This is a genomic window from Kitasatospora sp. MAA19, assembly GCF_029894125.1.
Lineage (GTDB): Bacteria > Actinomycetota > Actinomycetes > Streptomycetales > Streptomycetaceae > Kitasatospora.
Window position 1 is genome coordinate 168,065 of record NZ_JARXYZ010000011.1, and the last position, 90,252, is coordinate 258,316.

General features: G+C 73.3%; 71 protein-coding genes, 1 tRNA gene, 1 rRNA gene, 1 other RNA gene, 1 pseudogene and 1 riboswitch (1 of these 76 running past the window's edge). Of the genes and pseudogenes, 21 read left to right on the plus strand and 54 right to left on the minus strand.

What is annotated here, in order from left to right:
• The 4 genes from mycP to P3T27_RS19200 form a co-directional block, all read right to left on the minus strand.
• Positions 1-971, minus strand: the 5' portion of a protein-coding gene (gene mycP / locus P3T27_RS19185; RefSeq protein WP_280680060.1) for a type VII secretion-associated serine protease mycosin. It extends 277 nt beyond the left edge of the window; 971 of the gene's 1,248 nt are visible here — the first part of the coding sequence; it begins with the start codon at positions 969-971; its stop codon lies off the left edge, out of view.
• Positions 972-1,057: 86 nt separating this feature from the next.
• The gene (locus P3T27_RS19190) at positions 1,058-2,413 is read right to left on the minus strand and encodes a hypothetical protein (RefSeq protein ID WP_280680062.1); all 1,356 of its coding nucleotides are present in this window, start codon (positions 2,411-2,413) and stop codon (positions 1,058-1,060) included.
• 135 nt (positions 2,414-2,548) lie between these two features.
• Complete coding sequence (locus tag P3T27_RS19195; protein ID WP_280680064.1) at positions 2,549-2,995, minus strand: DUF2563 family protein; 447 nt, start codon at positions 2,993-2,995, stop codon at positions 2,549-2,551.
• Positions 2,996-3,092: 97 nt separating this feature from the next.
• Positions 3,093-3,800, minus strand: coding sequence for an endonuclease V (locus P3T27_RS19200; RefSeq protein ID WP_280680066.1), 708 nt, complete (start codon positions 3,798-3,800; stop codon positions 3,093-3,095).
• Positions 3,801-4,002: 202 nt separating this feature from the next.
• On the opposite strand from P3T27_RS19200, the gene P3T27_RS19205 reads away from it, so the two are divergent.
• Entirely contained in the window at positions 4,003-4,239 is a 237-nt protein-coding gene (locus P3T27_RS19205) for a hypothetical protein (protein WP_280680068.1), read from the plus strand.
• A 34-nt stretch (positions 4,240-4,273) separates the two neighbouring features.
• Here P3T27_RS19205 and P3T27_RS19210 read toward each other — a convergent pair whose 3' ends face one another.
• On the minus strand, positions 4,274-4,987 hold the full coding sequence (locus P3T27_RS19210; protein ID WP_280680071.1) for an RDD family protein: 714 nt from the start codon (positions 4,985-4,987) through the stop codon (positions 4,274-4,276).
• 134 nt (positions 4,988-5,121) lie between these two features.
• Positions 5,122-6,606 carry an RDD family protein gene (locus P3T27_RS19215; protein ID WP_280680075.1) on the minus strand — a complete coding sequence of 495 codons (1,485 nt, stop codon included), beginning with the start codon at positions 6,604-6,606 and terminating at the stop codon, positions 5,122-5,124.
• A gap of 380 nt (positions 6,607-6,986) precedes the next feature.
• Here P3T27_RS19215 and P3T27_RS19220 point away from each other — a divergent pair, with 380 nt between their 5' ends.
• Positions 6,987-7,403, plus strand: a complete 417-nt coding sequence (locus P3T27_RS19220; protein ID WP_280680083.1) for an SsgA family sporulation/cell division regulator — start codon at positions 6,987-6,989, stop codon at positions 7,401-7,403.
• A 149-nt stretch (positions 7,404-7,552) separates the two neighbouring features.
• Here the strand turns inward: P3T27_RS19220 and P3T27_RS19225 are convergent, their stop codons facing one another.
• The 3 genes from P3T27_RS19225 to P3T27_RS19235 form a co-directional block, all read right to left on the minus strand.
• Positions 7,553-8,953 (minus strand): glycosyltransferase 87 family protein, encoded by a 1,401-nt coding sequence (locus P3T27_RS19225; protein ID WP_280680085.1) that lies wholly within the window; start codon positions 8,951-8,953, stop codon positions 7,553-7,555.
• A gap of 227 nt (positions 8,954-9,180) precedes the next feature.
• Positions 9,181-10,638, minus strand: coding sequence for a HAMP domain-containing sensor histidine kinase (locus tag P3T27_RS19230; RefSeq protein ID WP_280680087.1), 1,458 nt, complete (start codon positions 10,636-10,638; stop codon positions 9,181-9,183).
• Positions 10,635-11,339, minus strand: a complete 705-nt coding sequence (locus P3T27_RS19235; protein ID WP_280680089.1) for a response regulator transcription factor — start codon at positions 11,337-11,339, stop codon at positions 10,635-10,637. The genes P3T27_RS19230 and P3T27_RS19235 overlap by 4 nt, the downstream gene beginning before the upstream one ends.
• A 133-nt stretch (positions 11,340-11,472) precedes the next feature.
• Between P3T27_RS19235 and P3T27_RS19240 the strand changes: the two genes are divergently transcribed.
• On the plus strand, positions 11,473-12,024 hold the full coding sequence (locus P3T27_RS19240; protein WP_280680091.1) for a hypothetical protein: 552 nt from the start codon (positions 11,473-11,475) through the stop codon (positions 12,022-12,024).
• Positions 12,025-12,031: 7 nt separating this feature from the next.
• On the opposite strand, the gene P3T27_RS19245 is transcribed toward P3T27_RS19240, so the two are convergent.
• A complete protein-coding gene (locus P3T27_RS19245; RefSeq protein ID WP_280680093.1) occupies positions 12,032-12,562 on the minus strand; it encodes a VOC family protein in 531 nt (176 codons plus the stop codon).
• Between the two features lie 204 nt (positions 12,563-12,766).
• Here P3T27_RS19245 and P3T27_RS19250 point away from each other — a divergent pair, with 204 nt between their 5' ends.
• The gene (locus P3T27_RS19250) at positions 12,767-13,327 is read left to right on the plus strand and encodes an Lrp/AsnC family transcriptional regulator (protein ID WP_280680095.1); all 561 of its coding nucleotides are present in this window, start codon (positions 12,767-12,769) and stop codon (positions 13,325-13,327) included.
• 99 nt (positions 13,328-13,426) lie between these two features.
• Entirely contained in the window at positions 13,427-13,783 is a 357-nt protein-coding gene (locus P3T27_RS19255) for an IclR family transcriptional regulator C-terminal domain-containing protein (RefSeq protein WP_280680183.1), read from the plus strand.
• Positions 13,784-13,799: 16 nt separating this feature from the next.
• Here P3T27_RS19255 and P3T27_RS19260 read toward each other — a convergent pair whose 3' ends face one another.
• From P3T27_RS19260 to P3T27_RS19270, 3 genes are all read right to left on the minus strand, one after another.
• Positions 13,800-14,606, minus strand: a complete 807-nt coding sequence (locus P3T27_RS19260) for a S16 family serine protease (protein WP_280680096.1) — start codon at positions 14,604-14,606, stop codon at positions 13,800-13,802.
• Positions 14,607-14,633: 27 nt separating this feature from the next.
• Positions 14,634-15,284 carry a helix-turn-helix domain-containing protein gene (locus P3T27_RS19265; protein ID WP_280680098.1) on the minus strand — a complete coding sequence of 217 codons (651 nt, stop codon included), beginning with the start codon at positions 15,282-15,284 and terminating at the stop codon, positions 14,634-14,636.
• A 405-nt stretch (positions 15,285-15,689) separates the two neighbouring features.
• The gene (locus tag P3T27_RS19270; RefSeq protein WP_280680192.1) at positions 15,690-17,513 is read right to left on the minus strand and encodes a DEAD/DEAH box helicase; all 1,824 of its coding nucleotides are present in this window, start codon (positions 17,511-17,513) and stop codon (positions 15,690-15,692) included.
• Positions 17,514-17,822: 309 nt separating this feature from the next.
• On the opposite strand from P3T27_RS19270, the gene P3T27_RS19275 reads away from it, so the two are divergent.
• Positions 17,823-18,263, plus strand: coding sequence for an SsgA family sporulation/cell division regulator (locus P3T27_RS19275; RefSeq protein ID WP_280680100.1), 441 nt, complete (start codon positions 17,823-17,825; stop codon positions 18,261-18,263).
• A 100-nt stretch (positions 18,264-18,363) separates the two neighbouring features.
• Here P3T27_RS19275 and P3T27_RS19280 read toward each other — a convergent pair whose 3' ends face one another.
• From P3T27_RS19280 to P3T27_RS19290, 3 genes are read right to left on the minus strand one after another with little or no spacing between them, the layout of a single operon-like run.
• Positions 18,364-20,913, minus strand: coding sequence for a rhomboid family intramembrane serine protease (locus tag P3T27_RS19280; protein WP_280680103.1), 2,550 nt, complete (start codon positions 20,911-20,913; stop codon positions 18,364-18,366).
• Positions 20,910-22,235, minus strand: coding sequence for an alpha/beta hydrolase-fold protein (locus P3T27_RS19285; protein ID WP_280680104.1), 1,326 nt, complete (start codon positions 22,233-22,235; stop codon positions 20,910-20,912). Before P3T27_RS19285 ends, P3T27_RS19280 begins: the two co-directional genes overlap by 4 nt.
• A complete protein-coding gene (locus P3T27_RS19290; RefSeq protein ID WP_280680106.1) occupies positions 22,232-22,876 on the minus strand; it encodes a class F sortase in 645 nt (214 codons plus the stop codon). The genes P3T27_RS19285 and P3T27_RS19290 overlap by 4 nt, the downstream gene beginning before the upstream one ends.
• A gap of 403 nt (positions 22,877-23,279) precedes the next feature.
• Between P3T27_RS19290 and P3T27_RS19295 the strand changes: the two genes are divergently transcribed.
• Positions 23,280-24,596 (plus strand): hypothetical protein, encoded by a 1,317-nt coding sequence (locus P3T27_RS19295; protein WP_280680108.1) that lies wholly within the window; start codon positions 23,280-23,282, stop codon positions 24,594-24,596.
• A 3-nt stretch (positions 24,597-24,599) separates the two neighbouring features.
• Here the strand turns inward: P3T27_RS19295 and P3T27_RS19300 are convergent, their stop codons facing one another.
• Both P3T27_RS19300 and P3T27_RS19305 read right to left on the minus strand, forming a co-directional pair.
• Positions 24,600-26,036, minus strand: coding sequence for an MFS transporter (locus tag P3T27_RS19300; protein WP_280680110.1), 1,437 nt, complete (start codon positions 26,034-26,036; stop codon positions 24,600-24,602).
• Positions 26,037-26,119: 83 nt separating this feature from the next.
• Complete coding sequence (locus P3T27_RS19305) at positions 26,120-26,434, minus strand: SMR family transporter (RefSeq protein ID WP_280680112.1); 315 nt, start codon at positions 26,432-26,434, stop codon at positions 26,120-26,122.
• 44 nt (positions 26,435-26,478) lie between these two features.
• A riboswitch (guanidine-III (ykkC-III) riboswitch) is annotated at positions 26,479-26,544 on the minus strand.
• 85 nt (positions 26,545-26,629) lie between these two features.
• Here P3T27_RS19305 and P3T27_RS19310 point away from each other — a divergent pair.
• Positions 26,630-26,701, plus strand: a tRNA-Cys gene (locus P3T27_RS19310).
• Between the two features lie 98 nt (positions 26,702-26,799).
• On the opposite strand, the gene P3T27_RS19315 is transcribed toward P3T27_RS19310, so the two are convergent.
• The 6 genes and pseudogenes from P3T27_RS19315 to P3T27_RS19340 all read right to left on the minus strand — a co-directional run bounded on the left by P3T27_RS19315 (position 26,800) and on the right by P3T27_RS19340 (position 34,113).
• The gene (locus tag P3T27_RS19315; protein ID WP_280680114.1) at positions 26,800-29,127 is read right to left on the minus strand and encodes a xanthine dehydrogenase family protein molybdopterin-binding subunit; all 2,328 of its coding nucleotides are present in this window, start codon (positions 29,125-29,127) and stop codon (positions 26,800-26,802) included.
• Positions 29,128-29,759: 632 nt separating this feature from the next.
• Positions 29,760-30,203 (minus strand): annotated as a pseudogene (locus tag P3T27_RS19320) ((2Fe-2S)-binding protein); the annotation flags it as partial.
• An 80-nt stretch (positions 30,204-30,283) separates the two neighbouring features.
• Positions 30,284-31,150, minus strand: coding sequence for an FAD binding domain-containing protein (locus tag P3T27_RS19325; protein ID WP_280680193.1), 867 nt, complete (start codon positions 31,148-31,150; stop codon positions 30,284-30,286).
• A 310-nt stretch (positions 31,151-31,460) separates the two neighbouring features.
• Positions 31,461-33,071, minus strand: coding sequence for a beta-N-acetylhexosaminidase (locus P3T27_RS19330; protein ID WP_280680116.1), 1,611 nt, complete (start codon positions 33,069-33,071; stop codon positions 31,461-31,463).
• A 114-nt stretch (positions 33,072-33,185) separates the two neighbouring features.
• A complete protein-coding gene (locus P3T27_RS19335) occupies positions 33,186-33,467 on the minus strand; it encodes a DUF3039 domain-containing protein (RefSeq protein ID WP_280680118.1) in 282 nt (93 codons plus the stop codon).
• Between the two features lie 61 nt (positions 33,468-33,528).
• Positions 33,529-34,113, minus strand: a complete 585-nt coding sequence (locus P3T27_RS19340) for a YqgE/AlgH family protein (RefSeq protein ID WP_280680120.1) — start codon at positions 34,111-34,113, stop codon at positions 33,529-33,531.
• A 301-nt stretch (positions 34,114-34,414) separates the two neighbouring features.
• On the opposite strand from P3T27_RS19340, the gene murA reads away from it, so the two are divergent.
• On the plus strand, positions 34,415-35,755 hold the full coding sequence (murA, locus tag P3T27_RS19345; RefSeq protein WP_280680122.1) for a UDP-N-acetylglucosamine 1-carboxyvinyltransferase: 1,341 nt from the start codon (positions 34,415-34,417) through the stop codon (positions 35,753-35,755).
• A 74-nt stretch (positions 35,756-35,829) separates the two neighbouring features.
• Here murA and P3T27_RS19350 read toward each other — a convergent pair whose 3' ends face one another.
• The 8 genes from P3T27_RS19350 to ftsE all read right to left on the minus strand — a co-directional run bounded on the left by P3T27_RS19350 (position 35,830) and on the right by ftsE (position 44,841).
• Positions 35,830-36,108, minus strand: a complete 279-nt coding sequence (locus tag P3T27_RS19350) for an HU family DNA-binding protein (RefSeq protein ID WP_280680124.1) — start codon at positions 36,106-36,108, stop codon at positions 35,830-35,832.
• 509 nt (positions 36,109-36,617) lie between these two features.
• Positions 36,618-38,090, minus strand: a complete 1,473-nt coding sequence (locus P3T27_RS19355; RefSeq protein WP_280680126.1) for an NAD-dependent malic enzyme — start codon at positions 38,088-38,090, stop codon at positions 36,618-36,620.
• 323 nt (positions 38,091-38,413) lie between these two features.
• Positions 38,414-40,717, minus strand: coding sequence for a UvrD-helicase domain-containing protein (locus P3T27_RS19360; protein WP_280680128.1), 2,304 nt, complete (start codon positions 40,715-40,717; stop codon positions 38,414-38,416).
• A gap of 201 nt (positions 40,718-40,918) precedes the next feature.
• Positions 40,919-41,300: a transfer-messenger RNA gene (ssrA, locus tag P3T27_RS19365) on the minus strand.
• 85 nt (positions 41,301-41,385) lie between these two features.
• Complete coding sequence (gene smpB / locus P3T27_RS19370) at positions 41,386-41,862, minus strand: SsrA-binding protein SmpB (protein WP_280680130.1); 477 nt, start codon at positions 41,860-41,862, stop codon at positions 41,386-41,388.
• A 43-nt stretch (positions 41,863-41,905) separates the two neighbouring features.
• Entirely contained in the window at positions 41,906-43,051 is a 1,146-nt protein-coding gene (locus P3T27_RS19375; RefSeq protein WP_280680132.1) for a S41 family peptidase, read from the minus strand.
• A 111-nt stretch (positions 43,052-43,162) separates the two neighbouring features.
• Positions 43,163-44,074, minus strand: a complete 912-nt coding sequence (gene ftsX, locus P3T27_RS19380; RefSeq protein WP_280680134.1) for a permease-like cell division protein FtsX — start codon at positions 44,072-44,074, stop codon at positions 43,163-43,165.
• Between the two features lie 77 nt (positions 44,075-44,151).
• Positions 44,152-44,841 (minus strand): cell division ATP-binding protein FtsE, encoded by a 690-nt coding sequence (gene ftsE, locus P3T27_RS19385; protein ID WP_063349173.1) that lies wholly within the window; start codon positions 44,839-44,841, stop codon positions 44,152-44,154.
• Positions 44,842-45,190: 349 nt separating this feature from the next.
• On the opposite strand from ftsE, the gene P3T27_RS19390 reads away from it, so the two are divergent.
• Positions 45,191-45,385: a hypothetical protein gene (locus P3T27_RS19390; protein ID WP_030059729.1), complete on the plus strand. Its 195-nt coding sequence runs from the start codon at positions 45,191-45,193 to the stop codon at positions 45,383-45,385.
• Between the two features lie 87 nt (positions 45,386-45,472).
• Here the strand turns inward: P3T27_RS19390 and prfB are convergent, their stop codons facing one another.
• From prfB to P3T27_RS19405, 3 genes are all read right to left on the minus strand, one after another.
• Positions 45,473-46,585, minus strand: a complete 1,113-nt coding sequence (gene prfB, locus P3T27_RS19395; RefSeq protein ID WP_280680138.1) for a peptide chain release factor 2 — start codon at positions 46,583-46,585, stop codon at positions 45,473-45,475.
• Positions 46,586-46,664: 79 nt separating this feature from the next.
• On the minus strand, positions 46,665-47,924 hold the full coding sequence (locus tag P3T27_RS19400; protein WP_280680140.1) for a serine/threonine-protein kinase: 1,260 nt from the start codon (positions 47,922-47,924) through the stop codon (positions 46,665-46,667).
• A 234-nt stretch (positions 47,925-48,158) separates the two neighbouring features.
• Positions 48,159-49,967 (minus strand): serine/threonine-protein kinase, encoded by a 1,809-nt coding sequence (locus tag P3T27_RS19405; RefSeq protein WP_280680142.1) that lies wholly within the window; start codon positions 49,965-49,967, stop codon positions 48,159-48,161.
• A 416-nt stretch (positions 49,968-50,383) separates the two neighbouring features.
• Between P3T27_RS19405 and P3T27_RS19410 the strand changes: the two genes are divergently transcribed.
• Positions 50,384-53,209 carry an FtsK/SpoIIIE domain-containing protein gene (locus P3T27_RS19410; protein ID WP_280680195.1) on the plus strand — a complete coding sequence of 942 codons (2,826 nt, stop codon included), beginning with the start codon at positions 50,384-50,386 and terminating at the stop codon, positions 53,207-53,209.
• A gap of 81 nt (positions 53,210-53,290) precedes the next feature.
• On the opposite strand, the gene P3T27_RS19415 is transcribed toward P3T27_RS19410, so the two are convergent.
• The 12 genes from P3T27_RS19415 to P3T27_RS19470 all read right to left on the minus strand — a co-directional run bounded on the left by P3T27_RS19415 (position 53,291) and on the right by P3T27_RS19470 (position 69,660).
• Positions 53,291-54,190: an enoyl-CoA hydratase/isomerase family protein gene (locus tag P3T27_RS19415; RefSeq protein WP_280680145.1), complete on the minus strand. Its 900-nt coding sequence runs from the start codon at positions 54,188-54,190 to the stop codon at positions 53,291-53,293.
• Entirely contained in the window at positions 54,187-55,320 is a 1,134-nt protein-coding gene (locus P3T27_RS19420; protein ID WP_280680211.1) for a cytochrome P450, read from the minus strand. The genes P3T27_RS19415 and P3T27_RS19420 overlap by 4 nt, the downstream gene beginning before the upstream one ends.
• Positions 55,321-55,639: 319 nt before the next feature.
• Positions 55,640-56,974, minus strand: a complete 1,335-nt coding sequence (locus P3T27_RS19425; RefSeq protein ID WP_280680217.1) for a cytochrome P450 — start codon at positions 56,972-56,974, stop codon at positions 55,640-55,642.
• A gap of 126 nt (positions 56,975-57,100) precedes the next feature.
• Positions 57,101-57,691, minus strand: coding sequence for an ATP/GTP-binding protein (locus P3T27_RS19430; RefSeq protein ID WP_280680147.1), 591 nt, complete (start codon positions 57,689-57,691; stop codon positions 57,101-57,103).
• On the minus strand, positions 57,666-58,040 hold the full coding sequence (locus tag P3T27_RS19435; protein WP_280680149.1) for a DUF742 domain-containing protein: 375 nt from the start codon (positions 58,038-58,040) through the stop codon (positions 57,666-57,668). The genes P3T27_RS19430 and P3T27_RS19435 overlap by 26 nt, the downstream gene beginning before the upstream one ends.
• Positions 58,037-58,438, minus strand: a complete 402-nt coding sequence (locus P3T27_RS19440; RefSeq protein WP_280680151.1) for a roadblock/LC7 domain-containing protein — start codon at positions 58,436-58,438, stop codon at positions 58,037-58,039. Before P3T27_RS19440 ends, P3T27_RS19435 begins: the two co-directional genes overlap by 4 nt.
• Positions 58,435-59,697 (minus strand): ATP-binding protein, encoded by a 1,263-nt coding sequence (locus tag P3T27_RS19445; protein ID WP_280680153.1) that lies wholly within the window; start codon positions 59,695-59,697, stop codon positions 58,435-58,437. Before P3T27_RS19445 ends, P3T27_RS19440 begins: the two co-directional genes overlap by 4 nt.
• 417 nt (positions 59,698-60,114) lie before the next feature.
• A complete protein-coding gene (locus P3T27_RS19450; RefSeq protein ID WP_280680155.1) occupies positions 60,115-65,061 on the minus strand; it encodes an NAD-glutamate dehydrogenase in 4,947 nt (1,648 codons plus the stop codon).
• Between the two features lie 283 nt (positions 65,062-65,344).
• Entirely contained in the window at positions 65,345-66,970 is a 1,626-nt protein-coding gene (gene pruA / locus P3T27_RS19455; protein WP_280680219.1) for an L-glutamate gamma-semialdehyde dehydrogenase, read from the minus strand.
• A gap of 166 nt (positions 66,971-67,136) precedes the next feature.
• The gene (locus P3T27_RS19460) at positions 67,137-67,796 is read right to left on the minus strand and encodes an HAD family hydrolase (protein ID WP_280680157.1); all 660 of its coding nucleotides are present in this window, start codon (positions 67,794-67,796) and stop codon (positions 67,137-67,139) included.
• Between the two features lie 109 nt (positions 67,797-67,905).
• Positions 67,906-68,415 (minus strand): hypothetical protein, encoded by a 510-nt coding sequence (locus P3T27_RS19465; RefSeq protein WP_280680159.1) that lies wholly within the window; start codon positions 68,413-68,415, stop codon positions 67,906-67,908.
• 120 nt (positions 68,416-68,535) lie between these two features.
• Positions 68,536-69,660 carry a patatin-like phospholipase family protein gene (locus tag P3T27_RS19470; RefSeq protein ID WP_280680161.1) on the minus strand — a complete coding sequence of 375 codons (1,125 nt, stop codon included), beginning with the start codon at positions 69,658-69,660 and terminating at the stop codon, positions 68,536-68,538.
• 343 nt (positions 69,661-70,003) lie between these two features.
• Between P3T27_RS19470 and P3T27_RS19475 the strand changes: the two genes are divergently transcribed.
• The gene (locus P3T27_RS19475; RefSeq protein WP_280680163.1) at positions 70,004-70,489 is read left to right on the plus strand and encodes an Rv3235 family protein; all 486 of its coding nucleotides are present in this window, start codon (positions 70,004-70,006) and stop codon (positions 70,487-70,489) included.
• A gap of 149 nt (positions 70,490-70,638) precedes the next feature.
• Here P3T27_RS19475 and secA read toward each other — a convergent pair whose 3' ends face one another.
• Complete coding sequence (secA, locus tag P3T27_RS19480; protein WP_280680165.1) at positions 70,639-73,401, minus strand: preprotein translocase subunit SecA; 2,763 nt, start codon at positions 73,399-73,401, stop codon at positions 70,639-70,641.
• A 242-nt stretch (positions 73,402-73,643) separates the two neighbouring features.
• Between secA and P3T27_RS19485 the strand changes: the two genes are divergently transcribed.
• Together P3T27_RS19485 and P3T27_RS19490 are read left to right on the plus strand one after the other, a co-directional pair.
• Positions 73,644-74,222, plus strand: a complete 579-nt coding sequence (locus tag P3T27_RS19485; RefSeq protein WP_280680167.1) for a GNAT family N-acetyltransferase — start codon at positions 73,644-73,646, stop codon at positions 74,220-74,222.
• A 55-nt stretch (positions 74,223-74,277) separates the two neighbouring features.
• The gene (locus P3T27_RS19490) at positions 74,278-75,486 is read left to right on the plus strand and encodes a crosslink repair DNA glycosylase YcaQ family protein (protein WP_280680168.1); all 1,209 of its coding nucleotides are present in this window, start codon (positions 74,278-74,280) and stop codon (positions 75,484-75,486) included.
• A gap of 44 nt (positions 75,487-75,530) precedes the next feature.
• On the opposite strand, the gene P3T27_RS19495 is transcribed toward P3T27_RS19490, so the two are convergent.
• Both P3T27_RS19495 and raiA read right to left on the minus strand, forming a co-directional pair.
• Positions 75,531-76,241, minus strand: coding sequence for a response regulator transcription factor (locus tag P3T27_RS19495; RefSeq protein WP_063351359.1), 711 nt, complete (start codon positions 76,239-76,241; stop codon positions 75,531-75,533).
• Positions 76,242-76,493: 252 nt separating this feature from the next.
• Positions 76,494-77,189, minus strand: a complete 696-nt coding sequence (raiA, locus tag P3T27_RS19500) for a ribosome-associated translation inhibitor RaiA (protein ID WP_280680169.1) — start codon at positions 77,187-77,189, stop codon at positions 76,494-76,496.
• A gap of 452 nt (positions 77,190-77,641) precedes the next feature.
• Here raiA and P3T27_RS19505 point away from each other — a divergent pair, with 452 nt between their 5' ends.
• Positions 77,642-78,280 carry a ComF family protein gene (locus P3T27_RS19505; RefSeq protein WP_280680221.1) on the plus strand — a complete coding sequence of 213 codons (639 nt, stop codon included), beginning with the start codon at positions 77,642-77,644 and terminating at the stop codon, positions 78,278-78,280.
• A gap of 48 nt (positions 78,281-78,328) precedes the next feature.
• Here the strand turns inward: P3T27_RS19505 and P3T27_RS19510 are convergent, their stop codons facing one another.
• From P3T27_RS19510 to mtrA, 3 genes are all read right to left on the minus strand, one after another.
• Positions 78,329-80,197, minus strand: a complete 1,869-nt coding sequence (locus P3T27_RS19510) for an LpqB family beta-propeller domain-containing protein (RefSeq protein WP_280680170.1) — start codon at positions 80,195-80,197, stop codon at positions 78,329-78,331.
• Entirely contained in the window at positions 80,172-82,148 is a 1,977-nt protein-coding gene (mtrB, locus tag P3T27_RS19515) for an MtrAB system histidine kinase MtrB (RefSeq protein WP_280680231.1), read from the minus strand. Before mtrB ends, P3T27_RS19510 begins: the two co-directional genes overlap by 26 nt.
• A gap of 118 nt (positions 82,149-82,266) precedes the next feature.
• The gene (gene mtrA / locus P3T27_RS19520) at positions 82,267-82,944 is read right to left on the minus strand and encodes an MtrAB system response regulator MtrA (RefSeq protein ID WP_030247322.1); all 678 of its coding nucleotides are present in this window, start codon (positions 82,942-82,944) and stop codon (positions 82,267-82,269) included.
• A 288-nt stretch (positions 82,945-83,232) separates the two neighbouring features.
• Between mtrA and P3T27_RS19525 the strand changes: the two genes are divergently transcribed.
• The 6 genes from P3T27_RS19525 (at position 83,233) to P3T27_RS19550 (ending at position 90,052) form a co-directional block, all read left to right on the plus strand.
• Complete coding sequence (locus tag P3T27_RS19525; RefSeq protein ID WP_280680171.1) at positions 83,233-84,387, plus strand: hypothetical protein; 1,155 nt, start codon at positions 83,233-83,235, stop codon at positions 84,385-84,387.
• Between the two features lie 5 nt (positions 84,388-84,392).
• Complete coding sequence (locus P3T27_RS19530) at positions 84,393-85,052, plus strand: DUF4129 domain-containing protein (RefSeq protein WP_280680172.1); 660 nt, start codon at positions 84,393-84,395, stop codon at positions 85,050-85,052.
• The gene (locus P3T27_RS19535; protein ID WP_280680173.1) at positions 85,049-86,341 is read left to right on the plus strand and encodes a DUF4350 domain-containing protein; all 1,293 of its coding nucleotides are present in this window, start codon (positions 85,049-85,051) and stop codon (positions 86,339-86,341) included. The genes P3T27_RS19530 and P3T27_RS19535 overlap by 4 nt, the downstream gene beginning before the upstream one ends.
• Positions 86,342-86,442: 101 nt before the next feature.
• Entirely contained in the window at positions 86,443-87,363 is a 921-nt protein-coding gene (locus tag P3T27_RS19540; protein WP_280680233.1) for a MoxR family ATPase, read from the plus strand.
• A gap of 31 nt (positions 87,364-87,394) precedes the next feature.
• A complete protein-coding gene (locus P3T27_RS19545; RefSeq protein ID WP_280680174.1) occupies positions 87,395-88,705 on the plus strand; it encodes a DUF58 domain-containing protein in 1,311 nt (436 codons plus the stop codon).
• A gap of 57 nt (positions 88,706-88,762) precedes the next feature.
• Positions 88,763-90,052 (plus strand): MFS transporter, encoded by a 1,290-nt coding sequence (locus tag P3T27_RS19550; protein ID WP_280680175.1) that lies wholly within the window; start codon positions 88,763-88,765, stop codon positions 90,050-90,052.
• 113 nt (positions 90,053-90,165) lie between these two features.
• On the opposite strand, the gene rrf is transcribed toward P3T27_RS19550, so the two are convergent.
• Positions 90,166-90,252: ribosomal RNA gene (gene rrf, locus P3T27_RS19555) — 5S ribosomal RNA — on the minus strand; the annotation flags it as partial.

Below are 90,252 nucleotides of genomic sequence, written 5' to 3' on the forward strand. Positions count from 1 at the left end.
TCCACGGCCGGATTCGCCTCCAACGCCTTCGCCGGCGCGAGGATCCCGTAGCCGTACTTGTCACCGGGCACCGCCGACCCGTCAGCCGGCGCGGCAGCGGACTTGATCAGCCGGTTGATCACCTGCCCGGCGGAGAGCGCCGGGTACTTGGCCCGGATGAGCGCGGCCGTGGCGGAGACGTAGGCGGTCGCGTCCGAGGTGCCGTCGCCGATCCCGTAGCTGGACGAGGACTTGGCCGTGGCCTGGTAGATCTCAACACCGGGCGCGGCGAGTGTGGTCTCGGCGCCTGGCGTCGAACGATCCCAGGCACTTCCGGTCGAATCCACCGCTGCCACCGCCACCACTCCGGGGAAGGCCGCCGGGTACTGGACACCACTCAGGCTGTCACCGCTGTTGCCGGTGGCGGCGACCAGCACGACGTCCTTGGAGACCGCGTAGTTGACGGCTTCCCGTGCCGGGGAATCGAACCGCGACGTTCCCCCGAGCGACATGTTGACGACCTTCGCCCCGTGGTCCACGGCAAACCGGATCGCCTCGGCGAGTCCGTTCTGCTGGAGGCCCGGATTCTCGCCGTCCGTCCGCACCTTCACCGGCAGGATCTTCGCCTTCGGGGCCAAGCCCATGACCCCCGCCTGTGGACCGTGTCCATGCCCCGCGATCAGGCTCGCCATCGCGGTGCCGTGGCCGTCGCCATCGACACGACCGTCCGTGTTCGCACCGGAGAAATCGCCCCCCGGAAGCACCTGCCCGGTCAGGTCCTGATGGTCCTGGTCGACGCCACTGTCGACCAGGCCGACGATCACACCCTCGCCCTGGCTGACCGCCCAGACCTTCGTCTCGGCCTCGAAGGTCTTCAAGGCCCACTGCTTGTCCCTGATCTGATCCGCAGCCGCCGTCGGTGCCGCGACCCCCCAGATCAATGCCCCGGCGGCAAGGGCCGCAGTACCACGCGCCAACCGGTGGCTCGTCAAGCCTGGTCACCCCACTCAGCATGGCGTCCCGCAGATCACCGACTTGCGGGACGCGATCAGATCACCCATCCGTTTCAGGACCGGGCTCATTCCACCACGTTCGGATTCGCCGGCTTGTCCGACGCCCACGTCTCCTCGTCCTCGACGAGGTAGTCAGGCCGCCGACCACCCTTCTCCCGATCCTTCTTGTGCCGTTGCGCACCGGTGAGCGGTATGCCGGGGGTCATGCCACCCGAGCCGCCCGCACCGGGTTCACCCCTCAGCCGGTTCCGGGCGCCCAGACCGGAACCGCCTTCCGTGAAAGCCTGCTTGCCGCGCACTCCCTCGACCGGCCGCGCGGTCTCACCGAAAGCCCCACCAGCCCGCCCCGAAAGCCCACCCACCGGCCGGGCCCCGGAAGCACCACGGCTCCCGGCTCCGAGGCCCGGGTACGGTCCACTGGATCCGACAGCTCGGCCGCCACCAGATCCGGATCCACCCGTCGGATTCACGCCATCCGGGAGCGCCCGACCACCGGAGCCGACCTTCGCCTGGCCGATACCGGGCCCAACCGGCGAAGCGACCACCGTGGAGCCTGCGGGGGTGGTGCTCCCCTGCCCGCCACTGCTCCCCAGGGGACCGCCCACAGGGCTTCCGGGCGACACAACGCCCGCTCCGGACGTCTGGGTTCCGGGAGTGGCGGGACCGACCGTCGTCCCGCCCGGGAGGGCCACCGGCGTGCCGGCCACGCCCGCGCCCTGGTTCGCCGAACCCTGCGGCCTCGGCGGGGCCTGCGCCGTGCCACCCTTGATTCCCGAATCGGTCGGTCCAGGTGTGCTCCTCGACGTGGAGCGGGCCGCCATCGTCGATCCGGAGGACTTCGGGCTCTGCGACGACGGGTTGCTCGTCACACGCCCCGATGTTCCCGCGACTCCGAGCGAGGTACCCGACATCATCGCGCTCGCCACCGCCGCCGACCCGATCGGGTCGTCCTGCGGTGGCACGTCACGCTTCTCACCCAAGTTCGCCAGCGGCTGCAGGCTCTGCGGCGGCTTCAGGGCCGGGGTGGCGATGCGGTAGTGCATGGCGAGGGTCTGCATGACGGTGGCGGCTTCGGCTTTTCGGCGGTCGGCGACGGGGATGTGGTCGTCGTCGCCGCCGAAGACGGAGGAGACGCCGTCGCCGACGGTGTCCTTGACCTTCTCCCAGGTGCTGGGTTCCTCGGGCATGTCGCGTTTGGCCTTGGCGATGGCCTCGGACATGGCGTGGAGGGTGTTGGCCGCGTCGTTGGCGTAGGAGGCGGCGTTGTTGATGCCTGCGGCGAGGTGGAGCATGCGGGTGTGGAAGGCGTCGCTGGTGGTGCCTTCCCAGGTGACGGCGGCTTCGGTGCTGGCGCGCGTGAGGGTGGTGCGGATGGCCTTGAGGGTTTCGGCGGCGCGGCGCCAGGGGTCACCGGCGGCCATGACCTCGCCGGGGTTGAGAGCCTCCGCCATCGCGCGGAGTTGGGCGTGGCTGTATCTGGTGAAGTCGGTGTAGGCCATGGGTGGTTCGCCTCCGTTCGGGCTCGGCCGGCGGTCGCCGGGAGTTGACGACGGGCGTTACCGGGCGGATGGGCCGCCGTCGCGGGTGGGCGGGGTGACGGTGTGCTCGTAGGCGGCCTTGCTGCTTGTGGAGGGGTTGGCGATGGACCAGCCGTCGTCGCCGAGTTTGAGCTTCTTCGCGGTGTGCTGGTCGTGTTCCTCGTAGTTGGTGGCGGTGAGTTCGGCGTTCTTCTGGGCGTCGTCGACGGCCTGTTGGAGTTGGTTGAGCACGTCGCGCAGGCCGTCGCGCATGGTGTTGTAGCGGTTGTGGATCTCGGTGGCCTCGGCGAAGGTGCCGAAGGAGGTCTTGGCGACGCCGCTGCGCCCGTGGGTGTCGGTGCCGTCGGCGTGGTGCTGGAATTCGGCGAGCAGGAGCCGGACCTGGGCGGCGAAGGCGCGGAGTTGTTCGACCTCGACGCGGTAGCCCTGGCCGCCTCCGCCGGTCGTGCCGGTCCCTGTTGCCACGTCGGCGCCTCCCCCGTGCGTCCGCGAGTCGCTGCCAGGGGTCGGGCCCCGGTGTCCATGTCTAACACACCGGGCCCGAATCCCGCCTGGTACATGGTCAGTTCGCAGGCGTCCCCGACCGGAGGGCGTCGGCGAGGGCGCGGCGGCAGAGGGAGTCGGCGTGCCGGGTGGTCTCGGGGAGCCGGTAGTCGCGGGCGAGGTGGAGGGTGGTGCGGACGGCGGTGTCGAGGCCGATGCGGTGGCCGATGGAGACGTAGACGGGTTTGACGCCGGGCCGGGTGCGGAGGGCGCGGCCGACTTCTTCGCCGGTGGCGGGGTCGGTGAGCGGGGTGGTGGAGCCGCGGGGGGCGTCGGGGTCGCGGTGGTCGAAGGTGAAGGGGGTCTTGGCGACGCCGAGGGTGCGCAGGCCGGTGAGGACGCCGAGGTGGCTGGCGAGGCCGAGGCGGCGGGGGTGGGCGAGGCCGTAGCCGTCGCAGACGACGGTGTCGGGGGTGCGGGTGAGGGCGGCGAGGGCGTCGAGGACGGCGGGGAGTTCGCGGAAGGCGAGCAGTCCGGGGGTGTAGGGGAAGGGGATGCGGCCGACGGCGGTGGCCTGTTCGACGACGGTCAGGGTGTCGCGGTCGAGGAGGACGGCTGCGGCGGCGACGAGGTCGTGTTCGTCGTCGTAGGCGACGTCGACGCCGGCGATGAGGCGGCCGCCGTCCGGGTCGCCGGGGTCGTCGTGGGTCTGGACGAGGGGGCGCAGGCGTTCCTGTTCGGCGAGTGCCTGGGCTTCGGTGGTGGGCCAGTCGGCGGGGATGGGCACGGGCGGTTCCCTCGGTGTGGCGGGTCGGGCGCGGTCCTGTTCACCGTATCGAGGGGGCGGACGACCCCGGGGTGAGCCTGTGCGCCCCCTGTGCCCCCGGTCCGGCGGGTTAGCCTCGACTTACCGAACTCCCTTGCCGGGTAGGACCCTGGAACCGGCACCATTCCCGCTCGTTTCCCCCGACGTGCGAAGGACCCCCGCCATGCCGCGTCCGTCCGCTGCCCAGTACTGCCTCGGCTCGTTCACCGTCGTCGCCGCCACGGTGGCACTGCTGGCCGTCTCGGGCGCCTCGGGCGTCCTGGAGGTCGCGGTGCTGGTGGGGTTCGCGCTGGCGCTCGGCACCCTGGTGACGGTGTTGTCGCTCGCCACGTCCGGCAGGTCGGCGGCGGGGGCGGCCTCCCCGGCGCCCGCCGGGCGCGAGTACGCCCGGCAGCGCTGATCCGCCGCCGGGCGTCGCGGTCCGCCTGACCGGGTCAGTCGGTGGTGACCACCACGGTCTTCGCGGCCTTGTCGTGGATGCACTGCCGGTAGGGCTTGTCGAAGACGCCGAACAGCCCGTCGATGATCCACCAGAGGGCGGCGCAGCAGAGCACGGCCGGGAGGATGTAGACGGCCGCGCGGGTCCAGGCGGCGGCCTGGGTGGGCTTGTTCCCGTCGATCAGCATGGCGACCCGGATGTGCATCGCCTTCTTGCCGAGGGTCTGGCCGTCCCGGCTGAGCATCAGCGCCTCGTAGAGGAGGTAGATGGCGCAGCCGAGCCAGAAGGCGCCGGCCGAGCCGGAGCGGTCGCCGAGGTTGGCGAAGGGGGCCACCACGATCACGCCGACGGCCTGGATGAGGACGTAGTCGATCAGCCGGGCGACGATGCGCCGGGGCCAGCTGCCGATCGGCGGCATGCCGGGAACGGGGCCGGCGCCGGGGGCTCCGTGGCCGGCGGGGCCGTAACCGGGCGGGGGCTGGCCGTAGGGGTTCTGGCCGTGGGTCGGTCCGCCGTAGGTGCCGCCGTACGCACCGGGGCCGCCGGGCGGGGCATCGGACGGGCCGCCGGTGGGCGGCGGGGCGGGCGACGGGTTCGGGTCCGACGGCCGGCCTTCCGGCGTGCCGCCGCCCGGCTGCGGGGACTGCTTGTCGAAGGAGGGCTGGCCGCCCCCCTCCGGCTGGGGGCCCGAGGGGTCGTGGGTGCTCATCCCTCGAGTAGAACATCACACATTCTCGCGTTTTGGGAGATTCTGTCCGTTTTGCCGCCCCGGGCTCGAAGGGACCTTCACCGAAACCTTCGCCGGACCTTCGCGCCGTCAGGCGGCCGCCGGGCCCGACGGCCTCAGTCGCGGACCACCCGGGTGCGGGCCGCCCGGTCCTGCCAGCCGCGCCGGACCGGACGGTCGAACACCGGCCAGACCAGGCCGACGAGCAGCACGAGGCCGAGTTGCCTGACGGCCCATCGGAGCAGTGAGCGGCCGAGGCCCAGCCTGGTCCGGGAGGCAGGGGCGGCGGCGTCCACCACCCGGATCCGGGCCAGCCGCTTGCCGAAGGTCTGGCCGGTCCGGGCGGTCGGCAGCACCTCGCAGAGCAGGCTGACGAAGAGCAGGATGCCGAGCAGGACCGCGACCTTGCCGAGCACCACGTCGTCCACCAGCCAGACCTGGACCTGGCGCCGGGTGAGGGCGCTGGCCATCCGGGCCTGGTCGAGCTTCTGCTGGAGGTGCTCGGACGCGGAGTTGCCGAGCGGGATGCCGGCGGCGACGGCGACCACGAGGAGGGCGGCGGTGTCCACGGCCCGCGCGGCCAGTCGGCGCCCGAGGCCGGCCGGCACCGCCGGGGCGGAGCGGCGCCGGGCGACGGCCTCCCGGGCCGGGCGCGGCACGGGCAGCGACGCGGCGGGCGTCGGGGCCGGCACCGGGGCGGATACGGCGGCGGCCGGGGCAACCGGCTCAGGCTCGACCTCGGCCTCGGCCTCGACGGCACGCTCGACTTCGCGCACGACCACCGGAACGGACCCGGTGACGGACGCCAGGGTCTCCCGTACCGCCACCGCCGTCGGGGCGGCAGCCGTGACCGGCGCAGCGACGGCGGCCGCCTCCACGGCCACCGACGTGACGCTCGATACGCCGGCCGGGACACCGGCCGGGACGGCAATCGGAGCACTCGCCTCGCCCGCGCGCCCCTCCTCGGCCTCGGGCGCCCCCGGAAGCACCCCCCAGGAGACCCAGCGCGACGCATCACCCGTCTCCGTCAGCCCCCGCTGCGCCCGCGGATCGGCCTGCCAGCCGGGCTCCTCCAGCCCGGTAGCCGAAACCTCGACGACCGGCTCACCGAAGACCGGTTCGCCGAACCCCGCCTCGCCGAACGCCGGCCCCTCGAACACCGGCCCCTCGACCGCCGCCGCCTCCACCCCGGACGGCCCGACCGTCCGGAACACCGGCCCGCCGATCACCTCCGCCACCCGCGACCCGAGGACGAACTTCGCCCCGCCCGTGGTCTGGTCGAGGTACACGGGCCCGGTGTCCCCGCCGCCGACGGCCCCACCCCAGGACGGCTCCGCAACGGCCAGTCCCGCAACGGCCGGCTCCGGCGCCATCGGCGGCGGCACCGCCCGCGCCGCCGCCGTACCGGGGGCGGGCCGCCGGTCCGCGAACCGGGGCGGCTCCAGCACCTCACCCTCGGCGGGCGCGGGCCGACTGGTGCCCGGCACCCAGGCCGAGCCGCCCCAGTACCGGACGAAGCCGGGGATGGAGGGATCGGGATAGTAGCCCGGCTCGGGTCCGACGGCCGGGTCGCCGGCGGCGGCGAAGGGGCGGTCCGTCATGGGGGTCTTCTTTCCTGGCGGGTCCTGGCGGGGCCGACGCGGCACACCCGCCCGGCGCGCCCGCGAGCCGCCCGGCACGCGTGGGGCGCCGCCGGTAGGCGGACAGTCGCCGGGCAGTCACAAAGGGTAGTACCTCACCAGGGCGCCGACGGAAAGTTGGCGAATCACCGGACAGCGGGGGGCCGTCCGGGGTAAAGTCGGCCGACCGGCCCCGGCGTGCGACAGATGTCCGCGCGCCGCGACCCCGGCCGTTCACCACCCCTCACCGAACTTCCCGGAGAAATCCCGGAAACGTGTGTAAGAGCCGGTGTGGACCGCCCTCTCAAGAGGTCAACGGGCCCGGAACCGGGCAGGAACCGAAGGCAGAGAGGAAGACGATCATGGAGCTCCCCATCAGCGTGGTCGAGCACGAACTGGAACTCAACCTGGTGCTCTCCCCCGAGCACAGCGTCCCCGTCCCGGCCCGGCTGTCCTACGGCAGCCACGACCCGTACGCGGTGCACATCACCTTCCACCTGGACACCGGCTCGCCGGTGACCTGGGTGTTCGCCCGCGAGCTGCTGGTCGAGGGCACCTTCCGGCCGTGCGGCCAGGGCGACGTACGGATCTGGCCGACCCGCTCGGGCCGGCGCAGCGTGCTCTGCCTGGCGCTGAGCTCCCCGGCCGGGGACGCGCTGCTGGAGGCGCCGCTGCCGGCCGTCGCGGCCTGGCTGGAGCGGGCGCACCGGCTGGTCCCGCCGGGCAGCGAGCTGGCCGCGCTGGACATGGACGGCTCGCTCGCGGACCTGCTTGCGTGAGCGCGCGCGAACGCGAGCGCACGTACGCACACGGGCGGACCGGCGGACCGACGCACACAGGCAGAGCCGCGCACGCGGGCGGACCGACGAACACGGGCAGACCCGCGCACACGGGCGAACCGACGACCAGGAGCGGCGCCCCCGCCGGCTCAGCGGGCCGCGGGGGCCTGCTGACGGCCGCGGGCGGCGTCCGGGCCGCCGCCGTCGCGCTGGCCGGGCAGCCGGACCAGCGGTGCGCCGGCGGAGCGTCGCCGTGCCCTTATCCGGATGGCGGCGGCGAGCAGGAAGCAGAGCCCGACCCACGGGTAGATCGAGGTCGACAGCTGGCGCAGCGGTGACATGTGGAGGACGGCCACCCCGACCGGCTTCGTGACCCACATCGCGAAGGAGAGGAACGCGAGCAGCGTCGCCCAGAAGGCGGCCCGCCAGCGCAGCCGGCGGACGGCGGCCGGGCGGGCGTGCTCGACGGAGGCCTCGGCGGCGAGCAGGACGAGCACCGGCACGCACCAGACCCAGTGGTGGGTCCAGCTGATCGGGGAGATCAGCACGGCGGTGACGGCGGCGCAGCAGACGCCCCAGGCCTCGGCGCGGGGCAGCCAGCGGGCGCTGCGGGCGGCCCAGGCCGCGACGGCGAGGCCGGCCAGCGCGACCAGGCCGGCCGCGAGGGTGGCGACGGTGCCGGGTTCGGCGACGTGCAGCAGGCGGGCGACGGCGCCGCGCAGCGACTGGTTGTCGACGATGTACGTCTTGCCGACCCGCGAGGAGTCGTAGAGGTACTTGGTCCAGAAGCCCCAGGTGGCGTCGGGCAGGGCGACGGCGCCGATCAGGAAGGTGCCGAGGAAGGTGAGGCCGGCCACGATGGCGGCCCGGATCCGGCCGGTGATCAGCAGGTAGACGGCGAACAGGCCGGGGGTGAGCTTGAGGCCGGCGGCGATGCCGATCGCCATGCCCTTGCTGCGGCGGGCGTCCGAACGGGTGAGGTCCCAGAGGATCAGGCAGGCGAGCGCGAGGTTGATCTGCCCGTACCGGAGCGTGGTGAACACCGGTTCGAGCCAGACGCCGAGGCCGGTCACCAGGACGACGCCGATCGGCCGCAGTTCGCGGCGCGGCCAGCCGACCAGCTTGAAGGACAGGTGGGTCAACAGGGCGAGCAACCCGAGGTTGCCGAGAGTGATCGCCACCCGGAGGAACGGGACCGGGAACCAGGTGGTCGGCACGAACAGCATCGCCGCGAACGGGGGGTAGGTCGCGGGCAGGTTCCACTCGGTGACGCGTAGTGCGTACAGGTCGTCGCCGTTGGCGACGGCGGCGCCCTCGGCCCGGTAGACGATCATGTCGACCATCGAGGTGTGGACGAAGTGGCGAACCACTGCGTACACGACCAGGGACAGGAGCGCCACGGCCGAGGCGGCCAGCAGCGGTCGGCGGGGGGCCTCGCGCAGCGCGCGGACGGGGGCGCCGAGCGCGTCCCGCAGCCGGTCCGACAGGGGGGCGGGCGCGGGGTCGGGTGCGGTCCGCACCGGGCTGCGCTCGTCTTGCACCGCTGTCACCAGTCCACTCCGTCCACCGCTCGACCAACCGCCGACGATACCGGATGCGGCCCCGCCCGGCCCGGGCACGATTAGTCACGGAACGTGACGAATGTGCCCTGACCGGCTGTACTCCGTTGCGGGCGGAACACGGACGGCCGGGGCTGCGCGAAGGGGCGCGGGGCCTCAGCCGGTGCAGGCGAGAGGGCAAAGGGGCGAGAAAGCGCCCGAAGCCGACCGGGCGGCCGTCACTTCTGGAACAGCGTGCCCCGGCTGCGTCGCCGCCCGGCCCGCGCGGGGGCGCCGTCCGGGCGGGTCTGCAGCCGGAGCCGGATCTCCGCGCCGCCGAGCACGGCGGAGCGGCCGAGCGCCAGGTCGCCGCCGGTGGACTCGGCGAGCTTGCGGGCGATGTCGAGGCCGAGGCCGGTGGAGCCCTCGCCGCCGTGGCCCTCGCCGCGCTTGAGGGCGGCGGCCGGGTCGCTGAAGCCGGGGCCGGCGTCGCCGACCAGCACGATCACCGAGCTGTCGGTGGCGAGCACGTCCACCGAGAAGGCGGTGCCGACGGCGGTGTGCCGGAAGACGTTGCCGAGCAGCGCGTCGACGGCGGCGGCCAGGTCGGCGCGCTGGATCGGGACGGGCGTCGCCCGGTCGGCTCCGGCCAGCTGCCAGCGGCGCCCCTCGTCCTCGGCGAGCGCGGACCAGAAGCCGACCCGCTCGCGGATCACCTCGGCGACGTCGCAGCCGACCGCGACGGCGGGCGCGTCCTCGGGGGCGCGGCGGGCCGAGCGGATGATCTGGTCGACCTCGCGCTCCAGTTGGGAGACCGCGTGCCGGGTGGCGTCGGCGGCGTCGCCCTCGCCGAGCGAGGCGGCGTTGAGCCGCAGCACGGTCAGCGGGGTGCGCAGCCGGTGCGACAGATCGGCGGCCAGTTCCCTTTCGGCGGCGAGGAGTTGGACCACCCGGTCGGCCATGGTGTTGAACGCGTGGGCGGCCTCGCGCAGTTCCTCGGGGCTGCCGGCGGCCTGCTTGCCGTCCGCCGGGACGCGTACCGCGAGGTTGCCGGCGCCGAGCGAACGGGCGGCGGCGGCGAGCCGGCGGGCGGAGGCCACGATCCGGCTGCCCATCCGGTCGGCGACCAGCACCGAGATGGCGACCAGGCCGAGCGCGACCGCGGAGAGCACCAGCCAGGCGGTGGAGACGCCCCGGGTCAGGTCGCCGTCGGCGACGAACACCTCGACCACGGCGGTCCGCCCGGTGTCCACCGCGACCGGCTGGAGCAGCGCGTACCCGCCCGGCACCTCGACGGTGAAGGAACGGCCCTGCCCGCCGGCGGTGGACACGTCGCCGGCGGCGGCGCGGGCCTCGCCGAGGGTGGGCCCGCCGGGGCCGTCCACCCCCGGCAGTACGGCCTGGTCCGCCGAGGCGGGCGGTACGGCCTGGGCCGCCGGCAGGTGGACCGCCATCCGGCCCTGCCCGCCGGCGTCGGTGCTGGCCAGGGCGCGGTTGATGGCGTCCTGGTCGGTGGTGATGGCGAGGGCCGGGCCGAGCGCTGCGGCCTGCCGCTCGGCGGCGGTGAACGCGCGGTCCCTCGCGGTCTGCTGGACCATCAGGCCGAGCGGGATGAGGAAGGCCAGCGCGACCATCGTGGTCCCGGCCACGGCGGCCTTGACCAGGGCCCAGCGCAGCGAGCGCCCGGACTTCCTCATGTCCCGTGCTCCACCGGTCCCCCGGCGGCCTCCAGCCGGACCCCGACACCCCGGACGGTGTGCAGGTAGCGGGGGTTGGAGGCGGTCTCGCCGAGCTTGCGGCGCAGCCAGGAGAGGTGGACGTCGATGGTCTGGTCGCCGCCGTAGGTCTGCTGCCAGACCTCGGCCAGGATCTCCTTGCGCGGCACCACCACGCCGGGGCGCCCGGCCAGGAAGGCCAGCAGGTCGAACTCGCGCCGGGTCAGGTCGAGCAGCCGCCCGTCCAGCGCCACCTCGCGCCGCTGGAGGTCGATGGCGAGCCCGCCGACCCGCAGCACCTGGGCGACGGGGGCGGCGCCGCCGCCGAGCCGGCGCAGCACGGCGGCCATCCGGGCGCTCAGGTGCTCCCCGGAGAAAGGTTTCACCAGATAGTCGTCGGCGCCGTCGTTGAGCAGCCGGACGATCTCGGCCTCGTCGTCCCGCGCGGTCGAGATGATCACCGGCACATTGGTCAGGCCCCGGATCATCTTGAGCGCCTCGCTGCCGTCCAGGTCCGGCAGGCCCAGGTCCAGGATCACCAGGTCACAGCCGACCTGGGCGACCTCCCGCAGCGCCTCAAGTGCCGTGCCCACACTGCGGACCGCATGACCGGTGTCGGTCAGGTGCCGGATGAGGGCGGAGCGTACGAAGGGGTCGTCCTCGACCACGAGCACTGTTGCCATGGCCCTGCACGGTACGCCATCGGCGGGCAGTGGTCTGTACCTCGAGGTGGCCTCCGGACCTTGTGCAACTGCCCTGGCTGATAACGGGGCTGTCCGTCTGCACCGACCCGGGATACGGCAGGATGAGCGGACGATGCGGAACGGACTGGTACAGCTCGGCGCCTGGGCGGCGGCCACCGGGGCGGCGGTGGCGCTGTCCTGGCTCGGCGTGCACGCGGTGCTGACCGGCGCCGCGTTCGAGCAGCCCACGGCGCTGCCGCTGCCCTCCCCGAGGGTCGACGGCACGCCGCACACCGCGACCGCCACCCCGGACCAGGGCCGGCCGGCCACCCAGACCGCGGCCCCCTCCCCACCGGCCTCCCCGGCCGCCGCCACCACGACGACGACGCGCGGGCCGGCCGCCCCCACCGCGGCCACCGCCCCGCAGCCCACCCGCCGCCCCACGCCCACCGCCACCGCGACGTCCTCCGTGAAGAGCTACCCGGTGCCGGGCGGCAAGGTCGCCCTGGACATCCGCCCCGACAAGGCCTCGCTGGTCTCCGCCACCCCGGACCCGGGCTGGCAGATGCAGGTGTGGAACGGCGACCAGTGGATGCGGGTGGACTTCACCAGGGGCGAGCAGGCCAATTCGGTCTTCGTCTACTGGAACGGCCACCCGCCCGTGGTCGAGACGGCCATCCGCTGAAACCGCCTCACCAGGCCTCGAACGGCAGGTACCCCGGCAGGTACGGCCCGGCGTAGCCGGACCGGTCGACCAGCGTGTGCCTGGTCCCGCCGGGCACCCCGATCGTCGCGAGCACCACCGTGCCGAAGCGGTCCCGCGCCTCGTACGGCTCGGCCAGCGACAGCGCGCCCCGGTCCACCGCGTAGTCGTAGGCGTAGTAGACGTCCGGCACGCTCACCGCGAGGTCCAGCACCCCGTCCCCGTGCCGGGCCAGGTACCCGGCCAGTTCCCGGCCGCGCGGGCCGATCACCTGGACCAGCGAGGTGAGCACGATCCGGGTCCCGGGCGCGTCGAGCACGTACGAGACCGTCTCCGGCTCCCCGGTCTCCGGCCCGGCGTACGCGCTGCAGCGCAGCCCGAGCGCGGCGGCGTAGCGGCGGGCGGCCCGCTCGGAGTCGCCGACCGCGAAGACCACCGCGTCGGTGCGGCCCGTCGGAAGGGGGTGGGGCTCTCCGAGTCCCGCGGCGAGCAGGACGGGTTCGGCGGCGGTGTCGGTCATGACGGCCCTCCCGGTAGACGTACGGGACCACGGTGGGTGCGACCACGCGCCGGGGTGGGGCCCGGTGCACGGGGTTGTGGCTGGAGGGTGGCGCCGAGCCGACCGGCGCGCAACTGTTCCGTTTCCTCCTGGTCAAGCTGTGCGCCGGGGCGGGAGAATCAGCGGCGCCGCTGTACAGAATGCCCACCGGAGGACGGAGCCGCGATGCCCACCGCCCACTCCCCGAGCTCCCCCGGCTCGCCCAACTCCCCCGCCCCGCAGGGTGCTTCGGCAGGCGCCGGGCCGGTCGGCGGGAACGACGCGATCGACGCGCTGGACGGCCGGCTGATCCGGCTGCTGGCCGAGGAGCCCCGGATCGGGGTGCTGGAGTGCTCGCGCCGGCTGCAGGTCGCCCGGGGCACCGTGCAGGCCCGGCTGGACCGGCTGCAGGCCAAGGGGGTGATCGGCGGCTTCGGCCCGGAGGTCGACCCGGCGGCGCTCGGCTACCCGGTGACGGCCTTCGCCACCCTGGAGATCTCCCAGGGCCAGGGCGCGGACGTGCGGGCGCACCTGGCGAGCGTGCCGGAGGTGCTGGAGCTGCACACCATCACCGGGGCCGGGGACATGATGGTGCGGATCGTAGCCCGCTCCAACGCCGACCTCCAGCGGGTGATCGACCGGGTGGTGGGCTTCGACGGGATCGTCCGCTCGTCCACCGCCATCGCGCTGGAGAACCCGGTGCCGTACCGCATCCTGCCGCTGGTGGACCAGGCCGCGGCCGAGTAGGCCGCCGTCTACTTCGCCTGGTACCGGCAGGGGGAGGTCGAACTGGTCGACGCGGCGCCCGCCCCCGGCGCGCCGCTGATCGACCCGGACCGGTTCCGGATCGGCGCGCACGCCCACTCGGCCGGCAAGACCCTGCTGGCCCTGATGTCCGCCGAGGAGCGCCGGGCGCACCTGGCCCGCTACCCGATGGTGGCGTTCACCCCGTACACCCTGCGGGAGCCCGCGCACCTGCCGATGCTGCCCCGGCAGGGGCCGCAGCGCGCCGCCCCGATCACCCAGTGTCAGGAGTACGCGCTCGGCACGGCCGGGGCGGCGGTGCCGATCGTCGCGGGCAACGGCATCGCCGCGGTCTCGGTCTCGCTGCCGATGGCCCAGGCCCACCGGTTAGCCGGGATCGCCGCCCAACTGCGGACCCGGCTGAGCGACGACGTCGCCTCGGTGGCCTTCGGGCTCTGACCGGCGGCCGGTCCGGTCAGCAGCCGGGGACGCTGCCGCCGCTCTTCAGCGCCTCCAGCGCCGAGACCGCCTCGCCGAGCGTGCCGACCGGCACCAGTCGCAGCGTCCCGGGCGTGTTCACCTTGGCGTCCGTGCACTCGTCCCTGGGCAGCAGGAACACCGTCGCGCCGTCCCGGGCGGCCGCCTGCGTCTTGAGCGGGACACCGCCGACCGCGCCGATGACGCCCTGGTCGTCGATGGTGCCGGTGCCCGCGATCTTGAGCCCGCCGGTGAGGTCGCCGCCCTTGCCGTCACCGGCGAGCTTGTCGATGATGCCCAGCGCCAGCATCTGACCGGCGCTCGGGCCGCCCACGTCGCCCAGGTCGACCTTGACCTTCACCTGGTCCGGAGAGAGGTGGAGGTAGCCGAGCGCGGCGGCGGTGGCGCTGTTCTGCGACTCGACCATCTGCTGGGCGGTCTGTTCCTCGGCCTTGGCCGGGTTGCCCGGCGGGTAGACCGTGTCGGTCGGGCGCACCGCCTCGTCCTGGTCGAACCAGGCCCGCAGCGCGCGCCAGAACCCGGTCTTCTCCCCCGGGTTGGTGGCCGAGATGGTGACCATCCGCAGCTCGCCCTCGGTGGCGCGCAGCGGCGCCCCGGTGATGGTGAGGACCGGCTTGTCCTGGTACGTGCCGAGGGTGTCCGCGGTCAGCCCCGGCCAGGTGAGCGTGTACGGCAGCGGGACGAAGGCGGTCACGCCGAACAGCGCGGCGACCAGCACCCCGCAGAGGGTGAGCGCGCGGGTCCGCGGGGAGGTCAGGGCCTTGGGCAGCTTGGTGTCGGACACAAGGGGAATCCAAACACACCTCGGGGCCTACCTCAGTGCGTCGGCCACCTCGGTCGCCGCCTCCACCACCCGGGGGCCGACCCGCTCGGGCACCAGCCCGTTCAGCATCACCACGCCGACGCTGCCCTCGATGCCGCTCAGCCCGATCAGCGCGGCGGCCGCACCGCTCGCCCCGGACTGCTCCTCCGCACGGGTGATCACGAAGCCCTGCTCCGGCCGGCGCTGGCTGGGGAAGGTGCGGGCCTCCAGGATCGCCCGGCCGGCGGCGCTCTCGCCGAGCGGGTGGCGCAGCCCGGTGCGGTAGGCGACGTGGAAGTCGGTCCAGCTCGGCTCGACCACGGCGACGGCCAGCGCCTCGTTGCCGTCCACCAGGGTCAGGTGGGCGGTGGCGCCGAGGTCCTCGGCCAGGCTGCGCAGGGCCGGCAGCGCGGCCTCGCGCAGCAGCGGGTGCACCCGGTGCGCCAGGCGCAGGACGCCCAGGCCCACCCGGGCGCGGCCGCCGATGTCCCGGCGGACCAGGCCGTGCTGTTCCAGGGTGGCCAGCAGCCGGTAGACGACGGTGCGGTTGACGGCCAGTCGGGCGGCCAGCTCGGTGACGGTGAGCCCGCGCTCGGAGTCGGCGAGGAGTTTGAGGACCCGGACGCCACGGTCCAGGGTCTGGGAGGTCTCGGCAGTCACGACGGGCATCCTTTCCGCGGCGCTCGCGGGGCAGGCGGCGCCGGTCCGGGTTCGGTGTCGCGCGCAGGTGGGTGGCCGCGCTCGGACCGCGCGGTGTCGTCCTTGACGTGCGTACGGTCCTGCGGCGCCCGTCCCGTGGGGATTGCCCGGTGGAAGAGCGTGGGGGAAAGGTAGTGAAGGAAGTGTCGTGACGGAAGTGGTTGTCCAAAATTCGGTCGTGATCGACACCAACAGCGCGACGAAACCGGGGCAGAAACACCCATTTCGCCGGGCCCGTCAGGACGTGGTTCCGCCCCCGGTCCGAAGTCCGGACACACCGGGGCGGACGGCCCGGGCGAACGGGCCGGGCGAACGGGCCGGGGCGGGCGGACCGACTCGCGGCCGCCCGCCGTACCGTTCCGGTGGCTACTTCGCCCACTCGCGGATCTTGGCGATCCGCGCCTTCAGCTGGTTGGCGGTGGCCTGCGCGGTCAGCGGGCCGCCGCACTGGCGGCGCAGCTCGTTGTGGATGGTGCCGTGCGGCTGGTTGGTGCGGTGGTGCCAGGCGGCCACCAGCGCGTTCAGCTCCTTGCGCAGCTCCCGCAGCTCCTGGTGGGTGACGACCGGCCGCTGCTCGGCCGGCAGCTCCAGCAGGTCGGCCTCCTCGGCGGGCTTGCCCTTGCTGCGCTGGATCTGCCGGTGCTGGCGCTTCTGCAGCAGCATCTGCACCTGGTCCGGCTCCAGCAGGCCGGGGATGCCGAGGTAGTCGTCCTCCTCCTCGCTCCCCGGGTGGGCCTGCATGCCGAACTCCATGGCGTTGTACAGCACCCGGTCGAAGACCGCGTCGGAGCCGATCGCCTCGTAGGAGAACTCCTCGCCGCCCGCGCCGTCCGGCCCGTCGTTGGCCCGCTCGGCCTCGGCGAGCAGCCGGTCCTCCTCGTCGAAGAGACCCTCGCCCTCCTTCTTCGGCCGGTCCAGCACGTGGTCGCGCTGGAGCTCCATCTCGTTGGCGAAGCCGAGCAGCATCGGGATGGTCGGCAGGAACACCGAGGCGGTCTCGCCGCGCTTGCGGGCGCGCACGAAGCGGCCGACGGCCTGGGCGAAGAACAGCGGGGTGGAGATCGAGGTCGCGTACACCCCGACGCACAGCCGCGGCACGTCGACGCCCTCGGACACCATCCGGACCGCGACCATCCAGCGCGAGTCCCCGGCCGCGTAGTCGGAGATCCGCTTGGAGGCCTCGGTCTCGTCGGAGAGCACCACGGTGGCCTTCTCGCCGGTGATCTCGCGCAGCATCTTGGCGTAGGCGCGCGCGGTGTTCTGGTCGGTGGCGATGACCAGCCCGCCGGCGTCCGGGATCGCCTTGCGGACCTCGGACAGCCGCCGGTCGGCGGCCTGCAGCACGGCGGGGATCCACTCGCCCTGCGGGGCCAGCGCGGTGCGCCAGGCCTGGGCGATCAGGTCCTTGGTCATCGGCTCGCCGAGCCGGGCCTCCAGCTCGTCGCCGGACTTGGTGCGCCAGCGCATGTTGCCGCTGTAGCTGAGGAAGATCACCGGGCGGACGACGTGGTCGGCGAGCGCGTGCCCGTAGCCGTAGGTGTAGTCGGCGACGGACTTGCGGATGCCGTCGCCGCCGGCCTCGTACTGGACGAACGGGATCGGGTTGGTGTCGGAGCGGAACGGCGTCCCGGTCAGCGACAGCCGGCGGGTGGCCGGCTCGAAGGCCTCGAAGCAGGCCTCGCCCCAGGACTTGGAGTCGCCGGCGTGGTGGATCTCGTCCATGATCACGAGGGTCTTGCGCGCCTCGGTCCGGTTGCGGTGCAGCATCGGGTTGACCCCGATGCCCGCGTAGGTGACCACGATGCCGTGGTAGTCCCGGGAGAGCGGGCCGGAGGAGTACGCCGGGTCGAGCCTGATGCCTATCCGCGCGGCGGCCTCGGCCCACTGCTTCTTCAGGTGCTCGGTCGGCGCGACGACGGTCACCTGCTGCACCAGGTGGTTGTGCAGCAGGTACGAGGCCAGGGTGAGCGCGAAGGTGGTCTTACCGGCGCCCGGGGTGGCGACCGCGAGGAAGTCGCGCGGCTGCGTCTCGATGTACTTGTCCAGCGCGCCCTGCTGCCAGGCCCGCAGCTTGCCCGCGGTGCCCCAGGGGGCGCGGCCGGGGAAGGCCGGCGAGAGGTGGTGCGAGGCGGCGGGCCCGGAGCCCCGGGCGGGGCCCTGCGGCTCCGGCACGTCGGAGAACAGGGGCATCGAGGAGGCGGCGGCAGTACTCACGGTCTCCGAGGGGGATCATCGCAGGTCAGAGGCGGTTTTTCAGCCCCGTCCCGCGGTCGGGCGGCGATCGGACAACCCGCCCAGCGTACCGGCCCGGCGCCGCCGGGGCGGCCAGGCGAGGCTCCGCGCCGGGCCCGGGCGGCCGGAAACCGACGTGACGCGGATCACATCCGATCGGATCCGAAACCGGGTAATCACGGCCGGTCCCAGGACTCTCACCAGGGTGAGGCCGTCCCGACCCTCCCCCCTGCCGACCGGCCTCACACCGACCCGAAGGGACTCGCCGTGCACACCCCCACCGAAGAGACCGTCCAGGCCCGCCTGATCCTCTCCCCCCACCGCTCCGTCCGGCTGCGGGTCGTCCTGACCTACCGGCCGGAGGACCCGCTCGCCGTCCGGATGGCCTTCCCCGCCGAGTTCTCCCTGGACGGGCCGGCGGACGGCGGCCCGGGCGGGGAGGCCGCCGACGACATCGTCTGGATCTTCGCCCGCCAGCTGCTCTCGGCCGGCCTGGAACTGCCGGCCGGTGTCGGCGACGTCCACATCCGGCCCGCGCTCGGCCGGCGCACCATGGTCGAGCTGCGGGCGCCGGAGGGCACCGCGCTGCTCCAGTTCGACACCACCGACCTGCGGCGCTTCCTGTGGCGCAGCCGGCTGCTCGTCCCCGAGGGCGAGGAGCACCTGTACCTGGACGCCGACCGCGCGCTCGCCGAGCTGCTCGGCTGAGCGGCGGACCGGCGCGCGGCGGCCGGCGTCCGGAGGCGCCCCCGCGCTTCCGGCCGCCCCCCGGGTCCGGGGCCCCGGTGCCCGTCCGGCGCCGCCGCCCTCAGCCCGACAGCCTGCGCATCAGCCGGACGCCCTGCGCCGGCGTCAGGTGCGGCAGGTACGCCTTGCCGATCGCCCTGGTGATGCTGGGCAGCGCGGCGGGGTCGGGGTACGCCATGTACATCGGCCGGTACTCCGGCTGGAACTTCGCCTTGAACGCGAGCAGCGAGCGGAAGCCGTACACCGGCTCCAGCACCCGGCCCATCCAGTCCAGCATCCGCTGCAGGCCGGTGGGCCCCTCGTCCTGCCCGGAACGGGCCAGCGGCGCGCCGGAGAGCGACAGGAAGCGCGCGCCCTCCTCCTTGAAGCCCAGCGCGGCCGAGGCGATCAGGAACTCGTTGACGCCGCGGAAGCCGTCCGAGCGCCGGCGCATGAAGTCCAGCGTCCAGCCGACCGGCACGCCGTCCTCGTACACCGGCATCCAGCTGGTCAGCCCGTGCACGACGCGCTGCTCGTCCACCGCGATCAGCACCCGGACGTCCGGGTCGTCCAGCTCCTCCAGCCCGCCGAGCGTGAAGCCCATCTCGGGCAGGCCCTTCTCGGAGACCCACTCCTCGGAGATCGCCCGGATCTGGTCCCGCAGCGCGAGCGGCGCCTCGTGGTAGGCCCACCACTCGGCGGTGATGCCCTGCTTGCCGGCCTTGTTGAGCGCCGTCCGGATGTCCTGCCACTTGCGGCCGGTGAAGGCCAGCTCGGGCAGCGCGACCACGGTGTCCTCGGCGACCTGCACCGAGCGCCAGCCGAGCTGCCCGGCGGCGGCCCTGGTCTGCGGGGAGACGCTGTAGAGGCACGGCGTCCAGCCCCGCGCGTCGCAGTACCGGGCGAAGCCGGCCACCGCCCCGGCCCGGGCCTCCGGCGCGCCGAACGGGTCGCCGGTGGTCAGCGCCACGGTGCCCAGCACCCGGTAGGCGACCGCCGCCCGGCCCTCCTCGTCGAACCAGTAGTGGTTGCCGTCCCAGGTGGTGATGAACGACAGCGTCCCGCCGCCGTGCGCGGTGAGCAGCGCCCTGGCCCGGGCGGCCGCCGCCGCGTCGGTGTGCACCACCGGCCGGCGGAAGGCGAGCAGCAGCGCGCTCAGCGCGACCACCCAGAACGCCAGCCCGCAGTACGTCTCCAGGAGGAGCGCCACCGGGCCGACCGCGATCGGGTAGTCCGGCGTCAGGTCGTTGTACGCGGGCGGCAGGAACTGCGCCGGCAGCCCGTGCAGCAGCCTGCGGAAGGTCGCCCCGGGCTCGAACTGGTCGGCCGCGAGGACGCCGAGCCCGGTGTACGCGGCGGAGGCGGCCAGCGCGGCGCCGCCGGTCAGCGCCGCCAGCCGGCGCACCGACCGGCCGGACAGCCGCAGCCGGAACCGCTGGCGGTTGGCCAGCAGCAGGCCGATGGTCAGCAGCGGCAGCAGCAGCGCCTCGACGAAGTACTGGACCGCGTCGCCGCCGACCGGGCCGGAGCCGAGGTACAGCCAGCACAGCAGCCCCGCCCAGAGCAGCTCGGTGGCGATGGTGACCCGCCAGGCGAGCCGCAGCCCCCGGCGCAGCCCCTCGGCCAGGACCAGCAGCAGGGCCGGGAAGACGGCGGCCATCAGGCGGCCCGGGGTGTCGAAGATCCGCTCCACGGCGTGCGCGCGGGCGCAGTCGTGCGCCGAGACCGCGCAGAGGTCGGCCACCTCGTCCGGGCTGAGCCGGTGCGAGAAGTACAGCTCGGAGAAGGTGTTGAACGGCCCGCTGGCGTTGTCGTACAGCGAGGCGATCAGCGGCCCGAGGGCGGCGGCCACCAGGCAGACCGCCACCAGCACCCGGGTCTCGGAGTGCGAGGAGCGGTGGGTGCGCAGCCGCAGCCGGCCCCGGCCGAGCAGTGCGCCGACGCCCAGCCCGACGAGCGCGGCGGCGCACCGCTGGACGCTCTGCAGGTGGCCCACGTAGAGGGTCATGACCAGCGGGACGAGCAGCACCAGCAGGTGCAGCCGGCGGCGCCAGAGCACGGTCAGCCGGTAGCCGAGCACCCCGGCCAGGGTGAACAGGCCGATGGCGGGGCCGACGGCGGTCTGGTCGGCCACCGAGGCGGTCCACTGCTCGCCGACCCGGGAGCCGACCGCGATCAGCCCGGCGCCGAGCAGGGTGCCCGCCAGCTGCCCGCCGACCAGCACCGCGAGCGTGCGCACCCGCCCGAGCCGGTGCTCGGCGGCCGGGCCGACCAGGAGCAGCAGCAGGCTGGTGAACACGTACGAGCCCGCGCCGGAGCACCAGAACAGCGAGGTGAACGGCGTCCACCAACGGCCCTCGGCGAGGGTGGGCAGGCCGACCCCGACCCGGTCGAGCAGCCGCTCCGACGGCCCGTGGGCCAGGCTGCCGGTGGCCGCGCCGAGCGCCCAGAGCCCGGCCAGCAGCACCAGCGTCAGCGGCGCCGAGCGCAGCCACCCGCCGAGTGCCCGGGCCGCCCGGCGGGCCCGCTGCGGGCCCGGCTCCGGCGTCCGGGTGACCGGGCCGCGGTCCGGCCGGTCCGCCTCCTGTTGGCGCTCGCCGACGACGGCGGGCGCGGTGCCGACGCCGATCACCTGATCAGCCCGGTCTGCTGGGCGAGCCAGGGGATCTGCTGGACGATGCCGGGGCGGAACACGACCCAGCCGTGGTCACCCGGCATCAGCTCGAACTTGGCCTTCATCCCGGCCGCCTTCACGGACTTGTAGACCTCCTCCATCTGCGGCCGGAACTCGGTGTCGTTCTTGCCGACCACCATGGCGACGGCGGTGTCCGGGAACCGCTTGCGGGCCATCACCTGGACCGGGTCGACGGCGTCGAACTTCGCCTCGTCCCCGTCGTAGGCCGCGTTGACGGTGTCGGCCCGGGTGCCCAGGGTGGGCTCCAGCTGCCCGGACATGTCGAGCACGGTGCCGAAGACGTCGGGGGCGTTGACGCCGAGCTGGAGCGCGCAGGTGCCGCCCATCGAGGCGCCGCCCACGGCCCAGGACTTCCGGCCCTGGGCGGTCTGCAGGTTCTGGTGGATCCAGTCGGGGACGTCCTCGGCCAGGTAGGTGTGCACGTTGGCGATCTTGGAGTCCAGGCAGAGCGTGTTGGCCCAGGTCGAGCCCAGCTGATCCGGCATCACCACGATCGGCGCGAGGCCGCCGTGCTCCTTCGCGAAGTCGTCCATCGCCTCGTTCACCTGCCCGGAGAGCACCCAGTCCCCCGGGATGCCGGGCTGGCCGCTGATCAGCATGACCACCGGCAGCAGCGGGCGCGGGTTGGCCTGGTAGGCGGGCGGCAGGTAGACGTACGCGTCGCGGGCCTGGAAGCCGGACTTGGTCCCGGGGATCGGCACCACCGAGACGGTGCCCTTGTCCGGCAGGTCCGCCGGGGGCTTCCAGACCTCGGAGAGCACCTTGTCCGCCGGGGCGGCGGCCGTCCGCGCGACCTTGGGTGCGACCAGGTCGTCGGTCTTGGTCAGCCACGGCGCGAGCATCACCCGGCCGCTCGGGAACTGCCCGAACCCGATGTTGATCTCGGAGGCGGCCATCAGCAGCACCAGCGAGCTCAGGCCGAGCGCGAGCGCCTTGCGCCGCCAGGCCAGTCGGCGTATTCGCCAGCCGGCCAGGCAGAAGCCGAGCAGGGCGACGGCGATCCACCAGGTGACGTACTCGGGCGTGCCCTCGGGGAAGGGGTGCCACCAGCCGTCGACCACGACGTCGAGCAGCAGGCTCAGGGCCGCCGCGGTGAACAGGGCGGCGGGCAGCCGGAAGCGCCACCAGCTCCGGCTCCGGCCGACGGCGAGCGCGAGCAGCGCGACCCAGCCGACGACGTACACGGCGTACGGAATCGGGCCGTGGGTGAGCGGCCAGTCGATCGGGTTCCAGCGGGTGGCGAGGGTCAGCGTGGTCATGCGGGTTTACCCGGCCGGGTGGTGTCGGCCAGGAAGCCGTAGGCGACGACGTTGCCCTCGTAGCCGTGCTCGTCGCTGTACGCGCCGCCGCAGGTGATGACCCGCAGCTGTGCGTCGGCGGCCTGGCGGTACACCCGGTCGTCCGGGAAGTCCTTTCGGTCGTGCACTTCGATGGCGTACAGCTGGTAGACGGCGACGGCGCCGTCCGCGCGGACGATCTCGATCCGGTCGCCGCGGCGCAGTGCTCCCAGATGGTAGAAGACGGCCGGGCCTGCCTTGTTGTCGACGTGTCCGGCCAGGATGGCGGTGCCGCGCTGCCCGGGGCTGGCCCCGCCGCGGTACCAGCCCGCCAGGTTGCGGTCCGCCTCGGGCGGGGCCTGGAGGTGGCCGCGGGAGTCGAGGCCGAGCGTAGTCACCGGGGCGTCCAGCCGGACGACCGGGATGCGGATCCGGATGGGGTCGGACGGGCCGAGCGGCGGAACGACGGAGACCGGGGCGAAGCCGGACAGGGCCTGCGCGACGCCGGGGACGGGCGGCGGCGCGCCCGGTCCGCCGTCGTGCAGCAGCCAGGCGCCGAGCACCAGCGCGGCACCGGCCGCCAGGGTGCCCGGCCACGGGCCCCTGCTCTGCTGGACGCCCACGGGCGCTCCCCTCTGCCGACGGATTCCCGATCCTGGGAGTTCCCTGGGAACAATTCAATCCGATCGGACCTTAAAGCACGTCCATACGACGGTCGTACCGACACCCGCCGATCGGCAGGGCCACCGGTCCGATCACTGCGCCGAGTGGGTGCCCCGTGACGGAACGCGACGGCCGGCCCCCAGGCGTCGACGCCGCCCGGACACCTCGGCATGAGCTTCGACGGCGGACGGGGTCGATCCGGTTGCGTCAATCAGGCGATCGATTACGACCGTCCGTGGAGCCTCTCCGACCGATCGAGCCCACATGCCATGCTGACCCGGTCACGGGTTCTATCACCCCACTCGTCCGACCGGACTTTCGCACGCCTGTACGCATGCTGAACGCCTCATGAACGGAGTGACCATGGACGCTCTCTCCCGCCGAACCCTGCTGGCCGCCGGAGCGGCCACCGCCGCCACCCTGGCGGCCGGCTGCGGCAGCAACAGCGTCGGCGGCGGAGAGCGGGCGACCGGCGCCGGGTTCCCCGCCGCCGTCCCCACCAGCGACGCGGCCACCACCCGGGGCGGCATCCCCGCACCCGCCCCCAAGCCGCAGGCCGCCCTGATCGGCGACGGCTCCACCTCCGACACCGGCGCCCAGCCCCACCAGCCCGTCCCCGAACGCCTCAAGGCCGGCGAGCGCCCGCCGCAGTTCGTGGTCTTCTCCTGGGACGGCGCCGGCGAGCTCGACAACGGCCTGTTCGCCCGCTTCCGCCGGCTGGCGCGGGAGCACAACGCGTCGATGACCTTCTTCCTCAGCGGCCTCTACCTGCTGCCCGAGTCCAAGAAGGACCTCTACCGCCCCCCGCAGCACAAGGTCGGCGCCTCCGAGATCGGTTACCTGAGCGACCAGCACATCCACGACACCCTGGAGAACGTGCACGCGGCCTGGCTGGAGGGCCACGAGATCGGCACCCACTTCAACGGCCACTTCTGCGGCTCCACCGGCGTCGGCAAGTGGTCCCCGGAGGAGTGGGACAGCGAGATCCAGCAGGCGATGGACTTCGTGACCAACTGGCGGACCAACACCGGCTTCACCGACCTGCCCGCGCTGCCCTTCGACTACCGCAAGGAGCTGATCGGCAGCCGCACCCCCTGCCTGGAGGGCCAGCGCAACCTGCTGCCCACCGCCGTCAAGCGCGGCTGGCGCTACGACAGCAGCGGCAACGGCACCCAGGTGTGGCCGCAGAAGATCCAGGGCGGCGCGCTCTGGGACCTCCCGCTGCAGTCCATCCCCTTCCCCGGGCACACCTTCCAGGTGCTGTCGATGGACTACAACATCATGTACAACCAGTGCGGCCCCAACACCAAGGCCGACCCGGCGCTCCACCCGGGCTTCCAGACCCAGGCCCGCGACTCCTACCTGATGGGCTTCGACCGCACGTACAACAGCAACCGCGCGCCGTACATCATCGGCAACCACTTCGAGGAGTGGAACGGCGGCATCTACATGAACGCCGTCGAGGAGGTGCTGAAGAGCATCGCGGGCAAGCCCGAGGTCCGGCTGGTCTCGTTCCGCCAGCTGGTGGACTGGCTGGACGCCCAGGACCCGGCGGTGCTGCGCAAGCTGCAGAGCCTCGCCCCGGGCCAGTCGCCGGCAGGCGGCTGGGGGAGCTTCCTCGGCACCCCGGCGGCGCCGCCGGTGCCCTCCGCCGGCGCCACCGCCTCCGCCGTCGGCTGACCGTCAGGCCTTGCGGACCCGGCCGGAGACCAGCGCGCCCAGCAGGGCCACCCCGGTCATGGTCAGGAAGATCACCGCGAAGGCGCCGGTCGAGCCGGCACCCTCGACGCCCTCGTGGGCGGCGGCCACCGAGCCGCCGCCCAGCGCCGCGAAGAGCACCCCGGACAGGCCGACCAGCAGCACGTTGCCCAGCGCGTCGCTCATCTGCAGCGAGGCCGAGTTGGCCCCGGCGTCCTCCGGCGTGGACAGCTTCATCATCAGGACGCTGACGCTCGCGACCGTCAGCCCCATCCCGATCCCGCCGACGCCCCAGGCCACCGCCGCCGCCCAGGCCGGCACCGCCGGGACCAGCACCAGCGCGGCGCCCGCGATCGCCACCGCGGTCAGTACGAACCCGCCCCGGATCATCGCCTCGCGGTAGCGCTCGGCCCCAGGCCGCCCCTGCAACCACGAGCCCAGCGCCCAGGACAGGCCGCCGCTGGTCAGGGTGAGCCCGGCCAGCGTCGGCGACAGGCCGCGCTGGGTGACCATCATCAGCGGGATGAACGACTCGGCCGCGAAGAACGCCCCCGCGGCCACCCCGCGCAGCAGGATCACCGTGGGCAGCCCGCGCCCGGCCCGCAGCGTCCCGGTGGGCAGCAGCCCCAGCACGGCGGGCAGCAGCAGCGCCGCCCCGGCCGCCGCCGGGAGCAGCCCGATCAGGTCCAGCCGCTGGCCCGCGTACTGCAGCAGGCCGGCCCCGAGCGCCGCCATCGCGGCCAGCACGGTGCGCCGGCGGTCGAAGTCCGCGCCCTTGAGCACCGGGTGGTCCCGCTCGGAGCGGGCCAGCGCCGGGCCCATCACCGCCAGCGGCAGCAGGATCAGCACCGGGACGGCCAGGAACACCCAGCGCCAGCCCAGGTGCTGGGTGATCGCCCCGGAGACCACCGGGCCGACGATCGAGGGCAGCACCCAGGCCGAGGAGAAGGCCGCGAACACCGCCGGGCGCAGCCGCTCCGGGTAGGCCCGGCCGACCACCACGTACAGGGCGACGATCACCAGTCCGCCGCCCAGGCCCTGGATCGCCCGCCCGGCCACGAACACCCACATCCCCGGCGCCGTCCCGGCCACCACCAGGCCCATGCCGAACACCGCGATGCCGGTGAACAGCGGCTGGAGCGGGCCGCGCCGGTCGCACCACTGGCCGGAGACGACCAGGGCGAACAGCGTGGTGGTGAAGTAGCCGGAGAAGGCGAAGGCGTACAGCCCGATGCCGTCCAGCTGACGGGCCGCCACCGGCATCGCGGTGTTGACGGCCGTCGCCTCGAAGGCGAGCAGCAGGACCACCGAGACGATCCCCAGCGTCAGCGCCCGGTAGCGGCCGCTGAGCACCCCGCCGCCGGGGTCGTCATCGAGGGGTATCGGCGCGGAGTCGACCGAGGTGGGGGAGGCAGTGGTCATGGGTGACATCGTAAGGGCCGTCTTCGTCCGTGACCCCTGACCGGAGTTGGTGACCAGCTAGGTCTCAGGACCTAGGCCCGAGGTCAGTGCAGCACCTTCAGGCCGACCACGCCGGAGACGATGAGCAGCAGGCAGCCGATCCGGGCCGCCGTCACCGCGTCCCCCAGGACGGCCATGCCGTAGAGCGCGGTGCCGACCGCGCCGATGCCGACCCACACCGCGTACCCGGTGCCGATCGGAATGGTGCGCATCGCGTACGCCAGCCCGCCCATGCTCAACAGCAGGGCGACGCCGAAGACGAGGCTGGGGACGAGCCGGGAAAAGCCCTTGGACGACTCCAGGGCCACCGCCCACACGGTCTCCAGGACACCCGAGACGATCAGAACGAGCCAAGCCATGACGGCCGTACCTCCGCAGTCCACAGCGGCCGGATTGCCGCTGAACTGCGCCGTCTTGTCGTCACCGGGTACGACGCGCTCGTCCGGGGTGGCCGGACACCGGCCACCTGGCTCCGACGGTAACACAGGTTGCCATACAGAATTTACATTCCGCCGTTGACGGCCCCCCACGTATTCCGCCACTATGAATTCACTGGCCGTGTGCCCGAGTGGCTTAGGGAACCGTCTGCAAAGCGGTGTACACGGGTTCGATTCCCGTCATGGCCTCACTGGAAAAAGGAATTGCCGGTCGACATTCCGTCGATCGGCAATTCCTTTTCAGGCGTTTCCGGGGCGGTCGGCGCAAAGCCGCCCGCCCCGGTCCGTCAGACCGCGACCGCGTCCTCCGGCCGGATCGGCAGCCGGCCGACCGGCAGTCCGGTGGCGGCCCGGACGGCGGCGGCGACGGCCGCCGGGGCGACCACCGCGGGGACGGCGCTGACCGCCTTGGCGCCGAAGGTGGCGACCACGTCCCGCTCCTCCAGCAGGGCGGCGATCCGCACCTCCGGGGTGTCCAGGGCGGTGGGCAGCCGGTAGCCGGTGAGCGAGGGGTTCTGCAGCACGCCGCCCTCGGTGCGCAGGTCCTCCAGCAGGGCCAGGCCGACACCCTGGGCCACGCCCGCCTCGATCCGGTCCTCGATCTGTCGCGGGTTCAGCGCCCGGCCGACGTCCTGGGCGACCGTCATCTCGACCACCCGGACGGCGCCCAGCTCGATGTCCACGTCCACCACCGCGCGCATCGCGCAGAACGCGATGGACACGAAGGCGTCGCCCTGCCCGGACTCGTCCAGCGGCTCGGTGGGGTGCGGGCGGCACTGCGCGGTCGCCCAGAGCTCCTTGCCCTCCAGCGCCTCGGCGACCGGCATGCCGAGCACCCCGTCGTACGAGGTGATCTTGCCGTCGGCGATCTGCAGCAGTTCCACCGACATCCCGAAGTTGGCGGCGATCGGCTGCAGCAGCTGGTGGCGCACCATCAGCGCGGCGCGCTCGACGGCGCCGCCGGAGACCCAGGTGTGCCGTCCACGGGCGGAGGGCCCGGCGATCGACTGGTCGCTGTCGGCCGGCGCGATGTACACCTCGCTGACGCCCAGCACGGTCTGCACGATCTGCCGGGCCAGCGTGGCGAAGCCCTGCCCGGAGTCGACGGCCGCGCAGATCACCGTGGCGTGGTCGCCACTGACCCGCACGGTGGCCGTGGAGACCTCGTCCTCGCCCTCGGCGCCGAGCATGTGCACCATGCCGACGGCGTAGCCGATCCCGCGCCGCACCGCCGCCGGATCGCCGGCGCCGCCGGGCCCGCCCGGCAGCAGCCACTCGGCGTCCGGGTCGTCCACCGGCAGGGCCGGCAGCGGCTCGGCCGCGACGGCCTCCAGCAGCGCGCCCACCGGCGCCGGGCAGGTGACGGCCTGTCCGGTGGGCATCGGGTCGCCGGTGGCCATCGCGTTGCGGCGGCGGATCTCCACCGGGTCCACGCCGAGCCGGGCGGCCAGCTGGTCCAGCTGCGACTCGTAGGCGAAACAGGCCTGCAGTGCGCCCTCGCCGCGCATCCGCCCGGCCGGTGGGTTGTTGGTGCGCACCGCCCAGGCGTCCACGAAGACGTTCGGGCAGACGTACGGGCCGACCGAGAAGGCGGTGGCGGCGGCCAGCGCCTCGGCGGAGACGTCCGCGTACGCGCCGCCGTCCAGCAGGATCTGCGCCTCGACCTTCACCAGGGTGCCCTCGGCGTCGGCGTGGTGGCGGTAGCGCAGGAGCGCGGGGTGGCGCGAGGTGTGGGTCTGGAAGGACTCCTCGCGGGTGAGGGTCATCTTCACCGGGCGACCGGTGCGCAGCGCCAGCAGCGCCAGGGTGACCTGGAAGGAGATGTCCTCGCGGTCGGTGGTCGCGCCGGGCACGCCGGTGACCACCAGCCGGACCCGGTCGGGCTCCAGGCCGAGGCAGGCGGCGGTGCGGTCGCGGTCCCCGTGCGGATCGGTGGAGGACAGGTGCAGTTCGACGCCGCCGTCCGGGCGCGGCACGGCCAGCCCGGCCTCGGCGCCGAGCGGGGCCGGGTCCTGCCGGCCGACCTGGTAGAGGCCCTCGACGACGATCTCGCCGACCGCGTCCGGGTCCCCGGTGCGCAGCGGCAGGTGGCGGAACAGGTTGCCGTCCGGGTGCAGCGCCGGGGCGGTGAAGGCCTGCTCGGGGTCGGTGACGGCCTCCAGCGGCTCGTAGTCGACCGCGATCAGGCCGACCGCCAGCCGGGCGGTGTCGGGGTGGTCGGCGGCCACCGCGGCGATCGGCTCGCCGTGGTGGCGCACCACGCCCGCGGCCAGCACCGGCCGGTCGGCGACGATCGGCCCGGCCGGGGCGCCGTCCGGGCCGCCGTCCGGGCCGGGCGGCAGGTCCGCGGCGGTGACCACGGCGTGCACTCCGGGCAGCGCGAGCGCGGCCGAGGTGTCGATGCCCCGGATCCGGGCGTGCGGGTGCGGCGAGCGCAGCACCGCGCCCCAGAGCAGCCCTTCGGCCCACAGGTCGGCCGCGTACGGGTAGATGCCGAGCGCCTTGGGCAGCGCGTCGCTGCGCAGCGGTGAGCTGCCCAGGCCGAACGGCTCCGGTGCGCCGCCCTCGCCGCCGTCCTGCTGGAGTGCTGCGCCGATGTCGGTAGGCGACGTCATGATGCGTGGTCGTCCTCGGTGAGCCGGATGCCGTGGGCGGGGGTGGCGCCGTACGGGACGCCGGCCGGGGCGGTGCCCTCGGCCGGGGCGCCGTGCGGGGGCGTGGCGACGTACGGCGTGCCGTGCGGGGGCGTGCCGTCGAAGGCGGTGCCCGGCAGGGGCGTGCCGTGCGCGGGGGTGGGCTGGTAGACCGGGGCGTCGTCGTACCCGGTGTCGTAGCCGCTCTGCTGCGGGTAGCCGCCGGGCACGTAGGTGCCGTGGGCGGGGGTGCCCTGGTACGGCTGCTCGGGGTAGCCCTGCGGCGGGTAGTACACCTGGTCGTCGGCGGTCTGGGCGGGGATGCCCTGGACCGGCGTCAGGACGGCGGTGTCGTACACGCCGCTGTCGTAGCCGCCCGGCCCGTCGCCGTACGGCTCCCCGGCGCCCGCCGGGGTCTGCTCGGCGGGCGGCTGCGGGACGTGCTCGATCCAGGCGTCGGCGTCGGTGTAGACCGGCGGTTCGACGGCGGCCGCGGGTTCGGCGGCCGGCTCCTCGGCGGGGCGGTCGGCGGCGGGCTGGTCGGCGGCCGCGGCCTGCTCGGCCTGCTCGGCGGTCTCCTCCGCCTCCTCGACGTCCGAGGCGCGCCCGTCCGCGATGCTCTGGACGGCGGCCAGCACGCCCCGGTAGCCGGTGCAGCGGCAGAGGTTGCCGCAGAGCGCCTGGCGGGCCTCGACCTCGGTCGGGCGGTGGTTGCGCTGGAGCAGGTCGTGCACGGCCATCGCCATGCCGGGGGTGCAGTAGCCGCACTGCACCGCGCCGGACTCGGCCAGCGCCTGCTGGACGTCGCTCGCGCCGCCGGCGGCCGACAGGCCCTCGACGGTGTTGATCTCGCTGTCGGCGGCCAGGGCGGCGGGCACCAGGCAGCCGGCCACCAGCTGGCCGTCCACCTGCACCGAGCAGGCCCCGCACTCGCCCTGCTCGCAGCCGTCCTTGGCGCCGGCCAGGCCGAGCCGCTCGCGCAGCACGTAGAGCAGGCTCTCGCCGATCCAGGCGTCGGTGACGGGCCGTTCGAAACCGTTGACCCGCAAGGTGTACGAGGCGCACGGGCGCAGCTCGCGGCTGACCTGCGGGGTGAGGCCGAGCGGGTCGGCGTCGAGGGTCTCGTTGGGGTCTGTGGTCACTTCAGCGCCCTTCCCAGTGCCCGTCGGGCCAGCACCGATACGGTACGCCGCAGCCGAACGGCGGCCGCGCTCGGCCCCTCGGTCACGGCCTCCCAGGCGCCTTCGGCGCCGTAGCTGTCGGGGACGCACGCGGCGGCCACGTACTCGCCGAAGGCGGCGGTCGCGGCCGGGTCGATCTCCCTGCTGCCGTCCCAGTCGATGCAGCCGGCCACCCAGGCCTCGGCCTCCAGCGGGCGCAGCGGCACCGGGGCGACGGCGCCGACCGCGCAGCGCACGGCGCGCCGGGCGGGGTCGAGGACCAGCGCGACGGAGGCGGTGGCGCGGGCCGGGCCGCTGCGGCCGGTGGCCTTGAGGAAGACCTGCGGGGCGTGCAGCAGCGGGACGCGCACCCAGGTGAGCAGTTCGCCGGGGCGCACCGGGTCGAGGCCGGTGAGCAGGTGACTGACCGGCACCTCCCGGCTGGCGCCGGCCCGGGCGAGGGTGACGCTGGCCTCCAGGGCGGTGAGCACCGGGAGGGTGTCGCCGGCCGGGGCGGCGGTGACGATGTTGCCGCCGAGGGTGCCGACGTTGCGGACCTGCGGCGGGCCGGCCGTGCGGGCGGCGTCCGCGAGCGCGGGGATCAGCGCGGCGAAGTCGGGGCGGTCCATCCGGGCGTGGGTGAGTCCGGCGCCGAGGACGGCGGTGCCGCCGTCCTCGTAGCGCCAGCCGCGCAGTTCGGTGATCCGGCCGAGGCCGACCAGGGCGGCGGGGCGCAGCCGCCCGGCGTTGACGGCCTCCATCAGGTCGGTGGCTCCGGCCACCGGTACCGCGGCCGGGGTGGCGGCCAGCGCGTCGACGGCCTCGTCGAGGGAGGCCGGCAGCATGATCGTCCGGTTCACCTGGGTCCCACCGTGCTCCACTTGCTCATCGATCGCCTGCCGCCCGCGGCCTTCGGCCGTGGTGTCCGCGTCAGCAGCCCGGCCTGGCCCGTAGGGTACGGGCGATCGGGCCGGGTTGGGCAACTCTGGCACACAATGCTCGATGATCATTTCGGGGTCGGTGAACGGGACTGCCCGATTGGGACGGATACCGGGCGGTATCTGCCCCGACCCGAATCGGGCCAGGGCAGATGTTCATCTGTTCTTGACGTCGGATGACCACTCAGAAGTTCCCGGGACGTGACAACCGCCGCACTCAGCGCACCGGCGGCGGGCCCTCGATCGGCCGGCCGGCCACGCCGGGCCGGCGCTGCCAGGGGTGCGGACCGTCGGCCGGGCGGTACTCGACACCGAGCGCGTCCAGCACCTTCAGGTGCGTCTCCAGCCGGCGCTCGAAGCCCGCGTAGTCGCGCTCGGCCGGCTCGGTGGGCAGATCGGACCAGGCGACCTCGGCGAAGGCCACCAACCGGGGGAAGGCCCGGTAGTCGATGTCGCGGGCGCTGTCCATGAACTCGCTCCACAGGTTGGCCTGGGTGCCGATCACGTGCCGGGCGGCGGTCTCGTCCAGCTGCCCGGGCACCGGCTCGAAGCGGTAGACGTCCTCCAGCGTGCGCACGAAGCCGACCGGGATCGGCTCGTCGGGGCCGTCGGCCTGCCGGTGGTCGAAGTAAACGTGCTGCTCGGGGCACATCACCACGTCGTGCCCGGCCTCGGCGGCGGCCATCCCGCCGCCGAACCCGCGCCAGGAGGAGACGGCCGCGCGCGGGGCCAGCCCGCCCTCCAGGATCTCGTCCCAGCCGATCAGCCGGCGGCCGCGCTCGGCCAGCCAGCGGTCGAAGTGCCGGATCACGAAGCTCTGCAGCTCGTCCTCGTTGGCCAGGCCGAGCTCGCGGATCCGCGCCTGGGCGGCCGCGCTGTCCTTCCACTGCTCCTTGGGGCACTCGTCGCCGCCGAGGTGGATGAACTCGGACGGGAAGAGCTCCAGGACCTCCTCCAGCACCCCCTCGAAGAACCGCAGGGTGTCCTCGGAGGCGTTGAGCACGTTGTGGCTCACCCCCCAGTCCGTCCAGACGCCGAGCGCGGCGGTGTCCGCCACGTCGGTGTTGCCCAGCTCGGGGTAGGCGGCGACGGCGGCCTGAGTGTGCCCGGGCAGGTCGATCTCCGGGACGACGGTGACCCCGCGCGCGGCCGCGTAGGCGACGATCTCGCGCAGGTCGTCCTGGGTGTAGTAGCCGCCGTGCGGGCGGTCGTCGCGGCGCTGGCCGGCCCGGTAGCCGACCATCGAGCGGTCCCGCCAGGCGCCGCGCTCGGTCAGGCCCGGGTAGCGCTTGATCTCCACCCGCCAGCCCTGGTCGTCGGTCAGGTGCAGGTGCAGCACGTTGAGCTTGTGCGCGGCCAGCAGGTCGACGAAGCGCAGCACGTCCGACTTGGGCAGGAAGTGCCGGGCGACGTCGAGCAGCGCGCCGCGCCAGCCGAACCGGGGGGCGTCCGCGATGTCCGCGCCGGGCAGCACCCAGCCGGTGCGGCGCAGCGGGGAGCGGCGGTAGGCGTCCGGGCCGAGCAGCTGCCGCAGGGTCTGCGCGCCCCACAGCGCACCGGCCGGCCCGCCGGCGGCGATCAGGGCGTGGCCGGGGCGCACCGCGATCCGGTACGCCTCGGCGGCCAGCGCGTCGTCCTGGACCAGCTCGACGCCCGCACCCGGCCGGCCCGGGCCGAACGGCAGCCCGGTGGCCGCGGACAGCGCGGTGCGCAGCCACCGCTCGGCGTCGGCCAGCCCGGGCGGCGCGGTCAGCGTGGTGGTGGCGTCGAGGGGGAAGTCCTCGTCCGGGCGGCGGACGGCACTCGAAGGCACGGGAATGAGGTCCATTCCGACATCCTGCCCCCGCCCTGGACGACTGGCATAGACCACTTCGGAAACGCGGCAGTATGCAAAACGGCGCTGTGCACGACGACGCCGTGCACCTGCGCGGAGCGGCCGGTGCTACTTGTTGCCGTTGTCGTCCCCGCCCTGCGGCTTGCCGATGCCGTCGTAGATCTCCTTGCACATCGGGCAGACCGGGTACTTCTTCGGGTCGCGCCCGGGCACCCACACCTTGCCGCAGAGCGCCACCACGGGCGATCCGGAGAGCGCGCTCTCCATGATCTTGTCCTTCTGGACGTAGTGCGCGAAGCGCTCGTGGTCGCCGTCCCCGTGGGACACCTGCGGGACGGGCTCGACCAGGGTGCCGGTGCCGAGGCCGCGCTCGGGCTCAAGAGTGCTCATAGGTGCCAAGTCTATGGGCGCCCCGCGAAACCCGGCCAGTGTCGCGCCGACGGGCCGTGCGTCAGTTCAGCGTCGGGTCGTCCGGGTAGGTCGCCAGCAGCGCGAGCGGGCCGCGCTGGCGGCGCAGCACCGAGCGCCACAGCCGCTCCGGCTCCGGGCTGGAGATGTCCCCCGGCTCGCAGTCCACCAGGTACCAGGCGCCGCTCTCCAGCTCCGTCTCCAGCTGGCCGGGCGACCAGCCGGCGTACCCGGCGAAGATCCGCAGCCCGCCCAGCTCGCCGGCCAGCACCTCGGGCGGCGCCTCCAGGTCCACCAGGCCGATCGCGCCGTGCACCCGCCGCCAGCCGAGCGGCTCGCCGGTGCCCGGCTCCCCCGGCGCCACGGCGAGGCCGAGCGCCGAGTCCAGCGCCACCGGCCCGCCCTGGAACACCACGGCGGGCTGCCCGACCAGCCGGCCCCAGCCGTCCAGCACGCTGCCCACCTCGACCGGCGTCGGCCGGTTGAGGACCACGCCGAGCGCCCCCTCGACGTCGTGGTCGAGGAGCAGCACCACCGCCCGGGCGAAGTTCGGATCGGTGAGCAGGGGCGTCGCGACGAGCAGACGGCCGGTGTGGGACCGTCCTGCGTGCGAATGGGCCGCCGTCATGCCACACATGATCCCGCAGAACGGCCGGGGTCGGACACCGCAACGCTCGAAACTTCCACGCCCGACGAACACCCGTACGGCCCCTCCGGCGGGCGGGACCGGACCCGGAGAGAGCACCATCACGGGAGAGGCTCACGGGAACCATCGGCACGCCCACTACCATCTACGGATGGTGGACGCCCTTTCTACGGTGCCGACTCGGTTTCGCCGGGGGCCCGAACGCGCCCGTACCAACCGGTCCACCACCGGCTCTCTACCGGAGCCCCTTCCCACTCCTCTGGCACCCCGGATTGCGAGAACGATGACCGACGACGTCCTGCTGGTCCACGGCGGAAACCCGCTCGAAGGCGAGATCCGCGTCCGCGGTGCGAAGAACCTGGTGCCCAAGGCCATGGTCGCCGCCCTCCTCGGCCAGGGCCCCAGCAGACTGCGCAACGTCCCGGACATCCGCGACGTCAAGGTGGTCCGCGGCCTGCTCCAGCTGCACGGGGTCACCGTGCGCACGGGCGACGAGGACGGCGAGCTGATCCTCGACCCGTCCCACGTGGAGAGTGCGAACGTCGCTGACATCGACGCGCACGCCGGCTCCTCGCGGATCCCGATCCTGTTCTGCGGCCCCCTGCTGCACCGCCTCGGCCACGCCTTCATCCCGGGCCTGGGCGGCTGCGACATCGGCGGCCGCCCGGTCGACTTCCACTTCGAGGTGCTGCGCCAGTTCGGCGCCACCATCGAGAAGCACCCGCAGGGCACCTACCTGGTCGCCCAGCAGCGTCTGCGCGGCACCAGGATCGAGCTGCCCTACCCCTCGGTCGGTGCGACCGAGCAGGTGCTGCTCACCGCCGTCCTCGCCGAGGGCGTCACCGAGCTGCGCAACGCGGCCATCGAGCCGGAGATCGTCGACCTGATCTGCGTGCTGCAGAAGATGGGCGCGATCATCACGCTGGGCACCGACCGGACCATCCTGATCACCGGCGTCGACGAGCTGGGCGGCTACACCCACCGCGCGCTGCCGGACCGCCTGGAGGCCGCCTCCTGGGCCTGCGCGGCGCTCGCCACCAAGGGCGACATCTACGTCCGCGGCGCCCGCCAGCTGGAGATGATGACCTTCCTGAACACCTTCCGGAAGGTCGGCGGCGCCTTCGAGGTGGAGGACGAGGGCATCCGCTTCTGGCACCCGGGCGGCGAGCTCAAGGCGATCGCCCTGGAGACCGACGTGCACCCGGGCTTCCAGACGGACTGGCAGCAGCCGCTGGTGGTCGCGCTGACCCAGGCCACCGGGCTGTCCATCGTCCACGAGACGGTGTACGAGTCGCGGCTCGGCTTCACCGGCGCGCTCAACCAGATGGGTGCACACATCCAGCTGTACCGCGAGTGCCTGGGCGCCACCCCGTGCCGCTTCGGCGCGCGCAACTTCCTGCACTCGGCGGTCGTCTCCGGCCCGTCCAAGCTGATGGGCGCCGAGCTGGTCATCCCGGACCTGCGCGGCGGCTTCTCGTACCTGATCGCGGCGCTGGCGGCCGAGGGCACCTCGACCGTGCACGGCATCGACCTGATCAACCGCGGCTACGAGAACTTCATGGAGAAGCTGCGCGACCTGGGCGCCCACGTCGAGCTGCCGACCGAGCAGCTGGTCGACGCCTGATCACCGGGGCCGGAAAACCGAGCGGCCGGGCTCCCCAGTGGGGAGCCCGGCCGCTCGGGCGTTCAAGGGGCGGTTCAGCCCTTGGCGGCTTCCTTGAGCTTGGAGCCGGCGCTCACCTTGGCGCTGTAGCCGGCCGCGATCTGGATCGGCTCACCGGTCTGCGGGTTGCGGGCGGTGCGGGCGGCACGGTGGGTGCGCTCGAAGGTCAGGAAACCGGGGATGGTGACCTTCTCGTCGCCCTTGGCGACGACCTCGCCGACGATCTCGGCGAACGCGGCCAGAACGGCGTCGGCGTCCTTGCGGGTCACCTCGGCGCGCTCGGACAGCGCGGCCACCAGCTCACTGCGGTTCATGTGTACTCCTGTGGTCTGTTCGCTTGCGGTGTGCGGGGGCCCATCGGTACTCCCACCGGGGGGCACCCGGATGGGCCGCAGGTCCGCACACTGTGCTCATGCAGGCATTGCGTGGTCGCAGGCCGGGTCCGTACCCGATGCCGCGCGCCGGTGCCGTCGAAGGCCCGTCCGCCTGCCTGGATACGAATCCTGCCCCGACCGGCCCCGAGAAAGCCAATCGGGCCCCGGCCGCGACACCCGAACAAAGCCCGCCCGTTGGAGGTGTGACGCTCCGTCGGCTCCGGCGGACCGGGCGCGGGCGGCGGTCGGGAGGACGCGCCGGAAGACCAGGGGGACGTTCCGTACTTGTCGGACACGCCTGCCCCGTGCAGGGCTACCGTACGCCCTAGGCACGACAAGCCCAAACACGCCCCTCGCCCTTGTGTCGCAAGGGTTCGGGGCGGACTTGGGCGGGCATGTCCGCTATTCGGACATTTGACCGACCGGCGACACGCCGGCGACCGGTCCGGTCAGAGCTTGACGGTGGGGAAGGAGGACGCGTCGAGCGTGCCGACGATGCCCGGGGTCGGACGGGCCGGCTCCGTGTTCTCCTGGACGCCGGCCAGCGCCGCCTCGCGCACCGCCGAGGCCACCGTCTTGGCGACGTCCTTGTGGAAGACGCTCGGGATGATGTAGTTGGCGTTCAGCTCGTCGTCGCCGACGGTGGTGGCCAGCGCCCGGGCGGCGGCGATCATCATCTCGGTGTTGACGGTGCGGCTCTGGGCGTCCAGCAGGCCGCGGAAGACACCCGGGAAGACCAGCACGTTGTTGATCTGGTTGGGGAAGTCGCTGCGGCCGGTGGCGACCACGGCGGCGGTCTGCCGGGCGATGGCCGGGTCGACCTCCGGGTCCGGGTTGGCCAGCGCGAAGACGATCGAGTCCTCGGCCATGGTGGCCAGGTCGTCGCCGTCCAGGACGTTCGGGGCCGAGACGCCGATGAAGACGTCGGCGCCCGCCACGGCCTCCTTGAGGCTGCCGGTGCGGCCCGAGCGGTTGGTGTGCTCGGCGATCCAGCGCAGGCTCTCGTTGAGGTCCTCCCGGCCCTGGTGGACCACGCCGCGCACGTCCGCCACGGTGGCGTGCTCGACGCCGGCCGCCAGCAGCAGCTTGAGGATCGCGGTACCGGCGGCGCCGGCACCCGACATCACCACCCGGATGTCGCCGATCTCCTTGCCGACCACCTTGAGCGCGTTGGTGAGGGCGGCCAGCACCACGATCGCGGTGCCGTGCTGGTCGTCGTGGAAGACCGGGATGTCCAGGGCCTCGCGCAGCCGGGCCTCGATCTCGAAGCAGCGCGGCGCGGAGATGTCCTCCAGGTTGATGCCCGCGAAGCCGGGGGCGATCGCCTTGACGATGGCCACGATCTCGTCGCTGTCCTGGGTGTCCAGGCAGATCGGCCAGGCGTCGATCCCGGCGAAGCGCTTGAACAGGGCCGCCTTGCCCTCCATGACCGGCAGCGCGGCGGCCGGGCCGATGTTGCCCAGGCCCAGCACCGCCGAGCCGTCGGTGACCACGGCGACGCTGTTGCGCTTGATCGTGAGGCGGCGGGCGTCCTCGGGGTTCTCGGCGATCGCCATGCAGACCCGGGCGACGCCCGGGGTGTAGATCATGCTGAGGTCGTCACGGTTGCGGATCGGCAGCTTGGACGACATCTCGATCTTGCCGCCGAGGTGCATCAGGAAGGTGCGGTCCGAGACCTTGCCGATCGACACGCCGTCGATCGCCCGCAGCTTCTCGACGATCTCCTCACCGTGCGCGACCGAGGAGGCCGCGACCGTGACGTCGATCCGCAGCGCCTCCAGGCCGGAGGCGGTGACGTCGAGACCGGTCACCGAACCGCCGGAGGACTCCACGGCCGTGGTGATCGCACTGACGGCGTTGCCCCGGGCCGGGACCTCCAGCCGCACCGTGATCGAGTTGGAGACACTGGGCACCGTCGCCATCGACGCTTCCTTCTTCCGTCCGTGCGGCAGGTTCAACGTTTTGTTGAAGGCATCGCCTGCGCATGCTAGACCTCGATCGTCGCACCTTCCAAGGGGTAGCCAGAAATAACGTTCATTGAGTGTGCGGATCCGACAACTTCTTGCCTCTCCGGGCCGATGCGTTACATTGGACGGGACACCGGCTCGATCCAAGCCCCCGGGCCCAACCTTCGTCCCTTCGAGGGACCACTTGCCGCGAGGCGAGCATGGCGGGTCGGTGTCACTAACGTCTGAAGGCCCCTCACCAAGCGGTGAGGGGCCTTCTTCGCGTCGCGGACCGGCCGTCAGCCGTGCAGCAGCGCGGGCACGCCCGCCGCGTCCGGCAGGTCGTCCGGGCCGGACAGCACGGTCAGCCGCTGGGTCGCCCGGGTCAGCGCCACGTACAGCACCCGCAGGCCGGCCTCCGACTCGCCGGCGATGCCGGTCGGATCGGCCACCACGGTCGCGTCGTACTCCAGGCCCTTGGCCTCCAGACTGCCCAGCGCCACCACCCGCTCGCCCAGGCCCTCGGTCCAGCCGGCCGCCTCGGCCCGGCGGTCCATCGGCACCACGATCGCCACCGTGCCGTCCACCTCGGTCAGCAGCCGCTCCAGCTCGGCCCGGGCCGCCGCGCCGAAGGCCTCCGGCGCGGGATCGGTGACGGCCGCGAAGCGCGGCTCGACGCCGACCCTGCGCACCGCGCTCGGCGACGGGGTGCCCGGCGCGGCCAGCGCCAGCACCTTGGCCGCGACCTCGGCGATCTCGGCCGGGTTGCGGTAGTTGACGGTCAGCGTGAAGCGGCGGCGCGGCTTGCCCGACAGCACCTCGTCCAGTGCGGCCTGGGCCTCCTGCGGGAACGGCCAGGAGGACTGCGCCGGGTCGCCGACGATCGTCCAGGTCGCCATCCGGGCCCGGCGGCCGATCATCCGCCACTGCATCGGGGTGAGGTCCTGCGCCTCGTCCACGATCACGTGCGCGTACTCGGTGCGCTCCACCGGCACCCGCTCGCGCTGGCGGGAGCTGCGGTCGGCGAAGGTGGTGACCTCCTCCAGCCCGCTCAGCAGGTCCACCGCGTCCACCTCGCGCACCTTCGGCCGGGCCGCCTCGCCGAGCAGCACCTGGAGCTCGTCCACCAGCGCGACGTCGTGCGCGGACAGCGCACCCTCGCCCCGGTGGGACAGGTGGCGCCAGGAGGCGGCCAGCAGCCTCGCCTCGTCCGGGGCGACGACGCGGCGGGCGATCCGGTTGGTGTGCCGGTGCTGCTTGAGCGTGGCGAGCACCCGGCGCGGGGTGAGGGCGGGCCACCAGGCGTCCAGGAAGTCCAGGAACGGCGCCTCGTCCGAGACGTACTCGTCGAAGGACTCCTTCTCCTCCTGGCGCTGCTCGCGGGCGTAGTGGTCGGCGGGCTTCGGCAGGTGCCGGGTGGCCTCCTGCCACAGGGCGTCCAGCAGCAGCCTGCGGGCCCGCGGGCGCAGCAGGTTCAGCGGGGTGCCGCCGGAGCCGATCACGTTGCCGCGGACGGCCTTGAGGCGGGCCGCGTCCAGCTTGAGCACCTCGCCGCGGGCGACCACCTTCAGCTCCTGCGGCGCGCCCAGCTCCAGCGCGGCCCGGGCGGCCCGGCGCAGCAGCTGCACCATCCGGGCCGAGCCCTTGACCCGCGAGGCCTCCGGGCTGTCGTAGGTGCCCGCCTCGATGCCGTCCACCAGCGAGCCGACCGCGCGGATGGCGACCTGCCCCTCCTCGCCGAGCGAGGGCAGCACGCCCTCGGTGTAGGAGACCAGCAGCGGGGTCGGCGAGACCACCAGGATGCCCCCGGCGTAGCGGCGGCGGTCCTGGTACAGCAGGTACGCGGCGCGGTGCAGGGCCACGGCGGTCTTGCCGGTGCCCGGGCCGCCGGTGACGAGCGTGGCGCCGGCGGCGGCCGCGCGGATCACCTCGTCCTGCTCCTTCTGGATGGAGGAGACGATGTCGCGCATCGAGTGACTGCGGGCGCGGCCGAGCGAGGCCATCAGCGCACCGTCGCCGACCACGGCCAGCTCCCGGCCGTTCAGGGTCGGGGTCAGGTCGGGGCGCAGCAGGTCGTCCTCGACGCCGATCACCCGGCGCCCCTTGGAGCGGATCACCCGGCGGCGGATCACCCGGCCCGGCTCGACCGGGGTGGCGCGGTAGAACGGCGCGGCGGCGGGCGCCCGCCAGTCGATCACCAGCGGGCCGTACTCGGCGTCCAGCACGCCGAGGCGACCGATGTGCAGGGTCTCGGCGACGGCCGGGTCGGCCGGGTCGAGCGGGGTGTCGGAGGGAATGCCGTGCTCCTCCGGGGCATCCGCCCGCTGGAGGTCGATCCGGCCGAACAGGAAGTCCTCGAACTCGTTGTTCAGGCGCTGGAGGTGCGCACCGGCCCGGTAGACCTGGGCGTCCCGCTCGGCGAGTGCGCCGGGGGTGCCGACGTGGACCCGCTTGGCGGCGTCCTCCAGGATGTACTCGGCCTCGGCGAGCTTCTCCTCCAGCCGGTGGTAGACGGTGTCGAGGTGCTGCTGCTCACCGGCGATCTCGCGTTCGCGTACGGTCTCGTGGTCGGTGGCGGCGGTGGTGTCCGTGTTGCTCTGCATGGCCTCGGTGGTAGCGACGGAATCCGGCTCCGGAAAACGAGCGGACGGATGATCCTACGCCCCGGCCGGTGCCGCGCGCCGCATCGGGACGGCGTCGGAGACGCATCGGAGCCGCATCGAAACGGACACGGCCCCGGTGCGGCGGCAGCACGAAGGCCGCCCTCCGCTGAGCGGTGGACGGCCTTCACTGTGAACATGGGGTGGTGGAGATGCCGGGAATCGAACCCGGGTCCAGTGGAGTTAATTCAGGGCTTCTCCGAGCGCAGTCCGCTGTGCTTTTCTCGGCCCTGGCGGTCACACGGACAAGCCGCCAACAGGCCCAGCTGCTGTTTGATTTCCCATCCACCCTCGCAGCCCGGGCGGACGGTTGAGTTCCCTAGATTATGCCAGGGTCCGGGTCGGGAACTCCCCGGTCTGACACCCAAGCGCTATCGGTGCTTATTAGGCAGCGAGAGCGAACTGCTGGGAATCGCGCTTAGAGTTGGCGATTATTTTTTTGCGACACGTGGTTAACGAGATCATTGCCGCGTTCCTCGGCTCGCTTCCCCTGTTTCAACATCCCCTGTCGAAACCGATCATCCCCATGTTTTGTTGAGAAACAGCCGGACGGCGACCGTCCGTGTTGCTGGCGCCATAGTACGCGAGGCGACGGGTGAGGGTCCAGCGGATTAACGCTGGCGCCGCCGGGCGGCCGCCACCGCGCGGGCCGTCTCGCGGGTGTCCTGCTTCTCGCGCAGCGTCTGCCGCTTGTCGTACAGCTTCTTGCCGACGGCGAGCGCGAGTTCGAGCTTCACCCGGCCGTCCTTGAAGTACAGCGAGAGCGGGATGAGCGTGTGGCCCGCGTCGCGGACCTTGGTCTCGATCTTGCGGATCTCCATCTTGTGCAGCAGCAGCTTGCGCTTGCGCCGGGCCGCGTGGTTGGTCCACGTCCCCTGGGTGTACTCGGGGATGAACACGTTGTCGATCCAGGCCTCGTGGCCCTGGATGTAGGCGTAGCCGTCGACCAGGTTGGCCCGCCCCTCGCGCAGCGACTTCACCTCCGTGCCGGTGAGCACCAGGCCGCACTCGTAGGTGTCGAGGATCATGTACTCGTGTCGCGCCTTCTTGTTCTGCGCGATCAGCTTCTGTCCGGTTTCCTTTGCCATAGCGCGGCCATTCTCGCACTTCGGCCCGTGCGGGGCAGCCCCTTTAGGCCCGGGTGCCGAGCCCGGCCAGCACTCGCAGGGCCAGCGCGTCGGCGTCCTCGCCGCCGGTCGCCGGGACGTCCGGGGCCAGGCCGGCGCCCTCCGGGGAGCGGCCGGCCGGGGTGTAGTAGCGGCCGACGGTCAGCTCCAGCACGGCGCCGTCGGCGAGCCGGCTGGGCTGCTGGACGGTGCCCTTGCCGAAGGTCCGCGAGCCCACCACCACGGCGCGGCTGCGGTCCTGGAGCGCGCCGGTGAGCAGTTCGGCGGCGCTCATCGTGCCGCCGTCGACCAGCACCACCAGCGGGGTCCGCTGGTCGCCTCCGGGCGGGGCGGTCAACTCCCGGGTCTCGCCGCGCTCCTGGTAGGAGCCGACCGGGCCGCCGTCCAGGAAGATCCCGGCGGTGCCGGCGGCCTCCTCGACCAACCCGCCCGAGTTGCCGCGCAGATCGAGCACCACGCCGGTGTGCGGGGCGCGCAGCGCGGCGCGCACCTGGTCGGTCACGCCGCTGGTGAAGGCCCGCACGGTGATCCGCAGCGCGCCCTTCTCCAGGTGCACGGCGGTGACCTGCTGGCTGTCCAGCAGGACGCGCCGCAGCCGCAGTTCGCGGACGGCGCCGTCGCCGCGCCGCACGGCGAGGGTGACCTCGGAGCCCGCCGTGCGCTCGCCGTCCCGCCCGCGCAGCCGGGCCACCACCTCGGTGACCGGCAGACGGTCGGCCGGGTCCTCGTCGATCCGCAGCAGCCGGTCGCCGGCCGCGATCCCGGCCGCGGCGGCGGGCCCGGCGGGCGCGACCTGGGAGACCGTGGTGACGCCGTCCTCGCCGCGGCCGACCGAGAGGCCGACGCCCAGGTAGCGGCCGTCCAGGCCCTGGCTGAACTCGGCGTACTCCTGGGCGCTGTAGTACGCGCCCCAGCGGTCGCCGTTGGCTCCGAGCAGGTGCTCGGCCTGCTGCTCGGACAGCGCGGTGCCGGCCGGGTCCGCCGGGAGGCCCACGGCGGACCCGGCGACCGGGCCGGCGTCGGCGGACGGGCGCCGCGGCGGACCGCTCGGGTCGCCCCAGGCGCCGGTGGCGGCCCCGGCCATCAGCACGGCGCCGAACACCAGGCTGAGGGTGGCCACCTGACGTGCCCTGCGCGGAGTTTGCAGCATGGCATCGGAGTGTAGACACCGCGTCGGGCACGACGGGCCGGAACGGCGGACGGGAAACGGCGGCGGCCCCGGACGGCGCAGTGCCGTCCGGGGCCGCCGGGCCCGTCGGGGTCAGACCTTGAGGTACTTGCGCAGGGTGAAGAACGCCGCCACACCGGCCATGCCCATACCGACCACGATCAGCAGCGGTATCACCGCGAGCACCGAGCCGAGGCCGATGAAGTGGATGAACTGCACCCGGTCGGCCAGCCAGTTCTGGACGAAGAAGTGCCCGCCGACCAGCAGCCCGGAGGCCATGATCGCGCCGAGCAGCGCGGAGAACGCGGCCTCGGCGATGAACGGCATCTGGACGTAGAAGTTCGAGGCGCCGACCAGGCGCATGATGCCGGTCTCGCGCCGCCTGCTGTACGCCGACACCCGGACGGTGTTGACGATCAGCAGCAGGGCGACGAACAGCATCAGCACCATGATCACGAAGGCCGCCGTCTGGAGGCCGTTGAGCAGGCCGAACAGGTTCTCCAGGATCTTCCGCTGGTCCTCGACCGACTTGACGCCCGGTTTTCCGGCGAAGGCGCTCTGGATGACGTCGTACTTGGTCGGGTCGTTGAGCTTGACCCGCCAGGACTGCGGCATGGCGTCCGGGCCCAGGACGGAGATGAGCGGGTTGTCCGGGTTCATCTCCTTCCAGTGCTTGTACGCCTCGGCGGAGCTCTCGAAGGTCGACGACTGGACCACCGAGTCCATCTTGTCCAGCTGGGCCTTGATGTCCTGCACCTGCTGGTCGGTGGCCGCGCCCTTGTCGCACTGCGGCGAGTTGCGGGCGTCCGACTTGGTGCAGAAGTAGATGCTCACCTCGACCTTGTCGTACCAGTACCCCTTCATGGAGTTCACCTGGTCGCGGACCAGGAGCGAGGAACCGGCGAGGGCGAGGGAGAGCGCGACACTGACCACGACCGCGATGGTCATCGTCAGGTTGCGGCGGAGACCCACACCGATCTCCGACAGGACGAACTGGGCACGCATGCGGGTAACAACTCCAGGGTCGGTACTGCTGGTCTGTCGACGCGGGCGGACGGCCCTACAGGTTCAGCGCCGGTCGGTCAGTGCTGGTATCCGTAGACGCCGCGGGCCTGGTCGCGGACGAGCAGCCCCTTGTCGAGCTCGATGACGCGCTTGCGCATCTGGTCGACGATGGCCTGGTCGTGGGTGGCCATCAGCACCGTGGTGCCGGTGCGGTTGATGCGGTCGAGCAGCTTCATGATGCCGACGGAGTTCTGCGGGTCGAGGTTGCCGGTGGGCTCGTCCGCGATCAGCAGCATCGGGCGGTTCACGAACGCGCGGGCGATCGCCACGCGCTGCTGCTCACCACCGGAGAGCTCGCCCGGCATGCGGTCCTCCTTGCCGCCGAGGCCGACCAGCTCCAGCACCTCGGGCACCACCTTGTTGATGGCGCTCTTGGGCTTGCCGATCACCTCGAGCGCGAAGGCGACGTTCTGCGCGACCGTCTTGTTCGGCAGCAGGCGGAAGTCCTGGAAGACGGTGCCCAACTGGCGGCGCATGTGCGGCACCTTCCAGTTGGACAGCTTGCCGAGGTCCTTGCCCAGCACGTGCACCTCACCCGTGCTGGGGCGCTCCTCGCGCAGGCACAGGCGCAGGAAGGTGGACTTGCCCGAGCCGGACGAGCCGACCAGGAAGACGAACTCGCCCTTCTCGATCTCCAGCGAGACGTTGTCCAGGGCGGGACGGTTCTGCTTGGGATAGGTCTTGGAGACGTTGTCGAATCTGATCACGGCTGCATCACGGAGGCCATCCTAGGCGGCGCCAGTCCTCGGTCCATCCACCCCGGGCGCCCGGCCCTGGGGCGGGCGATGGGAGCGGAAAGGGCCGCTCCCGGTCTGGGACCATACGCGAATCGACGGTCGGCGCGCAGGGTCGGTCCGGGACGGCCGTCGAAATCTGGGGGACAATGTCCGGCTATGCCCCGAAAATTGCGAGGCATCTCACAGCCCGGGAGCCGGAACGGTCAGAACCTGGCAGAGTGGAGGTGGCGTCCGCGTTCGGGCGCTCCCCCGCACAGGGCAAGAAGAGGAACCAAAGCCCCGTCCGGTGCGTTGGCTGTAGCAGCGAGGAGGAGATCGCATGACCTGCGACCATCTGGTGTGCGCCAACTGCAACGGCCGCGTGAGTGACGGGCGTTGCCCGGTCTGCCGCGCCAACCGGGCCCGGCTGCAGGAGCAGCAGGGACCGTTCGCGGCGCTCTCCCCCGCGATGCTGCTGGCCCTGCTGGCCGGTCTGCTCGCGGTGGCGCTGATCGCCCGGCAGGCACTGGCTTGAGTCCGCTCACCCCGTCCGAGACCTACCGCAAGGGCCCCCGACCGATCCGGTCGGGGGCCCTCTTCGCTGTCCGTGCCTGGCCTGCGCCTACTGCGCGGCGGTCTCCCGCTGCTTGCGCCACCGGATGCCGGCCTCGATGAAGCCGTCGATGTCGCCGTCCAGCACGCCCTGCGGGTTGCCGACCTCGTACTCGGTGCGGACGTCCTTGACCATCTGGTACGGGTGCAGCACGTAGGAGCGCATCTGGTTGCCCCAGGAGCTGCCGCTGTCCTTGAGCGCGTCCATCGCCGCGCGCTCCTCCTGGCGGCGCCGCTCCAGCAGCTTGGCCTGGAGGACGTTCATCGCGGACGCCTTGTTCTGGATCTGCGAGCGCTCGTTCTGGCAGGAGACGACCACGCCGGTCGGGATGTGCGTGATGCGCACCGCCGAGTCGGTGGTGTTGACGCCCTGGCCGCCGGGGCCGGAGGCGCGGTACACGTCGATGCGCAGGTCGCCCTCGTCGATGTCGACGTGGTCGGACTGCTCGACGACCGGGAGCACCTCGACACCGGCGAAGGAGGTCTGCCGGCGGCCCTGGTTGTCGAACGGCGAGATGCGCACCAGACGGTGGGTGCCCTGCTCGACCGAGAGCGTGCCGTAGGCGTACGGCGCCTTGACGGTGAAGGTCGCGGACTTGATGCCGGCCTCTTCGGCGTACGAGGTGTCGTACACCTCGGTGGCGTACCCGTGCCGCTCGGCCCAGCGCAGGTACATGCGCATCAGCTGCTCGGCGAAGTCGGCGGCGTCGACGCCACCGGCCTCGGCCCGGATGTTGATGAGCGCCTCGCGGGCGTCGTACTCGCCGGACAGGAGGGTGCGGACCTCCAGCTCCTCGACCGCCTTCTGGACGGAGACGAGCTCGGCCTCGGCCTCGACGCGGGTGTCCGCGTCGTCCTCGGCCTCGGCCAGCTCGAACAGCACGCCCAGGTCGTCGATGCGGCTGCGCAGGCCCTCGACCTTGCGCAGTTCACCCTGGAGGAAGGAGAGCCGGCTGGTCACCTTCTGCGCGTTCGCGACGTCGTCCCACAGGTTGGGGGCGGCTGCATCCTCCTCCAGGACCGCGATGTCGGCCCGGATCTTGTCCAGGTCGAGGACTGCCTCGATCGACCCCATGGTCGTTTCGAGGTTCTTGAGCTCTTCGGAAGGATCGACGGCTGCCACGCCCCCAGGGTAATGGTTCCGGGGGTGGTCCTGACGACACCGGGGTCCACCGACCCTCCGGGAGCGGCCCGACGGCCCGCTACGGCGCCCGCGGGGCCGTGCCGGACACCGCCGGACGGGCCCGATGGCCGGCGTCCGGCGCGGTGGCCGCGAAGGCCGTCCAGGCCGCGGCGGCGCCCGCCAGCAGCAGGACGGTGGCCAGCAGGACGGCCAGCAGCCGGCGGCGGCGCAGCAGTGCCTGCCGGTCCCGGCGGTGCCCGGCGCCCGGGGCGGTGCGCTGGGCGCGGGACTCCGCGGCGTACGCGGCCAGCTCGTCCGCGGAGGGGCGGCGCAGGCTGGTGTGGGTGTCCCGGGTGGAGTCGGGGGCGACGCCGGGCACCAGCGGGACGGCCGGGCCGCGGCGGCGCTTGTGGACGCCCGGGCCGGCGTCCACCTCGGCGTACACGGCCTCGCCGGGGGTCAGCGCCTCCTCGGCCGGGGCGCGGCCCTGGGAGGGGACGGCCAGCACCGGCAGGCCGGCCAGCGAGGGCAACTGCTCGCGCAGCCGGGCGGCCAGCTCGGCGGCCCGCAGCCGGGAGGCCGGGGCCTTGGCCAGGCACTCGGAGATGATCCGCCACAGCCCGTCCGGCAGGCCGGGGATCGGCGGCACCTGCTCGGTGACGTGCCGGCGCAGCACCGCGCCGGTGTGGCCACCGCCGAACGGGGTGAAGCCGGCCAGCAGCTCGTACAGCACGGTGGCGAGGGCGTAGATGTCGACGGCGGCGCGCGGTTCCAGGCCCTCGATGATCTCCGGGGCGAGGTAGTCGGGGGTGCCGATGATCCTGGTGGCCCGGGTGCGGCGCGGGGCGTCGACCAGGCGGGCCACGCCGAAGTCGGTGAGCTTGGCGCGCGGGGCGCCGCCGGGCCCGGGGGCGGCGGCGAGGTCGAGCAGGACGTTCTCCGGCTTGACGTCGCGGTGGACGATGCCGGCCGCGTGCGCGGCGGCCAGACCGTCGGCGACGTCCGCGATGACCGAGGCGGCGGTCTGCGGCGGGAGTGCGCCGTCGCGCTCCAGCCGGGAGCGCAGGTCGGTGCCCTGGACCAGCTCCATCACCAGGGCGAGGTCACTGCCGTCCACGACCATGTCGCGCACGCCGACCACCCGGGGGTGGTCGAGGCTGGTCAGCGCGGCGCGTTCCTGGACGAAGCGGCCGACCAGCACCTGGTCGGCGGCCAGGTCCTCGCGCAGCAGCTTGACCGCCACCGGGCCATCGGGCCCCTCACCGAGCCAGACCGTCCCGGCCGAACCCCGGCCGATCACCTGGTGGACGGTGTACCGGCTGCCGATCTTGCGTGCCAATGCTGCTCCGTGGGCGGCGCGGGAGCGCGCCGGGGGTCCGGTGCGCTCGGTGGGGCGGGACAACAGCGACCAACCTACGCGCCCCGACCCCCCGCGCGGGCCGCCTGAGGGCCCCGGGCGGGCAGTCTCGGGCGAGAAATCTCCGGAATTGTCGACAAATCGTCAATCCCGCCGCCCGGTCCCGGTGTCGGGCGCGAGCGGGGCCCGTACGCCGGGCCCGACCCTGCGTCAGATCTACGAGCCGCCGAACAGCGCGTTCGCCCAGTCGCGCACGGTGTTGAACCAGCCCTGGACGTTGTCCCAGTAGTGCGGCAGCGGCGTGAAGTTCCACAGCGCCACCCCGGCCACGGCCAGGACCAGCAGCACCATCAGGCAGCCCTTGAGGCAGCCGAGCCCCGGGATGTACATCCGGTTGCGGCTGCGCGGGCGCCGCTCGCGCGGCGGGGCGGGCTCGCGGCGGGCCTGCTCGCGCGGCTCCTCGCGGTGCTGCGGGGGCTCGCGGTGCTGCGGCGCCGGCGGCTCGCTCCGGCGCGGCACCGGGGTGGGCGGGGGCGGCGGCGGGTAGCCGCCCTGCGACTGCCCGTACGCCGCCGGGGCCGGCCGGTAGCCGCCGGGCGGCTGCGGGCGGCCGCCCTGGTACGGCGGCGGGGCGACCTGCGGGCGCTGGGCGTACCCGGGCGGCGGCGGGCCCTGGCGTCGCTGGTCCGGCTGGTAGCCGGCCGGCGGCTGCGGCTGCGGCTGCGGCTGGTAGCCCGGCCGGCCGCCCGGCCCGGCCTGGTAGGGCGGCGGGGCGACCTGCGGGTCCTCGAAGTCCTCCGGCCCGAAGTAGCCGACCTGGGTCTGCTGGTTGCGGTCCCGCGCCGCCCGCAGCTGCGTCTGCCACGGGTGCGGCGTCTCCTCCTTCGGCGCGCCCGGCGCGCCCGGCGGGGGCGGCGGCACGACGGTGGGCGGCATCACCTGGGTGCGGTCCGGGGCACCGTACGGCGGGGCGGGCGGCGGCTGGGTGCTCATCACCCGGGTCGCCGCGGCCGGGTCGTAGTGCGGGGCGCCGGGGCCCGCGGGCGGCATGCCCGGGGCGGTCGGCGGCAGGTCCGGGACGGCCCCGGCGGCGCTCGGGACGGCGGTCGGCCGCGGGTCCGGCAGGAGCAGCGCGCCGACCGCGAGCGCCTCGTCCACCGCCGCCGGGGAGGCGTGCACCCCGACGCCGGCCGCCACCACCCGCAGCGCGCGGGCCAGCGAGGTCGCGCCCGGCCGCTGCGCCGGGTCCTTGCGCAGGCAGCGCTCGATCACCGTCCAGAGCGGCTCGGGCATGGTGCTGGGCCGCTGCGGCTCCTGCGCCAGGTGGGCCTGGAGGACCGCGAGGGCGCCGTCGCCCTGGAACGGCTGGCGGCCGGTGACCAGCTCGTACAGCATGATCCCGGCGCCGTAGACGTCCACCGCGGAGGTCTGCGGGCGGCCCTCGGCGGACTCCGGGGCGACGTAGGCGGGGGTGCCGACGAACTCGTGGGTGCGGGTGATGCCCGGGGAGTCGGCCAGGCGGGCGATGCCGAAGTCCGTCAGCAGCGGGTGCATCTGCTCGGTGCCGTCCACCAGCACGGAGGCGAGCAGCACGTTGGCCGGCTTGAGGTCGCGGTGGACGATCCCGTCCTCGTGGCTGGCCGCCAGCGCGTCCGCGACCTGGGCCATCAGCAGGGCGCCGGCGATCGGGCTGAACGGGCCGTTGGCCCGCAGGTAGCGAGCCAGGTCGGGGCCGTCGACCAGGTCCATCACCAGGGCCAGCAGCTCGCCCTCGACCACCAGGTCGCGGACCCGGACGATGTTGGGGTGGGTCAGCCGCAGCAGCAGCGAGCGCTCGCGCAGGAAGCGCATCACGACGTCCGGGTCGGCCGCCAGTTCCTCGCGCAGCACCTTGATCGCCACCAGCTGCCCGGGCTCGCTGCCGGGCACCTGGACGTCGGGGCGCACCCGGCCGCGCCAGACCGTCCCGGTGGCACCCCGACCGAGGGTCTCCTCAAGCAGATACTTGCTGCCGACTGGCCGCACCTGTCGCACTCCTCGTCGTGCCGCCCGCGCGGGGCGCTCCTCCGCCGGTGCGGTGAGCCTGCCGGGCCCGTGTCTGCGGCCACTCTAACGGTGTCCGTTCAGGTTTTTGAGGCGACCGGCAGGCCATCCCGGAGGGGTTGGGGGACATCCCCTAGGGGACTTCCCGGACCCGTTCGACGGGCCCGCCGACGGAGCCCTCGCGGCACCGGTTGACCTGACCCTCCGTCGCCTCCACCATGGCGATGATCGCAAGATCGTCAAATCCGGTACGGTGCGCGGACTGTCCGTGACGGATGGCAGGATGGACACTCGCCACTCGTGTGGCCCAAAGGGTCGCCGCGGTCGCCCCGCGCGCCCGCGAGGACACCGGGCAGCGGTACCAGGCTTCACACCAGCAGAAGGGACCCGCGGGCGAGATGCAGATCCGGCTGACCGTCCTCCGACCGCGCAGCGGCCCGACCGCCGCCGGCTCCGCCATCCCCTACGTGGACGTGCTGGTCACCGCGCCCGTCGGCACCGCGCTCGGCTCCCTCGCGGGCGCCCTCGCGGGCGCCGTCGGCGTGCGCGGGCCCCGGGCCGCCACCCATGTGCACCTGTACGCCGGGGCGCACCGGGTGGACGAGCACACCCTGCTCGGCCACCCCCCGCTCCTCGACGGCGCCGTCCTCAGCCTCAACGAGCCCGACCCGACCGCCGACGACCCCGACGACACCCCCGCCGCCGCCGAACTGCGCGTGGTCGGCGGCCCGGACGCCGGCGGGGTGCACCGGCTGCACGGCCGGGAGATCCGGATCGGCCGCTCCGGCGAGGCCGACGTCCCGCTCGACGACCCCGACGTCTCCCGGCTGCACCTGGCCCTGCACCTCGCCGACGACGGCAAGGTCACCGTCCGCGACCTCGGCTCCACCAACGGCACCACCCTGGACGGCCGGCTCGTCCCGCCCGGCGCACCCGAGGAGGCCGTCCCGCTGGACGCCGGCGCCCTGCTGCGGATCGGCGAATCCACCCTGCAGGTGGCCGTCCCCGCCCCGGCCGACAGCCCCGGCACCGGCCGCGCCGCCCTGCCCGACGGCCACGGCCACCTCCAGCTCGCCGCCCCCGGCCCGGTCCGCCCCGCCCCGCCGGTGGCCGAACCGCCCGCCGCCCCCGAACCCGCCCCCGGCCGCGGCCGCGGCCTGCTCTCGCTGCGGCTCGGCCGCACCGCCGAACCGCCCGGCCAGGAGAGCGCCGAGCGCCACCACACCGCCGTCCGGCTCCGCCAGGCCGCCGCCCAGCGCGAACGGTGGCCGGATCTCGCCACCCTGCTGCTCAACGCCGTCGGCCCCGGCCCCCGGCTCTGGGAGCGCGGCCCCGGCCATCCCGACGCGCTCACCCTGCGCCTGGGCACCGCCGACCGCCCCGGCGGCCCCGGCACCGCACCCGGCACCACGCTGCCCGCCGTCCCCGTCACCCTCGACCTGCAGACCGCCGGCAGCCTCGGCCTCAGCGGCCCCCGGGAACGCCTGGACTCACTCACCCGCGCCGTCGTCGCCCAACTCGCGGCCCTGCACCCGCCGACCGGCCTGAGCCTCGTCGTCGTCGACGCCGACCCGGGCCGCGCCCCCGAGGAACGCACCGACACCTGGGCCTGGGCCCTGTGGCTGCCCCACCTGCGCCCCGCCGAAGGCCAGGACTGCCGCCTGCTGCTCGGCCTCGACGACGAACAGGCCACCGCCCGGCTGACCGAACTCACCGCCCGGCTCAGCGCCCCGACCGGCCTCGGCGGCCACCCCGCCACCGTGGTCGTGGTGGACGGCCGCCCGGCCACCGAGACCGCCCGGCAGGCGCTCGACCTGCTGCTGCGCCAGGGCCCGGCCGTCGGCATCTTCCCGATCTGCCTCGCCGAGCAGCCCGAGCTGCTCCCCCGCGGCCTCGGCGCCACCGCCCTGATCACCGGCGAGGTCGGCACCCAGCTCTCGCTCGACCGCCCGGTCGCCCGCGGCCGGGAGACCCTGCACGAGGTCTCGCTGGACGCCGTCTCCGACGTCTGGGCCGAACGGCTCGCCCGCGTCCTCGCCCCGCTGCGCGAGGCCGTCCCGGCCGCCCGCGGCCCGCTGCCCGACGCCCTGCGGCTGCTCGACCTGCTCCAGCTCGACACCGTCACCCCCGCCAAGCTGTCCGCCCGCTGGGACGCCCACGCCGGCGGCATCGGCGCCGCCACCGCGCTGCTCGGCACCACCCGGGACGAGCTCTGCACGCTCGACCTGGCCGACCCCGAACTCGCCCTCCCCTCCCCCGACCCGGGCGGCCCGCACCTGCTCATCGGCGGCGCCCGCGGCTCCGGCAAGACCGAACTGCTGCGCACCCTGGTCGCCTCGCTCGCCGTCTCCGAGCGCCCCGAGCGGCTGGCCGTCACCCTCATCGAGGGCCGGGCGGCGGAGGACGGCCTGGACGGCTGCACCGAGCTGCCGCACGTCACCGGCCGGGTGAACGCCGCCGCCGACCCGCGCGCCGCGCTGCTCGCGGCCGAGGCGCTGGAGGACGAACTCGCCCTGCGCGAGCGGCTGTTCGACGGCCTGGACTTCGCCTCCTGGCACGCCGCCCGGATCCTGGACGGGCAGCACGGCGCCGCGGACGCGGAACGCCCACAGGTGCCGGTGCCCGCCACCGTCGGCGCGGCCGGCTCCGCCGCCTCCCCCACCCCCAGGATCATCCAGCCCCGCAGCGGCGACGCCCCCCGCCCGGCGGCCGCCCCCGTTCCGGCCCGCCTGGTCGTCGTGGTCGACGACTACGACGCCCTGCTCGCCCCCACCTCCCCGGCCGGCCGGCCGCTCGCCCGCGCGCTCGCCGCCGTCGCCCGCCGCGGCGGCCCGCTCGGCGTCCACCTCGCGGTCGCCACCGGCCGTCCGGAGGAGAGCGCCGGCACCGAGGTCGACGAGGCCGCCCTGCTGCGGATCGCGCTGCGCACCGAGGACCCGGCCGACTCCGACCTGCTGATCCACCTCGGCGACGCGGCCGCCCTCCCCGAGGACACCCCCGGCCGCGGCTACCTGCGCCTGCCGGACGGCGGCGTCACCGCCTTCCAGACCGCCCGGATCAGCGGCCGCATCCCGCGCACCGCCACCCTGCGCCCCACCGTCGTCGCGATAGACCCGCTCCAGCTCGGCGCCCCGCCCGCCCGCCGCCCGGTCCGCGAACTCGGCAACGGCCCCACCGACCTCGCCCTCCTCGCCAGCGCCCTCCAACGCGCCGCCGCCCGCTGACCGGGTCGCGGCGCCCGCCCACCCCGGCCGCCGCACCTGCCCGTCCGTCGCCTTCCGGAGGCGACGGACGGCAGCGGCCGGCTAGGGCCTGTCGGCGAGGCCGCGGGTGTAGTGGGCGGCGGCGAGGACCGAAGCCATCAGCTCGGAGTCGAGCACGGAGGCGTCCGCCAGCCGGGTGGCCGACGCGTGGGCGCCGAGCAGTGTCTTGGTGACCCGCAGCGCGGCCTCGGGGCGGCGCGTGACGGGCCTGGTCCACTCGGCCACCGCCGCATCCAGGTCCTCCTCGGGGACGACGCGCTGCAGGATGGCGAGCTCACGCGCCTCCACCGCGCCGACCGGGCGGCCGGTGAGGACGATCTCGCGGACCCGGGCCGCGCCGACCTCGTGGATCAGGCGGGGCAGCAGACCGCCCCAGGCGACGGGCAGGCCCAGGGCCAGCTCGGGCAGCCGGAAGACGGCGTTGTCGGCGCCGACCCGCAGGTCGCAGGCGAGCGCCAGGGCGAAGCCGGCGCCGGTCGCCCGGCCCTGGACCCGTGCGACGGTCACGGCGGAGCTGTTGGTGAGGGCGTCGCAGACCCTGCGGGCCTTGTCCCCGTAGCTCCGTATGCCGCCGCCGGTCGGGTCCTCGTCCAGACCCGCGAAGAGTTCGTCGCGGTCGCCGCCGAGGCAGAAGTCCCGGCCGGCCGCGGACAGCACGATCACCCGCACGGCCGGGTCGGGTACGGCGAGGACGGCGAGGAGTTCGTCCAGCATGGCCGCGGTGACGGCGTTCCCGGTCCCCGGGCTGTCCAGCTCGACGTGGAGCACCGCGCCCCGGAGCTCGGAACGGACCGTAGGGGCCGGCGCGGGCTCGGCGGCCGGCGCGGGCTCGGGGACGGACCCGGGCTGGGGGTACCAGCCGGTGGGCGCCGAGGGGTACGGGACGTACGGGGGCTGCATCGCGTGCGACGGGTACTGGGGCACCTGCGGGGAAACGTTCATGCGGACACTCTCAGGGACGTCACCCGGTGGAAGACCATCCGGGGCGCGTGCTCCGGCGGGCTCACCGCCCGCAGGGTCGGGAAGCGCCCCAGCAGCTGGCCGAGCAGGGCGCGTGCCTCCAACCGGGCCAGGCCCGCGCCGAGGCAGTAGTGGGCGCCGCCGCCGAAGGTGAGGTGGGTGCCCCGGCGGAGCACGTCGAAGGCGTGCGGGTCCGGGTTGCGGCGCGGATCGCGGTTGGCCGCGCCGTACATCACGTGGACCATGGTGTCCTTGGGGAGGGACACCCCGGCCAGCACGGTGTCCTCGCCCGCGACGCGGCTGTTGACGCGGATCGGCGGGTCGTAGCGCAGCGCCTCGTCGATCGCCTCGTCGACGTGCTCCGGCCGCTCCCGCAGCCACTCCCACGTCCCGGGCGACCGCAGCAGCTGCCACACCAGCGAGGAGAGCAGCGTCGCCGTGGTCTCCAGCGAGGCGATGGTGACGAACATGGTGAGCTGGTAGACCATCCGGTCGGTGGCCTCGCGGTCGCCCTCCAGCTCGTCCCAGGTGCGGATCCAGCCGGCGATCACGTCGTCGCCGTCCTTGTCGCGCCGCTCCCGGACGAGGCGGGTGAAGTACTCGCGCAGGTCCATGGTGGCCTGCTCGGAGACCGCCAGCTGGCTCTTGGTGGGCAGCAGCTCCTGGGCGTGCACCTGGTTGTGGGTCATCGTCAGGATGTGCGGGTGGTCCGCCGGCGCGATGTCCAGCCAGCGCCCGACGGTGCCGATCGGCAGCTGCTCGCTGACCACGTCGGCGAAGTCCGCCTCGCCGTCCGCCCGTATTCGCTCGGCCAGGCGGTCGAGCAGTTCGGTGGCGTCGGCCTCGATCTGCGGAGCCATGTCCCGCAGGGTGTTCCGGTCGAAGAGGTTCCCGAGGCTGCGCCGCTGCCGGGTGTGCTCGGGGGCGTTGAGCCGGGAGAGGGTCCGGCTCATCTCCTGGGTGGCGACGGCCTCCCAGCGCTCCGTCCCGGTCTGCCGCTCCTGCCAGGCGAAGTCGGGGACGAGCCAGGTCCTGCCGCGCAGGACCTGGTCGCACGCGTCGTAACCGGTGACCAGGTAGCCGCCCCAGGGCGCCGGGACGAGATCGCCCAGCGCCCGCAGCTCGTCGTAGACCGGGCTCGGGTCGGCGAGCCCCTCGGCCGACCGCAGCCGCCGCAGGAGCGGCACGGCGGCACGGCGGTCGACCCTTCCGTCAGGACGCTCCGGATCCGCAGGGCGGGCTTCCAACATGGCGGTCACACGGGGCTCCTTGCGCGCGGGCGGGCAGTACGGCGGCGATCTACCCAGTACCAGTGCGCTCAAGCGTCGATCCGTGTTGCCCCCGTCACGTGCCGCGCCGCCGTCACACCCGGTTCACCCAGCGGTGGCCGAGCGGATTCCGACGGCGCGTCGGATCGGAGCCCAGGACGTCTCAGATCCGGAAGACGTCCAGGAAGGAGCTCCACCACCCCTTCTTCTGCGGGGCCCGGACCGGCTCCGGGGCGGTGACCTGCGGGTGCGCCTGCGCCGCCGCGGAGCCGCCCGGCGACCCGCCCGGTGCGGGGTCCGTCCGCACACCCGGCCCCGTGGTACGGGCGGGCGCCGGGGTGAACCGCACCGGCAGCGAGACCAGGCCGCGCTGGAACGGGCCCGGCCGCCACTCCACGCGCTCCGCGGGCACCGCGAGCGTGACGTCCGGGAGGGCGTTGAGCAGGCACTCGATCGCGCTCAGGGCGATCAGCTGGGCCGGGGACTTGGCCGGGCACGCGTGCGGGCCGGCGCCCCAGGCCAGGTGGGCTCCCTTGCTGAGGGTCAGCCGGGCGTCCGTCAGCGCGGGGTCGCTGTTGGCGGCGGCGAAGCTGATCACCACCGGGCTGCCCGCGTCCATCGGGACCCCGCCCATGTCGAGGTCCTGCATCGGGTAGTGCGTCGCGTAGTTGGCGATCGGCGGGTTGTTCCACAACACGTCGTCGAGGGCGTCCTCGATGCGCAGCCCGGAGCCGCCCTCGCCGGACAGCAGCAGGAGCAGCGCGTTGCCGATCAGGTTGCGCTCGGGCTCGACGCCGGCCCCCATCAGCATGACCAGCTGGTCCTTGAGCTCTTCGTCCCGCAGGCCGGCCGGGTGCTGGATGAGCCACGAGGTGATGTCGTCGCCCGGCTGACGGCGCTTCAGCGCGACCAGGTCCATCAGGCAGGACGTCAGGTCCTCGTTGGCCTGGATCACGTCGAGGCCGTCGAAGAGCGCGGACATGCTGCGGGTCAGCCGGTCGCCGATGTCGGCCGGGCAGCCGAACAGCTGGTTGAACAGCAGCAGCGGCAGCAGCTTGGCGTAGTCGTTGAGCAGGTCGGCCCGGCCCAGCGGACTGAACTGGTCGATCAGGTAGCCGGCGATCCGCTCGACGTGCCGGTTGAGCCGGTTGTCGTTGAGCCGCTCCAGGCTCTCGGTGACGGCCTTGCGCAGCCGCAGGTGCTCGGCGCCGTCCGTGAAGAGGCAGTTGGGCCGGTAGAACATCATCGGCAGGACGGGACTGTCCAACGGCACCCGCCCTTCGTTCAGCGCCGCCCAGCGCCGCGAGTCCCGGGCGAACATCCCCGGGTTCTGCAGCACCCGCAGAGCGGCCTCGTGCGAGGTGACCAGGGTGGCCTCCACGCCCGGGGCCAGCTCCACCGGCGCGGCGGGACCGTTGGCGCGCAGCTTGTCGTAGACCGCGCCGGGGTCGGACGAGAACATTTCCCCGTAGAGCGGTGTGCTCACGCCGACGTGCATCGGGCAGCCCGGCGGAGGCGACTGCGGGGCGGGTCGCTGCGGAGAATCCATGGGTCGTTCCTTGGAGGTGGCCCCGGGCGGGTGCGGACCCGGGAGACGTGAGCGGGGGGAGGCGTGGGGGGGAGGTCAGGAAGCGCGGTCGAGCAGGTGCCGGACGAGCGTCAGCAGGGCGTTGGCCGAGGAGCGCTGGTCCCGCGCGTCGCAGAACACCACCGGCGTGTGCGGCAGCAGGTCGAGCGCCTCACGCAGCTGCTCCTCGGTGTACTCGCTCTGCCGGTCGAAGCTGTTGACCGCCACGGCGTACTCCAGGCCGTACCGCTCGATCAGGTCGATGACCGGGAAGGTGTCCGCGAGACGGGTCGGGTCGGCCAGCAGCAGCGCTCCCAGCGCTCCCCGCGCCATGTCCTCCCAGAGCTGCATGAACCGCTGCTGCCCCGGCGTGCCGAACAGGTACAGCACCAGGTCGTCGCCGAGCGTCAGCCGGCCGAAGTCCAGGGCGACGGTCGTGGTCTTCTTGTCCGGTACGCCGCGGAGGTCGTCGACGCGGGTGGACGCCTGCGTCATGCTCTCCTCGGTGCTCAGCGGGGCGATCTCCGACAGGGCCCCGATGAGCGTGGTCTTGCCGACCGCGAAGTGCCCCACGACCAGGATCTTGACAGCGGTCGTCACCGCGCCCGGGACGTAGATGTCCTCAGGCGAACCGGCGTTGAAGTCCATGCAGTACCTTCTCTAGAAGTCTCGGATCCGGGACCTGGGCCGGCGGCGGGGCCGACCGGCGCAGCAGCCGTCCCTCCCGGATCAGGTCCGTCAGCAGCAGCCTCACGACCCCCACCGGCAGCTCCAGCCGGGCCGCGACCTCGGCCACCGAGAGGTAGCCGCCGGAGCACAGCTCCCAGATCGCCCGGGTCTCCGGGCTGGGCAGGGCGGGGAGGCCCTGCTCGGGTCCGACGGTGACCAAGGTGATCAGAGACAGGTCGTCCGCACTCGGCAACTCGCGCCCGCCGGTGATGACGTAGGAGCGGATGAACCCGCCGGTGACCCGCTGTTCCTCGCCGCCGACCGTCATGAGCCGCTGAGCGTGCTCTGGCGCGGCGCCGCCGACATCGCCCGTCCGAGTGCGCCCACCTGCTGCTGCATCCGGAAGGACATCGCCTCCATGTCGACGTCGGGGGCGGCGGAGGCCGCCAGGTAGGCACCGCTGCCGGCCGCGATCAGGAAGATCCAGCCGTGGTCGTACTCCAGGAGGGTCTGGCGCCAGGCCCCGCCGCCTCCGCCGACGAACGGGGCGACCGCGCGGCTCAGCGACTGCATCGAGCTCATCGCGGCGGCGTTGGTCTCCGCCTCGTCACGGCCTATCTCGCTGCACCTTTCGAGCAGGAGGCCGTCGGCGGAGACGAGGATGGCGTGCCGGGCGCCGGGTACCTGGAGTACGTCGTTGAGCACCCAGGAAAGATCACGGCTCACTGGATCTCGGTTCCTTCCGTGGTCATGGTGTTACGCCCGGACAGCGTGCCGCGCTGGAACGCGCCGAGGCGGGACGGCGTGTGCTGGCCGGTGCTCCGCACCGGCTCCTCGGCCCGACCGGGGTCCTGCGGGGAGGGGACGACCGACACCGGGCGCTGGCGACGGCGTCGGGGCAGCAGCCCGTCCGCGGTCGTCTCCGGCTCCGCCATCGCCGCCGGCACCGGGGCCAGGGGCGCCGCCGGTTCGGGCAGCGACACGAGCCGCTGACCGGAGGCCGGCGCCCAGGCCGGAGCGGGCTGCTCCGCCGGCGCGGCCTGGTGGTCGCCGTGTTCGGCGGCGACCGGGGCGGCGACCTCGCTGCTGAGCAGCTCGGCCGGCAGCAGCACGACGGCCCGCACGCCCCCGTACGGGGAGACCGAGTCGACGGAGACCCGGAAGCCGTAGCGGGCGGCCAGCATGCCGGAGACGGCGAAGCCGAACTTCGGCGGGTTGCCCAGGCTGGTGAGGCTGATCGGCGCACCCGGGTTCAGGAGCACCGCCGCGCGGTCCTTCTCCTCCTGGCCCATGCCGAGGCCGGCGTCGTCGATGATCAGGCAGACCCCGGTGGGAACGGCCTGGACGCTGACCTCCACCGGGGTGTCCGGGGCGGAGTAGTTGGTCGCGTTGGCGAGCAGCTCGGACAGCACGACGGCGACCGGCTCGACGACCTTGCTGGCGAGCGAGACGCTGATCCGGGAGTGGATCCGCACCCGGTCGAAGTGCCGGATCCGGCCCTGGGCGCTGCGGACCACGTCGTAGACCGAGGCCACGCTCTCGCGGCGGCCCAGCCAGCCGCCGCAGAGCACCGCGATGCCCTGGGCGCGCCGGCCGAACTGGCTGTTCGAGTGGTCGACCGTCATCAGGTCGGCCAGGATCTGCGGGCTGTCGCCGTACTTCCGCTGCACCTTGTCGATGACGACCTGCTGCTCGTCGGCCAGGCCCTGCAGCGTCCGCATCGCCGCCTTGAGGACGGCCTTGGTGTCCTCCTCGGCGTCCCGGCGGACGTCCGCGAGCTCGGACGCGTGCTGGCCCTGCATGCGGTCGTACAGCGCGCCGAGTTCGTCGTGCTGCCGCTGCGCCAGGGCGCTCGCCTCCTCCAGGGAAACGTTTCTCCGCCGCAGGGCGAGGTTCGTCCTGCGGGCTTGGAGGGCCGCTCCGACGGCTGCGAGCATCACCACGATGAAGACCCAGAAAAAGGGTTCCTGCACAAATGACGTCATGAAACTCTCTTCAGGTGGCATCGCGTGGAGCCGCTCCGGGCCCCGATACGCGAATGGGACTGGCGGCCCGAAGCTCTCCGAAAGCCACCTGATGTCACATCACATCGAGGTGCTTTCCGGCACGAGACCTGCGGCGACGCCTATCGCGGGGTCAGCCTACTGCAACTCATGCCAGGTCAGAACAGCTACCAAAAAGGGCAGTTGGGGCGAAATTCCGCGCCCCGTCGGGAACTCCGGTGAGCATTGGCGGAGTTCGTGATGTCGCGTCAACCGCAGGGGCACACTCCGGCCACCTCCGGTTCGCGCGCAGAGTGATTCCCCCGTCACCCTCCGGAATCCGCCGCCCGCGGGCCCGCCCACGCAAAACGGCGGGCCCGCGTCCGAGAGGACGCGGGCCCGCCGGGAAGGAGCCGTCCGTCAGCGCATCGAACCGGTGCGCAGGAGGGTGCGGATGACCCGCATCGCGACCGAGAGGCTGGACAGCTCGTAGTTGTCCGAACCCCTTATGTCGTCGAGGGTGCTCTTGGCGCGGTTCAGGAGGGTCGCGTTGAGGTCCGCCCAGGCGGTGTAGCGCTCCTCCGGGGTGGCGCCGTCGGGGCCGCAGGCGAGGATGTCGGCGGTCAGCGCCGCGTGCGCCGCGAAGAGGTCCTCGCGGATCGCGGCCCGGGCCATCGACGACCAGCGGTCGGTGCGGGGCAGCTCGATGATGCGGTCGAGCAGGTGGGTGATCTGGAGGCGGTCGGCGAGGTCGTAGTAGAGCTCGGCGACGTCCGCGACGTCCTTGTCGGCGCGGTCCGCGACCTCGCTGATGTCCAGGGTCGGGAAGGTCGAGGAGAGGCCGGCGATCCGGGTGGCCAGCTCCTCCGGCACCCCCGCCGAGGCGAGCTCGTTGTAGACGGACTCGTACCAGACCAGGTCGTCGCCGCGCAGCGGCTTGGGCAGCGAACCCCAGACCTGCTTGACCCGGTCGTGGAAGAACTCGATGGTGGCGGCGATGTCGAGCGGCTGGCGGCGGTTGTTGAGCATCCACCGGGTGGCGCGCTCGACCAGGCGCCGCGAGTGCAGCCGCATCCTGGTCTGGACCCGGGCCGGGACCTGGTTGTCCAGGCCCTCGATCTCGGCCCAGATCCCCTCCAGGCCGAACACGGCCCGGGCGGCGGTGTGGGTCCGGGCGATCTCCTCGTAGGTCGCGCCGGTCTCCTCCTTCAGCCGGAAGGCGAAGGTGCAACCGCCGCGGTTGATCGTGTCGTTGACGATCAGGGTGGTGATGATCTCGCGGCGCAGCGCGTGGTTGTCGATCGCGTCGGCGAACCGGGCCCGCAGCGCGCTCGGGAAGTACTCGTGCAGCGCGGTGCGGAAGAACGGGTCGTCGGGCAGCGAGGTGGCGAGCAGCTCGTCGGCCAGCGTGATCTTGGTGTACGCGAGCAGGACGGACATCTCCGGCTGCGACAGGCCGCGGCCGTTCTGCTGGCGCTCGCGGATCTGGCGCTCGGTGGGCAGGAACTCCAGCCCCCGGTCGAGCTGGCCGGCCGCCTCCAGCCGGTTGATCATCCGGGAGTGGACGTTGACCATGCTGTGCGCCTGGGCGACGGCGTTGGCCAGCACCACGTTCTGCGCGTAGTTGTTGCGCAGCACCAGGTGGCCGACCTCGTCGGTCATCTCGGCGAGCAGGACGTTGCGCTGCTTGACCGTCATGTCGCCCTCGGCGACGACCTGGTTGAGCAGGATCTTGATGTTGACCTCGTGGTCGGAGGTGTCCACGCCGGCCGAGTTGTCGATGGCGTCGGTGTTGATCCAGCCGCCGGTGCTCTCGGGGCCGCCGACCGCCGCGTACTCGATGCGGCCGAGCTGGGTGCAACCGAGGTTGCCGCCCTCGCCGATGACCCGGGCCCGGACCTGGTCGCCGTTGACGCGGATGGCGTCGTTGGCCTTGTCGCCGACCTCGGCGTTGGTCTCGGCGGAGGCCTTGACGTAGGTGCCGATGCCGCCGTTCCAGAACAGGTCGACCGGCGCCTGCAGGATCGCCTTCATCAGCTCGGCCGGGGTGAGCCGGGTGACCTGGACACCGAGCGCGGCCCGGACCTGCGCGCTGAGCTGGATCGACTTGGCGGTGCGCGGGAAGACGCCGCCGCCGGCCGAGATCAGCGACTTGTCGTAGTCGTCCCAGGAGCTGCGGGGCAGCTCGAAGAGCCGGCGGCGCTCGGCGTAGGAGGCGGCGGCGTCCGGGTTCGGGTCGAGGAAGATGTGGCGGTGGTCGAAGGCGGCGACCAGGCGGATGTGCTCGCTGAGCAGCATGCCGTTGCCGAACACGTCGCCGGACATGTCGCCGATGCCGACGACCGTGAAGTCCTCGGTCTGGGTGTCGTGGCCCAGCTCGCGGAAGTTGCGCTTGACCGACTCCCAGGCGCCGCGGGCGGTGATGCCCATGCCCTTGTGGTCGTAGCCGGCCGAGCCGCCCGAGGCGAACGCGTCGCCCAGCCAGAAGCCGTACGACTCGGCGACGCCGTTGGCGATGTCGGAGAAGGTCGCGGTGCCCTTGTCCGCGGCGACGACGAGGTAGGTGTCGTCCGCGTCGTGGCGGACCACGTCGGCCGGGTGCACGACCTCGCCGCCGACCAGGTTGTCGGTGATGTCGAGCAGCGCGGAGATGAACGTCTTGTACGAGGAGACACCCTCGGCCAGCCAGGCGTCCCGGTCGACCGACGGGTCCGGCAGCTGCTTGGCGACGAATCCGCCCTTGGCGCCGACCGGCACGATGACGGTGTTCTTGACCATCTGGGCCTTGACCAGGCCGAGGATCTCGGTGCGGAAGTCCTCGCGCCGGTCGGACCAGCGCAGACCGCCGCGGGCGACCTTGCCGAAGCGCAGGTGCACGCCCTCGACCTGCGGCGAGTAGACCCAGATCTCGAACGCGGGGCGCGGGGCCGGCAGGTCCGGAATGGCCTTCGGGTCGAACTTCATCGACACGTAGGAGTGCCACGCGCCGGTGCCGTCGTGCTGGAAGAAGTTGGTCCGCAGGGTGGCCCTGATGAGGTGCAGGAAGGAGCGCAGGATGCGGTCCTCGTCCAGCGACACGACCTCGTCGAGCGCGCCGGCCAGCTCCTCCAGCATGCCCTCGGTCAGCTCCAGGGCGCCCGAACGGTGGCTCGGGCTGAGCCGGGCCTCGAACAGGTTGACCAGCAGGCGGGTGGTGTGGGTGTTGTTGCGGAGCGCGTCCTCCATGTAGTCCTGGGAGAACGTGGAGCCCGCCTGGCGCAGGTACTTGGCGTACGCGCGCAGCATCATCGCCTGCCGCCAGGTCAGCCCGGCGGTGAGGACCAGCTCGTTGAAGCGGTCGTTCTCGGCCTTGCCGGTCCAGGTGGCGGCGAAGGTCTCCTGGAAGCGCTCGCGGGCCTCGTCGGTGAGCTCGGTGGCCTCGCGCAGCTTCAGGCCGAAGTCGTACACCCACGCGGTGGTGCCGTCGGAGCGGCGCAGCGCGTACGGGTGCTCGTCGAGCACCTCGACGCCCAGGCGCTGGAGCACCGGCAGGACCTCGGTGAGCGAGATCGGGCCGCCGACCCGGTAGATCTTGAAGCGGCGCTCGTCGTCCCCGGCGCCGACCGGCTGGTACAGGTTGAGGCGGAAGTCGCCCTCGCCGTGCAGCGACTCGATCTGCTTGATGTCGGAGACGGCGGTGCGCGGCGGGAAGTCGGCGCGGTAGCCGTCGGGGAAGGCGTTGGCGTACTTGTGGCCGAGCTCGGCGGACTTCTCCTCGCCCAGCTCGATGTGCAGCTGGTCGTGGAAGCCGTCCATCCAGAACCGGGCGGCCTCGGCCAGGCGGTTCTCGATCCGCTCGATGTCGGAGTCGGTGAGTCGCGGCAGCGCGGTGCCGGGGGCGACCCGGACGACGAAGTGCAGACGGGTCAGCACCGACTCGGTGGCGTACACCGTGTAGTCGATGGTGGCGCCGTGCAGCTCCTCCTTGAGGATGTCGGTGAGCAGCAGCCGGATCCGGGTGGTGTAGCGGTCGCGCGGCAGGTAGATGAACGCGGAGAAGTAGCGCCCGTACTCGTCCTGGCGCAGGAAGAGCCGCAGCTTACGGCGCTCCTGCAGGTAGAGCACGCTGGTGGCGATGGAGATCAGGTCGGCGGCCGCGGTCTGGAACATCTCGTCCCGCGGGAAGGTCTCCATGATCTGCAGCAGGTCGCGGCCGTCGTGGCTCTCGCTGGAGAAGCCGGAGCCGTCCAGCACCTCCTGGACCTTGCGGCGCACGACCGGGATCCGGGTGACCGACTCGGTGTACGCGGCGGAGGAGAACAGGCCCAGGAAGCGGCGCTCGCCGGTCGGCTCGCCGGCGGCGTTGAACTTCTTGACGCCGACGTAGTCCAGGTAGGCCGGACGGTGCACGGTGGAGCGGCTGTTGGCCTTGGTCAGGACGAGCAGCTTCTTCTCGTGGGCCTTGGCGCGGACCGGCGCGGAGAGCCGGCCGAAGGCCTCGCTGACCGCGTGGTGGTCGTCGTCGTGGCCGCGCGGGTCGGAGCGCAGGATGCCCAGGCCGGTCCCGGCGACGGCCTTCAGGACCTCCTCGCCCTCGTGCTCGACCAGGTCGTACTCGCGGTAGCCGAGGAAGGTGAAGTGGTTGTCGGCGAGCCAGCGCATCAGCTCCCAGGCCTCGCCGACCTCCTGCTCGGGCAGGCCCGCCGGGGGCTCCTCGGCCAGCTCGTCGGCCAGGCGCAGCGCGCTCTCGCGCATCTTGCCCCAGTCCTCGACGACCTCGCGGACGTCGCCGAGCACCCGGCGCAGGTCGGTCTCGATGCCGCGCAGGTCCTCGCGGTCGGTCTCGCGGTCGATCTCGATGTGCATCCACGACTCGACGGTCGCGTCGGCGGGCCACTCGGCACCGGCGGCCTGGCTGCGGGAGCAGGCGTCGACGTCCAGGATCTCCAGCAGCTTGCCGGTGATGTCACGGCGGACGAGCAGCTGGGGGTGGATCACGATGTGGATCGCGCGGTCCTGGCGGGACAGCTCGTTGGTGACGGAGTCGACCAGGAAGGGCATGTCGTCGGTGACGACCTCGACCACGGTGTGGCCGCAGGACCAGCCGTTCTCCTCCACCGAGGGGGTGTACACCCGCACCTCGGCGGTGCCCTGCGGGCGCTTGAGGCCCAGCCGGTAGTGGGAGGCCGCCGCCCCGTACACGTCGACCGGGTCGCGGTCGACCAGGTCCTCGGGCGCGGTGTGGAGGTAGTAGTGGTGCAGGTACGCGGTCAGAGCGCCGTTGCTCAGGCCTTCCCCCGGCGCCGCTCCCCCCACCTGGCTGTTCTCAGCGGCTGCGGCTGCCTTCTTGAGCAGTTCGGCCTTGGCTGCGTCCAGCTTGGTCTGCATGACTTCTTGGCTCCTGTCGCGCGCCGTTGCGTGACTCGGTGGTGTGTGGATGAACACCGACGGGTCACTCGCAATCCTGCCGCACCTTCCGACTGAAAAGGCTTCATGGCGCGCATGAAATTCCTCAGCAGTGGGTAGGACGTTTCGTCCTGCGGAGCCACCCGACGACGCCAGCCAGCCTAACCGGATCAATCGAAGGTGGACAGGGACAGGGAGGCGCAAACTCGCAGGATGATCGGTCCGTCCTGGACACCATGTCCAAACCGGAGCGTCAGGTTCACTCTCAGCCCATATGCGGGTAACCGTGGTGGGTCGACGGCACGAAGGTCTCCTTGATCGCGCGGGCCGAGGTCCAGCGCAGGAGGTTCGTAGCGGCACCCGCCTTGTCGTTGGTCCCGGAGGCCCGGCCGCCCCCGAAGGGCTGCTGGCCGACGACCGCACCGGTCGGCTTGTCGTTGATGTAGAAGTTCCCCGCGGTGAAGCGCAGCTCCTCGACCGCCTGGGCGATGGCGTAACGATCCTGCGCGATCACCGAACCGGTCAGGCCGTACGGCGCACCGGAGTCGACCCGGCGCAGCACGTCCTCCCAGCGGGCGTCCTCGTAGACGTGGACGGCCAGGATCGGACCGAAGTACTCCGTCCGGAAGATCTCGTTGCGGTAGTCGGAGGAGACCAGCACGGTCGGCCGGACGAACCAGCCGATCGCGTCGTCGTACTGGCCGCCCGCCGCCAGCTCGATCGTCGGATCGGCCTTGGCCCGCTCGATGGCGTCCCGGTTCTTCTCGAAGGCGCGGCGGTCGATCAGGGCGCCCATGAAGTTGGAGAGGTCCGTGACGTCGCCCACCGTGAGCGCGTCCACCTCGGCCAGCAGCTCGTCCTTGATCTTCTGCCAGAGGCTGCGGGGCAGGTAGGCGCGGGAGAGCGCCGAGCACTTCTGACCCTGGTACTCGAAGGCGCCGCGGACCAGCGCCGTCTTCAGGATCGCCGGGTCTGCCGAGCGGTGGGCCAGCAGGAAGTCCTTGCCGCCGGTCTCGCCGACGATCCGCGGGTACGTCCGGTAGCCGCCGATGTTGGCGCCGATGGTCTGCCAGAGCGACTGGAAGGTGGCGGTGGAGCCGGTGAAGTGCAGCCCGGCGAGCGCCGGGTCGGCGAGGGCGACCGCGGAGAGCTGGAGGCCGTCGCCGGTGACCAGGTTGACCACCCCGGGCGGCAGGCCGGCCGCCTCCAGCAGCCGCATCAGGTGGTACGCGGCCAGGGTCTGGGTCGGCGCGGGCTTCCAGACCACGGTGTTGCCCATCAGCGCGGGCGCGGTGGGCAGGTTGCCGGCGATCGCGGTGAAGTTGAACGGCGTGACCGCGTAGACGAAACCTTCCAGCGGGCGGTGGTCCACCCGGTTCCAGACGCCAGGTGAGGAGATCGGCTGCTCGGCCAGGATCTGCCGGGCGAAGTGGACGTTGAACCGCCAGAAGTCGATCAGCTCGCAGGCGGAGTCGATCTCGGCCTGCTGCGCGGTCTTGGACTGGCCCAGCATGGTGGCCGCGTTGAGGGTCTCCCGCCAGGGCCCGGCCAGCAGGTCGGCGGCGCGCAGGAAGACCGCCGCCCGGTCGTCGAAGGACAGCGACCGCCACTGCCGGCCCGCGGCGAGCGCCGAGTCCACCGCCGCGCGGGCGTCCTCCCGGGTGGCGTTGCCGAGCACCCCCAGCTTGGCGGCGTGGTGGTGCGGCTGGACGACCTCGATCCGCTCACCGCCGCCGAACCGCTGCTCGCCGCCGATGGTCATCGGCAGCGGGATCTGCTCGGCCGCCAGCTCGTCCAGCCGCCGGACCAGCCGGTCCCGCTCCGGACTGCCGGGCGCGTACCCCTGCACCGGTTCGTTGGCCGGGTGGGGTACCTCGGTGACTGCGTCGATCGGCATGGCGGCTCCGTCCTGCTGGCTGCTCGGTGGCAGGGCCCGTCCTGATCCACCCGACAGGCCCCAGGACAAGCCCTAGTCCAGCCTGACCAGCGACCGCGCGATCCGCCCGTTCAGACACGCGGACGGCGGACGTGGCGCCCGCCACGCCCACCGGGGCCGGTCAGGGCCGCCCCAGCCGCCCGGCCAGCTCGACCGCCTCGGCCAGGCTGTCCACCACCGGCACGCCGAGCGGCTCCAGCTTCTCCCGGGTGTGCGAGCCGCCGGCGTAGAGCACCGCGTGCGCACCCGCGCTCAGCGCCGCCAGGGCGTCGTCCGCGGCGTCGCCGATCAGCACCGTCCGGGCCGGGTCCACCCGCTCGCCGAGCGCGGCCAGGTGCCGGGTCAGGTGCTCCGCCTTCTGGCCGCCGGACGGGCCGCTGCGGCCGTCCACCCGCAGGAAGCTGCCGGTCAGGCCGAAGGTGTCGACCAGCGGCAGCAGCTTCTCGTGCTCGTACATCGACAGCAGCGACTGGCTGTGCCCGGCCTCCCGCCAGCCGTCCAGCAGCTCGCGCGCGCCGTCCGTCAGCCCGCAGGCCGGGCTCAGCTCCCGGTAGCGGTCGTGGAAGGCGTCGTCCAGCCGCAGCCACTCCTCCTCGGACGGCGTCCTGCCGAGCAGCCGCCGGTAGAACCGGGGGATCGGGATCTCGTACTGCTCGCGGTATTCCTGCATGGTCATCGGCCCGACGCCGATGGTCGCGAACGCGGCGTTGCTCGCGCCGAGCACCGCCTCCATGTCGTGGAAGAGCGTGCCGTTCCAGTCCCAAACGATGTGAGTACGCACGCGGGGAACGGTAGCCCCGACCACCGACACGCCGGTAGGACGGGGCTCACCCGCGCGCCTCGCCCACTGCCAGGCGGTCAGGCGGTCAGGCGGTCAGGCCAGCAGGCGGTCAGGCCAGCAGGCCGGGGATCTCCTGGGTGGCGAACCAGAGCAGGTCGTGGTCCTCGGCGCCGTCCACGGTGAACTGGGCGTCCTGGTCACCCGCGTCGGCCGCGGCCACCGCCGCCACCGCCGCCGCGACGTCCTCGACCACCTCGCCGTCGGCGACGTCCGCGTGCACCGCCGCGGCCTTGGCGAGCCGCACCGGGTCGGCCAGCACCACGCGGCCGAGCGAGGCCTGGTCCTGGTACTCGTCGCCGGGGAAGGGCCGGACGGCGGAGTCGGCCACGTCCAGGGCCACCACGACCCGGCGGCGCGGGGCATCCGGGTCGGCGGCCAGCAACCGCAGGGAGGACTGCGCGGCCCGGTTCAGCGCCGCGTACTCCAGCTCCTCCAGGTCGTCACTGACGTACCACTCGCGCAGTGCGGGCGTCACGGCGTAGGCCGCGGACTGCTCCAGGGCACCACCCGGGTGCGCCGCCGCCAGGCCGTTCAGGGTGGTGGGCACGTACACGCGCATCGGTGGCACTCTCCGGTTCGTCCTGCGGGGGTTCGTCCAGCGGGGGTTTGTCCAGCGGCTCCGCTTCCAGCGCCCCCAGAATAAGCGCCGCCGGGCCGGGCGTGATCACCTCGGCCCTGCTCACCGGGCGGCCCGCAGGGCCTCCCGGCTGCTCCGCAGGGCGCTCTCCAGCACCGTGTCGCGGCGGGCCGGGTCCATCATGTTCGGGCCCATCACGGCGAGGTCGGCCGGCGTCGGCGCGAGCAGCCGCACCCGGACGCCTTCGGCCCGCAGCAGCGCGGCCTCGCGCAGCAGCTGCCGGGTGACGGCGCGGCGGTAGCGGCTGACCAGCTGGGCCAGGACGCCGCGTGGGCGGTCCCGGTCGGCGCGCCACTCGCGCAGCCCGGCCAGGGTGCCGCGGGCGGTGCCGCCGGCTCCGTCGGCTCCGTCGGTACGGTCGGCGCGCGGGCGCAGCCGCAGGGCCATCGGGGCGAGCACGTACACCTCGTCCAGACCGCGGCCGAGCAGCAGGTCGGCGTTGGTGGCGGACCAGCAGCCGCCGTCCACGTACGCCGAGCCGTTCAGCCGCACCGGGGCGAACCAGCCCGGGATCGCGCAGGAGGCCATCACCGCGTCGGCGACCGCGACCACCGGGGCGTCCGGGTCGCCGAAGACCACCCGGTGGCCGTTGCGGTAGTCCACCGCCGCCACCCGCAGCGCCGCGGCCCCGGCGCCACCGTCCGCGTCCGGGAGCGGCCAACCGCCCGGGCCGAGCAGGCCGCGCACCAGCTCGCCGACCGGGGCCAGCGAACCCCGGCCGTGCGGCGCCATCGCCGACACCATGGTCAGCAGCGGGTACTCGCGCGGGTGCCGGACGGCGTCCCGCAGCAGGCCGGGCGAGCCGATGCCGGCCCGGGGTCGGGACGGCAACGCGCCGCCGGCGGCCGTGTCGTAGTCGAAGGCCACTCCGGCCAGCGGGCCGTCGGTGACCGGCAGGCCGCGCTGGTGGTCGCGCAGCTGCTCGACGCGGACCCCGCCGACCAGCATCGCGCCGAGGATCGAGCCCGCCGAGGTGCCGAGCAGCACGTCGGCGCCGCCCGGCCGCCAGCCGGTGGCCTCCTCGACGGCGCACAGCGCGCCGACCGTCCAGGCCGCGCCGAGCATCCCGCCGCCGCCCAGCACCAGCCCGCGCCGCGGCGCCTCCCCGGCGGGCGGGGCGGTGCCCGCGGCCGCCGGGGCCGGCACCGCAGCTAACCGTGTCGTCATGGCGGCCGCCCGTCGTGGTGGGGGCGGCTGGCCCGCTCCCCGCAGTTCCCGATCAGGATCCGATGGTGCGCGCGGACGGCCGGGCTACGCAACGGGGGCGGCGCCGCAGGACACCCGGTCCGGCGCATCGGACCGTCCTCTTTCGGACCGTACGACCCGTCCGCGCACGTCAACCGGGCGCCGCGCGGTGGCGCGACGGACCCGTCACCGCACTGACCTGTTCACCCGGATAGGTGAACCTTCCGGCTGGTCCGGGGGTACTCGCAAAAGCCCTTGCCGCCCCGCGCGGAGCACCGCTAGCAAGGACCCGTCCGTACCCGCACCACCACGCCGAGGAGCCTCCGTGACCGCACCGCTCACCGCCCGCCCGCACCGTCGGCCGCGCACCGCCGCCGGCCAGCCCCCGACCGCCCACCACCCGGTCGCCCACCACCCGGCAGGTCGGCACCCGGCCGGGCGCCGACCGCGCCACCCCCGTGCCACCTGTACGGGCGCGGGCGGCCACGACCCCGGGGCGCTGGCCTCCCGCTTCGCCCACCAGCTGGTCGAGGTGCTCACCGGCGCCCGGCCCTCCGGCCAGCTGATGCGGCACACCAGTCTGGACGGCTACGGGCAGCTCGCCTCCCTGGTCCGGGCCGGCGCGCTGCGCCGCGGCGGCGTCGCCGACCGGCCCCGGCTCGGCCCGGTCCACGACCGGTCGCCCTCGCCCGACGCGGTCGAGGCCTGCGTCCGGGTCGACCTCGGCCGGCGGCACCACATGGTGGCCTTCCGGCTGGAGCAGCGCGGGACGGCCGGGCAGTGGCAGTGCACCGCCGTGGAGGCCCGATGACCAGCCCGGCCATCGCGGTCCGCCCGACCAGGACCTCCGGCACCACCAGGACGGCCACCACGGCCACGCGGCGGCACGGGACGCACGGGACGGCACAGGGCGCCGCCCCCGTCCGGGAGCGGCGCCCTGTGCGGCGTCCTGCGGCCTGCTCAGCCCTTGCGGCGGCGGCCCTTGGCCGACTTGGCGGCCTTGCGCCGCTCGGCGCGGGTCAGCCCGTCGCCCTCGTCCTCCGGCGCGAGGTCCTCGAAGTCGCCCTCGATGACACCGCCGCCGACCTCGTCCGAGGGGGCCGTGTAGTGCAGCCGCTGCGGCTTCGGGGCCTCCAGGCCCTTGGCCTTGATCTCCGGGCGGGCGGCGTCCTTCTCCAGCTTGTCGAGCACCACCTGGGCGTCCTCGACCGGGACCTCCTCGACCTGCTGCTCGACCTGGACCTCCAGGTTGAACAGGTAGCCGACGGACTCCTCCTTGATGCCCTCCATCATCGCGGTGAACATGTCGAAGCCCTCGCGCTGGTACTCGACCAGCGGGTCGCGCTGCGCCATGGCCCGCAGGCCGATGCCCTCCTGGAGGTAGTCCATCTCGTAGAGGTGCTCGCGCCAGCGGCGGTCCAGCACCGACAGCACGACCCGGCGCTCCAGCTCACGCATGATCTCGGAGCCGAGCTGGTCCTCGCGGGCACCGTACTGGGCCTGGATGTCCTCCTGGACGACCTTGATCAGGAACTCGGAGGTCATCCCGGCGGAGCCGCCGGCCTCCTCCTCCAGCTCCTCCAGATCCAGGGTGATCGGGTAGAGCTGCTTGAGCGCCGTCCAGAGCTTCTCCAGGTCCCAGTCGTCCTCGAAGCCCTCGCCGGTGGCCGCCCTGACGTAGGCCTCGACGGTGTCGTCCATGAAGTGGCCGACCTGCTCCTGCAGGTCCTCGCCCTCCAGCACGCGGCGGCGCTCGCCGTAGATGACCTCGCGCTGGCGGTTCAGCACCTCGTCGTACTTGAGGACGTTCTTGCGGATCTCGAAGTTCTGCTGCTCGACCTGGGTCTGCGCGGAGGCGATCGCCCGGGTGACCATCTTGGACTCGATCGGCACGTCCTCGGGCACGTTGGCCATCGACAGCACGCGCTCGACCATGCCGGCCTTGAACAGGCGCATCAGGTCGTCACCCAGCGACAGGTAGAAGCGGGACTCGCCCGGGTCGCCCTGACGGCCGGAGCGGCCGCGCAGCTGGTTGTCGATCCGGCGGGACTCGTGCCGCTCGGTGCCGAGGACGTAGAGGCCGCCGGCCTCCTTGACCTCGTCCTGCTCCGCCTTGACCGAGGCCTTGGCCTTCTCCAGCGCGGCCGGGAACGCGGCCTCGTACTCCTCCGGGGTCTCGGTCGGCGTGAGCCCGCGCTGCGCCAGCTCGGCCGCCGCGAGGTGGTCGGAGTTGCCGCCGAGCATGATGTCGGTACCGCGGCCGGCCATGTTGGTGGCGACGGTCACTGCGCCCTTGCGGCCCGCCTGCGCGACGATCTGCGCCTCGCGCTCGTGGTGCTTGGCGTTCAGCACCTCGTGCGGGATGCCGCGCTTGCGCAGCTCCTGCGACAGGTACTCGGACTTCTCCACCGACACGGTGCCGACCAGCACCGGCTGGCCCTTCTCGTGCTTCTCGGCGATGTCCTCGACCACGGCGGCGAACTTGGCCGGCTCCGACTTGTAGATCAGGTCGGGCTGGTCGATGCGCAGCGGGTCCTTGTTGGTCGGGATCGGCACCACGCCGAGCTTGTAGATCTGGTGGAACTCGGCGGCCTCGGTGGTGCCGGTGCCGGTCATGCCGGCGAGCTTGCCGTACAGCCGGAAGAAGTTCTGCAGGGTGATGGTGGCCAGCGTCTGGTTCTCGTTCTGGACCTCCACCCCCTCCTTCGCCTCGATCGCCTGGTGCATGCCCTCGTTGTAGCGGCGGCCGGCCAGGATGCGGCCGGTGTGCTCGTCGACGATCATGACCTCGCCGTTCATCACGACGTAGTCCTTGTCCGCCTTGTACAGCTCCTTCGCCTTGATGGCGTTGTTCAGGAAGCCGACCAGCGGGGTGTTCACCGACTCGTACAGGTTGTCGATCCCGAGGTAGTCCTCGACCCGGGTGACGCCCTCCTCCAGGATGCCGACGGTGCGCTTCTTCTCGTCGACCTCGTAGTCGCGGTCGATCTTCAGGCGCAGCACCAGCTTGGCGAAGTCGGCGTACCACTTGGTCGCCTGGTCGGCCGGGCCGGAGATGATCAGCGGGGTACGGGCCTCGTCGATGAGGATCGAGTCGACCTCGTCGACGACCGCGAAGTTGTGGCCGCGCTGGACGAGTTCGTCCTTCGACCAGGCCATGTTGTCGCGCAGGTAGTCGAAGCCGAACTCGTTGTTCGTGCCGTACGTGATGTCCATCGAGTACTGGTGCTTGCGCTCGGCGGGCGTCATGTTGCCCAGGATCACGCCGACTTCGAGGCCGAGGAAGCGGTGCACCCGGCCCATCCACTCCGAGTCGCGCTCGGCGAGGTAGTCGTTCACGGTGATCAGGTGGACGCCCTTGCCGGTGAGCGCGTTCAGGTACGCGGGCAGGGTGCCGACGAGGGTCTTGCCCTCACCGGTGCGCATCTCGGCGACGTACCCGTGGTGCAGCGCCGCGCCGCCCATGAGCTGGACGTCGTAGTGCCGCTGGCCGAGCACGCGCTTGGCGGCCTCGCGGACCGTGGCGAAGGCCTCGGGGAGGATGTCGTCCAGGGTCTCGCCGTCCGCGAGCCGCTGCTTGTACTCGTCGGTCAACGCGCGCAGCTCGGCGTCGGTGAGGTTGACGAAGTCCTCTTCGATGGAGTTGACCTGGGCAGCAATCCGCTGCAGCTTGCGAAGGATCTTGCCTTCGCCGGCGCGCAGGATCTTGTCGAAGACGGACACTTGAGCGGGCTCCTTGCCTGTATTGGCACTGGACGACTGCACGGGGGGTCCACCCCACCGCACGGGCCATCGTATGCGAGGAGTCCAATGCCCCGGGAGGTGCGTCAGCACGGTATTCCCGTGTCACCCGCACGAGCACTTGATCCGATAGCACCGCCCACCGGGGCAAACCGGTCAACCGGCCGAGGAGTTGGCTCCATAATCGGATGCCGGAATTCCCCCTCCCCCGGAATAATCCGCCCATGGAAGAGCCCCGTACCGAGCCCGTCACCCTCACCACCGACCGCCTCGTCCTGCGGGCCCCGCAGGAATCGGACGTCGACGCGATCTCCGCCGCCTGCCAGGACCCGGAGATCCAGCGCTGGACGGTGGTCCCGAGCCCGTACCGGCGCGCGGACGCCGAATACTTCGTCCGCGACCTCGCCGCGAACGGCTGGCGCACCGGCGAGAACCGGATCTGGTGTGTGTTCGAGCGCAGCTCCGGCGCCCTGGTCGGCTCCCAGGGCCTGGTACTGCGCCCCGGCGACCCGGGCTCCGCCGAGGTCGGCTGGTGGGCGACGAAGGAGTTCCGCGGCCGCGGCTACACGGTCGAGGCCGCCCGCGCGGTCGCCCGCTACGGCCTGGCCGGGCTCGGCCTGCGCCGCCTGGAGTGGCAGGCCTACGTGGGCAACGAGGGCTCCCGCGCGGTGGCCGAGAGGGTCGGCTACCGCTTCGAGGGCACCCTGCGCGCGTACGCCGAGCAGCGCGGCGTCTTCCGCGACGCCTGGATCGCCTCGCTGATCGCCTCGGACCTCCCGGACCTCCCGGACCTGCGGCCCTGACCCCTCGGCGCCGCGCCCCGGCCGGTTGTCGGTGCCCCGGGCTACCCTCACCGGCATGACCGCCCTGCCTGCCGCCGGCTCCCCCGCCGGCCCGCCGCCCGCCACCGTCCTGAGCGCCGACGAAGCCCGCCGGATCGCCCTCCGCGCCCAGGGCCTGCTCGGCGCGCCGGACCGCCGGGCCGGGGTGCGCGGGGTGCTGCGCCACCTGGGCGCCGTCCAGTTGGACACCATCTCGGTCCTGGCCCGCTCGCACGAGCTGGTGCCGTACGCGCGGCTCGGCGCGGTCGGCCGCCCGGCCGTCGAGGCAGCGTACTGGGGCGCGGGCGCGAGCTTCGAGTACTGGTCGCACGCGGCCTGCATCCTGCCGGTCGAGGAGTGGCCGCTGTTCGCGTTCCGGCGCCGCCGCTACCGCGGCCGGGGCCACCTCTGGGGCCACCAGGTCACGCCCGAGACGTACCGTCACGTGCTCGACAAGCTGCGCGCCGAGGGGCCGCTGACCTCCACCGAGCTGGGCGGCGCCAAGAGGACCGCCGAGTGGTGGGACTGGTCGGACACCAAGATCGCGGTCGAGCGGGCGCTGGCCTTCGGCGACGTGGTCTGCACCGAGCGCCGGAGCTGGAAGCGCGTCTACGCGCTGGCCGAACAGGCCATCCCCGACGCACTGTTCGGGCAGGACCTGGCCGACCGGGAGTGCGTGCGCACCCTGGTCGCCCAGGCCGGAGCCGCGCTCGGCGTGGCCACCCGGACCGATCTGCTGGACTACCACCGGCTGCGCGCCGAGGAGTTGGACCCGGTGCTCGCGGACTGCGGGCTCGTCCCGGTCGAGGTGGCCGGCTGGGGCCCGGACGACGCCCCGGCCCCGGCCTGGGCCGACCCGGCCGCGCTGGCCGCCGCCCCGCGCGGGCGCCACCGCACCACGCTGCTCTCGCCGTTCGACTCTCTGGTCTGGGACCGTGCGCGCACCGAGCGGATCTTCGGCATGACGCACCGGCTGGAGGCCTACACGCCCAAGCACAAGCGGGTGCACGGCTACTTCGCGATGCCGCTGCTGGCCGGCGGCCGGCTGGTGGGCCGGGTCGACCCGGCCCGGGAGGGGCGCACCCTGGTGGCCCGTCAGGTCTCGCTGGACTCCACCCGGCATGTCGAGGCGCTCGCGGCGGCCCTGCGCGAGGCGGCCGCCTGGGTCGGCTGCGACGACGTCCGGATCGAGGCCCTGCACGATGAGCGGCTGCGCCCGGCCCTGGAGAAACTCCTCGCAGGCTAGGGGGTGTCCGACGGACACTCCCTGAAATCCGGGCGCCGCCCCGGTCACCCTATTTCGAGGATCTTCTCGCGCATCGCGTACACCACCGCCTCCATCCTGGAGTGCAGTTGGAGCTTCTCCAGGATGTTGCGCACGTGGTTCTTCACGGTGTTCTCGCTGATGAACAGCTCCTTGGCGATCTCCCGGTTGTTCATCCCGGTCGCCACCAGCTTCAGCACCTCCAACTCCCGGTCGGTGAGTCGGGGTGCGGGCACCAGGTCCCGGTCGTCGGAACGGCGCTGGATCATCGACTTGAACTCGGTGAGCAGCTTGGACGCCATCGACGGGCTGATCTGGGACTGCCCGTCGGCCACCGCTCGGATCGCGGTGGCGACCTCGTCGGTGGAGATCTCCTTGAGCAGGTAGCCGGTGGCCCCCGCCTTGATCGCCTCGTAGAGGTCGGCCTCCTCGTCGCTTATCGTCAGCATGATGATCTTGGTGCTGGGCGCCACGTCCTTGATCGCGGTGCACGCCTCGATCCCGCTGCGACGCGGCATCCGGACATCCATCAGGATGATGTCGGGCAGCAGGTCGGCGGCCTTCAGCACGGCCTCGGCACCGTCGCCGGCCTCGCCGACGACCTTGATGTCCGGCTCCTCCGCGAGCACGATCTCCAGCCCCCGGCGGAACAGCGCGTGGTCGTCCACGACCAGCACGCGGATCGGCTCACCCCGGTGCGGCGCGTACGCGGGTTCCTCCTCCGGTCCTGGTGACAGTCCGGTGACCGGCCCCGTAGCGGGCCCCAGCCCGAAGTGATCCCCCATCCGCTCCTCCCCCTTCGCGGGACGTCGTGCGCCAATCATTCCACGCCCCGCAGCCCTCAAGGTCACGCTCCGGCGCCGATTGTCCCGCTTCGGGTGACCCCTCGGGCCGGCCCTCGACCTCCGTTCGAGTCGCCCTGCCCCGAAACGCCGGTGACCCCGGCAGCCACGGCCGCCGGGGTCACCTCTCCCACATTGCTCGGACGGTCAGTCCTCGTCGTCGTTCGCGCCGATCGCCCCGCCCGCACCACTACCCGAGCCGGCCGACGCGTCGGTCTGCAGGTGGATGACGCCGTAGTGGTAGCCGTGACGACGGTAGACGACGCTCGGCAGGCCGCTGTCCTTCTCGACGAAGAGGTAGAAGTCGTGGCCGACCAGTTCCATCTCGTAGAGCGCCTGGTCCAGCGCCATCGGGGCGGCCGGGTGGGTCTTCTCCCGGACCACCAGCGGGCCTTCGCCCTCCACTTCCAGGGATCCCATCATGGTCTTGCGGACGGCCCCGTTGGTCTCGCCCTCCGGCGCCGTCGTGTCCGGCAGCGCAGCCAGCGCCGCGGTCGCCTCGGCGACGCTGATGGGGGTGCGGCCGCCGTTGCCGCCCTTGTGCACCCGGCGCCGGTCTGCGGACTTGCGCAGCTGCGCGTCGAGCTTCGCCGAGGCCAGGTCGAGCGCCGCGTACGGGTCGCCGGCGGCGGCTTCGGCCCGGATCACCGGCCCGCGGGTACGGAGAGTGATCTCCACCCGCTCGGACCGGTCGGCCTGCCGCGGGTTGTGCTCCTTGGACACCTCGACGTCGAGGCTGATCACCTTGCCGTCGAACTTCTGGACCTTCTCCAGCTTCTCGGCCACGTGCTCGCGGAACCTCTTGGGCACCTCGGTCTTGCGGCCCTTGACGACGATGTCCACGCAGAACTCCGATCCCTCGTGCTGACGCCGATCCGGGTGCTACCGGACCGGACTGAGACCCAGCTGGACCAGCCCATCCACTGCCGGCCCCCCGCCCCCGCCGCCAGCGGCGGGAAACGACTGGCCCTCACCTCACTTCCTCCCCACCAGGGACGGTTGAAACCCCCTGTGGGCTTATCGAACACCTCACACGGGCTTTTCGCCTCCCCGGGCGAGGCCACGGGTATGACCCGATACTGCGGGCAGGGCGGTCAAGCTGTTCCACCCTCTCTACCCTCCTGCGAGTGAAGCATGGGTAAATACCTGGACAACACCCCCCGTACGGCGCATCCTTTGCTCACTCTCCGTGCCTGCCGCCGCCAGGAGCAGCCGTGCCGCCCTCCCCCACCCCCGTCCGTCCGCCGTCCGCCCAAGGGCCGTTCGGCCACGCACTGGCCGGGCTGCTGGACGTCCTGCTCCCCGCCCGCTGCGCCGGCTGCGGCACCGAACGGACCCAGCTCTGCCCGGCCTGCCGGCACGCCCTGGCCGCCGCCCGGCCCGGCCCCACCCTGCTGCCCTGGGCGCACGCCGCCGCCCCGTACGCCGACCCCGTCCGGCAGTTGCTGCTCGCCCACAAGGAGCGCGGCGCGCTGCGATTGGCCGGCCCGCTCGGCGAGGCGCTCGGCCGGGCCGTCCGCTCCGCCCTGGGGCCGCGCGCCGGGTCCGCGCCGCTGCTGCTGGTCCCGATGCCCTCGGCCCGCGCCGCCGTCCGCGCCCGCGGCCACGACCCGACGCTGCGGCTGGCCGGGGCCGCCGCCCGCGCGCTGCGCCGGGCCGGCCTGGACGCCCGGGCGGAGCCGCTGCTGCGGCACGCCCGCCCGGTCGTCGACCAGGCCGGGCTGGGCGCGGCCGAGCGGCGCCGCAACCTGCACGGCGCGCTGACCGTGCTGCCGCGCGCCCGGCGCGGCCTGGCGGGCCGTCAGCCGGTCCTGGTGGACGACCTGGTGACCACCGGCGCCAGCCTCGCCGAGGCGGCCCGGGCGCTGGCGGACGCCGGGCTGCCCGCCCGGGCCGCCGCCACGGTCGCCGCCACCGTGCACCGCACCGGCTGAGGCACCGGTCCGGGACAGGGCGCCGGCACCGGACGGCCCGGCGGAGCGTCAGCCCGCGTAGAAGAAGGAGCCGGCCTTGTCCGTCAACTGGACCTCCCGCCACTGACTGCCGATCAGGCGGTAGATCTTGCTGTTGCCCACCGCGAGCACCGAGGGCGCCTGGGCCAGGACGTTGCCCCGGGACTCGGAGGCCGAGACGGTGAGCATGCTCTCCCCGCCCTGCAGCTTGGCGTCGGCGTTCTGCGAGCCGTCGGTGCTGATGTAGTACAGCTGCTGGATCCGGTCGGCCTCCTTGCCGAGCACCAGCAGTTGGTCCGACTCCGCCCAGGAGACCGAGACGACGTCGGTGAGCCAGGGGGCCGCCCGGCGCAGGCCGGTGATCCGCGCGGTCGGTGCGTCCGGGGTCCCGCCGTGCACCACCAGGCCGAACAGCAACGAGCGGCTGGGCGCGCCCGCGGTCTTGACCACCAGGGCGACCCGGGTGCCGTCCGAGGAGATCCGCAGGGCCTGCACGGTCTGCCCCTCCAGCCCCTCGACCGCGACGGGGTACGCCCGGTTGCCGCGGACCATCACCACCCGCGGGCCCTGCGGGTTGCGGTCCACCACCCAGAGGTCGCCGCGGCCGTCCCAGCTGGGCGAGGCGAACCCGTCCTCCTTGCCGGCGGTCTTCACCGGCGAGGTGACCACCGGGTCGGGCATCGTCACCGGGCTGTCCGCCAGCGGCACCGAGTAGAGCTGGTGGCCGTCCCCGCTGATCGCGGCGGCCCGGGAGCCGTCCCGGTTGACGGCGATCTCGCCGAGCGGGGCCTTTCCGGCCGGCTGCGGCTTGCCGAGGGCGCCGCGCACCGATTCGCCGCTGCGCTGCTCGTCGGTGACCATCAGGACGCCGTTGTCGGCCCGCTGGTAGTACTGCTGCGCGGGCAGCGGCCCGGCCAGGGCGCCGGGGCCGGTGGCCGGCAGGTCGTTGCGGCTCGCGAAGCACGTGCCGCGCTGGCCCTTCAGCTCCAGCCGCTCGACCTGCCCCTTGCCCTGGTCGGCGAGGGTGTAGAAGAGCTGGGTCGCCATCCGCCGGCAGGACACCGGCTCACTGACGTCCACCCCGCCGAGCTGCACATGGGCGACCCGGCCGTCGTCGACGCTCACCCGCTCGACGGTGGCGCCGCTCGGGAAGGAGGTCCGGGCGACCGGCGCGAGCCAGGTCGAGGGCCCGGCGACCAGGGCCTTGGCGGCCGCGGTCAGCGGGTCCGTCCGGCGCCGCAGGTAGATCGGGTCGGGGACCAGCACCTGCTGGCCGGCGCTTCCGGTGGCGGTCGAGGACGGGTCCGGGGTGGTGTAGAAGTACCGGTCGACCTGGCGGTAGCTGTTGTTGAAGTTGGTCTCGTTCATGATCACGCCGGCCGGCAGCTTGTCGATCCGCCACTCGCCGTCCTTCTGCCGGACGAAGGTGAAGTCGGACGAGACGTCCTGCCGCCCGACCAGGACGTACGAGTGCCGCTCGTCGATCCTGGCGACCAGTGCCCCGGTCACCGTCCCGGAGATCCTGGTGTCGGCGTCGGTGACCTCCTGGCCGGCCGGGAGGTTCGGGGTGGCGGCGGAGAGCACCTGGACGCCGGCGTCCGGGTTCCAGTGCGCGGCGGCGTCCTCGGTGAGGTACTGACGCGCGGTCTCGTACCCCTCGTCGGCGGTCACCGCGTCCAGGAACCCGGTCAGCAGGGCACGCGGCTTGGCGCCCTTGGCCGGCGCCACCGGGTAGACCTTGGCCTGCAGGTTCTTGTCGGCGGCCCCCTGCGACAGCTCCACCTTGGAGATGCCGCCGGAGTCCGGCATGGCCGCGCAGCCGCTCGCCACCAGGGCGCCGAGCACCACGCCGGCCACCGCCACGAACCGCGGCTCAGTCCTGCTGCTCGTCCTTCGCACGCTGCGACCCCTCCAGGTCCGTCCCGCCCGTCACGTCCGGCTCCGCCGTCCGCTGCGCCACCGACGGCCGTCCGCGCGTCGGGTCCACCATCACCTGGGCGCCGGTGGCACCGTACCCGGCCCCCGCCGCCCGAACGTCCGAGGGGTCCGCACGCGGCCCCTCGGGCAGCCGGCGCTTGCCCACCGGGCCGATGTTCAGCACCCCGCCGAGCCCGCTGCCGAAGGCGTTGACCGGCCCCTCCGGCGTCTCCGTCGGCTCCTCGGCGGCGGTCATCGCGGTCGCGCCGGACGGGCTGATCGCCCGCCGGTACGGCATGCCGTAGGTGCCCAGGCCCCGGTTGTTGCGGGAGTCCTCCGGCTCCAGCCGGAACGGCGCCCGGCTGATCTCGCCGCCGCGGGTGCGCGGCAGGGTGAGCCGGAAGTGCGAGCCGCCACCGGGCTCGCCCCAGGCCTGCAGCCAGCCGCCGTGCAGGTGCGCGTCCTCGACCGCGATGGACAGGCCGAGGCCGGTGCCGCCGGTGGTCCGCACCCGGGACGGGTCGGCTCGCCAGAAGCGGTGGAACACCCGGGACGCCTCGCCCGGCTTGAGGCCGATGCCGTAGTCGCGCACGCCGACCGCGACCGCGCCGTCCGCCGAGCCCAGCCGGACCACCACGTCACGGCCCTCGCCGTGCTCCAACGCGTTGACCACCAGGTTGCGCAGGATGCGCTCGATCCGTCGGGAGTCCACCTCGGCGACGACCGGCTCGCCGTCGCCCCGGATCACCACCGCGCTGCCCTTGGCCTGCGCCAGCGGGTCGGCGGCCTCCACCACCCGGGCGACGATCTCGCGCAGGTCGACCGGCTCGCCGTCCAGGATCGCGGCGCCGGCGTCGAAGCGGCTGATCTCCAGCAGGTCGGCGAGCAGCGACTCGAAGCGGTCCAGCTGGCCCTGCAGCAGCTCCGCCGAGCGGGCCGCCATCGGGTCCAGGTCCTCGCGGCTGTCGTAGATGAGGTCCGCGGCCATCCGGACGGTGGTCAGCGGGGTGCGCAGCTCGTGCGAGACGTCCGAGACGAAGCGCCGCTGCACCCGGGAGAGCTCCTCCAGCTGGCGGATCTGCGCCTGCAGGGCGTTGGCCATCCGGTTGAACGACTCGCCGAGGCGGGCGATGTCGTCCGTGCCGGTGACCTTCATCCGCTCTTCCAGGTGCCCGTCGGCGAGCCGCTCGGAGATGCCGGCGGCCATCCGGACCGGGGTGACCACCTGGCGCACCACGACCCAGGCGATGCCGCCCATCAGGATCACCACGAACACGCCGGCGGTCGCCAGGGTGCCGGTGATCAGGTTGAGGGTGTCGGTCTCCTGGCCGAACGAGAACACGTAGAACATCTGGTAGGTGTTCCCGGCCGGGCCGACGAACTGCATGCCCAGGGCCAGCCCGGGCTCGCTCCGGTCGTCGACCCGGTGGATCCGGGCCGGCTGGTCGAACATCTGGCCGGGATCGGCGTAGACCTTCTCCCGCAGGCTGTCCGGGACGCTGCTGGGCAGGATGTCGCCCGAGTAGCGCGGCGCGAAGCCGGTCTCCGGGACGATGGCGTCGGTGCCGGAGGCCATCGCGATCACCGAGTAGACGGTCTGCCCGCTCGCGGCCAGGTCGTTGACCTGCCGCAGCAGCCAGGTGCCGGTCTCCTCGGTGGTGGGGTCGGGCGTGCCACCGACCCGCAGCCGCTGGTCCTTCGCCTCGTCGATCTTCTTCAGCTCGGCCTGGAAGCCGATCCGGGCCTGCTCGCGGGCGGCCGCCATCTTGGTGTCGAGCAGGCCGGTGCGCACCTGCGCCATCACGACCACGCCGAGCACCAGGACGACCGCGATGGACGCGAGCAGCGAGACCGCCACCACCCGCAGCTGGATCGACCGGCGGTACAGCACCGTCACCCGGCGCGCCGGACGCCGCAGCTGACGGGTCAGCATCGCGTACGCGGCCGCCCGGCGCCGACGGCGGGTGGTCGAGCTCAGCACGGACCCGCGAACGGCGTCGGCCCCGTCGGTCGCGGAACCCGACGGGGCTTGGTCGGACGGGTGCGTCACGTCAGCTGGGTCCGGCCTTGTAGCCGACGCCGCGGACGGTCACCACGATCTCGGGACGCTCCGGGTCCTTCTCGATCTTGGACCGCAGGCGCTGCACGTGGACGTTGACCAGGCGGGTGTCCGCCGCGTGCCGGTAGCCCCAGACCTGCTCCAGCAGCACCTCGCGGGTGAACACCTGCCAGGGCTTGCGGGCCAGCGCGACCAGCAGGTCGAACTCCAGCGGGGTCAGCGGGATGCCCCGGCCGTCCCGCTTCACCGAGTGGCCGGCCACGTCGATCACCAGATCGCCGATGGTCAGCTGCTCGGGCGTCGGCTCCTCGGCGCGGCGCAGCCGGGCACGCACCCGGGCCACCAGCTCCTTGGGCTTGAACGGCTTGGTGACGTAGTCGTCGGCGCCCGACTCCAGGCCCACCACGACGTCGACCGTGTCGGTCTTCGCGGTCAGCATGACGATCGGGATGCCGGACTCCGCCCGGATCTGCCGGCAGACGTCGATGCCGTCCCGACCGGGCAGCATCAGGTCCAGCAGGACCAGGTCGGGCTTGGTCTCCCGGAACGCGGCTAGCGCCCTGTCCCCATCCGCGACGAAAAACGGTTCAAAACCCTCACCCCGCAGCACGATGCCGAGCATCTCGGCCAGTGCGGAGTCGTCATCAACGACGAGGACGCGTCCCTTCATGAGTCCATCCTCTCATTACCGGATTGTGACCTGCCGCACAGCAGTGCCAATGCTCCACAACGGCCAACTCCCCCAGCCGGTTAATTCCGGCCATACCGGGCGAATACACCCCGCCGGAACGCCTTCGAACCGTCCGCGGCCCACCGCCCGGTCACCGGAGCGCCCCCGTTTCCGATCAGCGACCGGATACCCATGGGGCCGTTCCTGGCCCCATGGCACGATGGGCGCTGCGCGCGGGCGAAAGATCCGCCCGGAACCGCGCCCGTGACGCCCCTCCGAGGAGCAGTGATGACCGACACTCCGGGCTGGGCCTCGCCCGGCTCGTCCGAGCCGCCCCGCGACGACGCCCGGCCCCCGGCCGACGCGCCCGCCGCCGTGCCCGGGCCGTCGGCACCACCCCAGGGCACACCCGCCCCCGGCCGGCCGGGCTGGGGCCAGCAGGCACCCGGCGGCCCCCACCCGTACGGCTGGGGGGCTCCACAGAGCCCCAAGCCCGGCGTCATCCCGCTGCGCCCGCTCGGACTCGGCGAACTCCTCGACGGCTCCGTCGCCACCATCCGCAAGCACTGGCGGACGGCGCTCACCCTCTCCCTCGGCATCGCCGTCATCGAGCAGGCCGGCAACGTCGCCGCCAACCTGCTGATCAAGGGCAAGACCGGCGCCGCCACCCAGGTCACGATCATGCTGGCCTCGATGCCGCTGACGGTGCTGGTCAGTGTGGTCGCCACCGCGCTGCTCACCATGGTCGTCAGCCGCGCCGTCCTCGGGCAGTCCGCGACCGCCGGGGACGCCTGGCGCGACGCCCGTCCCCGGCTGCTGCAGCTGCTCGGGCTGACCGTGCTCACCGGCCTGATGTCCGGCGGCGTGGTCCTGCTCGGCTTCAGCCCCTGGTACTTCTACTCCACCGGCTCGGCGGGCGCGTCCGGGACGGCGGCCCTGCTGTTCCTCGTCGGCTTCCTGACCATCCCGGTCGGCCTCTGGCTGTGGATCCGGTTCAGCCTGGCCGCCCCCGCCCTGATGCTGGAGAAGCAGGGCGTGCTGACCGCGCTGTCCCGCTCCCGACGCCTGGTGCGCGGCTCCTGGTGGCGGATCTTCGGCATCTCCCTGCTCGGCGAGGTGCTGACCTTCATCGTCGCCATGGTCATCGCGATCCCGTTCCGCTTCGTCGGGCTCGTCCTCGGCTTCAGCGACTTCAACAGCCAGGTCGACGTCAACAGCGCGGCCGACCAGCCCACCGCGATGCTGATCACCACCGCGATCGCCGGCATCATCGCCGCCACCCTCACCATCCCCTTCAGGGCCGCCCTCGGCGTCCTGATCTACGTCGACCAGCGGATCCGCCGCGAGGCCCTGGACATCGAACTCGCCCGCGCCGCCGGCTCCACCGAGCCCGGCACCGCCGGCTGGGGCGACCAGTCCGGCCGAACCCCCGCGAGGCGCTGAACCGGATGCCTACCTGGGGGGACAGGCTCCTCGCCGCGGGCGGCGCCCCGGTCACCGTCCCACGTGACCCGGCGCGCGACGCCGCGCGCGACGAGCTGCTCAACGCGGATTACCACAAGCACGACCCGACCGTCCTGGAGCGGGTCATGACCTGGCTCAACGACCGGATCACCGGCGCGCTCGACGCCATCTCCGGCAACGGCACCAGCGGCACCACCGGCCTGGTGCTCTTCCTGATCGTCGCCCTGCTGATCGGCGCCGCGCTCTGGTGGCGCCTCGGCGCGCCCCGGCGGGCGGCCCGCACCGTCCTCGGCGTCTACGGCGTCGAGGGCCCGCGCAGCGCCGGCCAGTACCGGGCCGACGCCGAACGGCACGCCGCCGCCGGGCACTGGACCGAGGCCGTCCGCGAGCAGATGCGCGCCCTGGTCCGGGCCCTGGAGGAGCGCACCCTGCTCGACATCCGCCCCGGCCGCACCGCCGACGAGGCCGCCGCCGAGGCCGGCCGGGCCCTGCCCGAACACGCCGCCGCCCTGGCCGCCGCCGCCCGGACCTTCGACGACATCGCCTACGGCGAGCGCACCGCCGACCAGGCCGCGTACCAGCTGCTGCACGAGCTCGACCGGACCCTGGAACGCGCCCGCCCGGCCCTGGGAGGAGCGGCATGACCGGCACCACCCCCGCGCCACCCGCCCCCCGGTCGCCCGCGGACGCCGGGCCCACCAGCCCGCCCCCCGCCGGCCCCAGTCCCGGCCCCGCCGGGACGACCGCGACCAACCCCGCCGGGACGGCCACGACCAGCCTCGCCCTGACCGGCCGCGGCCTCTGGCGCCGGGCCCGCTGGTACCTGGTCGTCCTCGCCGTCCTGCTGATCGGCGCCACCGCCGTCGCCGCCATCGGCCAGGACCGCCGCTACCCGCCGCTCGACCCCCGTTCGTACGACCGGGACGGCGCCCACGCCGTCCTCGCGCTGCTCGAACACCAGGGCCTCAAGACCGACCTCACCACCGATCCCACCGGCCACCCGACCGGCGCCGACACCCTTGTCCTGCCCGAGCCCGACCTGCTCAGCCCCGCCGAACTGCGCGCCGTCGCCGCCGCCCGGCACAGCCGGCTCGTCCTCATCGCCCCCGGCCCCGCCGCGCTCAGCGCCCTGGCCCCCGGGATCCGCTCCTCCGAGGAGGACGGCGGCCCGCCCTACGCCTCCGTTCGCAGCACCGCCGCACAGTGCTCGCTCACCGAGGCCGTCCGGGCCGGCACCGCCGGCATCGGCGGGATGCTCTACACCAACGGAAGCCGGGGCGAGGGCTGCTACCCGCGCGGCCACGGCTACCCGCTGGTCAGCACCCCGGCCGTCGGTGGCGACGTCATCGTGCTCGGCACCGGCGCCTTCCTGCACAACGAGGAACTCGCCAAGGACGGCAACGCCGCGCTCGCCCTCGGCCTGCTCGGCTCCCAGCCCCACCTCACCTGGCACCTGCCCGACTACACCGCCCCGCTCGCCCAGGGCACCCGGGACAAGACCTTCGGCGACTACGTCCCGGACGGCTGGCGCTGGGCCGGCTACCAGCTCGCCGTCGCCGCCGTCCTGACCGCCCTCTGGCGCGGCCGCCGACTCGGCCCGGTGATCAGCGAGAACCTGCCCGTGGTGGTCCGCGCCGCCGAGACCACCGAGGGCCGCGCCCGGCTCTACCGCCGCGCCAAGGCCCGCGGCCGCGCCGCCGAGGCCCTGCGCCGGGCCACCGCGCACCGCCTCGCCCCGGCCCTGGGCGTCCCGCTCCAGGCCGGCGAGCCCGACCCCGACACCCTCTGCGCGGCCGTGGCCGACCGCCTCCCCGAGCAGCCCGCCGGAGACGTCCGGGCCCTCCTCTTCGGCCCGCCCCCGACCGACGACGCCGCACTGCTGCGGCTCGCCGACGACCTCGACGCCCTCGAAAGGCAGGTACGGAACCCGTGACCGAACAGGCCACCGCCACCCCCTCCAGCACCCCCGGCGCGGCGGCTGCCACCCCGGGCACCCCCGACACCGCCACCGACCCGCGCGCGGCGCTCACCGCCCTGCGCGCCGAGATCGGCAAGGCCGTGGTCGGCCAGGACGCCGCCGTCACCGGCCTCGTCGTCGCCCTGCTCTGCGGCGGCCACGTCCTGCTGGAAGGCGTCCCCGGCGTCGCCAAGACCCTGCTGGTCCGCACCCTGTCCACCGCGCTCAGCCTGGACACCAAGCGCATCCAGTTCACCCCCGACCTGATGCCCGGCGACGTCACCGGCTCCCTCGTCTACGACGCCCGCACCGCCGAGTTCTCCTTCCAGCCCGGCCCGGTCTTCACCAACCTGCTGCTCGCCGACGAGATCAACCGCACCCCGCCGAAGACCCAGGCCGCCCTGCTGGAGGCCATGGAGGAGCACCAGGTCACCGTCGACGGCGTGCCGCGCGCGCTGCCCGTCCCGTTCCTGGTCGCCGCGACCCAGAACCCGGTCGAGTACGAGGGCACCTACCCGCTGCCCGAGGCCCAGCTGGACCGCTTCCTGCTCAAGCTCGTCCTGCCGCTGCCCGACCGCGACCAGGAGTTCCAGGTCCTCTCCCGGCACGCCGCCGGCTTCGACCCCCGCGACCTCGCCGCCGCCGGCGTCCGCCCGGTCGCCGGGCCCGCGCACGTCGCCGCCGCCCGCGCGCAGATCGCCGAGCTGACCGTCTCCCCCGAGGTCCTCGCCTACATCGTCGACCTCTGCCGGGCCACCCGGCAGTCCCCGTCGCTGTCCATCGGCGTCTCGCCTCGCGGTGCCACCGCGCTGCTCGCGGCCTCGCGCGCCTGGGCCTGGCTCGCCGGCCGCGACTACGTCACCCCGGACGACGTCAAGGCCCTCGCCCTGCCCACCCTGCGGCACCGCGTCGCGCTGCGCGCCGAGGCCGAGATGGAGGGCGTCACCGCCGACTCCGTCATCCAGGCCGTCCTCGCCCAGACGCCCGCCCCCCGCTGAACCACCGCCCGTTCCCTAAGGAGCGCACCGCATGGCCCTCACCGGGCGAACCGCCCTGCTCGCCGCGCTCGGCACGCTCGTCGTGGGCCTGTTGCTGCCGTCCTGGGCCGGGATCGGCCTCGTCACCGGCACGGTCCTGCTCGCCGCCGTGATCGACCTGGCGCTCGCCGCCCCCGTCCGCAGCCTGCGGCTCGGCCGGGGCGGCGACACCACCGTCCGGCTCGGCGAACCCGCCTCCGTCGAACTGACCGTCACCAACCCCTCCGGGCGCCCCCTCCGAGCCAGGATCCGCGACGCCTGGGCCCCGTCCGCGTGGCGGCCCGGCACCGCCGAGGCCGCCTCCCGGCACACCCTGCTCGTCCCCGGCGGTGAGCGGCGACGAGCCGTCACCGTGCTCACCCCGACCCGCCGCGGCGACCACCACGCCCGCCGGGTGACGGTCCGTTCACTCGGCCCGCTCGGCCTGGCCGGCCGTCAGGGATCCCACGTCCTGCCCTGGACGGTCCGCGCGCTGCCCCCGTTCGCCAGCCGCAAGCACCTGCCCTCCCGACTCGCCCGACTGCGCGAACTCGACGGCCGCACCTCGGTCCTGACCCGTGGCCAGGGCACCGAGTTCGACTCCCTGCGGGAGTACCTGCCCGGCGACGACGTCCGCTCCATCGACTGGCGGGCCAGCGCCCGCCGCAACACCGTCGCCGTCCGCACCTGGCGCCCCGAACGCGACCGGCACATCCTCATCGTCCTCGACACCGGACGCACCTCCGCCGGCCGGGTCGGTGACGCCCCGCGCCTGGACGCCGCCCTCGACGCCGCCCTGCTGCTCACCGCCCTCGCCACCCGCGCCGGCGACCGCGTCGACCTGCTCGCCCACGACGCCCGCAAGCGCGTCGCGGTGGCCGGCAGCTCAGCCAGTGAGATCTTGCCGGCCTTCACCAACGCGATGGCCTCCCTGGAACCGGCCCTGCACGAAACCGACATGCGTTCGCTGGTCTCCACGGCCCTGAAGATGGCGCCGCACCGCTCCCTGATCGTCCTCCTCACCGGCCTCGACGCAGCCCCGGTCGAGGACGGCCTGCGCCCGCTGCTGCCGCTGCTCACCAAGCGCCACGAGGTCGTCCTGGCCTCCGTCGCCGACCCGCACCTGGACGCCCTCGCCGCCGGCCGCGGCACCCTGGAAGCCGTCTACGGCGCCGCCGCCGCCGAACAGACCCGCGCCGACCGCCGCGCCACCGCCGAGCGCCTCACCCGCCACGGCGTCACCGTCCTCGACGCCGCCCCCACCCAGCTCGCCCCCGCCCTCGCGGACACCTACCTCGCGCTCAAGGCCGCCGGCCGGCTCTGAACCTCCCTCCGTACAAGACCACTTGGAGCGTACGGGGGTGTTGCTAGCCTCTTCCGCATGATCGGGAAGGACCCCAAGCTCCGGATATCCAGCTTGCTGGGGCCAGGCGGCCCGCAGCGCGCTCTCATCGTCGCGAACTTCGTCAGCCGGGTGGGCAACGGGCTGTTCAACACCGCCGCGGTGCTCTACTTCACGCTGGTGGTGCACCTGCCCGCCGCACGGGTCGGTATCGGCCTCACGATCGCCGGGTTGGTCGGGCTGCTGGCCGGGATCCCGGCCGGGAACCTGGCCGACCGGTACGGGCCGCGCACGGTCTGGCTGACGGCCCTCGCGATGCAGGCCGCGACGATGGCCGCTTTCGTCTTCATCCACGGCTGGCTCACGTTCACGCTCATCGCCACCCTGGACCGGCTGGCAGCAACGGCGAGCGGCGCCGCAGGCGGTGCGCTCATCGCCCGTGCCAGCGGCGAACGCCCGGCCGCGTTCAGGGCGAAACTCCGCACGTTCGTCAACCTCGGCGTGGTCCTGGGCACCCTCGGCGCCGCCTTCGCCGTCTCGGCCAACACCCGCCCGGCGTACACCGCGCTCATCCTCGCCAACGCCGCCAGCTTTGCCTGCGCCGGCCTGATCGTCCTGATCCGCGTCCCGAACTACCAGCCCCTGCCCCGGCCCAAGGACCACCACCGCTGGGCCGTCCTGTCCGACCGGCCGTTCGTGTCCTTCGTCGCGCTCTACGGCGCGATGGGCCTGCAGTACCAGACCGTCTCCCTGCTGCTGCCGATCTGGCTCTCCGCCCACACCGGAGCGCCCCGCTGGACCGTGGCGGCGGTCTACGCGGTCAACAGCGGGGTATGCGTGCTGCTCCAAAGCAGGATCGGCTCCCGGGTGGAAACGCCGCGCCAGGGCGGCCGGGCGTTCCGCCTCGCGGGGCTGCTCTTCCTGGTCAGCTGCCCCTTGATGGCCCTGACCGCGGACGTTCCGGTCTGGATCGCGCCGGGGCTCGCCATCCTCGCCGTCTGCGTGCACAGTCTCGGAGAGGTATGGGAGTCCTCCGGCGGCTTCGCGCTCGGCTTCGGCCTCGCCCCCGACCACGCCCAGGGGCAGTACCAGGGCCTCTTCGGCATCGGCTTCGACGCCGGCCAGGCCCTGGCTCCGGCGGTCCTCACGACAGCGGTCCTCGGACTCGGACACGCAGGCTGGCTGCTGCTCGGCGCGTTCTTCGCGGCTCTGGGCGCGGCAGGCCCGGCGGTGGCCGCATGGGCGGAGCGCACTCGACGGTCGAGCCACGACACGGCCCGCGCGACACATGGTCAGCCCGACGAGGCCCCCCTTCCCGACAGAGCCTAGTTTCCGCCGGGTCTCAGTGGCTGGAGCCCTGCCCACCCCGAGCGCCAGGCCGTACTCCACAACGCAAAGAACCCCCATCCGGTTTCCCGGATGGGGGTTCTCTGTGAATGATTGTTCGGCGGCGTCCTACTCTCCCACAGGGTCCCCCCTGCAGTACCATCGGCGCTGTAAGGCTTAGCTTCCGGGTTCGGAATGTAACC

Excerpts from the sequence above, each read along its gene's own strand:
- P3T27_RS19450 (WP_280680155.1), bottom strand. The coding sequence starts at position 65,061 with ATGCAGACCAAGCTGGACGCAGCCAAGGCCGAACTGCTCAAGAAGGCA.
- P3T27_RS19220 (WP_280680083.1), top strand. The coding sequence starts at position 6,987 with ATGGAGCTCCCCATCAGCGTGGTCGAGCACGAACTGGAACTCAACCTG.
- P3T27_RS19285 (WP_280680104.1), bottom strand. The coding sequence starts at position 22,235 with ATGACCACGCTGACCCTCGCCACCCGCTGGAACCCGATCGACTGGCCG.
- P3T27_RS19210 (WP_280680071.1), bottom strand. The coding sequence starts at position 4,987 with ATGAGCACCCACGACCCCTCGGGCCCCCAGCCGGAGGGGGGCGGCCAG.
- P3T27_RS19550 (WP_280680175.1), top strand. The coding sequence starts at position 88,763 with ATGATCGGGAAGGACCCCAAGCTCCGGATATCCAGCTTGCTGGGGCCA.
- P3T27_RS19340 (WP_280680120.1), bottom strand. The coding sequence starts at position 34,113 with ATGACGGCGGCCCATTCGCACGCAGGACGGTCCCACACCGGCCGTCTG.
- P3T27_RS19295 (WP_280680108.1), top strand. The coding sequence starts at position 23,280 with ATGGACGCTCTCTCCCGCCGAACCCTGCTGGCCGCCGGAGCGGCCACC.
- P3T27_RS19410 (WP_280680195.1), top strand. The coding sequence starts at position 50,384 with ATGCAGATCCGGCTGACCGTCCTCCGACCGCGCAGCGGCCCGACCGCC.
- P3T27_RS19250 (WP_280680095.1), top strand. The coding sequence starts at position 12,767 with ATGCCCACCGCCCACTCCCCGAGCTCCCCCGGCTCGCCCAACTCCCCC.
- P3T27_RS19330 (WP_280680116.1), bottom strand. The coding sequence starts at position 33,071 with ATGGACCTCATTCCCGTGCCTTCGAGTGCCGTCCGCCGCCCGGACGAG.
- P3T27_RS19300 (WP_280680110.1), bottom strand. The coding sequence starts at position 26,036 with ATGACCACTGCCTCCCCCACCTCGGTCGACTCCGCGCCGATACCCCTC.
- P3T27_RS19335 (WP_280680118.1), bottom strand. The coding sequence starts at position 33,467 with ATGAGCACTCTTGAGCCCGAGCGCGGCCTCGGCACCGGCACCCTGGTC.
- P3T27_RS19240 (WP_280680091.1), top strand. The coding sequence starts at position 11,473 with ATGCGGAACGGACTGGTACAGCTCGGCGCCTGGGCGGCGGCCACCGGG.
- mtrA (WP_030247322.1), bottom strand. The coding sequence starts at position 82,944 with ATGAAGGGACGCGTCCTCGTCGTTGATGACGACTCCGCACTGGCCGAG.
- P3T27_RS19215 (WP_280680075.1), bottom strand. The coding sequence starts at position 6,606 with ATGACGGACCGCCCCTTCGCCGCCGCCGGCGACCCGGCCGTCGGACCC.
- P3T27_RS19485 (WP_280680167.1), top strand. The coding sequence starts at position 73,644 with ATGGAAGAGCCCCGTACCGAGCCCGTCACCCTCACCACCGACCGCCTC.
- P3T27_RS19390 (WP_030059729.1), top strand. The coding sequence starts at position 45,191 with ATGACCTGCGACCATCTGGTGTGCGCCAACTGCAACGGCCGCGTGAGT.
- P3T27_RS19470 (WP_280680161.1), bottom strand. The coding sequence starts at position 69,660 with ATGACGACACGGTTAGCTGCGGTGCCGGCCCCGGCGGCCGCGGGCACC.
- ftsX (WP_280680134.1), bottom strand. The coding sequence starts at position 44,074 with ATGCGTGCCCAGTTCGTCCTGTCGGAGATCGGTGTGGGTCTCCGCCGC.
- P3T27_RS19425 (WP_280680217.1), bottom strand. The coding sequence starts at position 56,974 with ATGCACGTCGGCGTGAGCACACCGCTCTACGGGGAAATGTTCTCGTCC.
- P3T27_RS19190 (WP_280680062.1), bottom strand. The coding sequence starts at position 2,413 with ATGGCCGCCGGTGACCCCTGGCGCCGCGCCGCCGAAACCCTCAAGGCC.
- P3T27_RS19355 (WP_280680126.1), bottom strand. The coding sequence starts at position 38,090 with ATGGCGACGGTGCCCAGTGTCTCCAACTCGATCACGGTGCGGCTGGAG.
- P3T27_RS19270 (WP_280680192.1), bottom strand. The coding sequence starts at position 17,513 with ATGCCCCTGTTCTCCGACGTGCCGGAGCCGCAGGGCCCCGCCCGGGGC.
- P3T27_RS19245 (WP_280680093.1), bottom strand. The coding sequence starts at position 12,562 with ATGACCGACACCGCCGCCGAACCCGTCCTGCTCGCCGCGGGACTCGGA.
- P3T27_RS19535 (WP_280680173.1), top strand. The coding sequence starts at position 85,049 with ATGACCGGCACCACCCCCGCGCCACCCGCCCCCCGGTCGCCCGCGGAC.
- P3T27_RS19415 (WP_280680145.1), bottom strand. The coding sequence starts at position 54,190 with ATGAACGTTTCCCCGCAGGTGCCCCAGTACCCGTCGCACGCGATGCAG.
- P3T27_RS19445 (WP_280680153.1), bottom strand. The coding sequence starts at position 59,697 with ATGACGTCATTTGTGCAGGAACCCTTTTTCTGGGTCTTCATCGTGGTG.
- P3T27_RS19465 (WP_280680159.1), bottom strand. The coding sequence starts at position 68,415 with ATGCGCGTGTACGTGCCCACCACCCTGAACGGCCTGGCGGCGGCGCAC.
- P3T27_RS19525 (WP_280680171.1), top strand. The coding sequence starts at position 83,233 with ATGACCGACACTCCGGGCTGGGCCTCGCCCGGCTCGTCCGAGCCGCCC.
- mtrB (WP_280680231.1), bottom strand. The coding sequence starts at position 82,148 with ATGCTGACCCGTCAGCTGCGGCGTCCGGCGCGCCGGGTGACGGTGCTG.
- P3T27_RS19430 (WP_280680147.1), bottom strand. The coding sequence starts at position 57,691 with ATGGACTTCAACGCCGGTTCGCCTGAGGACATCTACGTCCCGGGCGCG.
- P3T27_RS19435 (WP_280680149.1), bottom strand. The coding sequence starts at position 58,040 with ATGACGGTCGGCGGCGAGGAACAGCGGGTCACCGGCGGGTTCATCCGC.
- P3T27_RS19315 (WP_280680114.1), bottom strand. The coding sequence starts at position 29,127 with ATGACGTCGCCTACCGACATCGGCGCAGCACTCCAGCAGGACGGCGGC.
- P3T27_RS19490 (WP_280680168.1), top strand. The coding sequence starts at position 74,278 with ATGACCGCCCTGCCTGCCGCCGGCTCCCCCGCCGGCCCGCCGCCCGCC.
- P3T27_RS19350 (WP_280680124.1), bottom strand. The coding sequence starts at position 36,108 with ATGAACCGCAGTGAGCTGGTGGCCGCGCTGTCCGAGCGCGCCGAGGTG.
- P3T27_RS19230 (WP_280680087.1), bottom strand. The coding sequence starts at position 10,638 with ATGAGGAAGTCCGGGCGCTCGCTGCGCTGGGCCCTGGTCAAGGCCGCC.
- P3T27_RS19235 (WP_280680089.1), bottom strand. The coding sequence starts at position 11,339 with ATGGCAACAGTGCTCGTGGTCGAGGACGACCCCTTCGTACGCTCCGCC.
- P3T27_RS19325 (WP_280680193.1), bottom strand. The coding sequence starts at position 31,150 with ATGCTGCCGGCCTCCCTCGACGAGGCCGTCGACGCGCTGGCCGCCACC.
- smpB (WP_280680130.1), bottom strand. The coding sequence starts at position 41,862 with ATGGCAAAGGAAACCGGACAGAAGCTGATCGCGCAGAACAAGAAGGCG.
- P3T27_RS19360 (WP_280680128.1), bottom strand. The coding sequence starts at position 40,717 with ATGCAGAGCAACACGGACACCACCGCCGCCACCGACCACGAGACCGTA.
- P3T27_RS19530 (WP_280680172.1), top strand. The coding sequence starts at position 84,393 with ATGCCTACCTGGGGGGACAGGCTCCTCGCCGCGGGCGGCGCCCCGGTC.
- P3T27_RS19375 (WP_280680132.1), bottom strand. The coding sequence starts at position 43,051 with ATGCTGCAAACTCCGCGCAGGGCACGTCAGGTGGCCACCCTCAGCCTG.
- P3T27_RS19205 (WP_280680068.1), top strand. The coding sequence starts at position 4,003 with ATGCCGCGTCCGTCCGCTGCCCAGTACTGCCTCGGCTCGTTCACCGTC.
- P3T27_RS19305 (WP_280680112.1), bottom strand. The coding sequence starts at position 26,434 with ATGGCTTGGCTCGTTCTGATCGTCTCGGGTGTCCTGGAGACCGTGTGG.
- P3T27_RS19545 (WP_280680174.1), top strand. The coding sequence starts at position 87,395 with ATGGCCCTCACCGGGCGAACCGCCCTGCTCGCCGCGCTCGGCACGCTC.
- murA (WP_280680122.1), top strand. The coding sequence starts at position 34,415 with ATGACCGACGACGTCCTGCTGGTCCACGGCGGAAACCCGCTCGAAGGC.